Source organism: Paenibacillus sp. Y916 (assembly GCF_056786435.1).
On sequence record NZ_JBXCJA010000007.1, the window covers coordinates 1 to 115,343 of the forward strand.

General features: G+C 42.1%; 99 protein-coding genes. 37 read left to right on the forward strand and 62 right to left on the reverse strand.

The features are described 5' to 3' along the window. Positions 1-527: 527 nt before the first annotated feature. Both AC1TO9_RS15420 and AC1TO9_RS15425 read left to right on the forward strand, forming a co-directional pair. Positions 528-1,403 (forward strand): cation diffusion facilitator family transporter, encoded by an 876-nt coding sequence (locus AC1TO9_RS15420; protein ID WP_482056460.1) that lies wholly within the window; start codon positions 528-530, stop codon positions 1,401-1,403. 315 nt (positions 1,404-1,718) lie between these two features. Continuing rightward, the gene (locus AC1TO9_RS15425) at positions 1,719-2,096 is read left to right on the forward strand and encodes a hypothetical protein (RefSeq protein WP_482056459.1); all 378 of its coding nucleotides are present in this window, start codon (positions 1,719-1,721) and stop codon (positions 2,094-2,096) included. Between the two features lie 119 nt (positions 2,097-2,215). Here AC1TO9_RS15425 and rnhA read toward each other — a convergent pair whose 3' ends face one another. The 5 genes from rnhA to AC1TO9_RS15450 form a co-directional block, all read right to left on the reverse strand. Next, positions 2,216-2,881 (reverse strand): ribonuclease H, encoded by a 666-nt coding sequence (rnhA, locus tag AC1TO9_RS15430; protein ID WP_482059873.1) that lies wholly within the window; start codon positions 2,879-2,881, stop codon positions 2,216-2,218. A 70-nt stretch (positions 2,882-2,951) separates the two neighbouring features. Beyond that, entirely contained in the window at positions 2,952-4,445 is a 1,494-nt protein-coding gene (locus AC1TO9_RS15435; protein WP_482059753.1) for a stalk domain-containing protein, read from the reverse strand. Between the two features lie 51 nt (positions 4,446-4,496). Then, positions 4,497-6,185: a FecR family protein gene (locus AC1TO9_RS15440; protein ID WP_482059754.1), complete on the reverse strand. Its 1,689-nt coding sequence runs from the start codon at positions 6,183-6,185 to the stop codon at positions 4,497-4,499. After that, complete coding sequence (locus AC1TO9_RS15445) at positions 6,182-7,942, reverse strand: CHASE2 domain-containing protein (protein WP_482059755.1); 1,761 nt, start codon at positions 7,940-7,942, stop codon at positions 6,182-6,184. The genes AC1TO9_RS15440 and AC1TO9_RS15445 overlap by 4 nt, the downstream gene beginning before the upstream one ends. A gap of 179 nt (positions 7,943-8,121) precedes the next feature. Beyond that, entirely contained in the window at positions 8,122-8,304 is a 183-nt protein-coding gene (locus AC1TO9_RS15450; RefSeq protein WP_482059874.1) for an ATP-binding protein, read from the reverse strand. Between the two features lie 78 nt (positions 8,305-8,382). Between AC1TO9_RS15450 and AC1TO9_RS15455 the strand changes: the two genes are divergently transcribed. From AC1TO9_RS15455 to AC1TO9_RS15470, 4 genes are read left to right on the forward strand one after another with little or no spacing between them, the layout of a single operon-like run. After that, positions 8,383-8,715 carry a PadR family transcriptional regulator gene (locus AC1TO9_RS15455; protein ID WP_482059756.1) on the forward strand — a complete coding sequence of 111 codons (333 nt, stop codon included), beginning with the start codon at positions 8,383-8,385 and terminating at the stop codon, positions 8,713-8,715. Positions 8,716-8,729: 14 nt separating this feature from the next. After that, positions 8,730-9,413, forward strand: a complete 684-nt coding sequence (locus AC1TO9_RS15460) for a permease prefix domain 1-containing protein (RefSeq protein ID WP_482059757.1) — start codon at positions 8,730-8,732, stop codon at positions 9,411-9,413. Continuing rightward, entirely contained in the window at positions 9,403-9,969 is a 567-nt protein-coding gene (locus AC1TO9_RS15465; protein WP_482059758.1) for a DUF4825 domain-containing protein, read from the forward strand. The genes AC1TO9_RS15460 and AC1TO9_RS15465 overlap by 11 nt, the downstream gene beginning before the upstream one ends. A gap of 17 nt (positions 9,970-9,986) precedes the next feature. Then, positions 9,987-10,292 carry an MGMT family protein gene (locus AC1TO9_RS15470; RefSeq protein ID WP_482056452.1) on the forward strand — a complete coding sequence of 102 codons (306 nt, stop codon included), beginning with the start codon at positions 9,987-9,989 and terminating at the stop codon, positions 10,290-10,292. Between the two features lie 178 nt (positions 10,293-10,470). Here the strand turns inward: AC1TO9_RS15470 and AC1TO9_RS15475 are convergent, their stop codons facing one another. The 12 genes from AC1TO9_RS15475 to AC1TO9_RS15530 all read right to left on the reverse strand — a co-directional run bounded on the left by AC1TO9_RS15475 (position 10,471) and on the right by AC1TO9_RS15530 (position 25,214). Beyond that, entirely contained in the window at positions 10,471-11,403 is a 933-nt protein-coding gene (locus AC1TO9_RS15475; RefSeq protein WP_482059759.1) for a metallophosphoesterase, read from the reverse strand. A gap of 78 nt (positions 11,404-11,481) precedes the next feature. After that, positions 11,482-12,450 (reverse strand): ABC transporter ATP-binding protein, encoded by a 969-nt coding sequence (locus AC1TO9_RS15480; RefSeq protein ID WP_482056450.1) that lies wholly within the window; start codon positions 12,448-12,450, stop codon positions 11,482-11,484. Next, positions 12,447-13,457, reverse strand: coding sequence for an ABC transporter ATP-binding protein (locus AC1TO9_RS15485; RefSeq protein ID WP_482059760.1), 1,011 nt, complete (start codon positions 13,455-13,457; stop codon positions 12,447-12,449). The genes AC1TO9_RS15480 and AC1TO9_RS15485 overlap by 4 nt, the downstream gene beginning before the upstream one ends. 14 nt (positions 13,458-13,471) lie before the next feature. After that, positions 13,472-14,320 carry an ABC transporter permease gene (locus AC1TO9_RS15490; RefSeq protein WP_482059761.1) on the reverse strand — a complete coding sequence of 283 codons (849 nt, stop codon included), beginning with the start codon at positions 14,318-14,320 and terminating at the stop codon, positions 13,472-13,474. Between the two features lies 1 nt (position 14,321). Continuing rightward, on the reverse strand, positions 14,322-15,242 hold the full coding sequence (locus tag AC1TO9_RS15495) for an ABC transporter permease (RefSeq protein WP_482056447.1): 921 nt from the start codon (positions 15,240-15,242) through the stop codon (positions 14,322-14,324). Positions 15,243-15,330: 88 nt separating this feature from the next. After that, a complete protein-coding gene (locus AC1TO9_RS15500) occupies positions 15,331-16,974 on the reverse strand; it encodes an ABC transporter substrate-binding protein (RefSeq protein ID WP_482056446.1) in 1,644 nt (547 codons plus the stop codon). Positions 16,975-17,036: 62 nt separating this feature from the next. Then, positions 17,037-17,864 carry a metallophosphoesterase family protein gene (locus tag AC1TO9_RS15505; protein ID WP_482059762.1) on the reverse strand — a complete coding sequence of 276 codons (828 nt, stop codon included), beginning with the start codon at positions 17,862-17,864 and terminating at the stop codon, positions 17,037-17,039. Positions 17,865-17,899: 35 nt separating this feature from the next. Beyond that, entirely contained in the window at positions 17,900-19,039 is a 1,140-nt protein-coding gene (locus tag AC1TO9_RS15510; protein ID WP_482059763.1) for a phosphonoacetaldehyde reductase, read from the reverse strand. 35 nt (positions 19,040-19,074) lie between these two features. After that, entirely contained in the window at positions 19,075-19,860 is a 786-nt protein-coding gene (phnX, locus tag AC1TO9_RS15515; RefSeq protein ID WP_482059764.1) for a phosphonoacetaldehyde hydrolase, read from the reverse strand. 253 nt (positions 19,861-20,113) lie between these two features. Next, the gene (locus AC1TO9_RS15520; protein ID WP_482059765.1) at positions 20,114-20,890 is read right to left on the reverse strand and encodes a DeoR/GlpR family DNA-binding transcription regulator; all 777 of its coding nucleotides are present in this window, start codon (positions 20,888-20,890) and stop codon (positions 20,114-20,116) included. A gap of 110 nt (positions 20,891-21,000) precedes the next feature. After that, the gene (locus tag AC1TO9_RS15525; RefSeq protein ID WP_482059766.1) at positions 21,001-24,216 is read right to left on the reverse strand and encodes a DEAD/DEAH box helicase; all 3,216 of its coding nucleotides are present in this window, start codon (positions 24,214-24,216) and stop codon (positions 21,001-21,003) included. A gap of 407 nt (positions 24,217-24,623) precedes the next feature. Beyond that, a complete protein-coding gene (locus AC1TO9_RS15530) occupies positions 24,624-25,214 on the reverse strand; it encodes a GbsR/MarR family transcriptional regulator (RefSeq protein WP_482059767.1) in 591 nt (196 codons plus the stop codon). 260 nt (positions 25,215-25,474) lie between these two features. Here AC1TO9_RS15530 and AC1TO9_RS15535 point away from each other — a divergent pair, with 260 nt between their 5' ends. The 13 genes from AC1TO9_RS15535 (at position 25,475) to AC1TO9_RS15595 (ending at position 37,222) form a co-directional block, all read left to right on the forward strand. Next, positions 25,475-26,299, forward strand: coding sequence for a carbohydrate ABC transporter permease (locus AC1TO9_RS15535; RefSeq protein ID WP_482059875.1), 825 nt, complete (start codon positions 25,475-25,477; stop codon positions 26,297-26,299). Positions 26,300-26,324: 25 nt separating this feature from the next. Continuing rightward, positions 26,325-27,167 (forward strand): carbohydrate ABC transporter permease, encoded by an 843-nt coding sequence (locus AC1TO9_RS15540; RefSeq protein WP_482059768.1) that lies wholly within the window; start codon positions 26,325-26,327, stop codon positions 27,165-27,167. A 52-nt stretch (positions 27,168-27,219) separates the two neighbouring features. Further along, positions 27,220-28,566 carry an ABC transporter substrate-binding protein gene (locus tag AC1TO9_RS15545; RefSeq protein ID WP_482059769.1) on the forward strand — a complete coding sequence of 449 codons (1,347 nt, stop codon included), beginning with the start codon at positions 27,220-27,222 and terminating at the stop codon, positions 28,564-28,566. Positions 28,567-28,580: 14 nt separating this feature from the next. Continuing rightward, entirely contained in the window at positions 28,581-29,375 is a 795-nt protein-coding gene (locus AC1TO9_RS15550; RefSeq protein ID WP_482059770.1) for an HAD family hydrolase, read from the forward strand. Then, a complete protein-coding gene (locus AC1TO9_RS15555; protein WP_482056437.1) occupies positions 29,365-29,706 on the forward strand; it encodes a DMT family transporter in 342 nt (113 codons plus the stop codon). Before AC1TO9_RS15550 ends, AC1TO9_RS15555 begins: the two co-directional genes overlap by 11 nt. Positions 29,707-29,760: 54 nt before the next feature. Next, positions 29,761-30,630, forward strand: a complete 870-nt coding sequence (locus AC1TO9_RS15560) for a metallophosphoesterase family protein (RefSeq protein WP_482059771.1) — start codon at positions 29,761-29,763, stop codon at positions 30,628-30,630. A gap of 238 nt (positions 30,631-30,868) precedes the next feature. Next, positions 30,869-31,996 (forward strand): ABC transporter substrate-binding protein, encoded by a 1,128-nt coding sequence (locus tag AC1TO9_RS15565; protein WP_482059772.1) that lies wholly within the window; start codon positions 30,869-30,871, stop codon positions 31,994-31,996. A 93-nt stretch (positions 31,997-32,089) separates the two neighbouring features. Beyond that, positions 32,090-32,962 carry a branched-chain amino acid ABC transporter permease gene (locus AC1TO9_RS15570; protein WP_482056434.1) on the forward strand — a complete coding sequence of 291 codons (873 nt, stop codon included), beginning with the start codon at positions 32,090-32,092 and terminating at the stop codon, positions 32,960-32,962. A 30-nt stretch (positions 32,963-32,992) separates the two neighbouring features. Beyond that, positions 32,993-33,931, forward strand: a complete 939-nt coding sequence (locus tag AC1TO9_RS15575; RefSeq protein WP_482059773.1) for a branched-chain amino acid ABC transporter permease — start codon at positions 32,993-32,995, stop codon at positions 33,929-33,931. Then, positions 33,931-34,707, forward strand: a complete 777-nt coding sequence (locus AC1TO9_RS15580; protein ID WP_482059774.1) for an ABC transporter ATP-binding protein — start codon at positions 33,931-33,933, stop codon at positions 34,705-34,707. Before AC1TO9_RS15575 ends, AC1TO9_RS15580 begins: the two co-directional genes overlap by 1 nt. A 17-nt stretch (positions 34,708-34,724) precedes the next feature. Next, positions 34,725-35,432, forward strand: a complete 708-nt coding sequence (locus AC1TO9_RS15585) for an ABC transporter ATP-binding protein (RefSeq protein ID WP_482056475.1) — start codon at positions 34,725-34,727, stop codon at positions 35,430-35,432. Between the two features lie 22 nt (positions 35,433-35,454). After that, the gene (locus tag AC1TO9_RS15590) at positions 35,455-36,000 is read left to right on the forward strand and encodes an L-2-amino-thiazoline-4-carboxylic acid hydrolase (protein ID WP_482059775.1); all 546 of its coding nucleotides are present in this window, start codon (positions 35,455-35,457) and stop codon (positions 35,998-36,000) included. Further along, complete coding sequence (locus AC1TO9_RS15595) at positions 35,990-37,222, forward strand: hydantoinase/carbamoylase family amidase (protein ID WP_482059776.1); 1,233 nt, start codon at positions 35,990-35,992, stop codon at positions 37,220-37,222. Before AC1TO9_RS15590 ends, AC1TO9_RS15595 begins: the two co-directional genes overlap by 11 nt. A gap of 98 nt (positions 37,223-37,320) precedes the next feature. Here AC1TO9_RS15595 and AC1TO9_RS15600 read toward each other — a convergent pair whose 3' ends face one another. The 5 genes from AC1TO9_RS15600 to AC1TO9_RS15620 all read right to left on the reverse strand — a co-directional run bounded on the left by AC1TO9_RS15600 (position 37,321) and on the right by AC1TO9_RS15620 (position 41,369). Next, positions 37,321-38,109 (reverse strand): IclR family transcriptional regulator, encoded by a 789-nt coding sequence (locus tag AC1TO9_RS15600; RefSeq protein WP_482056429.1) that lies wholly within the window; start codon positions 38,107-38,109, stop codon positions 37,321-37,323. A 134-nt stretch (positions 38,110-38,243) separates the two neighbouring features. Beyond that, the gene (locus tag AC1TO9_RS15605; protein ID WP_482056428.1) at positions 38,244-38,999 is read right to left on the reverse strand and encodes a hypothetical protein; all 756 of its coding nucleotides are present in this window, start codon (positions 38,997-38,999) and stop codon (positions 38,244-38,246) included. Positions 39,000-39,028: 29 nt separating this feature from the next. Then, positions 39,029-39,952, reverse strand: coding sequence for an ABC transporter ATP-binding protein (locus AC1TO9_RS15610; protein ID WP_482056427.1), 924 nt, complete (start codon positions 39,950-39,952; stop codon positions 39,029-39,031). A gap of 523 nt (positions 39,953-40,475) precedes the next feature. Then, complete coding sequence (locus tag AC1TO9_RS15615; RefSeq protein ID WP_482059777.1) at positions 40,476-40,619, reverse strand: hypothetical protein; 144 nt, start codon at positions 40,617-40,619, stop codon at positions 40,476-40,478. Between the two features lie 300 nt (positions 40,620-40,919). Next, a complete protein-coding gene (locus AC1TO9_RS15620) occupies positions 40,920-41,369 on the reverse strand; it encodes a V4R domain-containing protein (RefSeq protein WP_482056424.1) in 450 nt (149 codons plus the stop codon). Between the two features lie 236 nt (positions 41,370-41,605). Between AC1TO9_RS15620 and AC1TO9_RS15625 the strand changes: the two genes are divergently transcribed. The 6 genes from AC1TO9_RS15625 (at position 41,606) to AC1TO9_RS15650 (ending at position 50,030) form a co-directional block, all read left to right on the forward strand. Beyond that, on the forward strand, positions 41,606-41,821 hold the full coding sequence (locus AC1TO9_RS15625; RefSeq protein WP_482056423.1) for a heavy-metal-associated domain-containing protein: 216 nt from the start codon (positions 41,606-41,608) through the stop codon (positions 41,819-41,821). Between the two features lie 13 nt (positions 41,822-41,834). Continuing rightward, entirely contained in the window at positions 41,835-43,757 is a 1,923-nt protein-coding gene (locus AC1TO9_RS15630) for a heavy metal translocating P-type ATPase (RefSeq protein ID WP_482059778.1), read from the forward strand. After that, complete coding sequence (locus AC1TO9_RS15635; protein WP_482056421.1) at positions 43,723-44,448, forward strand: Crp/Fnr family transcriptional regulator; 726 nt, start codon at positions 43,723-43,725, stop codon at positions 44,446-44,448. Before AC1TO9_RS15630 ends, AC1TO9_RS15635 begins: the two co-directional genes overlap by 35 nt. 136 nt (positions 44,449-44,584) lie before the next feature. Further along, a complete protein-coding gene (locus AC1TO9_RS15640) occupies positions 44,585-46,234 on the forward strand; it encodes an SWIM zinc finger family protein (RefSeq protein ID WP_482059779.1) in 1,650 nt (549 codons plus the stop codon). Next, on the forward strand, positions 46,231-49,194 hold the full coding sequence (locus AC1TO9_RS15645; protein WP_482059780.1) for a DEAD/DEAH box helicase: 2,964 nt from the start codon (positions 46,231-46,233) through the stop codon (positions 49,192-49,194). The genes AC1TO9_RS15640 and AC1TO9_RS15645 overlap by 4 nt, the downstream gene beginning before the upstream one ends. A 101-nt stretch (positions 49,195-49,295) precedes the next feature. Further along, positions 49,296-50,030, forward strand: a complete 735-nt coding sequence (locus AC1TO9_RS15650; protein ID WP_482059781.1) for a hypothetical protein — start codon at positions 49,296-49,298, stop codon at positions 50,028-50,030. Between the two features lie 233 nt (positions 50,031-50,263). On the opposite strand, the gene AC1TO9_RS15655 is transcribed toward AC1TO9_RS15650, so the two are convergent. From AC1TO9_RS15655 to AC1TO9_RS15685, 7 genes are all read right to left on the reverse strand, one after another. Further along, the gene (locus AC1TO9_RS15655; RefSeq protein ID WP_482059782.1) at positions 50,264-51,160 is read right to left on the reverse strand and encodes an ATP-binding cassette domain-containing protein; all 897 of its coding nucleotides are present in this window, start codon (positions 51,158-51,160) and stop codon (positions 50,264-50,266) included. Next, complete coding sequence (gene ssuC / locus AC1TO9_RS15660) at positions 51,112-51,912, reverse strand: aliphatic sulfonate ABC transporter permease SsuC (RefSeq protein ID WP_482059783.1); 801 nt, start codon at positions 51,910-51,912, stop codon at positions 51,112-51,114. The genes AC1TO9_RS15655 and ssuC overlap by 49 nt, the downstream gene beginning before the upstream one ends. A 19-nt stretch (positions 51,913-51,931) precedes the next feature. Next, complete coding sequence (gene ssuD / locus AC1TO9_RS15665; protein WP_482059784.1) at positions 51,932-53,074, reverse strand: FMNH2-dependent alkanesulfonate monooxygenase; 1,143 nt, start codon at positions 53,072-53,074, stop codon at positions 51,932-51,934. A gap of 25 nt (positions 53,075-53,099) precedes the next feature. Further along, complete coding sequence (locus AC1TO9_RS15670) at positions 53,100-54,104, reverse strand: sulfonate ABC transporter substrate-binding protein (RefSeq protein ID WP_482056413.1); 1,005 nt, start codon at positions 54,102-54,104, stop codon at positions 53,100-53,102. 187 nt (positions 54,105-54,291) lie between these two features. After that, positions 54,292-55,239: a protein-glutamine gamma-glutamyltransferase gene (locus AC1TO9_RS15675; RefSeq protein WP_482059785.1), complete on the reverse strand. Its 948-nt coding sequence runs from the start codon at positions 55,237-55,239 to the stop codon at positions 54,292-54,294. Between the two features lie 45 nt (positions 55,240-55,284). Continuing rightward, complete coding sequence (locus tag AC1TO9_RS15680; RefSeq protein ID WP_482059786.1) at positions 55,285-55,839, reverse strand: DUF5643 domain-containing protein; 555 nt, start codon at positions 55,837-55,839, stop codon at positions 55,285-55,287. Positions 55,840-55,958: 119 nt separating this feature from the next. After that, positions 55,959-56,246, reverse strand: a complete 288-nt coding sequence (locus AC1TO9_RS15685; RefSeq protein ID WP_482059787.1) for an RNA polymerase sigma factor — start codon at positions 56,244-56,246, stop codon at positions 55,959-55,961. A gap of 203 nt (positions 56,247-56,449) precedes the next feature. Here AC1TO9_RS15685 and AC1TO9_RS15690 point away from each other — a divergent pair, with 203 nt between their 5' ends. After that, complete coding sequence (locus tag AC1TO9_RS15690; protein WP_482056410.1) at positions 56,450-56,737, forward strand: hypothetical protein; 288 nt, start codon at positions 56,450-56,452, stop codon at positions 56,735-56,737. A 624-nt stretch (positions 56,738-57,361) separates the two neighbouring features. Here AC1TO9_RS15690 and AC1TO9_RS15695 read toward each other — a convergent pair. The 6 genes from AC1TO9_RS15695 to AC1TO9_RS15720 all read right to left on the reverse strand — a co-directional run bounded on the left by AC1TO9_RS15695 (position 57,362) and on the right by AC1TO9_RS15720 (position 62,489). Next, positions 57,362-58,135: a metallophosphoesterase family protein gene (locus AC1TO9_RS15695; protein WP_482059788.1), complete on the reverse strand. Its 774-nt coding sequence runs from the start codon at positions 58,133-58,135 to the stop codon at positions 57,362-57,364. A 46-nt stretch (positions 58,136-58,181) separates the two neighbouring features. Beyond that, a complete protein-coding gene (locus AC1TO9_RS15700) occupies positions 58,182-59,093 on the reverse strand; it encodes a polysaccharide deacetylase family protein (RefSeq protein WP_482059789.1) in 912 nt (303 codons plus the stop codon). Between the two features lie 9 nt (positions 59,094-59,102). Then, entirely contained in the window at positions 59,103-60,389 is a 1,287-nt protein-coding gene (locus AC1TO9_RS15705) for an MFS transporter (protein ID WP_482056407.1), read from the reverse strand. Positions 60,390-60,546: 157 nt separating this feature from the next. Next, positions 60,547-61,869 (reverse strand): FtsW/RodA/SpoVE family cell cycle protein, encoded by a 1,323-nt coding sequence (locus AC1TO9_RS15710; RefSeq protein WP_482059790.1) that lies wholly within the window; start codon positions 61,867-61,869, stop codon positions 60,547-60,549. Beyond that, entirely contained in the window at positions 61,866-62,198 is a 333-nt protein-coding gene (locus AC1TO9_RS15715; RefSeq protein WP_482059876.1) for a PadR family transcriptional regulator, read from the reverse strand. Before AC1TO9_RS15715 ends, AC1TO9_RS15710 begins: the two co-directional genes overlap by 4 nt. A gap of 168 nt (positions 62,199-62,366) precedes the next feature. After that, a complete protein-coding gene (locus tag AC1TO9_RS15720; protein WP_482056405.1) occupies positions 62,367-62,489 on the reverse strand; it encodes a hypothetical protein in 123 nt (40 codons plus the stop codon). Between the two features lie 393 nt (positions 62,490-62,882). On the opposite strand from AC1TO9_RS15720, the gene AC1TO9_RS15725 reads away from it, so the two are divergent. Genes AC1TO9_RS15725 through AC1TO9_RS15735 form a run of 3 tightly spaced genes read left to right on the forward strand, consistent with a single transcriptional unit; the run spans position 62,883 to position 65,740 of the window. Further along, positions 62,883-63,941 carry a Gfo/Idh/MocA family protein gene (locus tag AC1TO9_RS15725; protein ID WP_482059791.1) on the forward strand — a complete coding sequence of 353 codons (1,059 nt, stop codon included), beginning with the start codon at positions 62,883-62,885 and terminating at the stop codon, positions 63,939-63,941. A gap of 22 nt (positions 63,942-63,963) precedes the next feature. Next, entirely contained in the window at positions 63,964-64,842 is an 879-nt protein-coding gene (locus AC1TO9_RS15730) for a sugar phosphate isomerase/epimerase family protein (RefSeq protein WP_482059792.1), read from the forward strand. Between the two features lie 37 nt (positions 64,843-64,879). Beyond that, positions 64,880-65,740, forward strand: coding sequence for a sugar phosphate isomerase/epimerase family protein (locus tag AC1TO9_RS15735; protein WP_482059793.1), 861 nt, complete (start codon positions 64,880-64,882; stop codon positions 65,738-65,740). A 181-nt stretch (positions 65,741-65,921) separates the two neighbouring features. On the opposite strand, the gene AC1TO9_RS15740 is transcribed toward AC1TO9_RS15735, so the two are convergent. Next, positions 65,922-66,071, reverse strand: coding sequence for a DoxX family membrane protein (locus AC1TO9_RS15740; protein ID WP_482059794.1), 150 nt, complete (start codon positions 66,069-66,071; stop codon positions 65,922-65,924). 211 nt (positions 66,072-66,282) lie between these two features. Between AC1TO9_RS15740 and AC1TO9_RS15745 the strand changes: the two genes are divergently transcribed. Next, entirely contained in the window at positions 66,283-66,834 is a 552-nt protein-coding gene (locus AC1TO9_RS15745) for a helix-turn-helix domain-containing protein (RefSeq protein WP_482059795.1), read from the forward strand. Between the two features lie 10 nt (positions 66,835-66,844). Here the strand turns inward: AC1TO9_RS15745 and AC1TO9_RS15750 are convergent, their stop codons facing one another. After that, positions 66,845-66,997 (reverse strand): hypothetical protein, encoded by a 153-nt coding sequence (locus AC1TO9_RS15750; RefSeq protein ID WP_482059796.1) that lies wholly within the window; start codon positions 66,995-66,997, stop codon positions 66,845-66,847. Positions 66,998-67,063: 66 nt separating this feature from the next. Further along, entirely contained in the window at positions 67,064-68,212 is a 1,149-nt protein-coding gene (locus AC1TO9_RS15755) for a family 8 glycosyl hydrolase (RefSeq protein WP_482059797.1), read from the reverse strand. A gap of 409 nt (positions 68,213-68,621) precedes the next feature. Here AC1TO9_RS15755 and AC1TO9_RS15760 point away from each other — a divergent pair, with 409 nt between their 5' ends. Together AC1TO9_RS15760 and AC1TO9_RS15765 are read left to right on the forward strand one after the other, a co-directional pair. After that, entirely contained in the window at positions 68,622-72,578 is a 3,957-nt protein-coding gene (locus AC1TO9_RS15760) for a glycoside hydrolase family 10 protein (RefSeq protein WP_482059798.1), read from the forward strand. A gap of 275 nt (positions 72,579-72,853) precedes the next feature. Further along, the gene (locus AC1TO9_RS15765) at positions 72,854-73,270 is read left to right on the forward strand and encodes an LSm family protein (protein WP_482059799.1); all 417 of its coding nucleotides are present in this window, start codon (positions 72,854-72,856) and stop codon (positions 73,268-73,270) included. Positions 73,271-73,283: 13 nt separating this feature from the next. Here the strand turns inward: AC1TO9_RS15765 and AC1TO9_RS15770 are convergent, their stop codons facing one another. Both AC1TO9_RS15770 and AC1TO9_RS15775 read right to left on the reverse strand, forming a co-directional pair. Continuing rightward, on the reverse strand, positions 73,284-73,454 hold the full coding sequence (locus AC1TO9_RS15770; RefSeq protein WP_482059800.1) for a hypothetical protein: 171 nt from the start codon (positions 73,452-73,454) through the stop codon (positions 73,284-73,286). A 49-nt stretch (positions 73,455-73,503) separates the two neighbouring features. Continuing rightward, the gene (locus AC1TO9_RS15775) at positions 73,504-73,908 is read right to left on the reverse strand and encodes a TOTE conflict system archaeo-eukaryotic primase domain-containing protein (protein ID WP_482059877.1); all 405 of its coding nucleotides are present in this window, start codon (positions 73,906-73,908) and stop codon (positions 73,504-73,506) included. A gap of 476 nt (positions 73,909-74,384) precedes the next feature. Here AC1TO9_RS15775 and AC1TO9_RS15780 point away from each other — a divergent pair, with 476 nt between their 5' ends. Beyond that, a complete protein-coding gene (locus AC1TO9_RS15780; RefSeq protein ID WP_482059801.1) occupies positions 74,385-75,536 on the forward strand; it encodes a stalk domain-containing protein in 1,152 nt (383 codons plus the stop codon). Positions 75,537-75,891: 355 nt separating this feature from the next. Further along, the gene (locus AC1TO9_RS15785; protein ID WP_482059802.1) at positions 75,892-76,662 is read left to right on the forward strand and encodes a helix-turn-helix domain-containing protein; all 771 of its coding nucleotides are present in this window, start codon (positions 75,892-75,894) and stop codon (positions 76,660-76,662) included. Positions 76,663-76,709: 47 nt separating this feature from the next. Here the strand turns inward: AC1TO9_RS15785 and AC1TO9_RS15790 are convergent, their stop codons facing one another. Then, positions 76,710-78,245, reverse strand: coding sequence for a glycoside hydrolase family 43 protein (locus AC1TO9_RS15790; RefSeq protein ID WP_482056392.1), 1,536 nt, complete (start codon positions 78,243-78,245; stop codon positions 76,710-76,712). 182 nt (positions 78,246-78,427) lie between these two features. After that, on the reverse strand, positions 78,428-79,273 hold the full coding sequence (locus AC1TO9_RS15795; RefSeq protein WP_482056391.1) for an AraC family transcriptional regulator: 846 nt from the start codon (positions 79,271-79,273) through the stop codon (positions 78,428-78,430). 238 nt (positions 79,274-79,511) lie between these two features. Here AC1TO9_RS15795 and AC1TO9_RS15800 point away from each other — a divergent pair, with 238 nt between their 5' ends. Next, on the forward strand, positions 79,512-81,797 hold the full coding sequence (locus AC1TO9_RS15800; RefSeq protein WP_482059803.1) for a beta-L-arabinofuranosidase domain-containing protein: 2,286 nt from the start codon (positions 79,512-79,514) through the stop codon (positions 81,795-81,797). 109 nt (positions 81,798-81,906) lie between these two features. Here the strand turns inward: AC1TO9_RS15800 and AC1TO9_RS15805 are convergent, their stop codons facing one another. From AC1TO9_RS15805 to AC1TO9_RS15865, 13 genes are all read right to left on the reverse strand, one after another. After that, a complete protein-coding gene (locus AC1TO9_RS15805; protein WP_482059804.1) occupies positions 81,907-83,202 on the reverse strand; it encodes an endo-1,4-beta-xylanase in 1,296 nt (431 codons plus the stop codon). Between the two features lie 92 nt (positions 83,203-83,294). Further along, positions 83,295-84,257 carry a carbohydrate ABC transporter permease gene (locus AC1TO9_RS15810; RefSeq protein WP_482056388.1) on the reverse strand — a complete coding sequence of 321 codons (963 nt, stop codon included), beginning with the start codon at positions 84,255-84,257 and terminating at the stop codon, positions 83,295-83,297. Between the two features lie 7 nt (positions 84,258-84,264). Then, complete coding sequence (locus tag AC1TO9_RS15815; RefSeq protein WP_482059878.1) at positions 84,265-85,152, reverse strand: carbohydrate ABC transporter permease; 888 nt, start codon at positions 85,150-85,152, stop codon at positions 84,265-84,267. 11 nt (positions 85,153-85,163) lie between these two features. Then, positions 85,164-87,713: a DUF5696 domain-containing protein gene (locus AC1TO9_RS15820; RefSeq protein WP_482059805.1), complete on the reverse strand. Its 2,550-nt coding sequence runs from the start codon at positions 87,711-87,713 to the stop codon at positions 85,164-85,166. Between the two features lie 15 nt (positions 87,714-87,728). Beyond that, positions 87,729-88,355, reverse strand: coding sequence for a YIP1 family protein (locus tag AC1TO9_RS15825; protein ID WP_482056386.1), 627 nt, complete (start codon positions 88,353-88,355; stop codon positions 87,729-87,731). Beyond that, the gene (locus tag AC1TO9_RS15830; protein WP_482059806.1) at positions 88,348-89,811 is read right to left on the reverse strand and encodes a hypothetical protein; all 1,464 of its coding nucleotides are present in this window, start codon (positions 89,809-89,811) and stop codon (positions 88,348-88,350) included. Before AC1TO9_RS15830 ends, AC1TO9_RS15825 begins: the two co-directional genes overlap by 8 nt. Before the next feature lie 16 nt (positions 89,812-89,827). Continuing rightward, on the reverse strand, positions 89,828-90,697 hold the full coding sequence (locus tag AC1TO9_RS15835; protein ID WP_482056384.1) for a carbohydrate ABC transporter permease: 870 nt from the start codon (positions 90,695-90,697) through the stop codon (positions 89,828-89,830). Between the two features lie 8 nt (positions 90,698-90,705). Beyond that, positions 90,706-91,662, reverse strand: a complete 957-nt coding sequence (locus AC1TO9_RS15840) for a carbohydrate ABC transporter permease (RefSeq protein WP_482056383.1) — start codon at positions 91,660-91,662, stop codon at positions 90,706-90,708. A gap of 16 nt (positions 91,663-91,678) precedes the next feature. Beyond that, complete coding sequence (locus tag AC1TO9_RS15845; protein ID WP_482059879.1) at positions 91,679-94,555, reverse strand: extracellular solute-binding protein; 2,877 nt, start codon at positions 94,553-94,555, stop codon at positions 91,679-91,681. A 156-nt stretch (positions 94,556-94,711) separates the two neighbouring features. Further along, positions 94,712-96,085: an ABC transporter substrate-binding protein gene (locus AC1TO9_RS15850; RefSeq protein ID WP_482059807.1), complete on the reverse strand. Its 1,374-nt coding sequence runs from the start codon at positions 96,083-96,085 to the stop codon at positions 94,712-94,714. A 257-nt stretch (positions 96,086-96,342) separates the two neighbouring features. After that, the gene (locus tag AC1TO9_RS15855) at positions 96,343-97,788 is read right to left on the reverse strand and encodes a glycoside hydrolase family 43 protein (protein ID WP_482059808.1); all 1,446 of its coding nucleotides are present in this window, start codon (positions 97,786-97,788) and stop codon (positions 96,343-96,345) included. 340 nt (positions 97,789-98,128) lie between these two features. Continuing rightward, positions 98,129-99,877 (reverse strand): sensor histidine kinase, encoded by a 1,749-nt coding sequence (locus AC1TO9_RS15860; RefSeq protein ID WP_482059809.1) that lies wholly within the window; start codon positions 99,875-99,877, stop codon positions 98,129-98,131. 36 nt (positions 99,878-99,913) lie between these two features. Further along, positions 99,914-101,581 carry an extracellular solute-binding protein gene (locus tag AC1TO9_RS15865; protein WP_482059880.1) on the reverse strand — a complete coding sequence of 556 codons (1,668 nt, stop codon included), beginning with the start codon at positions 101,579-101,581 and terminating at the stop codon, positions 99,914-99,916. A 279-nt stretch (positions 101,582-101,860) separates the two neighbouring features. Between AC1TO9_RS15865 and AC1TO9_RS15870 the strand changes: the two genes are divergently transcribed. After that, entirely contained in the window at positions 101,861-103,561 is a 1,701-nt protein-coding gene (locus AC1TO9_RS15870) for an SGNH/GDSL hydrolase family protein (RefSeq protein ID WP_482059810.1), read from the forward strand. Positions 103,562-103,967: 406 nt separating this feature from the next. Here AC1TO9_RS15870 and AC1TO9_RS15875 read toward each other — a convergent pair whose 3' ends face one another. Next, positions 103,968-105,602: a helix-turn-helix domain-containing protein gene (locus tag AC1TO9_RS15875; protein WP_482059811.1), complete on the reverse strand. Its 1,635-nt coding sequence runs from the start codon at positions 105,600-105,602 to the stop codon at positions 103,968-103,970. 402 nt (positions 105,603-106,004) lie between these two features. Between AC1TO9_RS15875 and AC1TO9_RS15880 the strand changes: the two genes are divergently transcribed. Then, positions 106,005-106,634, forward strand: coding sequence for a YfbR-like 5'-deoxynucleotidase (locus AC1TO9_RS15880; protein WP_482059812.1), 630 nt, complete (start codon positions 106,005-106,007; stop codon positions 106,632-106,634). A 215-nt stretch (positions 106,635-106,849) separates the two neighbouring features. Here AC1TO9_RS15880 and AC1TO9_RS15885 read toward each other — a convergent pair whose 3' ends face one another. The 6 genes from AC1TO9_RS15885 to AC1TO9_RS15910 all read right to left on the reverse strand — a co-directional run bounded on the left by AC1TO9_RS15885 (position 106,850) and on the right by AC1TO9_RS15910 (position 115,064). Then, positions 106,850-107,590 (reverse strand): glycerophosphodiester phosphodiesterase, encoded by a 741-nt coding sequence (locus AC1TO9_RS15885; protein ID WP_482059813.1) that lies wholly within the window; start codon positions 107,588-107,590, stop codon positions 106,850-106,852. A gap of 36 nt (positions 107,591-107,626) precedes the next feature. Next, positions 107,627-108,442, reverse strand: a complete 816-nt coding sequence (locus tag AC1TO9_RS15890) for a carbohydrate ABC transporter permease (RefSeq protein ID WP_482059814.1) — start codon at positions 108,440-108,442, stop codon at positions 107,627-107,629. An 18-nt stretch (positions 108,443-108,460) separates the two neighbouring features. Beyond that, a complete protein-coding gene (locus AC1TO9_RS15895; protein WP_482056468.1) occupies positions 108,461-109,384 on the reverse strand; it encodes a carbohydrate ABC transporter permease in 924 nt (307 codons plus the stop codon). A 106-nt stretch (positions 109,385-109,490) separates the two neighbouring features. Beyond that, positions 109,491-112,721 (reverse strand): lamin tail domain-containing protein, encoded by a 3,231-nt coding sequence (locus AC1TO9_RS15900; protein ID WP_482059815.1) that lies wholly within the window; start codon positions 112,719-112,721, stop codon positions 109,491-109,493. Positions 112,722-112,814: 93 nt separating this feature from the next. Continuing rightward, the gene (locus AC1TO9_RS15905; RefSeq protein WP_482059816.1) at positions 112,815-114,164 is read right to left on the reverse strand and encodes an ABC transporter substrate-binding protein; all 1,350 of its coding nucleotides are present in this window, start codon (positions 114,162-114,164) and stop codon (positions 112,815-112,817) included. An 87-nt stretch (positions 114,165-114,251) separates the two neighbouring features. Further along, positions 114,252-115,064, reverse strand: coding sequence for an HAD-IIA family hydrolase (locus tag AC1TO9_RS15910; RefSeq protein WP_482056373.1), 813 nt, complete (start codon positions 115,062-115,064; stop codon positions 114,252-114,254). Positions 115,065-115,343: the final 279 nt, after the last annotated feature.

A 115,343-nucleotide genomic window follows, 5' to 3' on the forward strand; every position in this document is an offset into this window, starting at 1 on the left:
CAAACTGACGAGAATATTACATTCTCAATCCAAATGATTTCTCATTTGTTTTGTTCTCACTTTCGTGAAAACCACTCACTCGTTGTTCAGTTTTCAAAGATCAATTTCTCTTTCGCTATTCACCAGTGTGTCTCGGTGACAACTTTTATATCATAACATGTGAGATTTCATAATGCAAGCTTTATTTTCGATTTGTTTCAATCGATGATTTGCTTGCCGATCCATTTAAACAATGTTTATTGGGCCGGAATAAGAATATACCATTTCTAGTTCCACCTTAGCAAGTTGTAATTATTGACAATTATATTCCCTTCCTAATCTATCTCTCTTTCAATAAGAAAACCTCCTAAATGTATATAGGTAGAATTATCTTAAAAATCTGTTTCTTCTATAGAGAGATGTTTCACCCTTACTAAATAAGTTGTTAAGGTACTATTTTTAAGCGCAAGGGCAATACTGTTTCTCTAGACCCACACACAACGTCTCCAGTATGATCTAGAGACTATAAAATTCGGAGGTACCGGAAATTGGATGCTTACAGCGAAATTAAAGAAGGAGAAAAAGGCGCATGGGTCAGTATTATTGCTTATGTATGTCTCTCCGTTCTTAAACTACTTATTGGACTTTCTTCTGGGTCAGCAGCATTACTTGCTGATGGACTTAATAATACAACAGATATCATTGCCTCATTCGCCGTTCTTATTGGACTAAAGATTTCTCGGAGACCACCCGATCATGACCACAAGTATGGGCATTTCCGCGCTGAGACTGTCGCCGCATTAATAGCCTCCTTCATCATGATCGCTGTCGGAATTCAAGTATTAACTCAAGCAGTGCAGAAATTCTTCCAACCAACGATAGGTACCCCCAGTATGATTGCTGCATGGACGGCCTTATTCAGTGCTCTCGTGATGTTACTGGTATATCGATACAATATTCGCCTTGCTAGGAGAATTAATAGTAATGCGATTAATGCTGCAGCTCAAGATAACCGTTCGGATGCCTTTGTTAGTATTGGTGCATTTATAGGGATTGTCGGCTCCCAGTTTGGCTTACCTTGGTTAGATCCTTTAGCTGCAACCTTAGTAGGGATCATTATTTGTAAAACAGCTTGGGATATTTTTAGAGATGCTACTCACGCCTTAACCGATGGATTTGATGAAACAGAACTTGATAAAATAAAAGAAACGATCGCTGGCACTTCCGGTGTGGGGTCCATTAAAGATATCAAAGCACGTACCCATGGAAATAACATACTAGTCGATGTTACTATTGAGGTAGATGGTCACTTAAATGTCGTGGAAAGTCATGACATCTCAGAGGAAGTCGAGGATCGTATGATGATTACACATAAAATTTCACATGTAAATATTCATATTGAGCCTACTGAAACAGAAGATTGATTTATCCGATCTTAAACCTATTTTAATGTAGCCCTAAGGTTAGACCGATATAATGACATTACACAACGAACCCTATAAGAGGTTGTTCATAAAGACATCTTTTGATCACGAAGGTTAGCAAGAGGCGTATTCGACATCGAATATTGAATTCAGCCGGTCCTTCCGGTGCTCACGTAGGTACTGCCTACGCTCCGCTCCTCACTCTCTAACTTCATCCAATCTTCTCGGTGCTGAAAAGCTGACTTTTTGAATTCGCACTATAAAGAGGTTGTTCAAAAGACTATATTCGTAAATACATATTTGGAAACGAGGTAAATGATGAAGAAAATCATTATAGTCGGCTCCTTTGTTATCGCTGTAACGATCGGTGGAGCTTCCTGGAATAGTCAGGCAAGTGCCAATCCAGTCACAAAATCGCTGAACGTCACCGCACCAGTCAAAGATGACTTACTCCATGTTCTAAAGCTTTCTTCTAATGAAGAATTATATAATGCACTATATGATGGTAGTACACTAGCTGATCTTGCTCAGAATAATGATGTCGATGTCCAAAAGGTCATTAACTTACAGGTTTCGGAATTAATATCACAGTTGGATCTACGTTATGCTAGCGGAGGTCTAACTCTTCACCAATACGAAGCACAGAAATCGGAAGTTAGAGATCTGATTACAAATAGTGTGCACGGAACTTAGTAAGCACCTACTATAACAAAAGGCACTGCCCACATGCTGGCAGTGCCTTTTGTCTCTTTAAGGGTTCGATTCCTCTCAGCAAGAGAATCAGACAGACAATCTTTATCTTTTCACTAGACTTACTTACGCCCGTAATCAGCCTTGATCTCTCCCCATTCTTTCGTCTCCCACTTGCGTACCTTATTATCGTATTGATTCGTTTGTAGCCAATGTAGCGCTCTATCCACTAAACCCCATACTTCCTTAGTCGATTCATCACGCTCTAAAGTTGTCGCAACTTGCTTCTCTCTCACCCATTTCAGAGCTGTTCTGGAGTCGCTGTAAACCGTCTTTGTACTTCCCTCTTTTTTCAAAAACGCTAAAGAATGTACGATAGCCAAGAACTCCCCGAGATTATTCGTACCTTTCGGAATAGGTCCTTGTTCGAATACAATCTCTCCCGTCTGTGTATCCACACCTCTATACTCAATAGGACCCGGGTTCCCCCTAGTTCCAACATCAACTGAGATGCTGTTATAATCAATTGCTTCTATTGAAGCTTTCGACTTCGAAGAGGTCGACTTATTGGATTGATATGTCCCCGACAGAGCTTTACCTTCTGGCTTCTTCTTGCCCCAATGCTGTTTCCAACCATCACGGTAAGCCTGCTCTGCCTCTGCTTGAGAATCATATGACTTAAATTTAGCATCTTTAAATTGGGCTACTTGCGCCTGACATTCAGGCCACTTCGTGTAGATCCCGGGCGTATTCCCAACCCATACTACATAATACTTCTGCTTTGCCACGATATTCATCCCTTCAACATTCAAAGCTTCAACTTCTTCATTATCCAAACTCTCACCTGTTCATTGACGACTATTCAAAAGTTCCACTATCGATCACGATCGCATTACTTTCTTCGTCGTAAACCAACAATAATGAGGTCACTTTTCTTAATTGTGATATTTCTACATACATTGATCCTTGAAGAAGCAGTATATCCTGATCTGTATTAAGCTTCAAGTCAAGGTTCCAACCATCCTTAGCGACTTGCACTTCCTTGCTTACTGCCGACCACTTCAATTGTGCTCCTAAAGAGTCAAACATAGTCCTTACGGGAATGTACAATCCTCCATCATTCTGAAACGGCTTCGTTGTAGGTGAAAATAATATCTGCCGACCATTCAGCCATACTTGAATATCATCACCTGCTAGAGATAACTCGGTTGCATCAAGCAAATCCGTTTCACTGCGCACCGATTGTAACGCCTTAGGGTTAATATCTAATATTTTCACACTATGATTCAATGTATCTGACACATATAACTTTCCTGCTATAAAAGCAAGCGCAGAGGGCTGATTGAACATCGCTTCCTCCACAGTACCAGTCTCATTACCCGGCGTACTCTGTCCAGCAATATTGAGAACTCTGCCATCAGCCTGCACAGCACGAATCCGATGATTTAGACTATCCGCAATGAACAGTACGCCATCCTTGTAGGCGAGACCACGAGGTCGATTAAATAGAGCTTCCGCTTTCTCTCCATTTCGATATCCACCCACCATATATCCCGTTAGCGGATCAACTTCCGTCAATTCACCCGCAAATGTCTCCACTGTGTCCCCGTCAATTAGGCGAATTAATTGGTTGCCGCTATCTGAAACGTATAGATTCCCCTTGTCATCAAAAACAAGTCCCATAGGTTCATTAAACCGCGCTTCTGCAAGGAGTCCATCTTGATAACCACCTATTTGTCCAGTAACTCCTGCGTAAGTTGTGACTGTACCCTCCGGTGTAATTTTACGAATGACATGGTTAAGTGTATCCGCTACATACACATTGTCTTTATCGTCGACACTCAATCCCCCAGGCGCATTAAACTGCGCCCCTCCTAACTTACCATCCTTATAGCCAGCGATCCCGTTCCCAGCAAGCGTGTATACTTTGCCATCATCCACTTTGCGAATCACATGATTATCCGTATCACTAACATAGATCGTACCCTTACTATCTACTACCGTGAACGTTGGTTGACTAAAAGCGGCTTTGGAAGCTATTCCATCGAAATAACCACTTTGATCCTGTCCTGCTATAGACACCAACTTCCCATTGGTCCATTTACTTACTTGCCCACTTCCAGATTGAACAATAATGATGCTGTCATCAGAGGCGGCAATTATCCCCCAGGGTTGGTTGATGTTCTGGATTGCATATGTGACAGCCTTGCCCTTGGCGTTCACTGTTGTAACACTATCTTTAGTAGTATTCGAGGTTACTGACACTTGCGCATCTACCACTGACTCTGTCATAGCGAATGCCGATGTAAGAAGTAAGACTGCACAAGTTATAGATATATACTGTTTCTTCATCTGTTAACCTCCTCTTTGGGCCTTATATTGTGATGTATCTGTATTTGAAGTCTACCCTCTAGTAATAAAGACCATAATTCTTTCCACTTCATTCCCACCATCATCCAGCAATGGAATGAAAAGATAGTATGGACCTGGATCCAATCCATCTAGTAAATAATCTGAGAGCTTAAATACAAATGTTGTCGTACTCGTTGGGTTTATCTCATAATCATAACCAGCCCCTCCACCCTCACCTCTTACAAGAGTAGTAGTAACTTGGGTAACTTCATTGAATAACTCTAAATCTCCAACTGCATATCCTAGTGTATAAAGGGTAACTTCACTTTGGTCCGCTATGCCATTAGCATCTACGTTTATCTCATCTGGATCTACTCCCGGCTCGAACATCCATTCAAACATGTCCACAGGATCCGTTTGTATATCACCATAATCAGCATTCATCAACGTGTCAGCCTCAATCTCTATCATTACCACAGATCCGATCTCCATATTATTTTCCAATGTGATTGTTAACATTCTCCCATGAGTAGTGATATCTACTACTGGATTGGGAAGGGAACTTCCACCTAGAACGGTAACTATAACCCCTTGCTTATCCGGAGCTCCGGTAGCATCATTGAACGCAATATTCGTACTGAATGGCAGACTAAAACTTTTAGCACTCTTGATATAAGAATACTTATTATCAGAAAAGTCCATCGACTCAAACTCAGGTATTCCGACTACTGGATCTGGGATTGGGTCTGGCGTTGGGTCTACCGGGTCTGGCGGATTCGGTGTTGGATCTGGTGTTGGATTCGGTGTTGGATCTGGTGTTGGATCTGGTGTTGGATTCGGTGTTGGATTCGGTGTTGGATCTGGTGTTGGATTCGGTGTTGGATCTGGTGTTGAACCTCCGCCCCCACCTGAGGTTCCTCCACTCGCACCACCTCCACCTGCACTATCCCCCGTAGATGGATCGTTATAAACAATGGTCGGGCGCACTGCTGGTCCTGGCTTATTAGCCGCATCAATAGCGGCTTGCCGTTGTTTCTCTTCTATTAACTGCTTCAATGCATTTTTCCGGTCACCGTTATCAACTTCAATCTGTTGAATTTCTTCAGAATACTTCTCAAGTGCAAACAACGGCAAAGCATTCAGATCAAGCGGTGCTATCTCGCCTACTCCGTCTCTATTCAGGAGAAGCTGTTCGCTCGGAAGTATCTGCGGACCCTCGCTTCCATTCGCATGAGTCAAGCTGACAATTCCCTCAAGCACAGCAACATAACTTTCTCCCGTCACAGGATTAACTCCAACGAAGAATTGCGTGCCCATCACACCCATGATCGCGGTAGGTGTCTCAATCTCAAAACGAGAATCCCCTTGGAGCTTCTTCTTCACTGTAATGATGACTTGTCCATTATGTAGTTTCAGACTCGTTTTACCTTCAAGCGCTTTGGCGCTCTTGACCAACTGGCTTATCGTAAGCGTTGCTTCATGACCTATTGTGACCTCCTTATCGTTGTCGAGATCCATGCTCATTTTACCGTTAGCTCCAGTAATAATCATATCGCCTTGCGTGATAGCCATCCCTTTGAATGCGTTGAACTTCTTCGTTCCACCACTCTTCTTTACCTCAGCCTTACCGCTAACCGATGTTATTTTCCCAGCCTTGTCAGTGTCCTTAGCAGCAACAATAGAAGGTAATATCATACCCGCTACTAATAACACCGTTAATAATAGCTTTATAAGCCTCATTTCAATCCCTCCAATGCATATATTGATATTCCCTTTTCCTTGCCTTTTACTTTAATTTCTCCTAGGGAAGTGGCTGTAACCCTCTCTTGCACCGCTTCATAGGTGGCCTCACTCATAATAATCTGTCCTGGCTTCGCATTACTCTCCAAACGAGCCGCCGTATTGACCGTATCTCCAATCGCAGTATAGTCCATTCTAGTTTTTGATCCAATATTACCAAATACGGCTGGACCCGTATGTATGCCTATACCGAACTTAACCCCAAACCCAAAACGTGCGATCAACTTTTCTTCGACTGCCGCAGATCCTTCCTTCATCGCCCAAGCAGCCTGCACGGCCTTCATAGGGTGATCCTCTAGCAATAGCGGGGCATTGAATATAGCCATCGTCGCATCCCCAATAAATTTATCCAAAGTCCCCTCATACTGAAAAATACAATTCGCCGTCAGATCGAGATACTCATTCAGAATTTCGACAATCTCCTCTGGCTCCGTTATTTCAGATAGTGTCGTAAACCCACGAATATCTACAAATAGAATGGTCAGTTCACGGCGACTTCCGCCGAGCTTCAAGCCCTCATCCCCACTTTTCAATATTTGATTAACGACCTGTGGAGCGACATATCGACCGAAAATATCCGTAACTCTGCGCTTTTCCAACAATTCCTGAACATATCGAAAACAAATAACGACAATACAACTTACGATTAGGAAAGGGATAACATATCCCAATGAAATAATCGTTCCTTTGCCGTATATATAGCTACCTCCCATAATAAACACTGCGATAATAACAGCCACAGCAAGAATGGAGTATAACAACTTCAATCTACGGAATAAATAATAGGCGATCACCGCAGTAACTAGTAATATGGCAACATTCCATTTCCAATCTAGTACTTTTTTGAAATCACCATCTAGTAGTTCCTGCACAATATTAGCATGAATTTCTACACCATATGATGTACCTTTTCCACTGAGTGGTGTTCGATAATCATCCTTAAATCCTACAGCGTATGGACCAATCAGAACGATTCTATTCTCAAAATATTCAGCCGGAACCTCCCCACTAAGCACAGCAGAATAAGGAATTGCCTCATACTCCTGAGGAGCCTCTGAATACGAAATGTAGAATCTACCAAAGTCATCTAGCGGAGGCTTCTCCGGGTTCGCACTCTCACCCGTACGTTCCATGTACATTTGGTAAACAGACCACGCCATGCTTGGAATAGATTGTCCATCATATTTGAAGCTGTATAGTGACTTACGTACAACGTGATCACGATCAGGTATCGTATTAATATGAGCTACAGCTCCTGCCACTTCCTTTAGTTCAGTGTATGGCTCAGACAGACTCAGTGCTTCGATTTCTCCGGGCTTAGCAGACGGAGCAAAGGTTCCATATGCAGGCAGAATAACATTCCCGGCACGGGATACTGCATCCTCGAATGCATAGTCTGAATCTATATCATCTGAACGCGTAGGGAATGTGACGTCAAAAGCAATGACAGCAGGATTACCATACGTAAGTGTATCTACTAACCCTGCATGGATACTCCTACTCCATGGCCAACTCCCAAGGTCTTCAAGACTCTGGTCATCGATCGCGATAATGGCAATTTGAGTATCCACAGCGCTTTCATGTTGCATCACCCGATCCTGAAAGAAGTACTCAATCGAGTCGAAGGCTCCTCTGTACATTAGGATACAGACAAGGGCTGTAAGTAAAACCATCACATGTACGAGCTTTAGCTTCAATCCGGATCGCACCTCCATTTATGTCATTCCAATTCAAAACTTACAAAAACATATTATCCTCTGCAATAAGACGGTCAAACATAATTCGCTCTCTATTAGAATATGTCACATTTTCGACTTATTATTTACTATTATATACGAAAAATCTAGCAAATCGTCATATTATTTTAAGTATTCAATCAGATCATATAACTATTGAAGTTAGTTTCATCTTGTAGTGGAAAGTAAATATCAACGGTTGTCCCGACACCTACATCACTCGTAATATCCAATTGCCCTCCATGTGACGTCAGTATTTTGTAGACAATCGTCATGCCGAGGCCATTTCCATCTTGTTTGGTTGTGTGAAACGGTTCCCCTATCTACATTTTAGCTATCCTGAATAATTACTTTGACACGCATAGTAATATATATTACATTGTAATCTAGAGGTGAGGAATGTGACCAGCAGCAATATTAGTCCCGAATTAATCCGTGGACATGTAGACACCATCATTCTTCGTGTTCTCAGCGAAAGTGATAACTATGGATATGAAATAATAAAGGCGATCGCCAAATATAGTCAGGGTCATTATGAATTGAAAGAACCCTCGCTTTACAGCAGCTTAAAGAGACTTGAAACACAGAAACTAATATCTTCCTATTGGGGTGATGAGAGTCAAGGAGGCAGACGTAAATACTATACGGTGACCCCATTGGGCATTGAAACATATGAAGCCAATGTTGCAGCTTGGAAGATTGCCAAAGATTTAATTGACCAGCTTATAGAATAATAGGAGGAACCCTTATGAATCGGTTACAGCAACACGTCGAACATTTATTCTCAGGATACAAAGAAAATAAACAAACGAGAGAGTTGAAATATGAGATTATATCGAACCTCGAAGCTAAAGTATCCGATCTAATCGCAGATGGAATGCCAATGGAGCAAGCCATAACGATTGCTATTGATCATATGGATTCTATCGACGGTTTAATCGATGGTAATCACCAAGTATATACACGCAGATTTCAATTGGAGCTCGTACAGATCGCTTTAATGTATACTCTGATTGCTTGGATATTGACTATACCTCTTGGGATTTTAGGCACAACAAGACCAGTTAGCCTATTCCTATTCATGATCGTTATTGTGTTAGGTGTCGTCTTCTTACTTTTAAATGGAAACAAGCAAGATCATTGGCTCAACAAAGTCTCTACTCTCCCTGTAGAATCGTTTTTACGATATAGAAGAATGGTTTGGATTATTTGGGGGCTTTTTATGGTGGTATCCATCACGACTACAACTGCACTTCGGTTCGGAAGCAATATTTGGTTTATGCGACCTATACACATCGATGGGCCCTATCAGTTTGCTGTCGTAGCTATTCCATTTCTTTTACCTATGATCTCCATCATCATACCATTACTGTTCAATAGCGCTCTGAGGCTGTTGCATAAATATGAAGTAGGTGTCTCTTATGAAGACTAGGAACGTTGTAATCATTTGCTTGTTACTTGTCGGCGTGATTTCACTTGCAATCGTACAGGGGATTGTTATCCCACAGCGTGCTGAGAATGCACAACAATATGCTGAAGATCAGCAAGACCCACTTACACATGATGTGACATCCATTTTGAAATATCGTAACAATTATATGGGCAATGCTTCGAATAACATGAATCTGATCGGCTCATTGCCCTTAGCTAATATAGACAAATCGTTTCAACAGTTCCCTGACATATTCACTTTAGAAATTAATTACAAAGAAGAGTTATCGAATATGAACAAAAAGCACCTAGAAACATCCTTAATATACAATGCTACCGCAGCATTATCCTTAATCGATAACCTTGAAGCCATTCAGTTTAATTTTGAGGGAGCTTCTTATGAAGTAACGCGCAGTGCTGTTGCACTATGGTATGGAGTAGATGACCTATCTACCCTAACCGATGAAGCAACTTGGCGTGAACTAGTTCAAAGCAAACTTACGGATGACCACTATGTGTCCGATTGTATGAATACGATATTTAGCACCCCAAATTGATGAAATAGGAGAACCTAATGCAGCCATTTACGCAACAAGTGATTGACATTATACGAGCTATCCCCAAAGGGAAGGTTATGACATACGGCGGGATCGCCGCTTCTGCCGGAAGTCCTCGCGGTGCTAGACAGGTGGTCCGAATTCTACACACCATGAGCAATAAATATGATCTTCCATGGCATAGAGTAATCAACGTCAAAGGTGAAATAGCCATTCGCGATGATGAATCCAGCTTTCTTCAGAAGGCATTACTAGAGGAAGAAGGGATTCAACTCAATGGGAACGGACGGGTTGATCTATCCATCTATCGTCATGATGGGTAGGTTCCGTAGCATCGTCCGGCCGTTCATCATTTGATATAATCGATGGTCAAGCCTTCTCGTACACAAGTCGACAGCTATTTCTACTAAGGCATATTTGCATAAAGAGGAACTCAGCGCCAAAAAGAGCACCCTTGGATGCTCTCTAAAATCCATAAATGGAATTGATAGCTCATCTTGCTTAAAGCAGTTCTAAACGTAGTTCATATCCTGGTGCTAATTCAAATTGTTCTGTCCTTGGATTAAATACTCTCGTTGTTATCTGTTTGTTCACCGTATCATATTCAACAATTCGAAACCGACCTTCCCCGCCAAATTCAGCACTCTGCCAATTTTGGAATAGTTGGCAGACCTTATTCCCATGTACACCGTAATCAATCCTGTGACTAACAGGCTCAGAGATATGATGCCCAGAGAATACAGCAATCACGTTGGAATGGTACTTCAAGTGCTTTTGCCATATATCTTCACCGTCATTACCATCCATTGTAGCCACATAGTTTTTCGGGTTGGCATCATCTCCCGGTTTCGTCCTTTCACCGTACTTATACATATAGCAATGCGTAATGACAATGACCTGACGATCCTGGTTCTCTCGAATGATCTGATCTGCCCAGTTCATAACTTCATCTCGTGGACCAAATTCAAGAACAAGAAATAGAAACGATGCACCTCCTGCTTCAAGTAATGCATACATATTCTCGGACTTCTGACGTTCAAACACATCCCCGAACCATGATTTATCCTGAAACCTATGCACACCGAAATACTGATTAAACATCGAAAGCGCTCTGCTGTCTACATTCTCCATCAGTCTACTAGACGAGATGATTGGCAGATCATAGTCATGATTTCCTGGCGCAATAACTAGCGGAAGATCCGCTTTATATATCGTATCCAGCGCCTCCGAAGCACGAAGGTACTCACCCTCGTCCTTTGCTCCTCTATCCACAACATCCCCTAAGTGGACAACCATGCTCACATTTAGATTACTGGCATGGTCCGCAATCCAGTGGGTCATTCCCTTAAATAGATCCGGATAATGTCTAGATAATTTTTGTGTATCTGGAATTACAATAAATGATAACGTCCGCGAGACATCATCCACTGTCATGCCTTCAACCTCTTTTCTATATGTTCTAATCGAAACTTTATAACCGAGCTTGTCAGATGAAATCAAACACTCATATTTTCACGATAAATGTATACATGCAGCTTCGTGTCCAAAGCTCACTGTTGTTAAACTTGGTACGACATGAGCACACTCCTGTGTAGCTACCGGGCATCTAGTCCTGAACACACATCCCGAAGGAGGATTTACGGGACTGGGAATATCTCCTTGGATGGGCTTCGCATCTTTTATTATAAATGGATCAGGTTCAGGAACAGAGTCTAACAATGCCTTTGTGTAGGGATGTACTGGGTTCCCGAATACATCATCTACGGTTCCGATCTCCATTAATTTACCGAGGTACATGACAGCCACTCGATCTGAGATATATTCCACCGCCGATAGATCATGTGAAATCATCAGAATAGTTATGCCAAGCTCCTGTCTTAGATCTGATAAGAGGTTTAAAATCTGAGCTTGCACAGATACATCCAGAGCAGAAACAGGTTCATCTGCAACAAGAAATTTCGGTTTTGTAACTAATGATCTCGCGATAGCTACGCGCTGCCTTTGTCCACCCGATAATTGATGCGGATACCGATCCAAACAATCCTGAGGCAACTGTACTTGATCTAGAACTTCCTTAACCATTCTTAATTGTTCTTTATGCGAACCTATCTTATTGACATAAAGCGGCTCACAGATAATGTCTTTCAATCGCATACGAGGGTTCAACGAGCTATTAGGATCTTGAAAGATCATTTGCATTTGCTTTCTGAGAGGACGCATCTCTTTCATTCTATGGTTGGTAATATCCTGTTCATTAAACAACACTTGCCCAGAGTATGGTTCATTTAAACGAAGCAGTGCTCGTCCTAAGGTACTTTTACCTGAGCCTGATTCTCCTACAAGTCCAAGAATTTCTCCCTTGTATATTCCTAGGGACACATCATCTACGGCTCGAACGTATGACTGTTTCTTAGAACCGAATTTAAAATATACTTTTAAGTCTTTCGTACTGGCTATCATTTTGTTATCCTGTCCATTCAATTCTCAGGTCCCTCCTTCAGGAAACAGCGAACCATGTGATCGGAATCGACTTCACGTTCGATGGGAATCTCCAACCTGCATTGCGCCATCACAGAAGGACATCTATTGTGAAAAGAGCAACCATATATTTCAACAGATGGACTTGGTACTGTCCCCTGAATTGCGGCAAGCCTATCACCTTTGGTGGCACGAAGACCTTTTTTAGGCAGGGACTGAAGAAGTAGTCTCGTATATGGATGTTTAGGAGAACGAAATATTTGCTCTACAGTACCACTTTCAACAATAATCCCGCGGTACATGACTGCCACTTTATCTGCAAACTGAGCGACGACTCCCAAGTTATGTGTAATGAACATCATGGACGTCCCCTGACTTTGTTTGATCTGCTTAAGAAGATATAGGATTTGAGATTGAATCGTTACATCCAGGGCTGTGGTTGGCTCATCTGCAATTAATAGCTTCGGTTCACAAGACATAGCCATGGCAATCATCACGCGTTGCTTCTGTCCTCCAGATAATTGGAATGGATAAGACTTCATCCTTGTTGCAGCATCCGGGATCCCCACACTCTCTAACAGCTTTACGGTATTTGCAAAGGCTTTGGACTTCGCCATCCCTTTATGTTTCACAAGGATCTCCGCTACCTGTTCTCCAATCGTTAATAAAGGATTTAATGCCGTCATGGGCTCCTGAAATATCATCGACATAGCGGATCCTCTTAACGTATCGTACTGCTTACTTGTCATACCTACGAGGTGTTCTGTTCTGTCTTGATCGAGATTCAATGTGATTTCGCCCTTAACAAACGTATTCGTCGAATGGTTCTGGTTCCCTAGAAGACCCATAACTGCAAGAGCTGTAAGTGACTTACCGCAGCCTGACTCTCCTACGATAGCAACTGTTTCACCTTGATATATTTCGAGATTAATTCCATTGACGGCATAGACTTCCTGTTCTCTTTGACGAAAACCGACTTGAAGATTCTTAATGGCTAGTAAAGGCTTCATATGATTTAATTCTCCTAATCCTTAATGGCGGAAATGTCCATCGAATCCTTGAACCAATCTCCTATAGACTGCATAATCAATGTCATGACAATAATAATGATGGATGGAGTGATCGCAATCCACCAGGAAGTAAGCAAGTAGTTCCTTCCGTCACCTACCATTCTTCCCAGGCTGGCCGTTGGTGGTTGAATACCTATGCCTAGAAAGGATAGCGTCGATTCCATCGTGAGGATCGCAGGGAAATTGAGCGTCATCATGACTAATATCGTAGGTAGAATATTCGGTAAAATATGTCTAAATATAATATACCTTCCTGACGCGCCTGATACTTGCGCTGCTTCTATATATTGATTCTCACGCAAGGAAAGCACGAGTCCTCGTGTAATTCTAGCATAGCTCTCCCATTTGGCTAGGCCGATTAAGGCAACCAGCACGATGATGTCATTTCCAAGTAATACAATTCCCATTAATAGAATTAATGTATATGGTATTGCGAATTGAAAATCCACGATTGCCATAATGATTTTATCTACAGTTCCTCCAATATAACCACTGATCAAACCCGCTGTTACACCGACAATACATCCGATCACAAGCCCGACTAGAGCTATACTCGCACTGACTCTAAGACCGTAAATAACCCGAGATAATATATCTCTACCAATTTGATCCGTTCCAAGCGGATGATCCCAGCTTCCATCTAAATACACGGGTGGCTGATTGTTGTTCAATAAATTCGTTGCATCGGGATCATAGGGCATAATCCATGGGGCCAAGAGTATTACTAAAGCGAACAGAATGGCCAGAATGAAACTGATTTTTATGGTCCATGGTGACTGCATCATTCTTCTCATAATCATCATCTTATCCCGCCTTCCTGATCCTCGGATCAATGACCCCATAAAGTATATCTACTACGAGATTTGTAGCGATGACGACAAAAGAAAAACAAACGACGCCAAATTGAATAACAGGGAAGTCCTTGTCCATTACTGAATCAATGAGTCGATTGCCAATACCTGGCCAGGAGAATACCGTTTCTACAACAATCGATCCACCGGCAATATCAATCACTAGCATTCCGATGACCGTCACTAGAGGAATAAGTGTATTTCTAAAAGCATGCTTTAGGATAACTAAACGCTCTCCAAGCCCCTTAGCTCTAGCTGTTCGAATATAATCCTGTGATAATACTACCATTAGACTTGTACTTACATACCTTGCAATCGAAGAGATCGGATGAACCGATAGAGCGATCACTGGCATAATGTAGCTTGCTATAGAACCCATTCCCATGCTAGGCAATAGGTTTAAATGATAACTAAAGATAAGAATCAACAGAATCGCAATAATGAAGCTTGGAATAGCATATCCTACACCCGCCAGCATCATTAAACTCCTTGAGAATAGGCTGCGGGGATTCAAAGAAGAAATTATTCCAATTGCCACACCCACTACAATACTAAACCCAAATGCTAATATCCCAAGCTTTACAGTCTCTGCTGCCGCCGCTGAGAATATTTCGGTTACTGGACGGTTCTCGTGGATGCTATTTCCAAAATCACCTTTTAAAGCATTCTGTATATATAATTTGAATTGAATAATCATTGGTTTATCCAATCCGTATTTGGCATTTAATAGTTGATGTTGTTCTTCGGTTATTCCTTCTGGAAACATGATACTAACTGGATCACCCGTAAGCCGAGCTCCAACAAATACAAATATGAATACAACGCTTATCGTTAGAAAAGCCTTCACGATTCTTTGTATGATAAATTTATACAAACAAATCACTGCTTCCTCATGTGGTTATAAATGAACGACTATGCAGGAATGGCCCCCATCCCTGCATAGTAGCTACATTTAGTGAATGTTACTTTTCCGTACGACTAATCTGTCCTGCACGAAGGGAAATAGTCTCTGCGCGTAAATTCTCAGGGAGTTCCCAGTTCATGTCCTCTTGCATCACATAATATTCAAATGGATTATACAGTAATATAAATCCTGCTTCATCCTTAGCAATTTCGAGTAATTTCTTATATGCGTCTTTACGTTCTTGCTTATCCGTAGAGAAACGAGCTGTCTCGAAGGCACTAGACCAGTCTTTATTCTCTGGTGTAAAGAAATTACGTGTACTTACCCAGATGGTATCTGACCAGGATGCGTCCATAACTCCCATTGGGTCCGGATAATAAAGTGGGTTGGACCAAGAACGGATCATGATTTCTGAATCCTCGATTTTATTCACATCTGGAACCTGCACTAGCTTAGCGTTAACACCAATTTTCTTCCACATTTCGATAACAGCTTGCGCGGCTAAATCACCATACGTGTAATATTCGGAGCGAATAGTAATCACAATCGGTGTCCCATCATATCCAGACTCTTTCACCAATTGGGTTGCCTTTTCTACGTTATATTCCACTGTCTTCACATCTGGCATATACATATCGCCGTAGTCAGGAAATTGCAATGAGGTTGGTGCAACTCCTTTACCTGCCCATAATGATTGAACTAATGCTTCGCGATCAACTGCTAAATCAAGTGCTTGACGAAGCTTCTTATTTGCCATAACCGGATTACTCATGTTCAGAATATACACATGATATAACGGCCAGTTTGCTCCAACTAGTCTAAGCTGACCTTGATTCACTAGAGCTGGTTCTTGATCAGGTGGAATACCCACAGCCATATCAATTTCATTATTGGCCACAGCTGTAATTCGTGATGATATCTCAGGGATATACGTATAAGTTACTTTCTTAATAGGAGCCTTCTCTCCCCAATACTCGTCGAATCTCTCTATTTCTAAGCTCTTCTTGGGAACGAAAGAAGTGACTTTATAAGGTCCAGCGCCTACTGGCATCTGATCCGCTGCATCTAAGCCTACGCTTTCTACATATTCCTTGGAAGTAATTGCACCACTAAGGTCTGAGAGGAACGTTTCAACGAGTGGATCGGCTTTAAGCATATGAATGTTGACCGTGTTTGGATCAATGACTTCGACGCTATCGAAAGTATTAAAATATCTTCCATAAGCATTCAAAAATCTCTCATCTTCTTGTTTAAATATGCGATTCAGCGAGAAGGCGACATCCTCTGCATCCATGATCGTACCGTCATGGAATTTCACATTCTCCCGCAACTTAAATTGCCAAACCGATGGTTCTAGTTGTTCCCAGCTCTCAGCAAGCCCTGGAAGGAACTTCAAGTTCTCTGAAGTGGGATCTCTCAGGATCAATGTATCGTAAATATTGTATTGATATTGCGCATCTGCATTGGAAGTTCTAGTTGCTTCTAAACCTGCTGTGAAGGAGTGAACCCCAATTCGCAGATGCTCTATATCCGTTGTTGCTTCGTTCTCCTGATCCGGTTCTGTTGATTTCGTTTCGTCTGTTTGTGCAGCTGGTGTTGGTTGATTCGCAGTGTTTGTTGTCTGAACTTGGCAACCCACACTTATAGCAAGTAATATTACACCAAACATGAGGATGAGACTTCTTCTGATAACATGATTCATCGTTACACTTCCTTCTGAATTAGTATTCTTGATACTGATAGTTTTATATATCTTTAAACGCATTATAAACGGGATGTCACCAGTAGATGTCGATCTCCTTTATTCTCCCGTACGTCCAAACCTATTGAAAAGCCAGGCATTTTCGTATCAAAACCTGCGATGTGATTCATGAGTTCGTGATCATCGACCATTATGAGATCGATATTGATCTGGCCTTCAGAACATTCGACTACACGGAAGGTAGGCGTACTCAGACATGTAGCAGATTGGATAAAGTACCATTCCCCTTCACGAACGATTGAATTGACATGGTTGTGACCGCAGAAGTAGAAACCCTGACCCTTCTTTTGGTTCAAAATAGTCCGCATATCGATGCCCGGATGAATACAGTATGGAGTCATTGTGGAACGGGCGGTTGTATCGTACACGGGATGATGGCCGAATATTAGAACCGGTTTCGTACCGGCTTCCTTAAGCTCAGATTGCAACCAATCCAACTGCTCCTGATCCATATTTCCACCCCATTCGGCGCGGTTCATTTCTCTCGTTGTATCCAAAAAGATGAGTCTGACTTGTTCTGTATCGATGGATCGATATCGTTGCTGTCTGGTTAGCTCCATAACATCTCTCTTAAGCATCACATAAGAGTCATGATTACCAAGTATGAATATGAAGTTTCGCCCACTCTTGCCGATTCGCTCGAACACATTACCAAATTCCTCAGGATGTCCCTCATGCGTAAGATCGCCTAAGGAAATATGTATATCCGCATCGATATCCAAGAACTTGTCAAGCAAGGTACTGTATACCTTATCTCTAGCCTCCAGCATTTGTTTAGTTCCATTCTCCATCCGTGAGTAATGCAAATCGCTCATTAGAACTAATCTCATGCGTCTTCATATCCCCTTCCCGTCTTCCGATGAAATCAGAGCAATGTGATCAGAACATCGTGAAGCTGTTCTGCTGTAATTTCTACTGGATTATTATCCATACGCCCTTTAGTATAGGCTCGTCCCACAATATTAGGGATATTTAATGCGGTGACCCCATACTCACCAAGCCGAGATGGAATACTATACAATTTATAGATTTGATAAATTTGCTGTTGAACATCTTCAGGCTTCTCAACACCAAAAGCTTCGAGTAGCTTCTCTGGCTCGACCAATGCGAATTGATTCAGCCGCAACACCGCACCCAGCGTAATACTCGCTGCTATTCCGTGCTCTATCCCATACAACAATGTTAATGGATACGAGATGGAATGACATGCCGTTGTTCTCGTGTTGCTGAATGCAAGTCCTGCATATACACTTGCCAACGCTAACTGCAGTCGAATCTCTGGATTGTTCTGATCATCCTTAAGTAGTGGGAGAAATATCCGCACTCGTTCAATCGCCTGTAGCGCATAAATGCGAGTGATTGGATTCGTATGAACAGACCAATAGGCTTCTGTCGCATGGCACATTGCATCCAGGGCGGTCGATGCGCTCAAACGGAGTGGCAACGTAGCTGTCAATTCAGGTATAATAGCTGCGTACTTCGCATACAACCTTTCATCGGAAACTGAATATTTAGTACCTAATTCTTGATCCCACACGGTCGCCCAGCTCGTTACCTCTGAACCCGTACCCGATGTCGTTGGGATGCCGATCCATGGTGTGACTTGCCCTTGTTCGCGATAATGCTCTTCGACAATCGCTGCGCGTACATCTGCTGTAGTGGTTACCTTTATCCGTTGGATAGCTGATAGCGTTTTCGCCACATCCATCACACTTCCGCCACCTATAGCTATAATAAGTTCAAACTTAAAACCACCTAGTTCGTTCTTTAAGTCTAGAATATCAACGAGATCGGGATTAGCCAGTTCAAGCTCTTTTAACAAAATTTCTTTTCCTTCAATCGCATTCATCATGGGTCTTAAGCAGTTATTCTTCTCAACTCCACTGCCTCGCGTTAGTAACAACACGCGATTCACATGCTTATATCTCTCCAATAAAGAAGTAGCTAGCTGCTCAACGGCATTAGATTCGAAGTAAATCGTTACGGGGTTATAAAATTGACTCATTCATCCAACATTCCTTTCTCGCTCTAAGCCCAAATTCATAACCTACGCTCAAGTGACTCAATGACACCGTGAAGTTCATCCATCGTTTCGATCACCATGTCAGCTCCCGCTTCCTCAAATCTTCGGCGAACCGTATCCATTCGCTCCCGTAGTTCAGCTTCTTCCATAGCTTCAACCTCCGCTTGTGTCAGTCCAAGCTCGCTGCTCCCTTTAATGACTGAAACGCTCCAAACCCCTGCATTTTTCGCTTCCTGTACATCTGACAGGGTATCTCCTACCTTGACTACAGCTATTGGTGGAAATACTTCCAACTCGACGAAGTTGCGATAGATCATATAAGGGAATGGGCGCCCCCTTTTCACTTCATCTGAACTGATTAAGAAATCCGGTGCATAGCCCTTTCGCTTAGCATTGGGCGCCACTACCTCCATCATTGCCTTCGTATATCCTGTAGTGGAGCCAATCTTGATGCCAGCATTTCGCAACTGATCGACCACTTCAATAACGCCGGGAATCGGGTCCGTGAAATCCTGCAAGGACTCCATCAATAATGATTCGAATGTTTCGTATAATGAGTCCACATCAGCCTCTGTCGGATAACTTCCGGAATGTTCAACCCATGCCGTGTTCACCCGCTCCATACGGAGAATCGCTTGAATGTGTTCTCGTTTCAACAGTCCCATCGGAGCCCTCGCCTCATCAACCGTAATTGGAATGCCTCCTATTTCAAAAGTCTTTATGAATGCTTGCATGGGTGCGAAACAGCCATAATCAACCACAGTCCCTGCCCAATCAAAAATAACAGCTTGTATTCTATTCATTATTTTTGTCCTCCAATACCTATCATCGTTAACTTACATCCACAGTATAAGTAAAGGAAACAGTAACTTCAATAGTTTTTGCTTTATTTTACATAACTAATACAATTATATGCTTTTATATGCTTGTTTTAATTATGTGATAACATGAAAATAGAGCACCCCCTCGATTCCCCACATGTGCTACTCAATTTAACCAATTTTTGTGTGACTTCTAATGGCGTTCTTAGTGAAAAAGTGACTATGAAAAAAACGCCTACCTCTCGAGGTAAGCGTTCACGATATTTACATGTTTCTTTTGGTATCTATCTAGTAGCTGTTTATCTATTTGAGTATCCGTTACTATCGCATGAATCCGCTCTAGGCTACAAATATTGATATAGGAAACGGTCTCAAATTTGCTTGAATCAGCCACAATAATGGTCTGCTTCGCACTTTGAATCATCGCATTAATGACTTCCGACTCACCTTGTCGGAAATCCGTTAAGCCTTTTTCCAGAGAAATAGCATTGATACTAATAAACGCAATGTCGATATTAAACCGGCTAATCTCTTCTTCAATAGATCGACCATATAGGGACAACTCATCATGATTCAGTATCCCACCGGGAACAATAACTGTGAATCCTGACTTTTTCGCTAAAATATCCACTATTTTTAAAGAGTTTGTAATAACTGTTAGATGATCGAAATGGGCAGCCAAATGCTTTGCAACTTCTATATTCGTTGTTCCCGCATTCAAAGAAATAGCCTGGTTCTCCCTTACAAACCTCATGGAAACTCCAGCGATTTCCTGCTTTCTCTCAAGGAACACGATTTTCCTTTTCATGAATGCCTGATTCGTTGAAATGTCATCTACCGATATCGCGCCTCCATGGATTCTTTTCAACTTTTCATGTCGTTCCAAATAATCCAAGTCTCTTCGCACCGTGTCGATCGAGATATTCAAGAGCTGTTTCAACTCTGTTACCGAGACATTTCCTTTAGATTCCAGCTCCATTAGAATCAACTTATGTCTTTCGGGAGATAGCATACAAACACCCTTCCACTTTCTTTCTTGCTGTTTCAAGCTCTTTTATGCAATATCTAGCTGTATAATACCAGTTTAATATCGTTACGTAAAGTTAATCTAGCATTATATCGTTAGATCATCAGAATCTCCCGAATCTCCTGCTCCGAGAATGCGGACAACGCTTGCTGGCCTGGCTGAATCACTTCATCAATTAAGTTCTTCTTTTTCTGTTGAAGTTCATACATCTTCTCTTCCACCGTCCCCTGAGTCACAAGACGAATCACTTGCACGACCTTCGTCTGCCCCATACGATGTGCGCGATCCGTAGCCTGTTCTTCCACCGCAGGATTCCACCAAAGATCATAGAGGATCACCGTATCTGCTCCAGTCAAATTCAGACCTGTACCGCCCGCCTTTAATGAGATGAGGAACACGTCTTGCTCACCTTCGTTGAATCGATTACACAGCTCTACCCGCTCGGAAGCTGGGGTTTTACCGTCCAAGTACATATAGGATACATCCTGGTTGGTAAGTTCTCGACTGATCAAACCGAGCATCTCCGTAAATTGTGAGAAGACCAATACCCGCTTGCCTGCACTCCGACATTCCTCAATCGTCTCCATGAGTTGCTCGAATTTAGCCGAGCTACCCGCATAGTCTGGGACGAACAGAGCGGGATGACAACATAACTGGCGAAGTCTCGTCAAACCAGCTAGAATCTTAATCCGATTCTTCTGGAAACTATTCTCGTTCAGATGCTTCACGGTCTCATGCTTCAGCTCAGCTAGATAAGCTATATATAGCTTCTTCTGATCTGGTAGCAGTTCAGAAATCTGTACAGACTCGATCTTATCCGGCAGTTCCTTCAATACATCACTCTTCAGACGTCGAAGTATAAACGGGCGAATTCGCTTCGCTATGCTGTCGCGGGATAAGTTAGCGAAGCTTTTTTTATTTGAGAACAATTCCGGAAAGACGACGTCGAAGATGGACCACAGCTCATCAATTGAATTCTCCACGGGCGTTCCCGTAAGGGCAAAACGATGCCGCGCCTTTATTCTTCTCACTGTCTGAGCGATCTGGGTATTATGGTTCTTGAAGGTCTGTGCTTCATCCAGGATCAGCGTGTGGAATGTAGATCCAATATACTGCGCCAAATCTCTGCGTAACAACGGATATGAGGTAATCACCACATCTACCCCTGACACATCATTTAACGCACGACTGCGTTCTTCTTGCGTACCATCAACGATCATTGTAAGAACTTCTGGCGCGAATTTCTTCAGTTCATTCCTCCAATTGTATACAAGAGAGGCAGGTGCGATAATGATTGCTGGGATCTTGTCCTTTCTAATCTCAGGTAGTACGGAGACGATGAATGCAATACTTTGCAACGTCTTTCCAAGCCCCATATCATCTGCCAATATTCCTCCAAATCGATAGTTAGCCAACGTTTTCATCCATTGATAACCATATTGCTGATAATCCCGAAGTACCTTACTCAGTGTTTCAGGAACAGGAAAGTCCAGCAGATCTGGATTACGCATGTTCTCAAGCAGTCTACGAAATGATTTGCCCAAGCTAACGGCCTTACCCTTATTCTGATCATCCATCATATGCAGCCCACGAACGACGGGTATTTGGATCTCAGAGCCTACCATTTTCCCTGTACCGATACCCATTTCGTTCATGAAAAGAAGAATCTCTTGAAACTTCTCACTCTCAAGTGGAGCTAAAGCCCCATTCGGCAATCGATAATATCTACGCTTTTCCTCCAACGACTTCAATAGGTTACGAATTTCCGTCTCAGGAATCCCTTCGATATCGAACTTGAATTCTAACCAATCATGTCTTGAATCCATATCTACAACGACCTTGGGAGCCGTAAGACCTGTGTGAATTCTCGATTTCACAGCGGTGGTGGCATATACTTGGAGCATTGGCTCCAGTTGCGGTACGATATGATATAGAAATTCATATTCGGCATCCTCATCAGCCAAGAAATAACCCTTTTCCGTCTTAGTAAATGTGCTTCGTTCCATCAGTTCGAGGATTCTTCTTTCAAGGTCACCATCCCGTATCAGAATAATATGATCCCCTTGCGGTTGGCGATTCTCCTCATCCAGAGGATTAATGATGACTCTGCCATATTGAAACTCCAATCCTGCCAACAATCGATCTTTCACACGGTCCAAATACAGCTTAGCCTTAAGAGGAGTCTGTACCATCCGTTCGGAAACAGTCTTGGCAATATGCACGTTCCCAAGCTTCATTAGTCCAGGGATGACCTTCTCCATAAAAGGATCAAGTTGCTCTTGTGGGATCTGGATGATCTGCTTGTGGGACTTCCCAATCATATGCTTGAGTTCTGCAAGTCGCTTACATTCATCCAAAGGTAGCTTCACTAACCTTCCTTCGAACAGGATAACTCCGTATGATTCCATGACAGTAATGCTATCCAACCCTTCAACATCCAAGTGGTACCCTTCGATCCGAGAATGGTTAAATTCGAACTGAAGCGGAATTCCCCCCTCGGATAGTTGTATCCCATCGACCACTCTATCACCCTGTGCCATTTTCACCTTAGGAGCCTCACATAATAGTTGCACCAACTTGTCCCAGTACAATGGAGGTATCATTACGATTCGGTCACTAGGGGTTGAAGATTGGCGATACATCTCTTCGCTGTTATCCATAAGAAGGAGCTGTTGAATCACTTCATCATTCTCTTTGGAAAAGCTATGGATCTCCGGATCATACGTAAAATGATTGGAGAACGCATACGTCTCTCCCCGTTCAATTCTTTCAAGAAACTCTCTGACGTTCCTTACAATATACAGCCGACTCATTCCAACCTTGATCTCCATACCGAACATGAGCTTGTCATATCCGTAAGGGACCGCTCTACAAGTGAACTCCACTTGAAGGGGTGTTCTTGAATCGAAATAAGTCCTTGCACGGCTAGAACGACGAGGCTTATCTGTGAACAGATCCAATATCGATTGGGCCAGTTGATTCTCTCCACTCGAAGTCTCTACGAATCCATCTTCACTCTCACGCTGCTGTAGTTCATGGATATTCAGTAGTACCGCAGCGATATGTTGGCAGTAAAGCTCATATGAGGATAATGTGGGACATGTACATTCGGCATACATCTCTCCACTAGAATCTGTTTTTACCATAACCTGCTCACTACTTTTTCCTTTGACGGTCGCTTTATATAATCCAGTTTCAGTATCTGTATATGTAAAAGTCACTTTGCTAGCTTTAAGGTAGGCTTCTCCTTTATCGTAGGAGGTCTTTCCGCACCATAGCTTAATGAGGCTTGGGGTCAACTGAACATTCACTAATTTTATCCTCCTAATGAAAGGGCTTGGCATTCATTCTTATGATAACAGATTTCCATCCTCTCAATTTATTGATAACTTAATTATTGGCATACATGCACCATATTATTTCCAGAATGGCAGACGATCCAAGGTAGCAAAAAAGTGAAGACAACCGCATCCCCTCACGAATAGATGCATAGGGTACATTTAAATTCGGCCATATTCCCCTATCACTAAGTTTAGTTGCATAAAGGACATCTATTTACTGGAAAGTCGTCCATTCTCACTATTTGGCCTGTTTTAAATGTCGTTTGTGCAACTATTTCTCTCCCACCAGCCTTTTCCTTCTTAGTAAGTACCATTTATGCAACTATTCCTTCTTCTGTCTCTTCCTGTGTGTTGCTCCTTCAAATAAATTCTCTCTACTATTCTTGGAATGGCATAAATCCATTGGGTAAATCCCCGAAGTAATCCCCCTCTTGAAGCCCATCTACAAACTGCTGTAGCCAACTATAGTACTGAACCGAATGCTGTAGCTTGTCTAGGTCTTTAAGACAGTATTGTCGTTCCTCCTCCGAAGTGTCTGCGGCCTGTATCAGTTCCTCGAGTTTAGGAATTACGACTTCTAGAGCCTCTCTCATCACATCAATCTCCCGTTGCAACTTCATAGTAAAGAAGTTCTTAAAGGTCTGGAAAAAGTTCGTTTCGGCAGCATATAAATCCTTTCGTTCACGCTTCTCTTCAAGTTTAGTAACCATTTTGGAAGCAATTAGCGAGCGGACTCCATAGCTCATATTGCTCTTACTCATATTCATAATATTCTTCATTTCCTCAAGTGTCATCGGTCTATCCTCAAATAACATAATGCCATAGAGCTGTCCGAATGAATAATTCGCCCCATATAAATCCATGGTTTGGGCAATGGCATCAATCATCGGACGCAGTAACTGCTCCCGTGGAGATAAATCTGGTTTTTTTTCATCAAAAGCTAGCTGTTTCAATAGATACACCTTCATTCCCATTAGAGTCTATCATTCTATATTACACAAAACAGAAGCGTGTCTTTGCAATTCCTCTATATTTTACACAATTACTTATCGCTGTTTACGTTCGCTTAACCATACCGTTCTCGAATGAGTGTACAATTTATTTTGAACAGAGGATATCTCCACCATATTATACCGCAAAAGACAGATGAGGGAATGGGGTTCTCAGAAAAGTGAAACGCTCTAGATTTATAAATGGTTTGAAACCAGTACTCTTCACACTACCAGCGATGATTCCGTTCGTTATATTTTGGCTAGCACCGCTATTGTATGTATTCTACCTTAGCTTTACGGAATGGGATTTCATGAGCCCAGAAAAGATATTTGTCGGATTAGACAATTATATGGATCTCTTCAGCAATCCCGCCTTTTATAAAGCACTCAAAGTGACCTTGCTGTTCTGTCTAGGAAGCGTGCTGCCAGTCATCCTAATTGGACTAGGTCTAGCTCTTCTAATGAGTAACAAGATGAAAGGCTCCACCCTTTATCAAGTGTTGTTGTTCTCTCCTTGGGTTACGCCGACCGTAGCCGTCTCCATCGTCTGGTCTTGGATTTATGAGCCCGATATCGGACTTGCCAATACAGTGCTTAACTTTCTGGGATTAGAAACAATCGGATGGCTTCATGATCCCAAGTGGGCCCTCGTCGGTGTACTTATCGTGACGATATGGAAATCTGTAGGCTGGGCTATGATATTTTACTTAGTCGCACTGCGCAACGTACCTTCTGATCTACTAGAGGCAGCAGATCTTGATGGGGCAAACCCCTTTCAGAAATTCATTCGCATCACAATGCCGCTAATATCGCCAACCACACTATTCCTGTTTATTGTGCAGGTCATTCAAGCACTTCAGGCTTATGACCAAATTAACGTACTTACACAGGGGGGACCTTCAGGCTCCACTCGTACTTTGTTGTATATGTATTATCAATCCGCCTTCGAATCATTCCAGATCGGGGAGGCTTCTTCCGTAGCGATGGTGCTTGTATTCATGTGTATGTTACTTTCCATATTCTCGCTCGGAGTCAGCAAAAAAACTACTCATTATCAATAATACCTACAATAAAGGAGGCGAACGAATGAGTAAGATAACCAATTTGGGGAGACTGATGCGCCATCTAACTTTTGCCGTATTTGCTCTGATCATGGCCTTTCCTTTTTATTGGATGATAACCAGTGCACTGAAAACTAACGATGAAATTTGGCAGTCGCCCCCTACTCTTTGGCCGGAAGCACCTCTGTGGGGGAACTTTCTAGAGGCTTGGAACGAAGCACCGTTCCTCAGATACATGGGTAACAGCATATTCGTCGCCACCTGTATCGTTATTCTGCAAGTTATTAATTCCGGCATGATGGCATATGCGCTTACGCATATGAGTTTCCGCTTGAAGGGACTATTCGCAGGCGTGATCTTGTTCGGTTATATGGTTCCTGCTACAGCAGTCTATTTACCCGGGTATCTCATCTTGTCCGAATTACATTTGCTAAATTCTTATGCCGGATTGATCTTGTCCAACTGCGTAAGTGTGTTCTCTATCTTTTTGATCAGACAAGCTTTCCTTCAGGTTCCTCATGAACTGGTGGAGGCAGGAGAAGTAGATGGTTCTTCACATATGCGTATTCTATGGACCATTATTGTTCCGATCACACGATCTTCCTTCGCTGTGCTCGCCCTCATCACCTTCATTGACCAATACAATAATTATTTCTGGCCGATGCTGATTACGAAAGATCCTAGTTTGCAGCTCGTATCTGCCGGTCTAAGAAGTTTCTTCGTTGAAGGAGGTGCTTACGGATTGAAATGGCCGCTAATCATGGCCGCCAGTGCATTCACCATTGCCCCCTTGCTCCTTGTATTTGTGGTGGCCCAAAAAACAATTATGCAAAGTGTCAACATGACCGCAGGTTCTACAAAAGGGTGAAGTTACATTATAGGTACAAGCATTCTAGATATGAACAAAGAGGAGAATGATGATGAACGTATTCAAGAAGTTATCCGCGTTATCTTTAATTACTGGATTCACACTATTAACGGCTTGTGGTGGAAATTCGGGTACAAATAATATTACGACAACAAACGGAGAGACAGCATCTGGCTCTAAGGAGGCAGTCGTTGCAACGAATACACCAGTAACGATTGAATTCTGGTACGGACTGGGCGGCAAGCTTGGCGAGAATATGGATGCACTCATTCAAAAATTCAATGCATCGCAACAGGATGTCATTGTAAAAGGCATTGTGCAGGCTGACTATACCGAAACCGAGCAGAAGCTACAAGCAGCTATCGCAACAGGACAGGTCCCCGCTGCAGTGCTCTCCTCTAATATAGACTGGGCCCGTAAAGGATACTTCGCTCCTATGGATGAACTTATTGCGCAGCAACCTGATTTCAATAAGGAGGATTTTGTACAGACCTTTCTAACTCAAGGACAAGTTGATGGCAAGCAATACTTTCTTCCGATGTACGGGACAACACAAGTTATGTACTATCGCAAAGATACCTTTGAGGAGAATGGCATTGATGCGAACAAACTGAAGACTTGGGAAGATTTAGCTGCTGCTGCCGAGAAAATGACAGTCAAAAATGGCGATAAAACAACCTTTTACGGATGGGAACCGATGTGGGGCGCAGCCAACTTGATTGATGCTTCACTGAGCAAAGGCGGCCTCATTCTTAGTGAGGATGGAACAGAAGTCATGATTGACTCTCCTGAGTGGATTCAGACTTGGGATCTATTCCGCAAATGGATTCACGAGGATAAGATTATGCGGATTCATTATGGTGGTCAAGGCTGGGAATATTGGTACAAAACGATTGATGACGTAATGAAGGGACAAGCTGCAGGATACACAGGCTCTAGCGGGGATCAAGGCGATCTGGACTTCAATATAGTATCCGCGATGGAACAGCCGGGTTGGGCAGGAAACGGCGAAGGGAAGCCGACAGCTGAAGCTTTAATGGCTGGTATCCCCTCCGATACAAGTGATATTGATAAGCAAGCAGCCATGAAGTGGCTTAGCTACTTTACGAACTCAGAGAATACAGCCTCCTGGTCTATTAACACAGGATATATTGCTGTTCGCCAATCTGCATCAGAAGATCCTGCGTTCATCTCGTTTAGTCAGAGCAATCCACAAATCACAATTCCACTTACGCAGGCGTCTCATGCTTCCGCACCATTCCAAGACCCTACAGGTGGCAAAATTAATGATGCGCTAACAATCGCAGCAGATAAATTACAGATCGAGAATATTCCAGCAGCAGAAGTACTTCAAGAAGCGAAGCAAATAGCACAGGCGGCGCTAGACAAATTGAAATAAAGGTGGACAACACGATGTCTCAACTCATGACTCCACAAGGGAGTCACTCCGTTTCCGCGATCCTGTTCGATAAAGATGGGACATTGCTTGATTTCGTATCCCTATGGGGGAGCTGGAGTGAATATATACTGGGTAAATTCATCGAATCCATGGAGCAGAGAGGGCTTGTGATGCCCAGGAATCAACTCCCTTCCTTATTAGGGACCATTCATAATGTCCATGGAAACATTACGGATTATGACCGTAACGGTCCATTGGCTATGGGAACAATGAATGATATCTATACTATTCTTTCATGGCAAGGTTACCAACTCGGATTATCTTGGGCCGAATCTATGGAACTTGTTCATACCTGTCGACAAGAGGCGGATGCCATGTTGGAATGGAAGAGGCCTACTTTTCCCCTTCCAGGTCTTCTACGTTTTCTTGACGATTGCGCAAGCGTTGGCGTCCCGCTAGCTGTAGTGACCGCTGATGAAACTGCGGCGGCGGAGAAACACTTGAATTGGCTTGGAATACGTAGTTATTTCACTGCGGTCATAGGAACGGACCGTGTCAGTCGTGGGAAGCCATTTCCGGACATGGCTCACCTTGCTTGTAAGACATTATCCGTTGATCCATCTCAGGTAGCGATTATCGGCGATACTAACGGAGATATGCGAATGGCTAAGGCGGCTGGTGCATCCGTAGCTATTGGGATTACTGGCACTTCTAGCGATTCAGAACCAAACTGCTTTCTTCCTGACGCAGATATCATCGTGCAATCCTATGCAGAGTTACGAATCGGGGAATTACCAGGTGAAGATTGAAGGCATGTGGGCATGGATTTTTCTTGCTATAGCCATTCTATTCGAGCTTTCAGGAACAGTCTCGATGAAATTATCTCACGGGTTTACCCGTCTATGGCCATCTGTACTCATGTTCTTATTCTATGGGATCAGTTTCACTTCGCTTAATTATGCACTTACCTCTATTAAAGTCGGTGTTGCCTATGCCATATGGTCAGGGGCTGGAATCATCCTTATCTCCTTGGTTGGAACGATATACTTTGAAGAAAAGATATCTTTATCCTCCTTACTTTGGATATTAGTCATTGTTGCTGGCATCGTAGGCTTGAATATTAGCGGTAAGAGTCATTAAAATCGTCGCAAAAAGTCAAATTTATTGGTGCATAATTTAAGGGGGATCTTACGAATGAGCATGAACGAACAAACAGAAGAACAACCTATTGCCACCTTTCAAATCATTACGGATACACATGTCACGGACGACCCAAATCATGAGTATAACCTCAACTTTGAGCGCGCGCTCCGAGATATTGCAACCCAGTGTGAAGGCAGCAGTGGCATCATGCATATTGGAGATGTTACCAACCATGGATTTCCTAAAGAATACGAAGAAATGCTCCGTATCATAAATGTCTATGAGGGGCAGATCCCTCCCATCACCTTCACCTTAGGTAATCATGATGTAGGGCTGGGCGATTGGGAGTCCCGCTTAGCATTATATGAATCCCAGACTGGAATGACGGCCCCTTACCATGACCACTGGATTGATGGCTACCACTATATCTTTCTTGGAACAGAAAAAGGACTACGTACATTCTGTGATCTCTCGAACGCTCAACTTCAATGGCTTGAACAGAAATTAGAGGAGCAGTCATCACTGGATAAGCCGATATTTCTGTTCCTCCACCAGCCCCTTAAAGATACCGTGGCAGGGTCGCTGGAGTCCCAGGCATGGTATGGAGTAACACAAGACGAAGAATTAAAGGCTATTCTATCGAAATATCCCCAGATTCTATTGTTCACCGGACATACCCATTGGGAACTTGAGGTAGATAACACCGTCTACCCCGGTCTTGGTAAGACCGCTACGATGTTCAATTCCGCTTCCGTTGCCTATTTGTGGACGAATGAGGATGAACATAAGACAGGTAGCCAAGGATACTATGTAGAGATTTATAGTAACAAGGTGCTTGTTCGAGGGAGAAACTTCATGACAGGGAGTTGGATTGAAACAGCTCAGTATGAGGTAGGTTTTCTTCCCGCATCATCGTCATGAGATATGTTTATAACTGATATTACAAAAATGAGTGTTGCCCTTAGATTTTATGGGCAACACTCATTTTTTGTAATATCAGAGATGTCTTTCGTTTACAACTCCCATTTTCTAGGATCAACTATGACAATGTCAAAACAGTTTTGACTATACAAAAATAACTGTTGCTTTTTCAAATTAAATCAATATACTTAAATCATACTTAATTCATAGGATTAATTTAATTACTAGGGGGATAATAATGAAAAAATCATTTTTGATAGTCATTTTGGCAGGAATGCTAGTAAGTCTGTTAGCTGGATGTTCTGGAAACAACGGATCGAAGGCTGAGAGTAATACCATTCGGATTGGACTTGCAGCTCCGATTTCGGGAACTCAGGCGCAATATGGGCAAGCTTTTAAGAACGGTGCTGAACTGGCGGCTACGCAAATTAATGATGCAGGTGGAATTAATGGCAAGAATGTAGAAATCGTCATTCAGGACGATAAAGGAGATTCTAATGAGGCGGTTAATGTAGCTAACAAATTAGTATCGGATAAAAGTGTATTGGCAGTGGTCGGTCATTTCAACAGCTCTGCTACACTAGCAACGGCTCCGGTTTATAACAAGAATAAAATTGTACAAATTTCACCGTCTTCAAGTGCTCCTGGTGTCACTGATGCGGGTGAGTACACATTCCGTGTTATTACGACAGATGCATTTCAGGCAGACTATTTGGCAGACTGGTCTAAAGAGTTAGGTTATAGCAATGTCGCACTCATCTATGAGCAATCTGACTTTGGGTTAGGCTTACTCGATGTCTATCAAAAGTCAGCTCCGGATAACAACATTAATATTGTTGCTGCGGAAGCATATAATCCCGGAGATAAAGATTTCAGCACTATTTTAACGAAGATCAAGGACAAGCAACCCGAGGCGATCTTTATTGGCGGCTTTTACAATGAAGCTGCTTTAATTGCTCAACAGGCACAAAAGTTAAATTTGGACGTGGACTTTATTGGTGTCGACAGCCTCTATTCTGAAGCATTGTTTGAACTCGGTGGAAACTCAGTGGAAGGGCTAAAACTGATTGGTTTCTTCTATCCAGGTGGAGATAATGAAGCGGCAACTAAATTTGCCGATGATTATCAAGCAGCTTATAACAGCAAACCAGATACCTATGCTGCTTACTCCTATGTCGCTACCTCAGTTGTCATTGAAGCGATTAAGGAAAAGGGTGCAGATCGGGAGAGTATCAAGACTTATTTGGAAACGTTGAAAGATTATAAGGGTGCTACTGGTGTACTGAGCTTTGATGCCAATGGTGATGTTGAAACCATTCCTTCACGTTTGACGGTTCAAGACGGGAAGTTTGAACTTTTCGAGTAGAAATATAAGGATTATAAATAAACATTACATTAGCAAATTCGGAGCAGGAATAGAAATTTCATTCCTGCTCCCTGGCTTCGAAAGGATATTATTATGCTCCTTCAACAATTAACAAACGGTTTAACGATCGGGGTCATTTATGCCCTGATCGCTCTTGGTTATACGATGGTCTACGGCATTTTGAAAATCGTTAACTTTGCTCATGGTGATATTTTTATGATGGGTAGCTTCCTTGGACTATTCTTCATGAAAGAGTTCAACATGCCGTTATATCTCGCTTTTCTGTCGTCTGCCGTTGTAACCGCTGTGCTTGGAATGATCATTGAACGGTTGGCATATCGACCGCTTCGCCTGGCAGACCGTATTGTTCCTCTAATCAGTGCGCTAGGGGTATCTACTTTTCTGATCAGCCTGGCACAGAAGTTATGGGGAACAGAAATGCGTCCTTTTCCGACTACATTTGGCAGCCGTACATTTACGCTCGGTAGTGTAACCTTTTCGGAGATTCAAATTCTAATTTTGGTTCTGTCTTTTGTATTGATGCTCGGGTTGCAATTGTTTGTACAAAAGAGCAAAACAGGAACAGCGATGCGAGCTACTTCGATGAGTTTAACCAACGCGTCATTGATGGGAATTAATACAAACCGTATGATCAGCATTGCATTTGGAATAGGTTCCGCACTTGCCGCATGCGCGGGCATTATGGTGAGTATTTACTACAATGCGGTATATCCTAGCATGGGTTATATGGCAGGGATTAACGCCTTTACAGCTGCAGTTCTTGGGGGGATCGGGAATATTCCTGGGGCTATGCTTGGTGGAGTTCTACTCGGACTTGTTGAAACCTTGGGCGGTGCCTATATTTCTTCACAATATAAGAGTGTCATTTCTTTCGCTATTCTTATTATTGTGCTACTGATCAAGCCGACAGGCATACTTGGCAAAAAAGATATTAACAAGGTGTAGGTGATAAACTTGAGGAATAAAAAAATAAAAATGGCAATGGCTGCACTATTGATTATCCTGCCTTTATTGCTGCAGCAAATCAATGATTATTGGATGCATATTGTCATCATGATCGGGATATTCTCTATCCTTTCGATGAGCCTCAATGTCATTATCGGATACGCCGGACAATTCGCGCTTGGGCATGCCGCCTTTTATGGTATTGGAGCTTATGCTGCGGCGCTACTAATGATTCATTTTCAACTTTCTTTCTGGATCGCGCTTCCTGCTGCCGCTGTCATTGCAGGATTCTTCGGTTTCTTATTGGGAACTCCGGTCATTCGACTACGAGGGGATTATTTAGGTATTGTTACGCTGGGATTTGGTGAAATTGTGAGATTGATATTTGTCAATTGGATCGATGTCACTCGCGGTCCTATGGGCATTCCCGGCATTCCAGCACCAACCCTGTTTGGATACACTTTTAGCGGAAAGATAGAGTTCTATTACTTGATTCTAGTTCTTGTTCTAATCACATTCTTCGTAATTAATAGAATTGTCCATTCAGGAGTTGGTCTAAGTCTGCTCACCATTCGTGAAGATGAGACACTTGCGAAATCGATCGGCATTCGGCCAAACAAGTACAAGCTGCTCGCATTTACGGTGGGAGGCTTCTTTGCTGGAATTGCCGGAGCCTTCTGGGCATCTTACATTTCCTTTGTCAGCCCAGATGCCTTCAGGTATTTAGATTCGGTTAATATTTTGGCTATGGTCATTTTGGGCGGAACAGCCAGTCTTCCAGGCTCAATTCTAGGTGCTACCCTTCTAGTGCTCGCACCCGAACTCCTTCGGTATATGAGTGACTACAGAATGATGTTGATGGGGCTGGCGATTGTTCTAATGATGATTTTCAAGCCTACCGGATTTTGGGGTGAGAAGCACCGGAAGTACAACTTTTACGGCATGGTACAGAAAGGTGAGGACAAGTGATGGAAAAGGTGCTGGAATTAGAGAAGGTATCGGTTCAATTCGGTGGGCTGATTGCCTTAGATAAGGTCGATATGGATGTGCGCCGTGGCGAAATTTTATCCATCATCGGACCGAACGGGGCCGGGAAGACAACGCTATTCAACCTACTGACCGGCATTTATCAGCCTACTTCCGGAAAAATCATTTACAAAGATCGGGTTATCAACAAACTACAACCTTATAAAAGAGTCAATCTTGGCATTGCGCGTACATTCCAGAATACGAGGCTGCTCAAAAACATGACCGTGCTGGAAAATGTCCTCGTTGCTCATTCACAGTGTAATGGAGAAAGCCTGCTAGAGTCCGTCTTTTCATTCGGTTCAGCAAATCGCAAACGGGTTGCCATTGTTCAAGAATGTATTGAGAAGCTAGAAGTGGTTGGTCTCGCGCACAAGCTTGACGTATTTGCCGGAAGCCTCCCTTACGGGGAGCAACGGCTACTGGAAATTGCCAGGGCACTCGCCACTGGCTGTGAAATTCTGCTGTTGGATGAACCGGCTGCGGGAATGAATGCGTCAGAAAAGGTGGAGCTCATAAAGAAGATCAGACAACTATCCAACGAATTTAACATTGAAATTGTGTTGATCGAGCATGACATCGGTATGATTATGGACATTTCTGATCGAATTATCGTTCTAAATTATGGTGTGAAGATCGCTGAAGGCGGAGCGAAGGAAATTCAGAATGACCCTAACGTCATTAGCGCTTATCTAGGCGGGGAGGTCGATTGGGATTGATAAATGACAGCCAAGTGATTCTTGAAATCAAAGACTTAAGTGTCAATTATGGTGTAATTACGGCAGTGAAAAAGATGAGTCTTCGTATTCATTATGGGGAGATTGTTGCATTAATCGGTACGAATGGATCTGGTAAAACCTCGACACTGCACAGCATTTCCGGCCTTAATAAGGGCATCCAAGGACAGATTATGTTCGAAGGAAACGACATTACAAAGCTTGAGCCCCACCGGATTGTGGCAAGTGGCATTTCACAAGTTCCTGAAGGTAGAGGAGTCTTTCCAGATTTGACTGTGTTTGAAAATATTAAGCTTGGGGCATACGTCCGCAAGGATAAAGCGGAAATCGCCTCTGACATTCAACATATGCTTGAATTATTCCCACGTCTTGCCGAACGAAGAAAACAGCTGGCTGGGACGATGAGCGGCGGAGAACAGCAGATGCTTGCGATTGCCCGCGCATTGATGGCTAGACCGAAACTACTACTGCTAGATGAGCCTTCTATGGGATTGGCTCCTTTGATTGTGAAGGAAATATTTACAGCTATCCGGCAAATTAACAAGGATGGTGTGTCCGTCTTGCTAGTGGAGCAAAATGCCACTATGGCGCTAGCAGCAGCCCATCGAGGATATGTGATGGAAACAGGTAGCATTGTCGTCCAAGGAGAAGCTGCTGAATTGAGGAATAATGATATCGTGAAATCCGTTTATTTAGGAATCAATTAGAGATTAATGAGGGAGGCGTCTTATGATGAAAGAAGACAAGCATGAAGAAACACAGAAAAACCTGAATCATGACGAAAGTTTGGAGCCAGCATCACCGTATACGATTATGGCCAAGTTGTTTGCTCATCTCTCCAAGTCGGTAGTAGATCGTTTCGGAGAAGAAGGAAGAGATGCTATTCGCGAAGGGGTGCGTACCTTCGGTGAGGAACGGGGACGGGATATTGCTCGTCGAGCCGCTGCTGCTGGACAGCCAAATGATATTGATAATTATTTGCCGAACTATGATATGGGACGAAGTGATCTATTCGAGTATGAAACAGAGTACCATCCCGTTGAAATCGAGCAAAATTTCACGAAATGTGCGTTCGGTGATCAGTGGAAGGCCGATGGAATGGAAGAGTATGGGATTCTATATTGCCAGATGATTGATCCGGCGATTGCCAAAGGCTATAATCCGGATTTCGAAGTGGTGCATGATAAATATTTGCTCGAAGATGGGAATTGCCATTTCAGGTTTCAGATGAAGACATCTGAGAAGGATTCTGGGAGTGAGGACAATGAAGATTAATTCCGACCGCTTGTGGGCGAGGTTAATGGCGTTGGGTGAAATCGGAGTGCGGGATAACGGAGGCGTTACCCGCTTTTCTTTTACCAAGGATGAGCGCCGCGCCAAGGATCTGGTCATCGCATATATGAAGGAAGCCGGACTTACTGTTCGCGAAGACGCTATAGGGAACATTATCGGTCGCCGGGAAGGCTCAGACTCTAGTTCATCTGTCATTCTGACCGGGTCTCATATCGATACGGTTCGAGACGGAGGAAAGTTCGATGGCGCCCTTGGCGTACTCTCAGCTATCGAAGCACTTCAGCATATGCAGGAGCTCGGAGTAGAGACTATTCGCCCGATTGAAGTGATCGCTTTTACGGATGAGGAAGGTTCCAGATTCGGATTCGGGATGATCGGGAGTCGTGCGGTGGCCGGAACTTTGCGACAAGAGGATTTGGAACATCAGGACGAGCAGCACATATCCATAGCTGAAGCCATGCGGGCAGCAGGCTTAGCACCCGAACGGATTGGTAAAGCTGCTAAACAATCGCATGAAGTCCACGCCTACGTTGAACTGCATATTGAACAAGGGAAAGTACTGGAGAACCACGATCAACCGGTAGGACTTGTGACGGGGATTGCTGGTCCGCTGTGGCAACAGTTCACATTAACCGGTCAAGCAGGACATGCAGGAGCGACACCAATGAACATGCGGAGAGACCCCATGCAGGCTGCTGCGGATATATTAAGTTATATTTACCAAGAAGCGAAGCTATTTACGAATGCAGTAGCTACGGTAGGCAAGTTTCAGATCGTACCAGGAGGGGTGAACATTATCCCAGGACAGGTTCAATTCTCACTGGACTTGAGAGATATTGATGAGTCAGCCCGAGATTTGTTAGAAAACCGGATTCAGCAATATGTCAGCCAAGTTTGCGAGAAATATGATATCGAATTCCAGATTGACTTGTTGCAAAGAGTAGCTCCAGCACCTTGTTCCGCTAATATACGCGAGGCCGTTGCCCATGCTGGAAGATTAGTAGGACTTTCAAGTCTACCGAATGTGGTGAGCGGTGCCGGTCATGATGGTATGCAGTTCAGCTCATCATGGCCGATCGGAATGATATTCGTCCGTTCCCAGCAAGGAATCAGTCATTCTCCGGAGGAATGGAGCTCTCAGGATGACTGCGGGATTGGAACGGAAGTCCTTTATCATACACTTCTTCAATTGGCGAACGGATAGTATTGATGCTGGGTGTTATATGAAGAATCCGAAAGTCCCCTTTGATGCACATAGCATTTCAAAGGGGACTTTTGCGTATATACTTCTATCATTTAAAATTAACTATGAATTGGCTTCAATTGATAACCGAATTGATTCGATATGGAATGGGCTGCCGCGAGCAAATCCGTACGAATAAGCTCCTCGTTCTCCTTGATACGGGCCAAGGAGCCTATCATACTAATCGTGCCGACCATTTGCCCTGCCGCATCTTTGACGGGCGCGGCTATACTATAAGCGCCTGCCTCGATCTCTTCATCCTCAATCCCATACCCCTGCTCTCTAATTTGCTGCAAACTGTTCATCAGCGTCTTTTTATCCGTCATTGTTTTCTCCGTTAGCTTGGTTAATTTATAGTTTTGCAGAAAACTTTGCAGTTCGACCTCTGACATATGGGCTAGAAATATTTTGCCCGAAGCGGAAGCATACATTGGCAGTTTGCTACCTGCTCTCGAGCTGATAATGAAATAGTTGTTAGGCGATTCTACCTTATCGACGCAAAAGACTTGTTCATGCTGATAAACATTTAAATGGGATGTCTCATGATACTTTTTGGTCAATTCAGTTAAATAGGGATGACCGATTTCTTTTAAGTCTAAACTATTCGAAACTAGATTCGCCTTCAACAGAAATTCTAGGCCGAGTCTGTATTTTCCGTTGTTCGGATTTTTATCAATGTATGAATAGGCGCAAAGTGTATTAATAAGGCCGTATACCGTACTGATGTTTAAATTTAGCTTCTCGCTAATCTCGGTGAGAGATAATTGAACATTCAAGGAATCGAAACAATTCACAATATCAAGCGCCCGCGTTACTGATTGAATCAGGCGAGGTTTTTTCTCATTCAATATGATAACCTCCACAAAATGACTTGTAATTTTTACTATAGTCACTATGTTCAGGGGTTTTTCCGATAATGTCAATAGGATTTCGATAATATAACAAGATAGTGATTGTTATTTCAACATAAGAACGCAGAGATTTAAACTGTTCTTTCCTTACGAAAGAGCCTAGAAAGTAGTTGAGAGATAATTACAGTAATAACGCATAACAGTAAGCTTCCTGCTGTATAGCGAAAATCTAAGAAGCTGAAATTCATCTGCAAAAAGTTGACCGCCGGAAAAGCCGCAACGATACCGATCAAAGCCAGAATACGAAAAACTTTCAGTACAATCTCGCTACCGTTCGTTGCCCAGACGATAGAATTAGCTAAATACAAGAACGCCGCTATTCCTAGAATGATAGTGAGAAAGGAGGATACGACGCTTATGCTCCAAACAAAGCGAAATCCAAGAACAGTATATAGTAACCATATGATCACTCCATTAATTAAGCTCATCGTCAGAACTCGTATCATAGCGAACAGCCACACCGCAACAATAACTTTTGTTGGATGAGATACCGCAACAAATAAAAAACTTAGATTTTTTTCACTTTTTTCTTTGGTGAAGAATTGTAGTAAATGAGGGATACCTACATAGAGGCAGAATACAATCATAGAGGTATGGAATCCAACAGCAATCAACGCATTTGATAGCATATTTCTGTACTCATGCGATTCATTCAGAGTATGTAGCAACGGTACTAAACCGTCAATATTCAGCCCAAGACTTTGCTCCACTCCCCCCACTTGACCAATGGAGAGAACCACAAACATTCCTAGTAGTAAAAGCTGCATAGTCAGTGATCTCTTCATATTCATTGTATGCAAATCTTTTCTCATTAGCGGTGCAAACATAAGCAACTACCTCCTGAATACGAGCCACCTTAACTCTTATGGCTGGCAGTTTTTTTTGTTTTCTTGTAGAACTCTTCCAAGGTGTGCTTCTCCTTGAAAAACTCCTCTACCATAACCCCATGCTCCATAAGCGTCTGCAATGGATGAGGGACAACGTCTGCCTGAACGGTGAAGGTCACAGAACGATCATCATGGGATATAACATTCATTCCTTGTATAGCAATTATGGCTTCTGCCGTCTTTGATGAATCGATGGTCGTTACGATATATCGCTCACTACTTTCGATGATCTCCTGCAATTCATGATTTGCTACGATGCTGCCTTGCTGTATCATAACAACCTGGTCGGATATTTTTTCAATATCAAATAAATCATGAGAGCTAATAAATATAGCTGTTCCCTGATCTTTACTAATTTCCCTTAGCATATCTCGCAAAAATATTCTTGCATCTGGATCCAGACCGTTAAAGGGTTCGTCCAGTATAAGCACCTCTGGCTCATGCAGAAGCTCACGGATCAACATAAGCTTTTGCTTCATCCCTTTGGAATAACTTCCTGCCGGCGCTGTAGAATGAAGTTCAAATTTCTGCGCAAGGTGTTCGAACCGTTTGGCAATAGTGAGCTTATCTAACCCGCGTACACGTCCAAAAAAAAGCATATGCTCCCAAGCGGTAAGCTCACTATATAAACCTCCTTCGTCCAATACAACACCAACACGATTCCTCGTTTGCTGATTCATATGATAGGCCGTCTGACCGAGGATCTTGCATTGACCCTGCGTAGGAGGATACAAGCCTATCATGGAACGGATTGTCGACGTTTTACCTGCTCCGTTCTCACCAATAAAAGCGCATATGTATCCCTGTTCTACTTGCAAATTGATATTACTCAATATGGACTTGCCCTGTAGACTTAAACTCAAGTCCTGTATTTCAATGACTGGACCTACCATCCTTAACCCTCCTGAACTATTCCGAGATGATCTGACTTATGAATAATCATGAACAATTACCTTATCCGTCTCCCCTTCAAAGTGAATTCGCTGACCGATAGAATAGATATCCGGATCATGGGAGTATGATATTAATATATTTCCCCCTTATACATCGAATACGTTACATTTCTAAGGACAGGCACGCTATTTTTAAGATCACTGTAAGAAAAGTACACGTTCTTCAGATGTATTGCTTCTATGGAACCTCTCATTATTTCGGTCCTTCCATCATCTTCATCCTTATTAGACATATGTTCCTTAATTCACTCAATGCTAACCAGAATGGGACTTATCATGATCCTGAACGTTGCCTAATACCTTAGCTAAATAACCCGTAAAAGCGATATATTCCCCTAAAGTAAGCCTATTCCCAATATCATGAATATAGCTGTACTGAATTCCCTTTGGATTAGACTGGTTGAAATATATAGGAAGTCACAATTTTTGTACTTTTCTTATGTTGTTATAAAAATGTGAAATATCAGATGGCTTCTCTATCCAATTGGTTTGTATTATTGATAAGCTGTGCCAGTTCTTCACTTACTGGTAATATCACATTTGTTGTCCCGTCATATACATATTTACTACCAAGCTCTGTTTCAATAACACCCACATTATTCATCATTAAACCCAACCTCAATGTTAATAAAGTACCTGAAAGATAAAAAGAAACAGCCCGCCGCGAAAACTTGTAAACACCATTTATGTAAAACTATTCTATAAAAATGATAAACCTTTAGATTCCTAAAGCGTATTAAATATGTCACCTTTTTTCGGAAGAATTACAATGAGAATAACTACTTTCTAATTGGAGTAACTCACTTGTCACAGCTGTATTAAGAAAATGGAAATGGACAAAACGAGGTGGCGTCGTTTTCATACTGACGCCACCTCGTTTATTCTGATACACTATTTGAACTTCCTCTTAAAATCTCACTTCATACTCACAGTATTCATCACCATGGACATTACACTTCACTTCGCGAACAGTGACGCGTTTACCCCGCATTTTTGTGAGGGCTCCTTCCATAATAGCGCCTTCCAAGTCACAAACCATTTTGCCCTCCATCACTGGCAACCCTTCACAGAAGCAATCATGCACAGCAATTGTCATTCCTCTCTCATCTTCTCTAACGATCTCAGGGATCCCAATTTTCATATTTTCAAATAGCTCGAACAGTTCCTTAACCGTATTAACGCCGAGTTCTTCGCCAATCTTCCTTCCTATCGTCATCGTTGTGCCTTTACCATTAGAAGGTAATGCTTGATATAGACCAATAAGTCTAATCGTTCTAAATAGTTCCAGTGGTACTACGTTCCCTAGATTCTCGCGCTTTATCTTCTTCATATCTGCAAATGTAAATTTATCCATCATGCTCGCCCCCAGTTGTATTAGGTAATCCTCATGTGGACTACTTCTTGATATCCTGATTATAGACTCGCCTAATATTACCATTGTGATTTTCATCACATACAAATTCCGATATTGGAAGTTTGCGATTCCTCTTCCAATTTTGATCTAAATCAATTTAATATCATGAGACTCGACCTATACTGAAGTTAGCAAGAAGATGACTTACCAAATAAGAACACTTACGAGGAGGATTTACAATGAAAACAATAACTTTCCAATTAGAGCAACTCACTTGTCCCAGCTGCATTAAGAAAATCGAAACGGCGTTAGGTAACCAAGACGGGGTCTCTGAAGTAAAGGTTCTATTCACTTCCAGTAAAGTGAAAGCTAGTTACGATGAGAATGTTGTCGATGCAGCAGATGTCTCTAAGGTCATTTCCAAGCTAGGCTTTCAAATTCTGAATTCTAAATAAGGGGGACGTCCAGATGTCTAGGAAGAGAAAAGGGCAAGTTGTTATTATTGCAGGTATACTCATTGCTATATCTTTTCTATTGAAAGCATTGAATATGCTAGCGATGATCTCTGATGGTCTAATGATTACCGCTGCTGTTATCGCAGGATATCCTATTATGAAGAATGCGATTCAAGCGTTACGTTATCGTATATTAGGAATTGAAGCTCTCGTTACGATAGCTGTCATCGGCGCCATCATGATCCAGGAATACTGGGAGGCGGCAGCGGTTACCTTCCTATTCATCTTTGGTTCATATCTTGAAGCAAGAACGATCGAGAAGACGCGTTCTTCATTAAAAGCATTGATTGATCTGGCACCTACGATGGCCTCTGTCATGCGTAATGGAATAGAGGTCAAGGTGTCACCTGATGAGGTCATCCAAGGAGAAGTCGTTCTTGTGCGTCCCGGTGAGAATATTCCGGTAGATGGTACCATTTTCAAGGGAAAGGCTACGATAAACCAAGCTGCTATTACAGGGGAGTCGGTTCCAGTCAGTAGGGAAAAGGACGGTACTGTGTTCAGCGGGACGGTCATTGAACATGGTTATCTGGAAATCATCGCAGATAAGGTAGGAGAAGATACGACGTTTGCTCGCATTCTGAACATGGTCGAAGAAGCTCAAGAATCGAAAGCACCCACGCAGAAATTTATTGAGAAATTCGCTCGATACTACACTCCTGGTATTTTTGTATTAGCTATTATCGTGTATATCTTGACTAGAGATATTGAATTAACACTGACATTGTTAGTCATTGCTTGCCCAGGTGCTATGGTTATCTCTGCTCCTGTCTCTATTGTTGCTGGAATCGGCAACGGGGCGAAGAACGGCATTCTATTCAAAGGTGGCGAGACGTTAGAAAAGGCTGGGAAAGTTCAAGTGGTCGCTTTTGATAAAACAGGTACACTCACGGTTGGCAAACCACAGGTCACTCAGATTCGCGCCTTCCAAATGGATGAGAATGAACTTCTTCAGATCGTTGCCCGTGCAGAATATGCGTCAGAGCATCATTTAGCTAGTGCTATCCTGACAGAAGCTAAACGGAGATTCGGATCTGAGATTACACCCGCAGAACATTTCGAAGCGATCGCTGGTAAAGGGGTAAGTGCTACCGTTGGAGGAACTGAGCTGTATATCGGGAATCGCAAACTGATGTCAGATTACAACATCTCATATGATGAAGAAATCGCTAACTATGTAGCTCAAGAGGAAGATAAAGCGCAGACCGTTGTCTTTGTCGCTAATCATGAAAGAGTCTTAGGTTTGATCTCTATCGCCGATGTGTTGCGGGCCGATGCGTATGAGCTTGTGCGTCAATTAAAGAAATCCGGCGTAAAGAAGGTTGTTATGTTAACGGGTGATAATGAACGGACGGCTGCTGCTGTCTCTCGTGAACTCGGGATTGATCAGTATTATGCCGAACTACTTCCTGAAGATAAAGTCATCAAGTTAAAAGAATTACAAGAGAAATACATTGTTGCCATGGTTGGCGATGGCGTGAATGACGCTCCTGCTCTAGCCATTGCGGATGTAGGGATTGCTATGGGAGGATCAGGAACAGATGTCGCAATCGAGACCGCGGATGTCGTCCTCATGTCGGATCGTCTGGTGAAGCTCTCATATGCCCTCGGACTTAGCCATGCTACAATGAATAATATGAAGCAAAATATTTACTTCGCGGTAGCGGTTGTTGTGACTCTTCTAATCGGCGTATTAACTAGAAATGTATTCATGGCTTCCGGTATGCTCGTGCATGAATTAAGTGTGTTGATCGTCATTATCAATGCGATTCGTTTAACACGCTACAGGGGTGTGAAGACTAGCCAACCTATATCATCGACTAAGAATAGAGGGATTCGTAATGGAATGCAATCATCAAGTGAACGAGCAGTATGATGCAGGTCAATCACCATCATTATGTATTAACAATGTGCCTATTCTAGATATTTTATCATCCGAAGAAAAGCTAGAAGTTATGAATACGTCCATTAGTAAGAAATATAAAAAAGGAGAGATTATATTCTCTCCTGGTCATTCGTCAGCCAATCTATGGATTGTCCATCGAGGTAGTGTGAAGATTTCTCGCTTCTCCGCAGCTGGCAAGGAACAAATCGTTCGTATTCTCAGTCAGGGTGACTTCACGGGAGAGTTATCTTTATTCAGTCATACGATATTAACTAGCACCGCGGAAGCCTTGGAACCTACGGAGATCTGTCTGATTCAAGGAAAAGTGATCAATGATTTAATGTTAAGAACACCCCAGATTGCAATCAAGTTTCTCGAAAAATATACTGAACGTATTGAACTAGCAGAAGACAAGCTCGAACAACTCACGCTATATGATGTCGAGCAACGAATTGCTAAAGTTCTATTGGATATGTTAGAAGAACAACGGACGGATCAGATCGAAGACAATACCCTAATTCTACCTATAAGCAAAAAGGATCTTGCAGTAATGATTGGGACGTCCCAAGAATCGTTAAGCCGTAAGCTTTCCTTGTTCCAAGAAGAAGGTTGGATTAAACTTGTCGGTCAACGTCAAATTATTGTTCTTGATCGAGAGGGTCTTGAACAGTTTAACGAATAGAACATCTAGCGCGATCACCTCACCTACAAGTAGTCAACCAATGATATACATTACTTGCCCCCTACTTTCTCCGCGATAAGTGATATAATAAGCTATATTTATATGAAAATATTATCTCTTAGGAGAATTAACCATAATGAAACCAACTTATACTATGGACGATGTGCAATGGCATGCGCTCATTCACAATGTGGCACAGCATTTCGATGACCTAACGATAAAGCGTGGGTTTCAATATTTCAAACAGGGACATGTCCATCAATTAACGATGCCCGATGCCGTGCATATTGAGGCTGTCGTCGAAGGCAACGAGAACTACTCTGTTCATCTCAATCTGGACTCCTTCTCTAACCATCATTGCAGTTGTCCCGTTCCGGCCAACTGTAAACATATGATCGCCGTCCTGCTAGAATATGCCAATCTACAAGAACGGTCTGTTCATGCGCTCGTAAATGCCCATTCATCAACTATGTTCAAGCAAGTCGTGAAGCCTTCTCCACATATTGGGTCTAATCGCTCAGCAACTCAAACTTTGGATCGCAAGGTAGAAGCTTCGGCCAAGTTGAAAGGACAAGCAAGTCTAATATCTACGTTGCCCATTTCAGAGTGGCATGATCTATTTGAACGCTGTATCGGTCCATTAGGGATGAAGATTCCAAATGCTCAGTATGCTCAAAGTGCTTTAGCATCCATACGCGCCATACAGCCTCAGCTTTCTCCTGTAATGGAGCTACTTTACCAATTTCATGCTCACCTATTTGTGCTGAATAAGCTTGTGATCCCCCCACAGCATCAAGTGAATTATTCTAACTATTATATGGGATTCCAGGCACAAGTCGCTGCGGATGATATGCAGGATGCTATAGGGCAGATTGTAGCAAATGAGCTCGCAATTCAAACCGAACCAGAACAATGGGGCTATATCGAGGACACTTTAACAATGTTACGTAAGCAAATGTTAACAGAACCTCAGAATCTCCAATACTTCTTATATGTTTACAATCAACTATGGCTGAAATGGATTTACCCTAATCTTGACGATAAGAAGATATGCTTAGATGAATTAGAATATTTACAATCCGCTAAAGATGAGCTTGGAGCTTCGCTCTCAAGGCTTCCGTGGATGTTAACTCAGAGCTGGATGCAGTTCTATCTAACCCAGGATGAGCAAGCATGGGCTCTTTTAAAAGCGGCTGACAAGATCTTCAATATCCATCCCGAGCATCTCTATCCTTTCCTATCTATTCTATTAATAAATGAAGAATGGTCTCGCATGAACAATTGGCTCGTTGAACTCGGTCCACTGCTCAGCAACTATCGGAATAATAAGCTTAGTCATTATTGGACCTGTTGGGAGGCTACGATTCATCATCTTCCCGAGGCCGAGCAGTCGATGTGGTCAACACTAATCAGCATGTTACCTCATTCAAGAAACATATATGAAGACAAATTACTCGCACATGGCAAATGGAAACAATGGATGGATTATCAATTAAGTACTGGCAAGGAGCCTCTGGATTTCCGTGTCACTGTATTTCAACCTATTGAGAAGAACGCACCAGAATTGCTACTTCCCTTCTATCATCAAGCCGTTGAAAGATATATCGTTCAGAAGAATAGGGATAGTTATAAACAAGCGGTCAAGTTATTGAAGCGACTATCCAAGCTATACAAGAAAACAAAACAAGAAGCACGCTGGGAATTGTTTATTACCGCACTTGCTACCCGCAATAGTCGACTACGAGCACTTCAAGAAGAGCTTCGGAGAGGAAAGCTAATATCATGAGCCATTATACAGAAACCATTACTCTCCACATCAACTTAAGCGCTTATGGAGATGCCTTAATTTATGGGACAACTAACACATATAGTTACTTATCCGGCCAATACCTGAAGCATCGTCTATTCGCATGGCATGAAGCTTCCTTCTATGGCACAGAACTAGAGATCCAAACCCTTCAAGATATCGAGCTTATCGTTCTACCTTCCGAGCAGGTCATTCCTTTCTTTGCAGAACATCAGCTACTTGATCATATCGAGTGGGCGTGGGGTGAGGATGTAGCGCAATGGATTGGGCTTATTCCCGTGTTGGCTACATCTATAGAAGAGAAGAAATATATCCCTAGCTACTCAGCCTTTCAGTCAGGTAAACTGCAGTGGTTCTGGGATCAAGAGACATTGGAGTCCCAAGGACAGGATATCTTAGAGCGGATAACAAATGATCCCCCTATACTTGAGGGATTAAGTGCGGCATTCTCGGCAACCGTGTCTCAACGCTACTATGGAACGGAATCAACCGCTTCCGACCTACGTAGGGAATATCCGTTGCTATTTACGGGCGGTGGCGCAACAGCTACTGGTTTAGATGAACAAGGCTGGCTTATTGCAATGGGGTGGAAAGCAGATACAGCACCATTCCGACCCCTTCTGCAATTACTGGAGCCTGATAATGGTGGTGGTGATGATGATGATGAGCCAGCTTGGCGACTTCAGCTCGTTCTACAAGACAAACTCGATCCAGTGATACTTGCGCCTATTCGACTTGATAAGGATGGACAAGCATTCGGCACTTGGCCTAGTGCTTGGTCAACTCATGTGCGTGAGCGCTCTGCTAGTTGGCTGGAACGTTTGCGGGCATGCCTGCGTAATGATCGCTTCGGCGGGAATAACCTAAATGTATTAGATGTGCCCTTAACGGATGAAGCAGCTTGGCAATTCTTAACGTCTGATAGTGACACTCTACTGGAAGCTGGATGGCAAGTGCTTCTTCCAGCTTGGTGGGAAGAAGCTAGTCGGAAGAGACCTAAACTTCGTGCTAAAGTCCGCTCAAGTGAAGGTAGTTCCGGAGGATCCCTATTCGGCCTTGATTCCATCGTTAATTTCGATTGGCGGATTGCTATTGGAGATTCCCAACTCACCGAGAGTGAATTCGAAGAGCTTCTCGCTCGCAATGAACGGTTAGTTCGCTTTAGAGGACAATGGATTTCGCTTGATCCAGCCTTACTAGCGCAAATTCGTCAAGCTATGGCAGGAATGGACAGCTCACAAGGATTATCTTTTCAAGATATACTGCAACTCCATCTACTTGGTAATAACGATGAGCCTACGGATGGTACACCTGAGCAACAGCAAGCGGCTTCCGCGCGTGTCCAATTGGAAGTTGAGTTGAATGAACATTTAATGAAAATTATGAGCCAGCTTAGAGGTCAGACGGAATGGCCAACACTTGCCGTGCCGAATGGGCTACAAGCAGAATTGCGCTCATATCAACAGGATGGATATGCTTGGCTTACTTTTTTACGTCGCTTTGGATTAGGTGCCTGTCTTGCGGATGATATGGGGCTTGGTAAAACCGTACAGTTCATAGCCTATCTATTGCATATTAAGGAAGTAAATTTAGATGAGGATGCTAGCTTCCCTTCTCTTCTGATCTGTCCCACTTCGGTGTTGGGGAATTGGCAGAAGGAACTAACCCGCTTCGCACCCTCTTTAAAGGTCATGCTTCACTACGGGGGCAGGCGTTATAGCGGGGAACAATTTCTTGAAGAAGCTACACAAGCGGATATTATTCTAACGTCCTATGCGACAGCTACTTTAGATCAGGATTTACTTAAAGAATTCACATGGACATCCATTTGCTTGGACGAAGCCCAGAATATTAAGAATGCTCAGACTAAACAATCCACTGCTGTTCGGAGCTTTCCTGCGAGACATCGTATTATACTTACGGGCACACCTATCGAGAATCGGCTTTCCGAACTCTGGTCTCTCTACGATTTCATCAATCCGGGTTATCTAGGTAGCTCGCGAGCCTTTAACAATCGGTTCATTAACGCTATTGAGAAGGATCATAACGAACAACGAACGATGGATTTACAGAAGCTCGTTAAGCCCTTTATGCTCCGTCGCAAGAAGAAAGATCCAGCTATCCAGCTTGATTTACCTGACAAGAACGAGATGAAGACCTATATTCACCTCACTGCCGAGCAGGGGGCGCTTTATGATACTACCGTCACGCAACTCATGGAACGTATGCAAAAACTTGAAGGAATTGAGCGAAAGGGAGCTATTCTCGGGGCACTTACCCAACTTAAACAACTCTGTGACCACCCGATGCTCTTGACGAAGGAACCTATTCCGGTAGCCTCTAAGGATCATGAGGACACACTGGATACCGAAACGTTGATCACTCGATCGGCTAAACTAGAACGACTTCTCGACATGGTGAAAGAATTGCGTGATGAGGGAGAGCGTTGTCTAATCTTTACCCAGTACATTGGTATGGGTCAATTGCTAAAGCTGGTACTTCAACAGGAACTTCAAGAACCTGTACTTTATTTGAACGGAAGCACATCTAAATCAGCGCGTGATGTCATGATTGATCAGTTCCAATCGCAGACGCTACCACCTGAGGAGCAACCATCTGTGTTCATTCTTTCGATTAAAGCAGGCGGTGTCGGGCTTAATCTTACAGCAGCCAACCATGTCTTTCACTTCGACCGCTGGTGGAATCCAGCCGTGGAGAATCAAGCAACGGATCGTGCCTACCGTATGGGTCAGACTAAGGACGTACAAGTGCACAAGTTCATCTCGCTCGGCACATTAGAGGAACGCATTGATGAGATGCTAGAGAACAAGCAACAGCTTAGTGATAATGTCATCTCAAGCTCTGAAGGCTGGATTACCGAGTTATCGACCGATGAGTTACAAGATCTCTTTTCTTTGCGGCGGGATTGGGTTGGTTGATTGTTCATGACGACAATATCTATCATCCTCGCTAAATAGGTGTCATCTCAATTCATCCATGAATAGGCTATGTTATCAAGTCTACATTGGAGGTTTCTCTCATGATCATTAGAAAAGAGTATTACCCGTATTCTCATTACTACCATCACTCCCCTTCGCAACCTCAGCCACACGATCATCAAACAGACAGGCAACAGGGAAAAACGGAAGTAGTGCATGGGTATGTGAACGGAAATATAGGAAAAGGGCAAGGACTTAGCCTCAATACCGGCGGTGAGCTGGGCGGTAAACATGGTGTTGGATTTAACACAGACGGACATGTAGCCTTCAATGGCGTAGGTGCTCATGCTAATGCTCACATAGGAGAGCAATATGGAATGAACGTCCAAGCTGGAGCCGACCTGAACAGTACCCAGGGCTTGGAATTTAGTACCGAAACCCAACTTGGAGGAAAGTACGGTCTGGGCGCACAGGCAAAGGGTCAGTTGGGCGGTGGGAAACTAGCCGAGTTTAATACTGGAGCCCAACTCGGTGGTGAGCACGGTCTCAGCGTCAATGCGGATAGCCACTTGGGTATTAGCCAAGGAGCCAAATTTAATGCCGGAGCTCAACTCGGTGGCGAACACGGCCTCAACGCCAATGCCAATGGTCACTTGGGCATCAGCCAGGGTGTTGGAATTAATACCGAAATGAATATCGGTGGCGAGCACGGATTCGGCACCCATGCTAAAGGTCAGTTGGGCGGAGGACATGGGGTTGACTTGGGTATTGGGGGTCACTTAGGTAATCATAATGCTCAACTTGGCATTAATATCGGCGGCAAAGATCATACATGAAAGGCTTTACCAGCTAAAGTCTAGCGTTCTATCCGTTTCAACATATGTCTTGATGTTACTTAGGATCATCCACCAACTCTGTTCAGCATTGTTAAACGGTGGATGATTCTCTGTAAACTGATCATCAATCAAAGTCAGTTTGGTACATTCACCAACAAACAACCTCTAGGCTATTGGTTACCTTGGACTCCAATTCAAACATGAGCCATACTTTCAAATGGAGAAGCCCCCTCCTAAATATCATAAAGGGGGATGTCTCTTTTTTCTTCTTGCCGATCTTCCGATGTCAGAACTCGATCCAGAATAATCTTCTCAAAATGGGCAAACCCACTATCCTTCATTCGTGGTCTAGACAGTGTAATCGAGATATCTTGAGCGATCCTGCCCTCCTCAATTAGAATAACGCGATCTGCCAGTGCAACAGCCTCGCTGACATCATGGGTGACCAGAACAGCGGTAAATCCGCGTTGCTCCCACAATCCTTCAATTAATCGCTGCATGTCAATACGTGTTAAGGCGTCAAGCGCCCCAAGTGGCTCATCGAATAGTAATAGACGAGGATTGCCAACTAGCGCTCGAGCCAAAGCTACGCGTTGGCGTTGTCCGCCCGACAGTACGGAAGGCCATTCCTTGCCTCGATCCTCCAGTCCTACCAACCTGAGGACTGAATAAGCCTTTCGCTCCGCATCAAGTGAGCTTGCCCCTGATAAACCAATTTTCACATTATCTAGCACTGTACTCCAAGGTAGCAATCGTGCATCCTGAAACATAAAACGTGTATCGGGATTCATTCCATTTACCTTCTGCCCTTGCCGTTTCAGTGAGCCACTACTAATCTCATCAAGCCCCGCCAACAGACGGAGCAGCGTACTTTTACCACAGCCGCTCCTGCCAACGATAGCAATAAACTCTCCTTGATCTACTGATAAATGAATGCCACTTAACACTTCCTTATTGCCAAATTGTTTGGCAACGCCATCCACCTCTATCGATACTCCACGGATCCTCTCGAAGAGTGGAGTATCCAACTCGTGCAGTGTAATTTCTCCTGACTCCTCGTATTGCCGATCGAGTGAATAGGTCATGACGTCTTCGACAGCGGGACTTCCTTTGCGAAATGCGGATGCCACTTAAGCCATCTCCTTTCGAGCCATTTGGCCATCATATCTGAAAGTTTACCTAGTAACGCATACACCAGTATACTAAGTACAACGACATCCAATTGGAAAAATTCTCGGGCATTCATCGCCATATAGCCAATACCGGAATCGGCAGCAATGGTCTCCGCTACAATGAGCGTAAGCCACATAATACCGAGTGCGAAACGGAAACCTACTAGAATAGAAGGCATCGCTCCTGGCAAAATTACTTTACGATACAGTTGCCATTTGCTCAGCCCATATACTTTCCCCATTTCAATCAGACCTGGATCAACAGAGTGAATCCCGTGTAGCGTATTTAAATAGATGGGAAACGATACACCGAGTGCAACAAGAAATATTTTGGCTTCCTCTCCAATACCGAACCATGCAATGACGAGCGGAATCATGGATAAATGGGGGATATTCCGAATCATCTGCATCGAAGAATCGGTCAACTTCTCCGACAAAGGGATAACACCATTCAATAGCCCGAGTACAAACCCGATCGATCCACCGATCAGAAATCCAATCAATGCTCTCCAAGAGCTAATACCAATAGCCTCAATCAGTTTTCCGTTCCCAATCAATTCCACACCAGCTAAGATAACCTTATCTGGGGACGGTAACGTGCGTTCAGAAATAATGCCGATACTGCCGAGCACCTGCCAAATGATGAGCACACCTACAGGAATGTACCAGGGTAACGCGGCAACCACGAACCCTCTTTTTTTCTTACTCATTACGATTCGCCCCCTTTTGTTAATGAGCTGAAGCCTGCGGCGTAGGCCGAACTGTGTTTGCAATTAATTCCCCAAAGGGGCTAATGGAGGATGGACCCGTTAAATCAGGTCTCTCTATCGACAGAAGCGGGAATAACAACTCTGCTACCCGATAAGCTTCCTCCAGATGAGGATAACCAGAAAAGATAAACGTATCAATGCCCAATTCTTCATATTCTCTCATCCGTTCTGCGATGATCTCGGGACTACCAACGAGTGCCGTTCCTGCCCCACCGCGGACAAGACCAACACCTGCCCATAAATTAGGGCTAATCTCTAGTTGCGACTTATTGCCTTGATGAAGGTTCGACATCCTTTTTTGACCCACCGAATCAAAGCGGGCAAAAATACGCTGTGCCTCGGCAATGGTCTCATCGTCCAGATGACGGATTAATTCATCTGCGGCCTGCCATGCTTCGGCTTCCGTCTCCCGAACGATCACATGTAGCCGAATACCGAAGCGAATTTGACGTCCTCGCGCTTCCGCAAGCTTGCGCATCTCTGCAATTTTCTTGGCTACCTCACTCGGAGGTTCACCCCAAGTTAAGTAAACGTCAATATGATCTGCCGCCACCTTTTGTGCAGCAGGCGAGGAACCACCGAACCAAAGCGGTGGATACGGCTGCTGAATAGCCGGATACAATACGCGTCCACCCTGCACCCGCAAGTGTTCACCTTCATAATCAACCGTTTCTCCTGACAGCTCTCTGCGCCATATATCAAGAAACTCATTCGTAACCTCATAACGGCTGGAATGATCGAGGAATAACCCATCACCCGCCAGTTCTACAGGATCGCCTCCTGCAACGACATTGATCAGTAGCCTACCACCCGAAATACGATCCAAGGTGGCTGTCATTCGTGCAGCTAGCGTTGGCGACATCAGACCAGGGCGCAGAGCAACTAAAAACTTCAGTCGCTTCGTAACAGGAACAAGGGAAGCCGCCACAACCCACGGATCCTCGCAGGAACTTCCTGTCGGAATCAACACGCCTTCATAACCAAGCCGATCGGCAGCTCCAGCAATTTGTTGCATATATTCAGCATCCACAACCCGAGCACCTAAGCTCGTGCCGAGATAACGTCCATCTCCATGCGTGGGAATAAACCAGAATACTTTCATACCTCTCACCCCTTGTAATCATTTTTTATTTTAGAATAGCTTCATTAATATCGATAGCTTTCGGAATTAGCTCCAAATCATAGAATGTATCCGCAATAGCTTGCTGGATTTGGATGAGCTCGCCATCAATGGGTTGAACACCATATGCTCGGCGACCCGCTGCCAAAATAAGTGATTCTACATCAATGCCAAGCTGCGGGGACAGCTTCTCAGCTAGTTCCTTCGGATGCTCCTTCGACCAGATATCGATTTTATCTGATTCCTCCAACAATATATCGACGATGTCGGGATACTTCTCCGCAAAGGTACGAGTTGCCAAGTAAAATTCATGGTTGGATACAACCCCCGTACCATCTGCTATCATTCTACCTCCTGTAGCTGTCTGTGCCGCAGCCAGAAATGGATCCCAAATGACCCATGCATCTACAACCCCTTTCTCAAAGGCAGCGCGAGCATCCGCAGGTGGGAGAAATTTCACATTAACGTCCTTATATGCGACTCCGGCTTGTTCAAGCTGCTTCACTAACAAATAATGTACATTTGAGCCTTTATTCAGAACAACGGTCTTACCCTTCAGATCGGCTACGGTCTGAATGGGAGAATCCTTCGGCACAATGATTCCTTCACTCTCAGGACTTGCTGGCTCATGCGCAAGATACACGAGCGGTGCACCAGCAGCTTGCGCAAATATAGGCGGAGCCTCTCCCGTATGTCCAACATCCAGACTTCCAACATTTAGCGCCTCCAACAACTGTGGCCCGCCAGGAAATTCAATCCAATCAATCTTGATATTCCTCTCGTCAGCAAGACGCTTATCAAGTGCACCGTCTGCCTTTAGAATATTAATCGTTCCGTATTTCTGAAAGCCAATTCGTATAGTGATATCCCTTGTCTCCGAAATCCCGGGAGGAGAATTGGTCTCCTTGATGCTCTGGTCTTCGTTGGCACTGCAGGCAGACAGTACCAACGTTAATAACAGCACCGATGAAATGACCAATCTACGATTGAATGAAATTGTTCTCCGTTTCATAATAAACCTACTCCCCTTTTTGGTTTTGGACTCCTAGAATCAACAAAGGTCCCCCGAATCGCAACAAATATGCGATAAGAGAGACCTCCGGTTGTCCGGTAAATCCAAAGTATTTTATTAATCCGATAATACAACTATGATTTATAGGAATATTAACACTGTACACAAGTTAGTGTCAAGAAGTTATTTATTGATAACGATAAACACGAGTCCCTATTCTGGCCATAATTACGCCTTGTACATAAGTATCTTGTACTCTCAAAGGAGCTTCATTCAGAGATAGTTTACGTACATATTCAAAATCCGGATGAACCACTTCATCTGAAAGGTACGCCGATTTCATACTCCCAGGTATTCTTTTTCGATTAAGGGATGCTATCATTTGTTCCGACGTTCTGATCCCTATTCCATGTCCATAGTATAAATTATCCGTTAACAAAACCGCATTCTCTCCCTGCCATTCCGGCGTTTCTGGAGCATGGTCTGGGTTCTTGAAATAAACGATATCACCAGGGTAAGCTTCATTCTTATGTTCTGTTATAAGTAGCCGTAAGTCGCTGTCATACTGCCAATCCCTTAAGAATAAATTCTTGAAATAGATATTAAATACTTCCTTATGAATGGCATCCAATGTCGCTTTATATAGGATAATCACCATCGCGGTTGCACATTCAAAGGCATACAGATGCCCATTTGTGAAAATATCAGTGATCCCATCCGAAGGTAATACATCACCCCTCAGTCTGAAACCTCCATCCTCTGTTCGCGTCCACAACTTCGTATTGCATCGAGAGTTCTTAAAGATCGCAAAGCTCACATCGCTATCTTCTAAAGCTTTAGCTGATTCCACGATACCTGTTCTCATTTTCAACTCAAATTCCAGAGCTTCAGGGGAATCATAACGATAGACGATCTGACTCTTCTCCTTTTGATTCACAATTTCCTTTTCTAAATTCGATAGCTGTAACGTACTATTTATTTGCTCTACATCAAAACCCGAGATCAAGATCATCGCACGTACCTCCATATTGTTTTTCTGAATATAGGCTATTGTACGTGTCTGCTCTGGTGTTGGTGCGGGATAACGTAGAACTTGATAACATTGATTAGAAACGAAAGGGCATACCGTTCTCAAGGTAATGCCTTTTCCATCTTTATCGGTTCTTGCACTCTTGTCCCTTTATTTCGAGGTTACCGGTAAGGTCATCTCCAACTCGGGAATATACACTACTTTCACATGTCCATCTGCGCCTATTTCGAAATCATTTGTTTCCTTATTTTTATAAAAATAATGAAATGGTTTTATAGTTATTGATTTGGGAATTGATTCAAAGGGTTCGAATTGAGTATCCATTGTTAAAATATTTCCGTTCGTTGCACTAGATCCATGACCACCCGTTGTTTGCACTTGTTCTCCTTTTCCATTAAATAGATGGTAACCAATCGATTTTCGTTCTAACGATGAAATCTTCATATTCTTGGGCAATTCTATCCGTGTAGTTAGGTTAGTTGTCATGGGTGTAAATTCAATTTTTTCAAACTTTAAATTTATGTTCTCATATTTACGATTTATGGAAGGGGTTAGCACTACATTGTTCTGGGTGTTCATTTCTACTGGAATATTTAATTTAAATGGGTTTTGAATTCCCGAGACTTCTAAATCCAAAGCAATTTCAAATTTTTCTGGAAAAGCTTCTCCTCCTTGATTTCTCAGATCTGAAAATTCTAGAATCATTGCATTTGTATCCGGACTCGAATGCATAACAACCCCTGTACGATTACCTCCGCTTGTAGTCGAATAGGATTTAGAAGACTCCCCTTTAATAAATAGATTCACACCTTTAATTGATTCTATTAATGTTTCCTCAAACTTAAATCAGTACAGTGATTTTTTGCAATTTTGTATATCCAAGCTGACAGTGAATTAGTATTAATAAATCCGTTAATATTCACTAATACTTTGATAAAAGTGTCTTGAGTAGCATCCTCCGCCTCTTCTTGATTTCTAAGTAAATAGTAACAGTACAGATATATCTGTCTTTGATAGCGATCAATAATGATAGAATAAGAGCCCTTATCTCCCAGCTGAATCTTGTCTAATACAAGCTTCATATCCATATCATTCTGGTGTGAATTATTCATACCAAACCTCCTTCCTATACATATATAACTAAAAAATAGTGGCGTTTGTGACAATGAAAGTATTTATTTTAGTGTATATTTCAAAAGATCAGGAGCAAAGCAAACTTACTGTGATTTAACGCTGTATATTTCTTCTTCTAAATACGGAGTTTTTTGGTTATAATTACCTAATATGATATTTCATTTAAAAGGCGGTCATAGGTATGAAGAAGTTTATCGTTGTTGGGATTTTACTTTTGCTAATCATTGCTGCCGTAACTGTTCCTAATAAGCAACAATACGTTGAATGGATGAAGGAAGAAATAAAACAGGAAAGTAATAATCAACTAGTCAACTTCGGTATTAACTTACTTGGAGACTTATTTATCGAAAATGTTACAACCTGCAAAAACTTTGTATTTGTCAGTGTATGCACTACACAATTTACTGAATCGGAAAAAATCTCGGCCATTGGACTATTCAATCATTTTTTCAGTATGAAATCACCATGATTCTAGCCGTGTAAAGAATCAGGTTACAGCAGCTTCTAACGTCGTTGCTAATTATCATGATGCGCTAATGACCGTCAATGCAGGCGCTACAAGAACCCCCGCTTGATTAAACATACCCTGTCTCAATTGCATGCCCAGTAACTTCGTATGAAGATGTCTGTCTCGAATGGCCATTTGTACCCTCACCTCAAGTCAAGTATTACCAGTCCCGAAGTTGTTATCTATGTATGCACACACTTTTTGGATAATTTATTTATATTTAGAAAGTACCATTCATGTCTACTAAAAAGAAATACTTAAGATTGCCGAAGTCTTACATTCACAATAAGAACCCACCACAACATGCGATAGGTTCTTGTTCTGTGCGTTAGTATGAGGAAGAAATCCCTGCTGAGATAATGGAAGCCACAGACCTTATTCCATGGAAAAAGGCCATTATGAAATTCTAACGGAAACACACGCCTCTATATACGCATAAACAGCCTAAATCCGTGGGAAAAGGCAGAATAAGCTTCCCCAGTTCCGTTAAAATTTCAAAAGTGATATTTAAGGCAGAATAAGGTCTGCTGTTTCCGTTAGAAAATTTACGAGGTTTCTTCTCCTTTACGTCACCTCATACTTTATCTATTTTCTCCATTCAAGTATGCTTAAAAGCCTTTGAAGTAATCGTAGTGCACGTGAATACAAGCCCTTATTCTTCTGTATAACATGGGTCTTGTATCCCGCTTCATGTATTTCTAAACCGTTTAATTGAAGTCCGAAACAGCAACCTCCGTCCATTCCAATCTTCTGATCACCGAACCATATATTCGCTGATTTATGGATACGCTTCGTTATGATATGTCCGAACACAATCGTTTTGTTTAATAGATTTGCACTACCTAAAAATCTTTTACTTCCCCACATAAAATTTCTGTCCGGCTGTGATTTCCAGTCGCCTATGTATGTAGGATCCATGCCTGCATGTACGAATATGTGTTTGTCGTCCTCAACATATACGGGTAGCAACTTCAAAAAATCAATATGATGTTGATAGTAGACTTTGATGAAAGCTTTCGCTTTATTATATTCAGGATAGTTGAACCCTTGTTTGAACCAGCCCACACCAACATAACTCTGAATAGTAGGTAAACCTCCATTTTCAATCCATATCGCATTTTCATCGCTTTCCATCGCATCGATAAACATCTGATCATGATTCCCTCGTAGCGCAATGACATTTCCCTGTTCTACGAGTTGTTTCACCTGTTCAATAACTTCCTTACTCTTCATACCTCGGTCACAATAATCACCAAGCAGAATCAATTGATCTTCTACTGGACTATATTTCACTTTGTTCAATAATTCATTAAACTCATCGTAACAGCCGTGAATATCACTAATTACAAGTTTTCTCATGCCTCAATTCCCTTTCAAGTCAACCTATTGTACACATTATTCACCGTTACTTTGTCAATGCCTTCAACAGCCTAAATGCTGACCGTACCCGCGGACGTCTAAGATGCTCCTGTACATACCGGTAGTCGGTCAATTCAACTACAGCATCACGCATCGCATAGATGAAATCATCGTCGAAAGGCAGGCGAGATTCCCATACTCGCTTCTCCCAGTGCGGAATATTCGCTAGCATCCACGGATCCGCCATTCCAGGATGGATATAAGTCTCACTTACACCATCAGGAAGCTTATACAATTTGTCGATGATCGACTGCTTGAAGCTGTCATAGGTCTCTCCCTCTTGTACACCAAAGGGATGCGACAATAGATAATCTGGAATGGGTACCCCTAACGTATCCGCCAGGGCCGCTCCAAGTGCGACCGGACGTTCAATGTTCGTCAGCGAGCCAAGCAGTGGATCTTCTGCGTCGATATACCGAAAGAAGCGCGAGGGTAATCCCCAGCGTGAAGTCTTCCACAGTGTCTGCGGAAGCAAGCTCCGGCCTGTCTCCATTCCGTATAAGCTTCCCATATGGTTATCGACATGGCTAATCGTAATACCCGACTTCTTAACTCGCTTATACTGTGCATCGATCTCTTTCAGTACTGCCTTGGTCTGTGCTCCCAGTTCGAATTCCTTCACCGTCTTATATTGATGGCCACTCTCATCATGGAGAGAAGGATCGCCCGTCAAGCTACTCCAACGTAAGGCATCAAATTCACTAGTCATCGTCAGATGAAGCCCCACATTGGGCTGCCGCCGTCTCGCACACCAATCAGCTGCCTCCTCAAACCCTGGAGCCACAGCCATCATCGTTGCTGATGATACTTTCCCCTCTTCCAGTAGATGCATGATCGCCTCGTTCATGGGGGCGCTTTGCCCGAAATCGTCACAATTGATGATTAATCTTCTGCTCATGGTCATAGGTCACCCCTCAGAGGTTGTTGTAAATTTGAATTTGATTGAGAAAGATATAGCAACAGATATCACTAGGAGACATAACGGAACGACACTAATCAAATATCGGAATGTCGATTCAGGGTCCGAGCCCGGATTGTCCCCACTTTCATAACCGAATATCATACCTACAATGAAAAAAGCCAGCGCTGAGATCAATCCGCTCGAACGTGTAATAAATCCGCTAACCGCCGTATAGATGCCTTCTCTTCTCTGGCCTGTTTTATCCGCATCCTCATCAATAATTCTTCCGCCTACGATCGCCGGAGTTACAAGGAATCCCGCCAGTCCGAATCCAACCGCAATACCTGCAGCAACACCGCTTATAAGATCATAACTGAACCACAGTGGAATCACTGATAAACTGTATATGATCAAAGACAATCTCCATGCCTTAACCCCGTCCATTTTCCGAATAATCCAGTACCATACGAACACTAATGGAATGACCGAAACAAATATAGATGCCAGCAAAATAGACATTTGTGCCTCTGAAATATGAAGGACATATTTGGCGTAAAAAGGAATCATTGAGCTAATAAGTCCATTCACCGTTTGGGCAAAAGAATTCGAAATATTAAACACCCAGAATTTCTTATTCCGAACCGTCTCCCGAAAGGCTGGAATCAACTTTAATGGCTCACCTGTTCCGGTATCTTTCTTCTCTTTAACGTTCATCATACAAATATACATAAAGATACCAAAGACACATGCGTACACAATCGCCATATTAGAGAAGTTGATAGCAGCAAAAAGCATAGGAGTTAATGCCGTAGCGATTAACAATGCAACGACTTGGTAACCTTGCTGGATCGCGGATGCCTTCGCACGAATTCGATCTCCTCGAAAGAGTTCCGGAAGTAGCGCCCCGTAGTTCACCCACAATACTGTAGCAACAGCCTCATAGAGAATAAGTGTCACTAGGAACCAGATAAATAGTCCATTCTCCGACAATCCGCCTGGAGGAGAGAATACGAGCACAAATGCCAGCATAAATAGTGGGATTGAACCGAACACCCATGGCCTGCGACGTCCATAACGAGTATTCGTACGATCTGACCAATACCCGAATAACGGATTATTCACTGCATCCCAGATCAGGAAGATAGTACGCGCCAGTGTAGCAAGTCCCAGCCCAAGACCTAACTTTTCCACATAGAAATAGCTGTAAAATGAACTAAATGCCTGACTAGGAACCATCATCGCGAACATTCCTAATGCAAATGTGTATGGTGAATTGATCCATTTACCCTTCATGAACATGCCTCCCCTATGTAAGAACTCTGACTCTATTATATTCGATGAGCGTAATATTTTACCATATTTATTATGTAAGTCTTTGAGAGTGACTGTGGTGTTGATTCAGTTGCTACGCCATCATGCAATGAAAAAGGACGCCTTGCGGCGTCCTTGGTCAGGGGGTTTCTCCATACACATTCTTACTACTCATCACCAAGTCTTTTCTACGATAGATGCCCAGGATCAGACCTACCGCCGCCATTTCGATAATGACGTGACTACCTCCGTTACTTAAGAAAGGAAAAGAAATACTAATAAAAGGTACTAGACCTAATGGCATGAGCAGACTATATACTATCTGGAAGCTAAGCATTCCCGCCACACCCACACTAAGATATTGTCCATAAGGTTCTCTCACAGCTTGATTCGATTGAAATAACCGTCCGACAAAATATACACTGCTGATTAATATAACAATTCCGATCCACCAACCGTAACTATAGATCAAGAATGCGATGATATTTTCCGTCGGAATATATGGAACAGACTGTAATATTTCCCCCTCTAAGCCATGACCCCACCAGCCTGCCGAAGTAATACTCTCCTCCAATACACGGTATATATAACCTGACCCCAGTGGGTCCTTATCAGGATTAAAGAAAGCAGCGAGATTAGCTCTTATATAGGGTCTCTGCAATATTCCTAGAAACATACATAACGTCAATACCATTCCCTGAATGAGTATCCCCCACCAGCTTCTTGTCATGATTACCAGTAAAAGGAAGTATCCGGCCGTGTATAACATGAAATTACCCGTTGCAGAAAACGATAGAAAAAAGAACATAGGCACGAGCAAGAAGGCAATGGTTGTCAACACCCAGAATTGCTTATGCTTCTTCCAACCCATCATCATACCAGGGGCTGCAACCATCAGCAAATAGGGACTTATGCCAAGCCAGTCAATTGATAAGAAAGGAAGATCTAAATATCTACTTCCGTTTATTTGATTCCCTAACAGCCCTGTTAACAACATACCAAGAATAATGACAACGTATAGAGCATAGGAATAAGACCTTATCTTCAGATAATTGAAGAAATAGAACATAACCATCAAGATCATTCCAATGCTAATGGCCAATATCTTGTATTTAACATACTGTATATCCCCTCTATTTTGTCCACTCATTGCTTCCTCTACTGCAACCACCGCGAATATCCCGATAATCAAGAATGCCATAACGCCTATAAGCAATCCCCAATGGATCCGTGGGCGATGCACTGAATGCAGTCCATTTCCTACCTCTGTAGGGTTACCCATCTGCTGGATTGCCCAGAGCACAGCTTCATCTCGAGCCATGCCTTCCTTCTCCCGTTCCAATACAAGCTCTTCAAGATGACTCTCCAATTCATGCTTGATCTCCCGATGCACTGCCTTTGAACGAACGTGGGAGCATACTTCGCGCAAGTAACTCCGAATGATTTCATGGTTTCGAATCATACCTTTCCCTCCCCAAGTACACCATCGACTGCATTTCTGAAAAGGGTCCACTCTGCCTTCTTCTTCGCTAGCTGTTCTCTACCTGTCTTCGTGAGACGATAATATTTACGTTTGCGACCTTCAACTTGAGACCAATAGGCCTCCACCCATCGTTCTGCCTCCATGGCATGAAGAATCGGATACAAGGTCCCTTCTTTAAGTACAAATATCCCATCAGAACAACGTTCTAATTCCTTGATTAACTCATAACCGTACAAATCTTGACGCTCCAGAAGCGTAAGCACCAAGGTACCTGTACTACCTTTGAGCATTTCTTTTGGAATACTGATCTTCATTCTGTTAAGCCCCTCTCTAATGCCATACCTTGAATCACTATGCATATGTATTCTAGGTATTACAATACAGTAATGTCCATACGCTGTCCACAATAAATTAGTTAATTTCACGCCTGTTTATTAACCAAAACAAGGAATTGTTAAATTGAAAAGGGATCGCCGTCACCATTCACTATTAGGTACATGAAATACATCTAAATTCAAACCAATCCCTCTGAAGCTAACTTTAGTTGCATGGAGTACATCTAGATTCCAGGAATCCTCACTTTTCAGCGTTATCGCCATTTTTAACTGTAGTTTTTACAACTAATTCACTCATTCCCTACTTTTCCTTCTAATTAGATGCATTTATGCATCTATTCCAGTCTCACCTTCACTACCTTCATCACGAAGCATTGTTCGTCACTCTAACATCGCCACTCTCTGCAAAAATAGATAGACTTTTAATTATCATAAAGGTTAGAGTAGACAGTCCCCCAAAGTGATCCTCCTGTTACACATTATTTGAGAGATATACTGATCATATAGTCCATGTATTTTGATACCCTACACATTCTATCTGTTAGAGAGCTATGCTATATTTAGCATTAATTAAACAAATAAAGCATGTTCATGTATTGTATTCTGAGTTAGTCACGCTAAATATACATGACATTTGAAAGGATGTAAGCGTACGCAATGACAACGATAAAAATAGGTCTAATTGGTAATGGATCCATCTCTGAATCCCATCTGCAAGCTTATCAAGCCAATCCGAAAGTACAACTATGGGCCATTTGTGATTTAAATGAAGAGAGAGCCCTTGAATCTGCGAAGAAATATAATATTCCTCATGTATATACCGATTATCGTGAACTGCTTGCTAACGCTGAAGTGCAAGCTGTCAGCATCTGTACCTGGAACAATTCGCATGCCGAGATCAGTATCGCTGCTCTCGAAGCTGATAAGAACGTATTATGTGAGAAGCCGCTATGTAAGACGGTGGAAGAAGCCTTAAAGGTTGAAGAGGCTGTACGCAGAACCGGTAAAATACTTCAGGTCGGTTTTGTTCGTCGTCACGCTTCTAATATTTCCGTGTTAAAGAAGTTTATTGATGCTGGTGATCTCGGTGAACTATACTTTGCCAAAGCTAGCATGATTCGCCGTATTGGCAATCCAGGTGGCTGGTTCTCTGATAAGGAGCGTTCCGGTGGGGGACCACTTATAGACATCGGCGTACACGCAATTGATCTATGCTGGTACTTGATGGGTAGACCTAAGGTGAAATCAGTCAGTGGTAACACTTACTCTAAACTCGGCAATCGCTCCCATGTAGAGAATTATGACTTCTATAAAGCAGCCGATTATGATGCATCACATAACGATGTAGAGGACATGGCAAATGCACTGATCCGTTTCGAGAATGGAGCTTCGCTATTGGTCGATGTCAGTTTCACACTCCATGCCAAACAAGACTCGGCTCAAATCAATCTGTATGGCACCAAGGGCGGTGCGGAAATCGAACCGACATTGTCCATCGTCACCGAACAACATAATACAATGATCAATATCGAACCGCAGATCACCCAACCTGCTTTCGATTTCAGTGGAAGCTTCCAGAATGAGATCAATCATTTCGTAGACAGTTGCCAGGGTATTATCGAAACGAATAGTCCTGTGGAAGACGGTGTCGAAATGATTAAAATACTAAATGCTATTTATCAATCTGCTGCTGAGGGACGAGAAATTCAATTCTAACGATGACGGAGGACATAATAAAATGAAACTGAATAACAAAATTGGTGTTATTGTAGATAGTTTTGGTGTAAGCGTTCGGGAAGGTCTGAAGAAGGCAAAAGACGTGGGTGCGGATGGCGTACAAATATATGCTGTATCTGGTGAAATGGACCCAGCTATACTAATCGGTGCCAAACGTAAAGAACTTCGTAGTTATATCGACGGATTGGGACTTGAAATTTCGGCGTTATGCGGTGATTTAGCTGGTCATGGCTTCCAAGATGCTGAGGCGAATCCTGACAAAGTTGAGAAATCCAAACGAATCCTTGATTTGGCTGTGGAACTCGGCAGTTCCGTCGTAACGACCCATATCGGTATTGTCCCAGAGAATCAAAATAGTCGAATCTATGACGCAATGCAGCGGGCATGCAATGAGCTCGGTGTATATGCGAAGAGTCTGAATGCATACTTCGCTATTGAGACTGGCCCAGAGCCAGCAGCCCATCTGAAGAGTTTTCTCGATACTTTGAGCACCGATGGAGTTTCCGTCAACTTCGATCCGGCCAATATGGTTATGGTTACTGGAGATGACCCCGTCGAAGGCGTCAAAATACTAAAAGATTACCTTGTCCATACGCACGTCAAAGACGGTAAGCGTCTACGCCCTGTTGATCCGAGGGATGTATATGGTTATCTCGGATATGGCGCGATGGATCATGCCAAAATCGCTGAGATGGCAGCATCTGGCGCAGCCTTTGAGGAGGTTCCGCTCGGTGAAGGTAAGGTTGACTTCCCAGCCTATTTCGCAGCCCTTAAGGAAATTGGATATAACGGTTATTTAACGATTGAACGCGAAGTAGGAACAAATCCGGAGGAAGATATCCGGAAAGCTGTTAGTTTTATCAAAGCATTCCGAGGTTAATTTAACTACATCCATTATAAAAAAGGAGCATCAATCCATGAAGTTGGGAATTAGTTCTTACAGTTTATATCAGGCTATGGCAGCAGGAGATATGACCATCCAAGATGTCATCGCGTGGGTCGCTGACATTGGCGCTCAGCATATTGAAATTGTGCCGAATCTCGGATTCAATTTCAACAGTAATCCGGAACTAGAGGACCAAATTCGCGAGAAAGCTGCGGAAGTCGGTATTGATATTTCCAATTATGCCATTGGAGCAAACTTCATCACAGAGACAGAAGAAGCGTATGAGGCAGAAATTCAACATGTTATTAGTGAAGTAGACCGTGCCAATCGTCTTGGAGCCAAGCTGATGCGCCATGATGTTGCTTCCCGGAATGATACGACCATCGCAAGATTCAATGAAGATCTAGAAATGATCACCCGTGCTTGTCAGCGTATCGCTGATCACGCCAATTCCTATGGGATTACGACAAGTGTAGAAAACCATGGCTATTACGTTCAGGCGAGTGATCGCGTGCAGACTCTTATTCACGCTGTAGATCGTCCAAATTTCAAGACGACGCTTGATGTCGGTAACTTTCTATGTGTGGATGAAGACCCGTTATCAGCCGTGCAGAAAAATATGAAATATGCCTCCATGATTCATATTAAAGATTTCTATGTCCGTCCTTCTCACCGCAACCCGGGTGAAGGCTGGTTCAAGAGCGCAGGTGGAGCCTTCCTCCGAGGTGCGATTGCTGGTCAAGGCGACCTCGATATGTACGAAATTTTACGTATCGTGAAACAATCCGGTTATGCCGGCTATGTGTCTATCGAATATGAAGGTATGGAAGATTGCCGCAAAGGAACTAAGATCGCCTTTGATAACGTCAAGCGGATTTGGAACGAGATTTAATTTCATTCTGATAGAATAGGACCGTCCTAATAACGATAGCGTTATAGGACGGTCCCTTTTTCTACTTGTTTGAATGGCTTCTTATTTTTATATTATTCGCTACGTTTTTTAAGAAATGCTTGATCGATAGACAACGCCGTAGGTTTGGCAACACTTAAATAAATCGTTACAAGCATAAAAACTAAATCCAACTCATATCCAGCCATCTGGTAGGTTCCAAGTAACCCTGCACATTTCCTAGACCCATTTGCAATTTACTTATTCCATGAGCTAGAAATAATATTCCTAACACGACACGCATTAAAGTTGACACCATTGTTTCTTTCGTCATTATTTTTCTCCACCCTTATTGTTTTATTGTATTTACTCTGCTAAAAAAGCTAATATTTCTAGAATATCCATCTCTCCACTTCATGTTTATTAGTAAAATGAATATAATATTTATATAAGTAATTCAACGTATGTTAGACTAGTATGTCAAGAATAATATTGTTAGTATGTAGATATATTCTATATTACAAATATTTATAGGAGTGAAAGTAATGGATATCGGCTCTACAATACGTACAATCCGCAAACGAAAAAATTTGACTATCGCTCATATTTGCGAAGCAACAGGATTATCCCAAGGATTCATGAGCCAAGTTGAAACCAATAAGACATCCCCATCCATTGCCACATTGGAAAGTATTGCGAAGACTTTGAAAGTGCCTTTAGCTTATTTACTACTACAAAAAGAAGATCGTATGAATATTGTCCGAAAAGACGAACGAAGAATAACTAAAAGTGGCACTGGAGATTTGAAGGTCGAGCATTTAAGCTCAACTAAGAACGTAAGGATGATGTTAGTCGAAATCCCCCCTGGATCCTCGACAGGCGAAGCTCCGCATGCGCATGAGGGAGAAGAGGTACATGTTGTCATCAAAGGAAAGATCTATGCTGAACAAGGAGAAGATATCGCTGAATTGGGAGAGGGTGATTCATTTAGTTGGAATGCCTGTACACCCCATTTGGTGAAGAATATAGGCGATGAACCAGCAACCATACTCATAACCGTGTACACAGATACAGAACAGCAACAGGATTTAATCTGAGTTATAGTTTTTACACTAATAGTGAAAAAGCCGTACAGCAAGTGTTTTGCTGTGCGGCTTGGATATGAAGTCCATCGCTGCTAATTACAATGACCGGTGAATGCTTCTGTTGAGATTTCTCTACAATTTGCTTATGAACCTCCAGCCCATTCAACATCGTCATCAATAATCAAAATTCGATTCTTGGTAGACTCTAGTAATGCAATTTGTTGAGCAACGAGGCTCTTTATTAGTCAAGTGACTTCGGAAACCATATACGATAATTCCCACTCAACGCCAGCATCGTAAACAGATAGAGGCAGTTGTCGTAATACCTCTTAGTACCGGTTCTCACCGGTGTATCCCAGAACAGATCGACGCTCGCACGTGCATGAGGTCCCGTTGCGGCAAGCGATGCCATGGCATTCGTAGACAGCAAACCGACAGGGTGCAACGCCTTCTCTGCAAATGGCTCACCTGCGATGGTATACCTACGGTAGTCATCAGGCAACTTATCCGCAAAAAACGCCTGGATCTTGTTGGCCGCCTCGCATGTCCATTCATCCGCGCCAAACCATTCCCAATCCAGACCAATGTTAGCGGCAACTCGATAAGAATCACTGAAGAAGTGCCCATAACCCCGTTCATCGTTCGGTGTACCATCATAATAAGCATACTCTGGCGCTAGCCCTGTCACAGGATGACATGAGATCTTCAAGTACGCCCGGCTTGCAACAACCGCCTCTGTCCAGAATGTTCGATCCTCCGGATAAGCCCAAAGTGCGAACAACTCATAGAAATGGGGTAAATGATAGGACGGATCGGAATAGTCACAGTTCGGTATGAACTTGATCAGCTTGTTGTGTGGATCCCACATTGGATGTCCAATACCATCCTCACCTTTATGGAGACAAGTGCGAAGCAAATCGCGCGCCTGAGTGCCATAATTGAATGGAGCATGGCCATCTCCCCAGCGGTGAGATGCGAAGAATAACGCCATCGCAAAAAACTCCTCACCGTCTGGGGCCGGCCCATTTGCCAGTCGCGAACCGTCGGTCTTACAAGACCAGGCGAAATAACCAGCGTTCTCACCGGACTCCATATACATGTAAGACATCGTCCATTTCCACAATCGATCAAATACATCTTTGCGATCAAGCTGAACCGCCATCATCATCCCGTATGACATGCCTTCGCTACGGACATCGAGATTACCCGTATCGAGCATATAGCCCATATCTTCACCGCTGTGATAATAAATGCGAGTATCATCGTTACCTTCAAACAACTTCCACCATGTATCTTCTACTCGCGCGTTAATTTTTTGTTCGTCGTATCCATATTCCTTCAATAAATTACGGTATTGTCCCGTATGAAAAGTTCCTTTGTGATCACTCATAGTTAAACCTTCCCCTCAAATTGATCCTAATTGTAACTTTCACAGCGCTAGCTTACCTAATCGATAGGTATATCAGATGAGTCACCTTCAAAATACCACGTTATCCCTTCGGGTTCTATGCACATATCACGCTTATATTTACCCAAATCAACTAACTACTCATCATTAAAGTGGCGAAAATTGTGGTGCATCATTCTAATTTCAAGATATTCGCTGTTGATAATTATTCATGCTCTTTGAATACCCAAATTAATTACAGAAAAATCTTTAATTAGTACAGTAAGTTCTTTAGTTTTTCTAGTAAAGTAATTCTTAGGCATACGCTATAGTTAACGACGGGAGGGCAAATACTCCAATACGTTGTAAGCGCTTTATATTATCTAGTTTAGTAAAGGGAGGAATTCAACAAATGAGTAACAATCTCAAAAGGATCATCTCTATCGCACTCGCAGTAGCTTTGCTTATCCCTTCAGGCATAATCTCACTGAAGGCTCAAGCAGCAGCACTGGATATGCCAGTAGAACAAAATGTCGTTTATCATGAGACTTTTGCGAATGGTCAAGGAGTTGCTGAGCAATCGGGTGGTGCTAACCTGACGGTGGTCACTAATAAAGAGTTCGATGGCAATGCTGATGGTGCGGCTTTATATGTAAGCAACAGAACGCAAGGTCATGACGCTGCTGATTTCAATTTCAGCGATATGAACATGAAAAACGGCAATACCTATACGGTTACCGTTTCCGTTTATGTTGACGAAGGTGTGGTAGTGCCCGCAGATGCACAAGCGAACCTTCAAACGGCAAATATCAGCTATGGTTGGTTGGCAAGCATAAATTATGAAGCAGGTAAAGCGATCACTTTGACTAAAGAATTTACCGTTGATACTAGCAAAGATACGAAACTACGCGTTCAATCCAATGATGATGGGGCAACTGTCCCGTTCTACATTGGAGATGTACTAATCACTGAGAAGGTGACTTCAGGCGGTCAGACACCACCGGTCGAGGACGATAGAGATCCGGCAAGAGAATTTTCTACCATTACCTTTGAAGATCAAAAAACAGGTGGCATTGTAGGTAGAAAAGGTACTGAAACCCTGACTGTTACCAATGAAGAAAATCATACTGCCGACGGTTCATACTCTTTGAAAGTAGAAGGTAGAGAAGATACTTGGCATGGACCGTCATTGCATGTTCAGGAGTATGTTGACAAGGGCTCCGAATATACAATTTCGGCTTGGATCAAACTTATTGATTCAAGTAGTACATCGCTCCAGCTATCAACTCAGGTTGGTAATACAAGCGCAAGTTATAATAATCTTATGCAACAAACAATCACAACCACAGACGGCTGGGTCCAGTTTGTAGGAACCTACCGTTATACTAGTGTACCTGAAGAATATTTGACCATCTATGTAGAAAGTTCTAATAACAAAACTGCATCTTTCTATATCGATGATATCAGCTTTGTGAAAACAGGCTCCGGTCCGATCGCTATTGAGAAAGACCTAACTCCAATAAATGATGCTTATCAAGACGACTTCCTAATCGGAAACGCGGTATCTTCTGCAGATCTGGAAGGTATCAGACTTGAGCTTCTCAAGATGCATCACAATGTTGTTACAGCAGAAAATGCAATGAAACCAGATCAGATGTATTCTGAAGATAAGACATTTACTCCTGAAAGTGCGGATGCACTTGTCAATAAAGCACTAGCTGAGGGTCTACAGGTACATGGACACGTACTAGTATGGCATCAGCAGTCACCAACGTGGCTGAATACGACAGCAGATGGAACTTCCATGGAACGAGCTGAGGCACTCGCCAATCTGAGAACTCATATCAAAAAGGTGATGGAACACTATGCCGACAAGGTGATTTCCTGGGACGTAGTCAACGAAGCAATGAACGATAACCCTTCTAACCCGACGGATTGGAAAGGGGCGCTACGCCAATCCCCTTGGGCTACTGCTATTGGATCAGACTACGTAGAACAGTCGTTCTTAGCGGCAAGAGAAGTGTTGGATGAGAAAGGCTGGGATATCAAGCTTTATTACAACGATTATAACGATGATAATCAGAATAAGGCCCAAGCCATATACAGCATGGTTAAAGAAATCAATGATAGATATGCAGTAGCCAATGGGGGTAAACTCCTTATCGATGGCGTCGGTATGCAGGCGCACTATAATGTAAACACGAATCCAGATAATGTTAGATTATCTCTGGAAAAATTTATTTCCTTGGGCGTAGAAGTTAGTATAACTGAGCTTGACATTACAGCGGGAAGCGATTCTCAGCTCTCCGAGAAACTTGCAAATGCTCAGGGCTATTTATACGCACAATTGTTTAAGCTCTATAAGGAGCACGCTGCTAATATCGCACGTGTGACATTTTGGGGAGTGAATGATGCTACGAGCTGGAGAGCCGAAAACAATCCATTGTTGTTTGATAAGGACCTTCAAGCTAAACCAGCTTATTACGGGGTAATTAATCCGGTTAAATTTATGGCAGAGCATGATATGGAGTCGGTAGAAGCCAAACAATCAACCGCTAGCTTTGCTACACCTGTAATCGACGGTACTATAGACGCCGTCTGGAGCGAGGCTGCTGAAATACCGATTAATCACTTCCAAACTGCTTGGCAAGGAGCACAGGGAACGGCAAAAGCTCTCTGGGACAATAAAAACCTCTATGTGTTAATTCAGGTTATGGACACTCAACTTGACAAAACAAGCACAGAAGCACATGAACAGGATTCCGTCGAAATTTTCTTAGACCAGAACAATGAGAAGTCATCGTTCTATCAAGCTGACGATGGACAGTACAGAATAAACTTTGACAACGAGACATCATTCAATCCGACAAGCATCGCAGATGGTTTCGAATCGAAGACTATCGTTTCTGGAACAAACTACACGGTTGAAGTGAAGATACCATTTAACCATATAACTCCAAATAAAGACATAAAACTTGGTTTTGACGTTCAAATTAATGACGCGAAAGATGGCGCCCGTCAAGGTGTAGCCTCATGGAACGATACGACCGGCACTGGATATATGGACACATCCGTGTATGGTGTGCTTACCTTAATCGGTAATGGCGGCGGCAGTAGCCCTAGTCCTAGCCCCAGTCCTAGCCCCAGCCCTGGCCCCAGCCCTGGCCCCGGCGGTACCGTGCCATTGCCTGGAAACGTTGAGCACAAAGACGGCATTGTTACCATTAAGCCTGAAGTGACGAACGTGGGCGGTAGGGTAATAGCTACAATTTCTGATGGTAATCTGAAGAAGGCACTTGAGCAATCTACTAAATTAGTAAACGGCACGAAACAAATCGTAATCGAAGTGCCTAAGCAATCAAACACGAAATCGTATGAAGTTCAACTGCCTACTCAAAGCTTGAAAGGTCAGGAAAACTTCGTGCTTTCGTTAAAAACAGAAAATGCAACGATTCAAATTCCAAGCAATATGCTATCCAATGTGACGGAGAAAGCAGATCAAGTATCCATACGGATAGCCCAAGCTTCTACAGACCACTTGGATTCAGCTACTCGCGATCAGATTGGAAATCGTCCGGTATTGGATCTGAACCTGATAGTCGGTGACAAAGTCATCCCTTGGAATAACGCTAAGGCACCTGTAACGATCTCTATTCCTTACACACCGACAGCAGAAGAGCTCAGTAATCCGAATTCGATCGTGGTTTGGTACATTGCTGACAACGGCAAGGTAACAACGATCACGAATTCTCGTTACGATGCGGCTACAGGAACAGTTGTATTCAAAACTACACATTTCGGTACCTATGCTGTGTCCTACGTCGATAAGACCTTCGGAGACTTGAATAACGTAACATCGGCGAAGCAATCCATTGAAGCAATGGCAGCACGTGATGTCATCAAGGGTACGTCTGCGAACAGTTTCTCTCCAACAGATTCCATCAACAGAGCAGATTATATTGCCCTCCTTGTAAGAGCGCTTGAATTGCAAGGTACAGGGGAAAATGAAACGATGTTCAGCGATGTCAATTCTATTGCTTATTATTATAATGAGCTAATCATCGCGAAGGAACTGGGAATCACCCTTGGAGCTGGAGATAATAACTTCAATCCAACCATCAAGATCACCCGTCAAGATATGATGGTGCTGACAGCACGTGCGCTCGAGGCTGCCAGCAAACAAGTCGAATCCAGCGTAAGTCTAAGCAATTATCCTGACGCAGATAGTATTTCTAGTTACGCGAAAGACAGTGTTACAGGTCTAGTGAAATCTGGAGTTATAAATGATAAGAACGGTATGCTTGCACCGAATGATACGCTCACCCGAGCAGAAGCGGCTGTCATCCTATACCGTATCTGGAACCTATAATTCTAGCCATCACGTTGAGGGACGCTTAGTTGCCGTCCTCTCACCTATACAACACAAGAGTAACATGTCTTATAACACCTGTTTATTAGAGACGACAAATGAAAAGACTCGAGACTTTAGTCATAAGACTATCGTTTCGAGTCTTTTATTGTTTCACCATATAGCCAATACATACTAATAAATTAAAGGGCTTTTCACATTTTTGGTCAACCGCACAGGCAGCACATAATGAACTGAGTAATATAGAGTAAGTAGAACAACGAGGTGATCCGAGAATGGCAAAATCAACAAAAGTCCGCAAGCGGGCAAAAAAGCTAACGGGCCGACCTGTGCGTGTTACTTTACATGATGGACGTTCATATGTAGGATGGATAACCGGACTTGAGAAGGACGGTTTAATCCTTTCCACACAACGAAGAAATAGAAAATCTAAAAGAAAGCCTCCCTCTCGTTCGCGAAAAGCGACCGTATCTGGATTACTCCCATTACTTGGTTTATTATTAGGAAACTTTGGGGGTGGAGCTACAGGAGGTACGAATGCTACGGGCGCTACAAGTGCCGGGGCTACAGGTTTGGGAGGACTCGGCTTCATAGGAATGATACAGAAAACTTGGCCAGTTATGCGAATGGGCTACAGTACAATTAAATCTATTATTCCTCTTATTGGGGGAATCAAAGGTTTAATGGCGTAACCGTAGTAATATATTATATCGCTAACAGGTAGGAGCTACGACCCCAATTATCGCCTTCACCATTCACTAGGCATGCAGATGCATTAAGTACATCTAAATTCAGCACATTCCCTTTGCTGCTAACTTTAGTTGCACGGGCTACATCTAAATTACTGGAAATTCTACTTTTCAGCGTTATCACCATTTTTAAGTGTAGTTTTGACAACTAATTCTCCTTTCCCCTACCTTTCCTGCTAATTAGATGTACTTTCAGCATCTATTCTATTCTCACCATTCCCTGACCGAGACCTTTCCAAAGCTGCCGGAAAATCATTCTCATTGCACACTTGCATAACCGCTTTCGCGTCTTCCTGCCAATTTTCCTTATCGAAGTACATCGCAAGAAACCAACAGGTCTCATCCTGCATCATCGGATAAACTCCAATCGTTCTGTTCTCACGTGCATCCAAGTGGTTAAAGATTACTTCATCCGTTATGGTGAGAAAAGCCTGATGCTTGCACACCGACCACTTCACTTTCGGCTTCTGACAGACTGAAGTCCACTCATTGCCGCAAACTGGAGAATAGCCGGATTTACCTTGCTGATCTAGTAAGACTTCACTCTCTACTTTATATCTCTTCTCATTGCATACAGTTATTTCTCAAACTGGGCAATCCGTATTCTTCAGTTATTTTCATCTTCGCCCACGAACTCCAACATAGCGTTCCCTCGGTAACCTCTAAAACAACCCATTCCTCTGGGAACCGTTCCTGCACGTCCTAGACCAACTAATATTGCTCTCATCGTGTATTCTCCTCATCATGAAATAATGTGCAGCCACAACTTCTTCCATCGTCAGAATTATATTCATCTATTCTCAGCAAGCTTGTATAATATGTAACTTATCCCTAACTATTTCCCATTCTTCGCTTTGGTGCATTGTTCTCTTTCATTTAACGATTTATTATCCTTACCCGAATTTTGCGATAAAGTTAACCTACAATTTATGTGCACAGAAGATGATTTAAAAGACTCAAGTCATAGCATTAAAGACATGGTGGATACGCAACTTGAATTAACATATAGCAAATTGTAGAATATAGAGATTATATTCCAACTTGGAGGAACGCACCCATGCTAAAGCACAAAGCTTTAACACGCATCACACTTGCCATCATACTTTTAACAACAATCTTCTCAGGAGTAGCATACGCTGCCTCTTCTACCAGTATTGACGTGAACTTTTATAACTTAAAGTACTTCTTCAATGGCGTTGAAAAGAAAGCTGCTGAGGATAACAAGGGGTTCATTTACAAAGGAACGACTTACGTTCCACTTCGATTTGTAGCGGACAACTTGAACCAAGATGTAAAGTGGAATGGCGACACACACACCATTTCAATGACTCCGAAGAAATTTGGGGCAGAAACTGGCGGTAACGTGACTGATGCTGAGCGTTTAAAAGAAGCTGAGCAAAGAATCGCTGAACTGGAAAAAAGACTGAAAGATCAAGGATCGTCATCGTCACATGACGGATGGGTCACGTATGAAACGAAAAACTTGACACTACATTTCACATCGAAAGCCGATGAGAAGTTTCACTATCTTTACACAGAAGCTGAAGATATTTTGAAGGCACACGAGAAGTTCTTCGGTGCTAACACGCTAACGAAGAAAGTAGAAATATGGATACATGACGGGGACGGTATCTTCAAAATCGACGCCGGGGCATTCTATAACGAGCAGCATAATGCCATTAAACTTGCGGCAGAAGAATCATATAATATGGCTGGAGATGATGCAGTCCGATTCGTCTTTGCTCATGAATTGGCTCATGCTTACCAACATCAGAAATGGGATATTCACAAGCTTGGGTCAACGCTAAGTGGCAGATTAAACTGGCTACTTGAAGGACAAGCCGACTACCTTGCTAAGAAAGTGCTTGGATACTCTCAGTATGGTTCCCACTCCGATCCAGCAGGTGACAAGCGTGATCTTGCATTTTATAAGAAAGAACTACAGACACGTAATAGCGCATCAGGATGGGCACCGATCAATTGGAGTAACATCCAGTCATTTGCCGACTTAAATGCCTATCCAAATGAATACTTTGCTTTTGAGAGCATGGTGTTCTTCTTAGAACAAAACTACAGTCATGATCAATACTTGAATCTCTATAATGAAATAGCGAAAGGATCTCTGCCTTCCACCGCCTTCAAGAATGCTTATGGCAAATCCGAAGAAACACTCGTTTCGGAATACAAGAAATACCTTAGCGCTGAGTAAATAATAACAATCAAAAAAGAGCCCCTTAATTGTCGATGTTTCTACATTCGGTTAAGGGGCTTGTCCAAGCCTTACTTCAAAACTAATGCGATCCATCATTTGTTGCTCTCGTGGTCTTCCTGCAGTTGAACGGATATAGCTTTATTATGATTCAGAAGGACCCTGAAGACCTGACCTCTTGGTATTATCCCCTTTAAATAGAACGCCCCTCGTATTCCGATTATTCTTTCCAACTAGTAAACAAATGCAACAAGAGCAAAGATTTGCACATTGTTAATAATCCTGTTATTTCCCATAATTAAAGCGTATACAATTATTATTCAACATAGCTTATACTGCTAAGGGGGATTTTTCCATGTATAATGTGCTGCTTGTTGATTCAAACCAAATCTCACTCCATCAAACAACTAATCTAATTCAGCGATTAGATACTCATTTTAAAGTTACTGCTAGTACTACACAATTCCATCATGTTACTCAATTAATTGAGAAACAGCAGTTCTCGCTTATTGTTATAAACATTAAAGGCTACAATTCAAGCGGAATATTACTTTGCAAAAAAATCCGTAATCAAAGTCGTATTCCGATCATTCTTTTAGGTGGAAAAGATGACTTCCAACTTGCTAGAAAAGCATTAACGTATCAGGTCAATGATTATTTAACCAATCCATTGCGAGAGTGCGCCCTAAAAACAAGTTTGTCAGCAATTAAGAAAGCGCTTACTCATCAGTTGTCATATGAACCAAATAATTTCTCCTATTCTACAATGCCTATAAAGAAAAATAGATCCACCATCTCGATTATCGAAACCATTAAAAAATATGTACAGGATGATATGCATCAAAATGTAACATTGAAAAAAATTTCGAGCATCTTGCATTTTAACTGTGCCTATTTAGGTCAGAAGTTCAGATTGCATGAGAACATGTCTTTCAATGATTATTTACTTCAACAAAGAATGGAAAAAGCAAAACTATTACTTAAAAAAACCGATATGAAAATATATGAAATTGCTAATGAGGTAGGCTATACCGAAATTGACTGGTTTTACAAAAAGTTCAAACAATATACTGGTTTAAGCTCCAATGAGTACCGCAAGAAATATGATTTTTCTCAAGCCAATTGAATAACCCAGCAACAAAAAAACACCAGCTACCTGGTGTTTTTTTGTTGCTATTTCATCATTTTATATGTTCCATTAACTAGCTTCGTAAAGTGGAAATAATCAATATCAACGTAGCCGCCAGTCTCTAAACTTGCATAATTAAATAGTCCGATTCGATACCCCATAAAATGATCCAACGTATATTTCATTTCTAAAGGACGTCCTATTTCGATCCATTGCCCATCTTCTGAAGCGTAATAACATGTTGCAATATCTATACTGTTTTCAAAATTAAATTCAATTTTGAAATAGATGATACTATGGTTATATGGAACAGATTCAACTACCGCTTCCATGCCCTCACCATCGTTCACGCTCATCACGACAACTTTATCGCCATTGCTCTCTACTTTAACACCAACAGTACCAAATAGATTCTGCAAGGCAATCAATCCAGCATAATCACCATACTTCATATTGGAAATATCCATTACAATCGTTGCTACACATGCTGGGCCTTCCGTACGTTGAGTCAGCGTGTTGCGTGCTTTAAGTACACTATCTACAACATTGCCAGTCGTTAATCGTAGATGACTGTCTCGCTTCGTCACGGACCATAGCTGGTCGTTCGGATTATGATTCCATTGCCAATTCAAAGCCAATTGATTGTCTTCATAATCGAACTCGTCACTCATTACAATTGGTTTACTAGGTGTGTAAGGAAAATCTGTTGCAAACTTTTCTGAAGCCTTTCCATCTATACCGATGATCGGCCAGCCATCAAGCCATTCAATAGGCTGTACGACCGGTATTCGTCCAACTGCATCATGATCCTGAAATAATAGCGTATACCACTGATGATCTTGTGTTTCAATAATACCTCCTTGGGCAATTCCTTTATTTCTATAGCCCATATCATCATCCAAAATAATTTTCCGTTCATAAGGTCCTAGAAGCTTAGAGGAACGATAGCATACTTGTCTGCGACGCTTATTGCCTACTGTCGGCCATTCGATAAAAAACAGATAGTACATTCCATCTATTCTATACGCATGACATCCTTCACAACGTAGACCAATACCTTCACTTTCAGTTTCTAATAATAGCTGAGCGATTCCGCCCTCTTTGATTGCTGTTGCATCTGCTGTCAACTCGGTAATATAAATACCGCCATTTCCATATATAACAAATACTCTATCTTCGTCAAATAGTAAGCTTGGATCATGGATTAAGCCATTGATTACAGAGCGTTGCCAAGTTCCATTTTCAATATCATTGGTTGTGTACATATAAAACTGATGCATGTCATTGCTTGAAAAACATACATAAAACAGGCCATTATGTTCACGCAAACTAGCTGCCCAAGAGCCTTGACCATAGATGTTTTTCCCATCAACCATATTATGAGCATCATTATTCTCGAAGCTGTCATAGACGTAATTAACGATCTCCCAGTTCAACAAATCTTGGGATTTCATAATAGGACAACCAGGCATAACATGCATACTTGTACTAACCATATAATAATGATGACCGACTCGGATAATATCTGGATCTGGTACGTCCGCCCAGATGATTGGATTAGTAATTAACCCGTTACCCATCTTACTATCCCTCCCTTACGATATAGATTCATTTAGCAAGATTAACCACATTCCAAAATGATTCCTTTGGCGTGTTACGATCATTCATATAAAACTATATCGTTTGATCATATGAACAACAACCCGTTGAAAAGCGGTACATATACCTGCCTAGTTATGGATATGAGGCAAGGTCCTTTTGTTTAGAAATTAAGCAACCTGTTGGCATAAGCATTTCTGTAATCCGTAGGAGTAATACCCATGCTTTTCTTGAAAGCTTTTGTGAAGGATTGGCTGTCTGGAAAAGCAAGCTGGACAGAAATCTCAATGATTTTTTGATTCGTATCTGTCAGCAAAAATTTCGCTACCTCCATCTTCTCCTGTATCATAAATTGTTTTAATGAGATTCCAGCCATCGAAGAAAATAAGCTGGAGAGATGTTTCGCGTTATATCCGAAATACTTAGCAAGTTGATACACTTTTAAATTCTCATGACGATGCCACTTGATATAATCCACGATATCATTGAATAGTTGCTGATTCATTTTCTTTTTGGATTGATTGTGGAGAACGAATGTTTGATTGTAAATCTCACATAGAATACTTGTCGTTAAATAATTGTTTAAAGTCTCCTCGCTATAGCTGCGTATGGAATCCTGCAATTGCTTCAGCATCACAATGAGTTTCTCAGGGCTACGAAGTACACCTGTTTGTGGAATGACTATGACTTCAGGCTTATAAACATGCTCATAAGCGGTATCTACAAAACTTTCAAAATCTTGCGTAGTGAAATGTAACCAATAGAAGCTGCAATCAGATTCTTGAAAACCATATTGTTGGGTACGAGGAGGCATGAGCAAAAACTCCCCTTCCTTCAATGTAAAGTGTTCTTTGCCGTTGGATAGATACAATGTACCTCGTGTTTGTATAAATAGCTCATAATCCAGTAGAATCCGGTTCATATGTGTCCATTCAGGGAAAGGCGAAACAAATTTACCCGTCATGTCCAGTACGATCGGCTTATCCACTTTAAATTGGTAAAAGATCATTAGACTCATTCCTTCGCCTTTGACTTTTTCACACTTCGAACAGACTCATTCTATCAAAGGGATATCTATAAATCCATGATTAATAGGTACTTGGATAGAAAGAAGCCCAATATTAAATTATAAACCCCTTCCCTTTTGACACCAAATCCAACCTTCTCATATTTCCCTAAATGAATAAACAAGATAAGCTTAAGTTAGTCTTCTGAAGGAGAACTTTACTACATATGGAGGAATCTTAATGAATAATACTACATCGGGAATAGCAGCTTTGAACAATATCGATTTGAATCATGTCCAGCTTACCGGAGCTTACCATGTGAACGCATTCGAGAAGGAAATGGCTTATTTATTAAGTTATGACGCCGATCGATTATTAGTTGGTTTCCGTGAGGTTGCAAGCTTACCAGCTAAAGCCACCATCTATCCTGGTTGGGAAGATACAGAGATCAGAGGCCATACATTAGGCCACTTTTTAACAGCATGCGCCCAGGCTTATATGCAGAACCGAAACGCAGACTTGCTTGCTAAGCTAGAATACATCATAGATGAATTATCTCTCTCTCAATTGGATAATGGGTATTTATCTGCCTTTCCAGAGACACTATTTGATAATGTAGAAAAAAAGAAACCCGCTTGGGTTCCTTGGTACACCATGCACAAAATTATTGCTGGCCTCATTACCGTTTATGAGGGAACTGGTAACCAAACAGCCTACGACATCGTAGCAAAGCTGGGAGATTGGGTAGCAGATCGCACTTCTAAATGGTCTAAGGAATTGCAGGAAACAGTCCTCGCTGTGGAGTATGGTGGCATGAACGATTGCCTTTATGATCTCTTCAAACTAACCAAAAGTTCACGGCATTTAGAAGCAGCTCATCAATTCGATGAGATCAACCTCTTTGAGGCGATCCATAATGGTCAGGATATCCTTAAGGGGAAACATGCTAATACTACTATTCCCAAATTCCTGGGTGCGTTGAACCGCTATTTGACACTAGGGGAAAGTGAAACTTTCTATCGGGAAGCTGCTGAGAAGTTTTGGGATATGGTAGTTTATCATCATAGCTACATCACGGGTGGAAACAGTGAATCCGAGCATTTCGGCGATTCTGATCTGCTCGATGGTAAGCGTAGTGACATCACTTGCGAGACCTGTAATAGCTACAACATGCTGAAGCTTACCCGAGAACTTTTTAAGCTGACACAGGATATCAAATACGCAGATTTCTATGAGACTACCTATATGAACGCCATTCTCTCCTCTCAACATCCGGATACTGGAATGACGATGTATTTTCAGCCTATGGCTACAGGATATTTCAAAGTGTACTCCTCTCCATTTGAGCATTTCTGGTGCTGTACTGGAACTGGCATGGAAAGCTTCACTAAGTTAAACGACAGCATTTACTTTCAACTGGATCAGCAGTTATATGTCAATCAATATGTGAGCAGCCAGTTAGATTGGTCTGAACAGAACATAAAGATTACACAAAACACAGAATTCCCTTATACCGATACGGTACAATTAATGATTGAGACAGTTGATCATAGTGATAAACACTTCACTATGTGTCTGCGTATTCCCGAGTGGGCCTCAGGAGAAATCAAATTTACTATTAACGGCGAGAATATTCAGCCGAAAGTTAGAGATGGCTATGCACACATTGAAAGGGTCTGGAAGAATGGAGACTCCGCTCAGTTACGAATCCCTATGGCGCCCGCCTATTATCCATTAGCAGATGCACCAAACGTCGTCGGTTTCAAATATGGTCCAGTCGTATTAAGCGCAGCATTGGGTACGGAAGATATGATCGAATCCAAAACAGGCGTAATTGTCAGCGTGCCAACCAAGCGAATGCTTGTTAAAGACTTTGTCACTCCCGTTGGAATGAACGTACAAGAATGGTTTAACGACTTCGATCAGCATTTCGTCCGGTTGAACGATGATTTAGCCTTTGTGCTGAGAAATACGGATGAAGAAAAGAGGCTAGTCTTTACCCCGCATTTCAAACAACATAACGAGAGATACGGGATTTACTGGAACTTTGTCGAAGCTGATTCAGACGCATTACGTGATCATCAGAAGAAGAGTCATCAGCAACTTCTCCTTAAAGAGAATACTATTGACAGTGTGCAAGTAGGCAACGACCAATACGAGTTGGAACATGACATCCAAGGCGAGCATACTTATGCAGGTAGTTTTGAGGGACTGAATGGAAGACGAGCAGAGGCTAACGGATGGTTCAGTTACGAAATGAAGGTCCTACCAGGACAAAGAAACGGACTAATAGTTACTTTCAGCTATTTAGATGCCGATAGAAGCTTTGGAATATGGGTTAATGATCATTTGCTAGCAACGGAAACCGTTCTAAACCATGAAAGAAAACGAGAATTCTATGATAAAGTAATCGAAATTCCTGTAAGCCTAATTGCCAAAGATCAGGATTCAATCGTTGTCAGATTTGCCCCTGTAATGGGCGGATTTAACGGAGTTTATGGTATTTTTCGGACTATTAAGCTATAGCTTTCACATGAATACTCCCGTGTTTTTACAAGTTATTATTAATGTAGGGTCGTTAAAAGGCAGCCGTCAACTTATGACGGGCTGCCTTTTTTGATCAGTTGATAGTTAGTTATTGTCTTGTGGATGGGTCAGCCACAGCCCAAAAGCCTGGTTTGGCGTGTAGCTGTTTATCGAATAGAAAAGGTGCTTCCGTGCGGGTAACAGGGAATGTACTTAACCATGTATGGTCATCGGCAATGCCCCAAAATACGACACCACCAATAATATCCTTATGTGCTTTGAATGCTTCAAACAACTCACCGTAACGGTCAGCCTGCTTTTGAAGGATCTGTTCTGGAATTTCATCACCATAATCATTATGATCATTCCATACGTATAAGCTCATATCTAGTTCAGTTACAAGATTATCAAGACCTAACTCAGCGAACATCTCCATAGACTCCATAATTGAGCTAACGGGTGGCCAATTTATATTGATATGAGTTTGGTGACCAACACCATCGATAGGTACTCCTTTATCCAGCATTTCTTTCACAAGTTGAAATAGTCGATCCCGCTTAGCCACATCATCTGTACCATAATCATTAATGTATAGCTTAATATCAGTTCCCCCTGCTTCACGGGCTACGCGAAATGCAGTCTCAATAAATTCTGTTCCTGTTACTTTGTACCATTCGCTAGCGCGCATGCCATCCGGGTCACCTGGCTCGATAACTTCATTCACAACATCCCATGATTTTATATCGTCTTTATAGCGACTAACAATCGTTCTTACATGAGTATCAAGACGTTCAAGCAGCAGCTTTTTATTTGCCTGACGCTTAGCGTCGTCTGTCTCGTCCACCATGGGCTTACCTTCATTATCTTTAAAGAACCAATCTCCTACTTGAGTATGCCATACTAATGTATGGAAACGAATTTCCATATTATTAGCTTTAGCAAATTCAACAAGTTGATCTGCTTGGGTCCAATTAAAGTTTCCTTCTGTAGGCTGAAGCGAGATAGGCTTCATCGTATTTTCAGCTACAAGCCAATTGACATGTTTTTTTAGTAAGTCAGCCTTTAGCCCACTTGTTTGGAATGGCTCAATCGCTGCCCCAATCGGAAAGTATTCCGAGTATGCCTCGTATAGTGAAGGAATATCTTCTTCTACTGATGGCTCTACTGATTCCTTAACAATTACTTCTATAGTTGGAGTAGGTTCCGGCTCATTCGTTGGCTCGATAACTGCATCAGCGGATTCATCTTCAATGTTTACAACCTCATGTTGACCGTTGTTTTCAGCAATCGCATTATTATTGTCTGCTTGATCATTTCGCGAGAAATTAACTATAAATAATATCAACGCTAGAATGATAACAGTTCCAGCAATAGCTAATATTTTTTTGTTGAATTTAGGATTCACTACTTAAACCACCTCTACGTGAAATTAGAAACGCCATGCGCGAACTAGTCAAACTACTATGTTCCACGCCTGGCGTTCTACTTATTTACTATTTATCCAACAATTCCTGTACGTTCAATACTTTCTACAAAATAGCGCTGAACAAATAAGTAAATAATAATTAATGGTAGAATAGCTAGCAATATTCCTGTGTCCTGAATCATGCTCAAATAAAACGGATCCACAGTCGCCCCAACTCCACCTTGGAGAGTAGCAGAAACATTATAAGGTAATGATGCCAACTGTGTTGACATGACCTTTCCGCTTGTTAAATAGGTGGTCGTAAAGAAACTATCATTCCATTGCCATACGAATGAAAAGAGCGCAACCGTAACAATGGAAGGTATTGCATTAGGTAGCATAATGCGCATGAATGTTGAAGGGACACTTGCACCATCCATATATGCGGCTTCTTCAACCTCTTTAGGTATTCCCCTAAAAAATTGCCTAAAGATGAAAATATATAGTCCTGCTTTAAGAGAACTTGCCGTAATAGACGTTAGAATAAATGGCCAATACGTATTTAATAGATTGATAGATTCCCCCCCGTTAATCAAAGGGATGAGCCCCATTAGTGTAAAGTCATTCATATTAAGATAAAGAGGAATCAAAATCGTCGAAGGTGGCACCAGAATCGTAAGTATGACGCCTCCAAAGAGTAAATTGCTACCTCTAAATTTAAGCCGGGCAAAAGCATAACCTGCCAGTGCGCAAGATGCCGCAGTTAGAATCGTCATTACCCCTGAAAGTGTAAATGTGTTAAACAATGTCTTCCAATAATTCATTATAGACATCGCCAGTCTAAAATTGTCTAGCGTATAAGTTTCTGGAATCCACACCACAACGGGTGAATAGAGATCCGATTTATCTTTAAACGCTGTAGAAATTTTCTGTAAGATTGGGAACAGGATAACGAACGATAGACCTGTAATAAGCGTCAGTCTTACGAACGACCAAATCCAACGCTTCCACTGTTCCAGTGACAATAATTTACCTACAATCTTCAACTCATTCATCCTCCTTCTAATCATAATAAAATACCCTTTTGGATACTATGTATGAACTGGCCGATAGAATAATCGCAATCGCCAGGAAGTATATCCATGCCATCGCCGAGCTGAGACCAAAGTTGAATGAGGTAAAGCCCGTTTGTCGGATCAAATCTGTCATTGCATTTACAGAGAAAGAGTCAATAATTGTATATATCATATTCACAAAAATGAGTGGACTCACCATAGGAAAAGTGATTTTCCAAAATGATTCATATCCAGTAGCCCCCTCCATAGTAGATGCCTCATACAACTGAGAAGGAATCGTCTGGATCGCTGCAAGGAATATTAGTATTTGTACCCCAGATTGGCTAACAATCTGATAAATACGGTCAACTGCCCCCGTTAAATATAGAACGATCACTTCACTTACTCCTGCCCTAATCATCAATCTTTCCAGTTCAAAGGCGCCCATCGCGCTAGAAAAACCAGATCCGATGTTCTCATCATTAACGGCTTGAATCAAGCTTGAACTCTCAAGACTAAGGATGATTCCTGAGGCTAAGATGACAGGCAAGAAAAAGACTGATCTCGCAAAAGCTCTTCCTAGAAACTTCTGATTCAGCAGCACCGCTACAAAAAGACTGAATATGACGATTAAAGGAACGTTAACGACCATATTCACAATAGATTCCACTAATGAACGATTAAAACTCGTATTAACTGTCAGTGCATTAATATAATTTGCTAAACCTATAAATTTGATGTTTAAGCCTTCTGAACTGGCTACAACGGAGCTAAAGCTGTACCGCAGGGAATCCACCAATGGAACGAGAAAGAAAAAAATGAATCCTACGAGCCATGGGAAAGCAAATATTATCCCCCATAACGCCTTTTGTTGTAGATAAGTCCTTTGTTTCATACCGAGCTTCTTCAAGACTGTTCACCACCCGTAATATAGCTCTCGGCATCAATTGTTCTGCCGTCAATTGTCACTTGTGAATGGTTATAATTCACAATCACGTACATGCTCTCGTAAACCGTTTTATAGACGCCTTCAGCCAGCTTTTCGTGAGCGATGATTCGCTCATTCTGAACATTCCGTAAAACCTCGTTCACGTTGTTATAAATCTCAGATGCCTGATCTATCCATAACTCGTAATTTACTGCATACAGATTGTTATAATCAGTATCCTTCACCGTATGATTCGGTTCATAAATCCACTCAAAGTAGACCCCAGATCCATACTCCAAGCATTTCAATATATATTGCTCCATATTCGTAAATGTAGAAAGGTTATACGGTGCACCCGTATAGTTAATGGATCCTCGAACTACCATTTGATAAAAAGGAATCTCTTCATCTGTAATTTTGAATTTGCTACTGGACATTGGAGCATTCGTTATATCCGTCACAAAAGGAAGGGCATAGGAATTTCCGCCATTAGCCAGCATACTTAAATTCGCTTCACCTATTTGGTTCAATGCATTGATAGACAACTTTTCAGATTCTGTCCGATCAATTTGCTTATTTTTACGATAATCACTGTTCAATTGATCAGCTAAGTCCCGTAACGATATGCTTTGAATTGGAAGATCCAACAGATCATTTAACATGTCATCGACATAACTATTAACATATCGTGGTGAAATAATATAAGAAGGAGTGCGTGTTCTATCACGACCATTTAGTCCCATATCATAAGCGAATGTTCTAGCATGAATCCCTTTTATCGTTCTCGCGGCAGCCTTAGATGTATTAAACTTATCATCTGTATATGCTGTCAGTAAGGCAACGTCAGGATAAAAGGATATCTCTTGTTCTTGTGTGAACGCCGTGAAATCACGAAAACCCTTGCTACCACCTACTACTTTATCAATCGAAACATTTTTCGGAACACTGTGATTCAAACCATTATTGAACCAACCAGAATACTGAAGCTTGATGTGGTTAATATCAAGCTGTTTCATCTGAGTAATGATGTCTTTTGTTTGCTCAAATGTCGTAAGTGGTTCTAGTGATTCATAAGGTATTCCTACAATTTGCTTTTCTTTATCTATGCTTCCGATCACTTTCAAGAAGAATGGAGAATCCTCTGACTTGTTATCTGTTGCAAGCTGAGAAAGCCCATTCGTTTCCAACAAATAACTTTGGTAGTATTGAGCCATCCCCTCATAGGACGCCTCTTCTCCATTGAGGAAAGCATATCGAATTGAAAAATCAGACTCCATCTTATTCTCTTGAAACCTTGGTAGTGAACGCTGTTTCCCATCCGCATTCAGGGTGACTTCACCCTTATTAAGCACAGTAAAAATAGGGTGTACATAGTTGTAACTATTTAATTTCCCACTGATATCGGCATGAATAGATGCAGCTGCGGCACCATCCTCAATAATACCTAAAAATGCACTGCCTTCACGAATAATGCCAAACACAGGTAGCCTAATTGACTCTTCACTCACGGTCGATACGTAAGATTCCATCGTCATATCTGTTCCGTAAACTTGCTGCTGGTATGCTGAATACTGGGTTTTGCCATTGTTGAAGTGAATGAGTGCTCCTGAACCATCGGGGACAAATATAGAGCCTTCTTCTTCTTCCCCTCCTGCTCCAAAATAGTTCATTATGGAAAGCTGGCTGACAGGATAGTCCTCTGGGTATTGAATGCTTGAGCTAGGGATTTTTGCAAGAAGACTATTAGCGTCCAACGTATATTCAATCGCCGCCTGAAACACTCTAGCTTCAGAGATAGGTTGATCTAACTCATTTTCTTCAATATCCTTTAAAAAGTCTTCTTGTGTATATCCTGCATCCTCGAAAGCTTGAAGCGCACGCTTAAGTCGAATCCCTTGAAGTATTTTATCGTTGCTTCTCACATATAGCGATTTTTCTACATCTTCGGTATAGGCAGTTTTTAAAGCACTCTGCCCCGTTTCGTCTAATTTACTTGCTAATTCTTCGAAGCGGCTTTTGCTGATGAGCATTGGCAAATCATTCAATGTTTTCTCATACTTACCAAATTGATAGGTCACTCTAACGCCATTAGAAATTGGTTCAAACCTAATCTGATTATAGACTGCACTATCTGTCTTGGAGTTGATTGAATTGACCTGTCCAGACATATTGTAGTAATCGAGTTTCATTTGTGAAGTTAACAATTGCTTGTTTATCCCCAAAGCAACTGTATCTAATTCACTTTCAGGAGGATTGCTATACCAAATCTCACCACTATTTTTATCGATAACGGCAATTTCTCCTGTCTGCTCCATCACCAACAATTGTAAGTTATCATTCTCGACAATCCCCTTCATTCCCTCAACTCTTGAATCCGTAAAGGAGGCCTTTAACGATTCTCCCGGTATGAATTCCTCTGTAAGCGCAGCATTATCCAATTGAAGCTCATCCGTTGAATTTGAACAACCTGCAATTATAATTGCGCCTATAACAAGTACTATCATTAGAACATTTCTAGTCTGTATCATTTGTGCCCTCCTTTCTCAGCTTCTCAATGCCAGTTCTTGATAAATGACGGAAATGAAAGAGATGATCTGTTGGATTAAACTAAAAAATAATAAACTGAGAAACGCCATAAATCCCATCGCGACAATTGTCAGAAGAATGGTTAGAATTGATTTGGACGGTGTAAATTGATGTACCGTCATGTTTCCAATGAACAGCATAAAAACAAACCAGATTAATGCTAGACTGTTCGAAAAATAATAAAATACCGATTCTTCCATCGAGATGACGTTGCTTAACCAAATCCAAGGGAAATTAATAATTATTAATGGAATAAGCGCAAAACATGTTGACGTAAATATTTCAACAAATTTCCCTTCTCCGTCCAACAATGTTGTAAGTGACCAATTAGCTATGCAAAAGAATAAGACTGGCACTAAGACATATATAATCTCCATAAAGCTATTCATTGATTTTGGATCTACAATTTGAACTACGAAACCGCTGTACTGACTGGACAAAATGTTTGTTAAAGCAAGCATAGATAGAATAGCAATGGCAAGGATCAGACTCTGCTTCTGATTACGTTCGTATTTCAAATCCCAATAGCCATCAAAGGGATGAAAAATGAGATGAAAAGGATATTTCAAAAGATCCCTATTCAATGGAAATCCCCCTCTTTCTCCGTACTGACTTCCGTTGTCTTATTGCTATTGAAATTACAACTGCCGATATAAATATACCTGTCATAATGATCGAGAAATATTCCCGAAGCACTTCCTTGCGATAGAGTAAGTAGGCTTTGGAATAATTTTTCTGATCCATACTCTTTTTAAAGTAAAACATTGCCTCTTTGTAATCTCCTTGACGAAGAAGAGCCTTACCGATTCCACCATAGGCAAACTCTAAATTGGAGTTCATATTTATAGTTTGTTGATAATAATCGAATGCCTTTCCTTCATCTCCTCGATAATAACTCCTAACGGCTTCATTGAGCATCCGACCGTATTCCGTTGTTTGGAACACCGTGATCTCACCAAGCGCCTTATCTAGAACTAGAAAATCATTTCCGATTCTAGTAATTGCTGTTGGTGTCTTAAATTCTCCTAATTTATTCCCGAGACCACCGAATATATACAACAAATGTCCATCCCCATTGTATGTAAAGATTCTTCCTCTTTTTGCATCAAGCACGGAAAATATTTCGCTATCAGTCACATCGATATCTACTAGTCGGGATGGGCCTTCATCTGCAAAGTAGCGAATGTCGCCCTGCGGTGTGAAATAGCCATTTCTACGCATTATATCGCTACCTTGAGCGTTGAGCATTTTAATGTTCTCACCCCGCTCATCGCCATTTGTAACATAAATAAAATCTTCATCGTTTATGTCCAAATTTGTAAATTCTGTAGGCGTAAACATGATCATTTTACTTTGTTGCTCTTGCGTGGAAATTGTTTTCCAAAAATACTCAAGAGGATCTACATTTACTCGATTTGCTCCCGTAAATGTATTAAATTCCCCTGCAGCGCTAAATTCCATCAAACCATCAAAAACCCCTATTGACATAACATATATCCGCTGAGCTTTATCGGCTACAACCCGAACTGGTTGGAAATCAAACGTTGAATTAAGCAAATCGGATTGTGGTGCTTCAATAATTTTGATGAGGCTGTTGTCCTTATCAAGCTCTACTATACGTTTATTGCCAGTATCAGCAATTAACAGTTTTTTATCTTGCGTTACATACAGTCCCTGAGGGTTAAGTAATGTTTCGATTGTTCCTTCATTGTCAAATGAGTCAATAACTTTAAACAATTTGTAATTCGGATCCAAAATGACCACTCTGTTATTGCCGGAATCCAGCACATAAATATAGTTGTCAGAAGTGACCTGAATATCGCTCGGTTCTTTGAGTACCCCAACTCCCATATCCAAGCCATTCAATGAATCGGTCGCTTTATAGGCAGCAGGCGAAGCAACCGTTGTTCCCCAATAAGAATAGTTGTAGGAATCTGCGTCGCTATTTGCCTGCGCTGGACTTCCCCACACACTTATGCCAATAAGACAACAAAGCATCATGAAGAGACCCTTTCTTATTTTGGGGTTTCTAGTCAACATCGTGCACAGCCCCCTTCTAATCCTTCATCCCGGAAGTAGCCATCGTCTCAATGACGCTACTCTGAGAAATAATAAATAGTGATATTGGAACAATCATCAAAAGTAGTGCAACTGCTGCACCAACCCCTGCTCTGGCAATCCCCCCGGCAGTAATTTGTCCCAAGGCGAAATTAAGCGTTTTCAAGTTCTCACTATAGATAAAGTTCCCCCCGTCACTTCCCCATAACATTGGAAATTGCAAAATCATCAAAGTTAACCATGCAGGCTTTACGTTGGGCATAACGATAGTCCAAAAAATCCTGTATTCATTAGCACCATCAATTTTGGCAGCTTCTAGCAAGGCATCAGGAACTTGCTCCATGAATTGCTTCATTAAGAACAATCCTAGCGGGAATGCTAATGCAGGTATAATTATGGATGCATGTGTATTGACCCATCCTAGCCAAGACATGATCAAATAGTTCGGTGTAGCTGTTACATGCGGCGAAAACATCAAAGCCAGCACAACTATGGAGAAGAGCGTCTTCGAGCCATAGAATCGATATTTCGCAAGGGGATAGGCTGCTGCAGACGCTAACAGGATATGCCCCACCGTGCCGACAATCGTGATCAGCAGCGTATTGGCGATATATCGAGAAAGTGGCACCCAAGAGTTCCCCATTAAGGATATTAGATCTAAAAAGTTTTCGATCGTCGGATTTTTGACAAAGAACCGCGGTGGGAATATAAATAATTCATCAAGCGGTTTGAATGCATTGTTCACCGCATAAACTAACGGCAAAGCCATAAAGGCCCCGAAAAAGGCAAGCAACGTAAACAGCAAAAAGCTTACAGTAAAGGAACGATTAAGATTTTTAGTCTTTCGAAAAACCGCTATCCTTTTCATGGCCAACGTTACTCACCTATCTTTCTCAGCATTTTTTGTGTCAGCATATTGGTTCCAAGCATAATGCCGAAGAGAACTGTTGCAATGGCGGACGCGTAGCCCATCTCGAAACGAATACTACCAAAGTCCATCAAATGCGTTACGACGGTATGCGCCGCATAGTTGACGCTCGGAAAGCCCGCAAGCGCAATCGATATTTCGGCAACTGCAAACGATCCTGTAATCTGCATGACCGCTCCGAACATAAGCTGCGGTCTCATCGAAGGCAACGTAATAAACCATAGTTCCTGCCAACGATTTCTAATTCCATCGATAGACCCTGCCTCAATCAAAGTTCTATCTATCGTTTGCAAACCAGCAATAAAGGCAAGGAAACTCGTTCCTAAACTAAGCCACAGTTGAACGATCATGACGATCGGCAAGATATATTTCTCATCAAGAAGCCATTGAATAGGTTCCAATATAATCCCTGTTCTCATCAAAAACCCGTTCAAATAACCATAGCTATCGCCAGAAAATACGATTAGCCATATGAAAAACACATTGCCTGAAATCGACGGAGCATAAAACACTAACGTCATAAATGCACGCACTTTAGGCGATAGCTCATTAATTATCCAAGCAAATAAAAAACAGGCGATATAGCTAAGAGGACCAGTAACGACCGCGAACAGAAGCGTATTCTTCAAAGCAATCATAAATACGTCGTCATTGAGAAACAGTCTTGCATAGTTTTGCCATCCTACAAATCGCGGAAATTCCAACATATTAAAATAGAATAAACTTAATACCAATGAGAAAGCGACCGGAATAACAGTGAACAAAAAGAAAATAGTCATATATGGACTAATTAAAATATAATAATGCTTGTTACGTTTTAATTCGCTGGCGATATGTGCCCACTTAGATGTCTTCTGCGGACGAATGAATTCCTTTGCGGCCTGAGCGGTTTTCTCTGTTTGCATCAGCTTCCACTCCTGACTAATACGGTAAGTTAAATTCTTTCCGTTTGATTTCAATTTCATCGTTAATATATAAGATATAATCAGATAACGCTTCACGAGGATTCTCACTAGCGTTTACGACTTTTCTGAAAGCATTGTCTAGATGTCTTCCAGTAAAGTATCCACCTGGAACTTGTGGGATACCTTTTACCCATTTCCACTGGCTCTCCAGATTGTTATAATCCTCTATTGGCCAAGGCAATTCTTCAAGAGCCTCAATGTTCGCAGTTGGATAACGAGCCGCCTCGCCCATAAGCCCTTCCATTTCACGTCCGTAAGCGACCTGAGTTTCCTTGTCTGTCCACCATTTCATAAACTCCCAAGCAATCTCTTTGTTTTCCGAATTTTCAAGCATTAAAACTGCTGTTGTATGACTGGCAACTTCATGATTGACTGTACCATCCGCAAGTTCTGTTCCTGGCACCAGGGTGAATTCCCATAAACCTTTGATCTCAGGAGCCATAACCGTCAGCATGTTATACGTTGTATAGTCTGCAATGCCTATCGGCATTTCACCTGTTCGGAATCGATTCGGGAAGTCTGCTATTAATGGAAACTTATAACTAGTATAAAACTGCGTCCACTTTTTGAATGCATCCATGGAAATCTCGGAATCTAACGCACTTTTCGTATCATTATCGCTGTATAATTGACCACCGTTCTGATATAGCAGCATAGAGAATGTTGCATTTGGAACGATAATCGGATTTGGAACCCCATTCGCATTTCTAACTTCAAGTGGCAAATAAAACTCCATGTTATGCTTCTGGAGCACTGAAATCATGTTATAAATATCTTGCCAAGTTTTCGGCGGTGTCAATCCCAATTCATCAAGAATGTCTTTGCGGTAGAACAGCATTGGAAAGGTTTGTTGCTCCGGCAAGGCAAATACGCCTCCATTGTACTTGTATGGGTCTATACCGCTGTCACGAAACCGGGTTACAATTTCATCAAAATCATCAAATTTCGTCAAATCCGCCGCAGCGTCTCTCATTGCATAGTTAACCGGAATATCCTCGCCGAGCTGCATCGCAACATCCGGACCTTCACCAGCAAGGGTAGCTGGCAGTAGAATATTTCCAGGTACAAGACGAAGCTTTACTGATATATCGGTCTCTGGTGTAAAGGAATCATCAATCATGCTTTTCAATACTTGCGCCTGATCGCGTCCTGTCGTAATCCAAACTGTCATCGATTTATCCTTTTCTCCCGTGTTACCTATGCTGTCATAATCTTCTGTATAAGAAGAAATATATGCCCCTATCTCATGTCCAGCTACTTGTAGTATTGTAGCGTCAGCTCTTGGTAGTTGCTGTTCTGGTGAAGACACGATTAGATAATCAAGCGATAACGGCTGTTCACGAACGTTCAAAATCCATGTCCCTAGACCTCCGACATTAATTTTGTATGATTTCAATTGTTTAGCAACCGTCTCCGGATATTTGACCATTTCCTCTAGTTGCCGGACCATGGAGTGTAGAACCGCAACCTTATCGCTTCGCTCTCCCGTAGCTTCTTCTAGGTAGTCTGCTACACTTTGAATAATTTCAGCCTGTTCAGAGAAAACCTCTGTCATCTCTGGAATACGCTTCTTTAATTGATAATCTCGAAATGGATCTGGCGTATTTGATGTAATCATTAGAACCTTTCGATACATCTCATTGAGCTCCAGCACACTCGACTCAATCGTTTGGAGCAATGGAGCGATATCTCCAAGTGAAACTGTCATGCGAATACGATGGGTACCTTTGGTTAGATGGAATAGATAGGGTTGCTCATCTTCACCCAATACATTCATATTCCAATCTCTCCCATAGTTAAAGCGAATTCGCTTCATTTCCTCAAATGGGTATTCCCCGTCAATCATCAGACTTCGTGTAGCATAGACACCACGAAGCTCGTTCTGCTTTTGCTTTAATGCTATTTGATACAAACCATCCTCTTCAACGTCAATCTCCCATTCAATCCACTGACCAGGTAGTTTCCAATTCAATCCGCCAATTGTGTTGATGCGGAGCTTTGAAACATCATACGGGATAACCGTAGGACTTGATCTGTCTGACACTGGATATAAAGTAGGGGATGACTTTGAATTGGCATTCTCTGCTTGGATAAGCATATATTGATCCTGGGCAACCTTAATGCCCTCGGCTTCGTACTCATTCTTCAGTTCTTCATAACTTTTCAGAGCCTTATTCTGATACAGTTCAATATAATCGATAGCCATAGGCTCTCGTAACGATGTCAATGAAAGTGTTTGAATACCTTTGTTTAAGAAAAAGGAATATGACTCTTCAAAATAACCATTCCTATCTTTAAAATCGACAATTTGCCATATTGGCTTCTCAATCTGTCTCGGGCGCAGATCATTATCCCTGTCATCCCTTCGAATCTCTTCATCACGATTTGCCCAAACTCGGTCAAATAACAATATCTCGGCCTCTTTGAAGGGCACTTCCCCATTAATGGCGAACTCTCTTTCAATAGATGCACTTTTTCCTTCAAGAGGAAAATAATGAATCTTAATATTGTAAAATCCCGGTTGTTCAATAAATGCTTCCCAACTGATGGTACCGGCTTCCGGTGTTACTACCGCTTGCCCATCTAATCCCTCAAGCTGTTTGACGACCTCAAACCCGTCTCCGAGAGTTTCGACAAAGTTCTCCCCTTCGATTCGAACCGTCTCATTAGGTCTATCCACTGTCGAATGACGATTCAAATATGCAACATAGCCATCTTCTTCCGAGAGGCCTGTAACGGCATCAAAACCACCTACAGCATGAACATGCGTTTGAGAGGTGGAATCTGAAGGGTAGAAAGCCCATAGGGATAATAGAAGTGCGGCAAGAGCCATTAGAACAATCACTTTTTTTTTCTTTCTTATGTACAACGTTTCTCCCCTCCTGATGTATATTTAAAATTAAGAAAAGTTTAGCAACATTCCTCATGAGTAAGAATCTACTACCTAATGAGGAATGTTGCGTCTTATTTAAGTTACTTTTACTTTAGATTAATTAGTTATCCATACTTCATCCACAGCAGCTTGAACTTGTGCTTTGTATGTCTCAACAACCGTTGAAACAGAAACTCCATTATTCAAGTCACCAATAATACTCCAATACGGGAAATTAGGATAAGTCTCTCTGTCTAGTACATGTGTTTTCTTATTCGCCGTTCTTAGATTGGCAACATCTTCCTCATTGTCAAAAATTGATTCATAATAAGCTTGAGCTGAATACTCACTAACGGAATCGTACTCCTGGATTTTTTCCATGATATACACCATTTGCTCTGGATTTTCAACCGCTTTCGGAATCACGTAAAAGGTAGGTGCAGTAGTAACACTTGTATATTCAGTTGCACTTGGAGATTTAGGGTAGGGAACAAAGCCTATTTCAGAGTCAGGCATATCCGTACGATATCCAGCAACATCATACATTGCACCATTAACTAGTAATGTGTTACCTTGACGGAAGAATTGAGTAGGCTCCGTCCAATCTCCACCTTCTGTCGGTCTTACAAGCTTCTCTGTTGCAAACGTGCTTATATGATTAAACACTTCAAGCGTTTTAGGATCATCTAAAGCTTGTTGATTTCCATTAGTGTAGTCAGCACCATTAGAAGCCATTGCCGCATCAATGGATACATTTGCAAGACCCCAAACGTCTATTTCTCCGTCGTTATTTGTATCTCGATTTCCTTCTTTAGCAACTTGAGTGAAAGCATCCCAGTTCCAATTGTCTTCATTAACGTACTCCTGCAAAGGCTTCAAGCCCAGTTCGTTCATCAATGTTTTGTTGTAAATGATACCGTTCGCACCATTTTCTCCATCATATATTGAGAACCCGTAAGATTTATCGTCGTATTCGGAGAATTTTTTTCCACTTGGACTGAATGCTTTATCGTTCTTTGTATATTCATCAAGCGGCCAGAAGAAGTCTTGCTGTACCATACTAGGAATTGCCCAAGGTTTCCTAATCGAGAGAATATCTCCGACCGGGTCGTTTGCTAGCAACGAAGCGGATACTTTTTCAACATACTCGTCATAAGTCAAACTAACATATTCAACTTTGAAATTATGTTTTACCATTAATTCATCTAAATTTTTCTGGCGCTGGATATTGTCAGGGCCATCTTGTTTTATTGCAAGATCGAACCAAGCTACAAACTTGACAGTTTTCCCACCAAGATCGAAATCCATTTCAGGTGTTGCATTTGGATTCTCATTAACTACTTCAACCTCTTCACTCGGTACAACATCTGTTACCACTGGATCACTTGATTGTTCAGGAGCAACATTATTTGCTGAATTCCCGCTACAAGCAGATAATACCAAAACAAAAACAAGACACAGCATCATTAACAGCCTTTTTTTATTCAACATTTTCTTCCCCCTGTTTCCCCTTGGGATTTAGTTACACCATGAATTGTAGCGCTTTCATTAGTTGGTCAACAACCTGCCTATATTCAGTTATTCAGCCTGCCTAATTATAGGTTCCCTTTCCAGAGACCAGTTCGCGTATCGAGCGATAAAAAAACAAGTAAAGAATTGCTTACAATCTAAGAAGTTGCACATGTATTGCTTATAAAGAAAGTCCCCGTACCTATTAGATACGGGGACAACGGTTCATAAACTATTCATTATTTGTGAAATTGCCAGTAATCAAACTTGATTAGCTTACTATTAGTCTCTCCTCTAAATACAAGGAATAAGTGATGAACTCCATCTGCACCTTTAATCTCAGTTTGAAGCTCATTGAACTGATCTAGTCCATCACCTGCAGGAATGGAAAGCTCACCAATCAATTTGCCGTCTGGACTATCCAAACGGATTTCAATGCTACTAGAAGAACTTCCACTAGCCACAGATGCTGTAAAAGAAGTAGCACCCTTACTACCAAAATCAACATTTGAAACGGCTATCCAATCGCCACTATCAATATCTGTCACTACTCTGTTAGACGAAGGATTTTCAATATCATCACTAATCAGTTCCGTATTTATTCCTGCATTCCAAGCGATCGTCTCCGCTTCCACTCGAACATATGGATGTAAGACTTTCAATTGCTTAACGCCTTCATAACTAGCGATAATTTCCTGAATCGTTCCATCTGCATTAAAAAAGACCTGATTCAGATGCGTTGAACGATATCCTTTCGCTACACCCATCGCTTTAGACAAGGTTTGAGCATGATAAGCAATATACCAGTTCCCGTGAAATTCGAAAATCGCATGATGGTTATTACCACCTACGCCAAAGAAGTGTTCTGGATTTTTTAGAATTATACCTTCATAAGTCCATGGACCCATCGGAGAATCGCTAACCATATATGAGATTTGACCTGCTTGAGGACTTCCGGCAGGACGAACACCATCATAGAAATTCGAGCAATACGTATAGTAGTATTTGTCATTCACTTTGTTAATTCCAGAATTCTCAAACATATACGGAGCTGGAATGGGTTGAGCTTCCCCTACGACACTAATCATATCTGCGCCGAGCTCCATCACTCTAGCTGTATTCGGCATTTCTTCCTGTCCTTCTGGAATACCGCCGCCAAAGTAGATATAGCCTTGCCCATCATCATCTATTAATACAGCTGGGTCGAACAGCCATGTTACCTTTTCCACACCTGGAGTTTCTCTAGTAAGTAGTGGCTTACCAATCGGATCGACCCACGGTCCCGTTGGACTATCACTCATTAGCACACCAATATTACTCGCATTATTTGCAAAGTAGATAAAAAATTTATCTTTTCCATCGATCACTTTATGCACCACCGCAGGTGCCCAAGATTGCGTTGCCCATTTGGCTGCGCCATCCGGACCTGCCGCATCTACGAAGCCGTGATCCGTCCAATTAACTAGATCGTCAGAAGAAATAACTGAGAGTTTATTAATATTGGCATAAGTATTATCCTTGATATTACCACTCTCGTCGTACTGAAATACATCATTCGTCATATAAAGATAGACCCGGTCTTTATATACTAGAGCATAAGGATCTGCTCCAAATTTGTGAGAGACTAATGGATTTCCGTTCAATATCGTTTTCCCTACTGCTTCAGCTATTTCATTATTCATCATTTCGTCTAGCTCCTTTTTAAGTGTAAGTGGTACTTTCTCTGAGATCACTTCTAATTCCTTATTAAAGCGTAACGTTTCACTATCGTTGCTTCAACCTGTCAAACTGATGGTGAATGACCCCTCAAGTTATAGATTTTCATCTATCTGCAAAAATCGACCAAGTAGAAACGGCTATGCCGTCTTTTTCAAGACGGTACCCGTTTCAGCGGAAATATAAGAAATAGAGTATCAAGAATCAATTTCATAATTACGCAACTCGATTTAGCTGCATCGGCGATTATGAAATTGATTCAAGTGAAACTTATATTCTCTTATATTTAACTAAAGTGACTCGCAAAAGTCACTTTAGTTGCAGCTCATTATTCAATTGCATACAAATCGTAACCTTCAGCCCATTAAGTTCGCTGCGTTCTACTATTAAACCACTATCTTCTCCATACGTTAATATAAGCCGTCGATGAATGTTAATAATGCCTGTCATTTCATTTGCTTCATCATTATGCTGGAGTCGATGCTGTTGCGTCATAAGTTGCTCATCGGTAAGCTGTTCACCATTATCCTCCACAATAATATGGAGTGCATCCTGCTGCTTATCAAATGTAATACTAAGGAATCCTTCCTCACTTTTCTTCTCAAGACTATGCTCATAAGCATTTTCTATTATCGGCTGCACAATAAGTCTTGGTACTTTAATAACTTCCATATCCTTTGGTAAATCATCAAATCTTACTCGTATTCTTCTCGAAAAACGAAGCTCTTGAATGTCTGTATACATACGCGAGTGCTTTATTTCATCCTCCAGCAGAACAAGATCCTCACCGTTACGTGTAATAAAGCGGAAATATTCCCCTAGCATAATTGTAAATTGTTCAATCCGCTCGACATCTCCGATCTTTGCTAAGGAATTCAAAATAAAGAAACTATTATACAAAAAATGCGGATTAATTTGAGATTGTAGCTGCTTTAGTTCAGATTTCTGCATCATCATTTTTTGCTTATAATCTTGGTCAATTAGACTTGTTAATTTTGTAAGCATATAATTGAAGCGCGTATACAAATAGCCAAATTCGTCCTTTTTGTCATGAACGATTGGATGATCCAGATCTCCAGCCTCCATCCGTCTAAAGCTTTGCACAAGCAGTAATAACGGCTTATGAATAAAGAGATACGTCGAATATGAAAAGACAACAATCGCTATAAAGGAAGCAATAGCAAATAACCAAGCCCATTTATAGAAGAAGCTTAAAGGTCTTTTAACCGTCTTCTCGGGCAAATAAGTAACGAGTGTGAGCTTTAATTTATTAGAATATGCCTTATCCATATGATACCGCTCTCCAGCAACCTCTAGCGTTGACATACTTCTTTTTACGCTTTCTTCCTCATCCAAATAACTATTTGCAACAGTTGCTGCTTCATCATTGCTCATCAATGTAAATTCTGACGGCTCTGAAATAAGAAATGATCCGCTATCTGGATAGACACTTAGCTGCTGTAATGACTGCTGTAGCTTTGCGCCGTCTAATTCGATCTGAACGACATAGTTTGGCAGTTCTCCTTTACCACCTCCATACTTTACAGCGATAAGATGGAGCGCTTCACCTGAATAATATAATCGATTTCGATTCTTAGAATAATTAGCGACTAATTGTGTATAGATCTGTTCATCAAGATTAACAACAGAATTCGTTGCAGAAACTGTTTTAGAAATGCTATAAATATGTACATTAATTTCTTTAATATACGCACTGCTGTTTTTGAACGATGTAAGTCGGTGTAATACATAATTTAAGCTTTCTCTTCTTTCCACATTGCTCATCTTATCCCAAGTAACAGCAAGCTTACTTAATTCGCTATCCTCTACAAGATCAAATTGCTGCAGTTCCATCCACTCAACTTCACGATCTAAATCTTCTAAATAGTAGTTCAATTGTGTAACAGTCGCTCTTGAAATATCATCGCTAGCATTATTATAGCTCCAGTTGTATAAGTAAAAACCAAGCATAATAATTGGTATAAAAACAAGCAGGTACGTAAATACCGAACGAAAAAAAATAGTTTTACGTAATGATGTTACAGGAAAGTTGAACAAGATAATACCTCCGAGCCTGCATGAATGCCTTTATGATTATTTATTTAGTTTATACCACTCATTGGCTTGCATTGTTATTTCGGCTCCACCTAGCTCGTACCATGTTTCTACAAATTGATCAAATTCATCAATAGAATTACCAAGGATGATATTGATATATGTCTCATGTTGCAGATCGTGCAGTAATGAATTTCGCTCGATCATCGTTTCAGTAGGAGCACCTGTAAATGCTTCATATAATAATTGATCATTAACTTCATACTGATCAAGGATAGAAAAGGCACCATTAACGCCATACGTCTTATCCCATCCCCAACCATGATCTTTATCTGCTCCCCCCGCTTGATACTGCTCAATTAACTTTTGAATGGATTGAGCTTCAGTATTCAACCCCGTCCAATCCCCTGTTTGACGAGCTTCAGCTAGCTGACGATAGGCTTCTAAATTTTTTAGAGCTGGATATGGAGTTACTGGTGATAACTGCCACACAGGATAAGAAGAACTATAATACTCTTTATATTCAGCAGTCTTACCCCAATTTTTCTCGAGATGCAAATTAATTAATTTGACAATTGCTTCTGGCTGCTCTAAGTCTTTACGTACAGCAAAGTACTGATAAGTTCTTAATTTTAGTGGAACCTTTGGAGGTATACCGGACAGAGATACAATAGGATATGCTTTCCAGTCTGCATCAAGATCTTGACTGTTTTGCACTACAAACGATCCCCATTGCTCACCGTACATCATCCCTGCTTTTCCATCCGCAATTTGCTGCTTCACTTTTTCAACATTTTTGAACGAAAACTCGGGATCAAGTTGACCATTTTTATACATTTTCTGCAGGTCGATAAGCGCTGTCTTCACCTCAGGCTGAATGCCACCAAATACGATATTATTTGAATCATCAACTATCCAAAGTTCAGGATATGCTTCATAACCTGCCATGAAGCCTTTAATGCTCATGACAGTATCCCACAAATAATTCGTAATGGCTAAGCCAAAAGTATCGTCTTGACCATTTTGATCTGGGTCCATTACTGTAAACGCTCTTGAAATTCCCAATACATCACTGATCGTTTGCGGTGGCTTTAATCCAAGCTGCTCCATCCAATCCGTTCGCAGCCAAATATACATCGCTCCTTCAATGGAGGAATTAGTGTCAGGTATAGCCATTAATTTCCCATCAATTGTAGCCGCGCCAAAAGCTGAATTTCCTTCTTGTTCTAATATATTTCTAGTCAACGGTGTCGCATAATTATTGTAAGCATCCGTCAAATCCTGAATTAAGCCTACATTACTCAACATTCTTAATTGTTCCGAACTAACTTTAACAACATCTGGGAGTTGACCTGAAGAAACGGAGAAACTAAGCTTTTGCTTATAAAGATCGCCCTTTGCTTTCCAATCGTACTTAATTGAAATGCCCAATACTTGCTCATAGATTCGGCTCCATCTATTATCTTCTAATGATTCCCCAGGTAATACATTTAGTAATTCTTCCAAAGTGTCACTTGTTTCGCGGACGAATGATAGCTCTATTGGCGGGTCATATTTGCTAAGTCCAATTTCATCATAAACATTTCTATTATTGTTTTCTTCCAAGGGTTCGTCGTTAGTATTGATCGAAGTACTATCGTTCTCACAAGCTATTACTATCAACATCAACAATAGAGTTAAAACAATAAGCTTGACCCATTTCATCATCGTTATCTGCAAATAAGACTCCCCCTATTCACATAGATATCATTTCATTATCTCGTTGAACTACTCCCACTTATCAACCTTTCGGTCTGATTGAAGTGGGAGATTCCTAAGAACACCAGTGTATCCACCAGTTATGGATTAGGCGATCCCATGGTCATATCCCCTTTTCTAACTAACCCTAATTATACCATGAGTAGAATTAGTAGCATACTTTAACAGGTTTTAATTCGAAGTAATATCCATTAAAATATAGATATAAAATAAGAAAGGATGATATATGTGGCTAATGATTCCTTGCAATATTCAACAAAAACAAGTAAAGGATTTTATTTTCTATTAGATTCTATTATTGAAGCCACAACTCAACCAGACGGGAGCTTTCGTCAAGAAATTTATATGGAAGGTCGTCTCGTAGACATGGCTAAACATGCAAGTAGAATAGCCGATGATAAACTGTTAGATCTATTAAAAAGCTGCAAAGGCTTCCGCCAATTAGTTCACAGCATCGGCATATCTGTCCAATGCGCTGAGGTAGATCAACCAAATATGCCCGTCATCTACGAAAACTGGGGCAAGACGAACAAGTACGAGTCTGGAACACGTATGCAAACAATATGTCCAACTGATGGTTCTGAAGTAAAAATTCTTTTGAGTGATTACGATTGGTCAGAAGAAGATGACGTGCCAGGCAAGCTCAGCTTTGAATTCTCTCGTGCTGGAGCGTTAGCCACAGTAAGCGTATATTTATATTTTAATGAAGGTTTTGAATCTCCACAGCATGTAGATAATGGACCTATTGACACCAGCTCACCTGCCTATCGCGAAATGATCAGCAAATCATTACTACAGCTCGGAAACAATTCCCGATTAAAAAAAGCAATTAATAAGGCACGAAAAGGTGAGGATGTCACCATCGCCTATATTGGAGGGTCAATTACAGAAGGCGCCAGTGCACGACCCATTCATAATGCCTGCTATGCCTATCAATCGTACGTAAGCTTCAAACAACGATATGGTAAAGATAATGGAGATCATATTCACTTTATTAAAGCTGGAGTAGGTGGAACTCCATCTGAGCTTGGCATGATTCGCTACGAAAGAGATGTACTAAAGCATGGCGCTGCTCAGCCAGATATCGTTATTATTGAATTCGCTGTTAATGATGCAGAAGATGAAACTGAAGGAGTTTGCTACGAAAGTCTAGTGCTTAGAGCATTACAAGAGCAACATGAGCCTGCTGTTATTCTGCTGTTCAGCGTATTTATTAATGACTGGAACTTGCAGGATCGACTTTCACCCGTCGGTAAGCATTATGATCTGCCGATGGTTAGCGTTAAGGATGCACTAGTCGAGCAATTTGGTATGACGAAGCAAGAAGGGCTTGTCATTACGAAGCAACAATACTTTTATGATATTTATCATCCAACAAACACTGGACATACGATAATGGCAGATTGCTTAGGTTACTTAATTGCCGAAGCTGATCGTAGTGTCCAAAGTGAGCAGGATATTGACTTGAACAAACAGCCGATTATTGGTAATGATTTTGTTCATATCTCGCTGCTTGATCGCATTCATAACACACATATTGCGCAAATTTGTGAGGGTAGCTTCCAAGCATCAGATACGGATTTGCATCAGGTGGGGTTAGACGATCAAACCATCCGTACACCTCAATTCCCCAACAACTGGATGCATACGATAGAATCAGGAAGTAATAGCTTTATGATGAAACTGCATTGCAAAAGCCTTCTATTAATATATAAAGATACTGGCAACAATGAGTTTGGAAGTGCAGATATATTAGTGGACGGTAAGCTAGCAAAAACCGTGGATCCACTTCTTACTAACTGGACACACTGTCATCCTATCATTATATTCAACGAGCAAGAAGCGAACGATCATACTATCGAGATTCGCATGTCAGCAGGTCATGAGGATAAGTGTTTTACCATACTTGGCTTTGGAGTTGTGCAATAACAAAATAAGTACTATCTCAATAGCCCAGCTATCGAATTCAATTCGATAGCTAGGCTATATCAATTAAGCTTAGTTCTTCAGGTTCGTTCCATTTCCTTAAATCCAATGATGTTGTGACATATGCATATTCATCTGAAGTAAACCCTAACTTCTCCCATAAAAGCTACAATTACATTGTCTATCTTTGCAATGAAACCTTTTGATCACTAGAATAATGTTGTAAAGTGTTGTTAATTAAGTTGTAAATTGCTTCACATAAAATATCAGAGATTATTATAAAAAAAGTCAACGAATCGAGTATATTGGAAATCTACAAATCCGAAGGAAGAACGCGATATAATGACGTTTAGACCTCGTGAAGAATAGATATCATATTATTATCTTTTGTTGCTATTCTATCTGGAAACTAGCGTTCCACAATGATGTAATCTCGGTATTCCTGTGGGGTCATCCCTGTAGATTTCTTAAAAAAACGTGTAAAGGAATGGGCTGATTCATATCCAACCAACAAGGCAACATCACGAACTTTTAAATCTCCATTACACAATAGCTCCTTAGCTTTTCTAATTCGACATTCATCAATATATTCCGATAGATTAACCCCATATTCCTGCTTAAAGAAACGCGACAAATAGGATGGATTAAAATAATGAATTTCTGCTAACCGAACGAGCGATAAATCTTCACTTAAATGCTCTCTAATAAATTCGCAAATTTTTCCAATAATTAAAGATGTCCTATTTTGCTCATTCATTAATTTTAGTTTAAACATACGTTCAGCTAAAAATTGCAAATACTGAAATCCTTCTGTCATGGATGTATGTTTTTCTAAAAGCATTAGTTTACTATATTCACCGATATCATGATGCAAACCAAACCGATTGATATATGAAAGTAATATTAAAGCTAGTGAATAATAGGTTTCAACGGAGCGATGAACTGAATCATTCAAATTCAAAGTATATTGAGCAACTTCATCAAAACATTTAAAAAACTCCTCAGACCTTCCGGCATCTAGATGTGCGCTCAAAACCTCCATTTTGGGTCCAAGCCGAAAACCTTCATTCGGATTTGATGTCATTGTCTGGTCAACTTGATCAATTTGAATCAATGAGACTCCATCACCTATCTTCATTCTCTGCAGTTGTCTAAGGCGTTCATACTGATTCGTTATTTCATTCCAGGCGCAGGGACCACCACTTATTGTGAAAGATATTGAGATACCATGTGTCTCCAAGCAGACTCGCTGAATTAATTCTAAAGTACCTTCCATATATTTTATTAAGTGATTGCTAAATTTCTCATCCGTATGCTGTGATGTTTGAAGAAACCACAATAAATCGCCATATTTGTCAACTAGAGGAACACTCTTAATCTGATCAGTCATAAAGAAATTCCAAATGACTCTCGTTAATGAAAATAATTCACTTTTTTCAATATGTGCTACTTCAAAAGAATATGACAAGTGACCAAGCGCTAAAACAACAGGGGCTTTAGGATCTAAAACAATATTTAATCTTTCAAACTCTTGAATTACTGAATCTTGATGCTCATAAGTTGTTTGACTGTCATGTAGAAAATTTCTGAAGTATTCGCTCTGTGCCATCAATTCTAGCGTATCCATCTGTTCTTGCGATTGTTCCAATAATTTATTCATTTGATTCTCATTATCAATTTCTTGTATAACTTCCTGCACGGTTTGAGTAACCTTTGTATAGCCTTCTGTCTTTAATAAATATCTAACGTTCAACTTTTGAATCACTTGATACGCATATTCAAACTCGCTATAACCTGTCAAAAAAATAATTTTGCATCTTGGCCAATACAATCGAATTTCTTCCATCAACTCTAAACCGCTCATCCCCGGCATACGAATATCGGTAAGCACAATGTCGATTCTGGTTCGCGACAACCAACTCAATGCTTCTTTTGCTGAAAAAGCTTTACATATATCTAAGTCGTCTGGCATGAATTGATTAAATACTTCGTACAATGCCTCTGTAATAATTTCTTCATCATCGACAATCAGTAATCTATACATCTGAAATCTTCCCCTTTAGCTTAATGAGCATGCATCTGTTAAGCCAATGCCTACTTTTTAAGTTTACTATAGATTCAATTCATAAGAACAAGCGATATTCCCAACGAAGAATTACTAAAGTATCAGCCCACTGTTCAGTTCGATCGCATTTTCCGTTGATACGTAGATAGCACTACTCCTCCTAGAATGAATAAGGACCATTGATTTATAAATACACCAACTAACACCTAGAAACAAAATGAAAAGTAAATCCGATTTATTCATGCACCTCGTGGGCATCCATTGGATAGACTTTTACATATTCTTCAATCTACTATTTCAATTTAATTCTCCCATAACAAATCATCCCTATACTAGAGTAAGTTAACACCCTCATTTTATATACGGAGAGGATCGATACTTATGGGAATTCACACTTATTTTCAATCGCTCAACGATCTTGAACGTATTATTCGCTGCCCAGGTAAATTCAAATTTGAAGAGCACAGTGTATCTGCTCATTCTTGGAAAGTAGTGCAATATGCTAAAACATTAGCCGATATTGAGGAAAGTAATGGCGTAACTGTGGATTGGAAAAAACTTTACGAAGTTACAAGCAGCCACGATTACGGCGAAATATTTATTGGAGATATCAAAACTCCTGTGAAACATTATTCTCTCGAACTTCGTGGTATGCTCCAGAAAGTAGAGGAAGGAATGGTTGCACATTTTATTGATGAGAATATCCCCGAGGAACTCAAATCGATCTTTCGCAGACAATTACGTGAAGGTAAAGATGATTCCGTAGAAGGATTAATTCTTGAAATGGCTGACAAACTCGATCAAGTTTATGAAGCTTTTGCTGAACTAAGAAGAGGCAACACAGAGAAAGAGTTTGTTATCATGTACCGCGAGGCATTGATTAAAATCAAGAACATCAAACTACATTGTGTAGATTATTTCTTGCTGCACATACTCCCCGATCTTGTTGAGGAAAGTTCCAATTGTCCTGTCGATATTAAAAAAATAACAAAAGAAGCATTAGACTTCTAAACAATTCATCTATAACCCTCACGAAATACGAATATGCACTTTGATCAGACGGTATAAGAAAAGGATCTATCTCTACTATCTTGATAGAACTCCAATTTGTTAACTATTAGTCAATTGGATGTCACACGCTCGGAGTAAATAAAAGAACCGCCAAGGTTGAAAAATTCCCTGACGGTTCTTTTGCGGTTTGATGTTACTTCCGTGTTCATCTATCTTTAAATTTGCTTGATTACCTTTCCCAGCATAGCTGGATAATCGGTAATTATTCCAGATACCTTGCATTCAAGCATCTGCTGCATCCCATGTTCTTCATTAACGGTCCATACAATGACATGTCTGCCGCTCTCCCGGATCGCAGCCACGTCCTCCGAATCCACCATAACATCATGCAGTGATACGGAAAACACATCCATCCCGAAGTCTTCGATCACTCGGAGCGGATGCAGCAGTTTAGCGTCATATACGAGACTGATGCGGACCTTGGGCGCGATTTGCTTGATCCGATACAGCATTTTGTGATCGTAGGAGGAGAAAACCACCGAATCCAGTCGGTCAAACTCCCGCAGCAGTCCAATCACTTTCTCCTCGATACGTCCACCGTAGCTTTGCTTCAGCTCAATGTTCAAACCAATATCCAAAGGTACTAGCTCAAGCACTTCACGCAACAGTGGGATTTTCTCTCCTGCAAACGCTGCTGCGAACCAGGAACCAGCGTCGGCCTGCCTAATTTCCTCCAAGGCCAACTCCCCAATCACTCCGCTTCGATTCGTCGTACGATCAAGCGTTTCGTCATGACATACGACGATCTCTTCGTCTAGTGTTAGATGAATATCCAGTTCAATAGCTTGACACTGCTGTTGGAGCGCTAATCGAAATGCAGCCAATGTATTTTCTGGCGCTTCTCCCGCTGCTCCTCTATGTGCGACGATCCAGGTCCCTTCGATATTCCAATTCATATTCATCATCCTTTATTATGCGATTTTTCATTTCGCTTATTTGATTCCCGAGTGCATAAAGCTTTCTACGAACTGACGCTGGAAGACCAGGAATACAACCAATAATGGTAAAATGACGAGAATTGTAGCGGCCGTGACTGTCCCCCATTGCGCACCCGTTTCGAACGTTTGCGCGAAAATAGCTAACCCCACTGTCAATGGTCGCGTCTCAACGGAGTTGGTAATGATAAGCGGCCACATGAAGTCGCTCCAATGCGTACTGACCGAAATCAATCCAAAAGCGACATAAGTCGATTTGGCAGAAGGGATATACACATGCCAAAGCGTCTGCCACCAGCGACAGCCATCGATTCTAGACGCTTCATCCAGATCAAGCGGGATTTGCTTGAAAGTCTGACGCAGCAAGAACACGCCGAAAGACGAAGCCCAAAAAGGCAGCATGATCGCCAGCTTGGAATCAATCAGCCCAAGTTCCTTCATTACAGAATAGTTAGGAAAAATGAGAATATCCGGAGGAATCATGATCTGCACGAGAAAAATGATAAATAGGACTCCTCGTCCGATAAAATTCAACCGGGCAAAGGCATACGCCGCCAGTGTTGCTGTGAATAGTTGTACCACTAGCACACCAACCACAATCACAATTGTATTGAACAGGTACCGGAAAAACGGAATCGTGTTCCAGGCCGAAATATAGTTTTGAAACGTCGGATGTTTAATCGCAAACGGATTAACTCTCGTTAACACTTCACTGGAAGGGGTGAACGATGTCACAACAGCCCACACCAGCGGCATAACGAAAACCAAAGCCAGAAGTACGATAATAAAACGGTTGATTACACGGATCCCCATGACTCTGACTCCTTTTGGTTAGTAATGGATACGTTTGTCCAGAAACGCATAATTGAATATCGAGATGGTCAACAGAATTGCTAGGAGCACGACTGTCATGACAGAGGCTTTACCCATATCCCAGAAGCTGAAAGCCGTCTCATAAATATGGTACAACAGTAAATTACTTGAGTTGTCGGGGCCACCCTTGGTCATAATGTACAAATGATCAATCAATTTAAAAGAATTCGTCGTTGCAATGACCATAACGAACATCGTTGTCGGCATTAAGAGAGGAAATGTAATTTTGCGGAACGTCTGAAACGGTCTCGCACCTTCCATTTCCGCTGCTTCAAAAGCTTCCCTCGGTAAATTTTGTAATCCAGCCAAGTAAAAAATCATAAAAAATCCGGCTTCCTTCCAGATCACCATCAACATCATTGAAAACATAACCAAACTTGGATCGCCCAACCAATTGTGGGACGGAATGCCGAACAAGCCTAAAAATTTATCAAGCAATCCGTAATCCGGCGTATAAATAAACAGCCAAATATTGGCGATGGCAATCATCGGAATGATCGTGGGATAAAAAAACGCTGCTCGCACAATACTCGTTCCTCTGAGCTTGTTATTCACCCAAGCCGCCATGTACATCGCAAGGAAAATACTTATAGGTACCGTTACTACGGCAAGAAGCAGATTATTTCCAATGACCTTGAGAAAAACATCGTCTTGAAGCACCTGAGCATATTGGTCGAATCCCACAAACTGCTTATTGCTAAAATCAGAGCTTTGAAAGCTCCAGTAAATAGATTTTATTGTTGGGTAAAAGGTAAACATCGCTAGAAATACAAGGGAGGGTAGAAGCAAAGCAAAAGCGAAGCTATTTTCTCTCCAGTTGATTTTTCTTTTTGCATGAAGCACAGGTTGATTCAATTCAATTCCCTCTTTCCCCGCTTTCATAGTCACTTCTATTTCAGCAGCGAGAGCAAATTATAGATTGCTTGTGCTGCTTCCGCGCGTATCGTGCGGTCTTGAGGTACATACTTGTCGTGGTTACGTCCGCTTATCAATCCTTGCTTGTAACCTGCAAGTTAAAGGTTACAATGCTATTGTTAGACGTTGCCGTGATGACCACATCGCCTACCGCTTTTGTGGTGATTTTACCTTCAGCCGTTATGTCAGCCGTTACTGTATTGCTGCTCTCAAACGTATAGTCAGAAGTCGCATCCATCGATTCTGCTAATCCGAACAGTTGCTTTACGGAAGCCTGAACACTATCTCCCGTATGCATCACCGACGGAATCCCTTGAATGGAAAACGTACCATAGCTGTCCCACAACTCCATATCAATAACGAGCAATCTGTCCATAATATAAGTCGTGGTGTAACGATACTTATTAGCACCTGATTCCAGCAAAACGTAGAGCTGATTGCCGATAGATGCTATGTTTTCTGTCATAGGTACGACCGTTAACGTTGCATTACGCGGCTTAGCTGATTGTCCGTCCAAAAACCACAGCGGCACCGTTTCTTGACCTACTAGTCCAGTCCCATGCGGAGCTTCCGCGATCGGATTGTTAAACCTGTAGAGGATGCTGTCTTTATTGCGTCCATAGGAAGAGCTTAAGTAAATCGTGTCATCCTGAACTTCAACCCCTTGAATCTTCTCTGGGATCGATAACAAATAATCTGGAACGGCCTGGTGCTGTATATCCCCATCCCAGTTGGCAGATTTTATCGTGTCGGTCTGCTCATCGAGAACATATCCAGCAAGCCAAGCATAGGACTTATCGCCGTCGCGATTCGTCAGGTGATGGCTCGCATCGGTCGGGTAACTTGCACTTTCGTAAAATTCCCCGACCCAAATTACTCCGTCGCTGTATGTCGAGAAAGCGGAGTCCACTGCAACGCGAATGCGATTCGTGAACTGAATCTCACCTTGATCTCCCGCATTTACGAGCTCGCTCAGATTCATTTGATATAAATATCCTTCTGAGGAAATCCATACATGATTTTTACTAATGCTCACTCCGCCTGCATGACCTACGTAAGGAGTACCGTCCTCTTGATACAACGCGACGGACTTAATCAATTGACCTGTTCTGGCATCCGTCACTGAAAGTACGCCAGGTCTCTCATCTGTCGCGTAATAAACCGTCAGCAGCCAGTCCTGCGCTGGTGCGTATCCGAGACCTTGAGGTACCAATTCCTCCGCTAGTCCCGCAATTACTGGTCCGTCCTTGCTGATGTTCCATAATGATTGATACGCCACATCTCTCGGGTTGACCGCTCGTTCCTGCTGGGTCAACTTCTGGTGGACAGGTTTCGCCGACACGGAAGCTGATTTCGCCGATTCAAGGTCAGAAGTATTATACGCGCTCACCGCAAAGCGATACTCTGTATTTCCCACAAGTCCATACACGGTAAAAGAATTTTGTGACGCTGGTATGGATGCTTCAATAATCCCATCCTTGTACACTCGATACTCGAGCACATCCGCCTCGGCATTTGCCTTCCAGCTTAGTTGAACCAAGTCTTCTCCCGGCGCGGCCGTCACCTGCGTCGGAGCCTGCGGTGGCAGCGTGTTCTGAACCTTTTTCGCTGGAGCTTGTCCGTCAACCAACCAGCCTGGAGTCGGTTTTTGTTGTCTGCCTAGAGCACTCAACGCCGTTCCATCTGAAGACGGATAGCTGAACGTTACACTCTTGCCTAGTGAGGTGTCGATAGTGCCGTTATAAGCCACTTTGCTAAACTCGTTGCCATGCGCGTCCTGAAGCGTTACCGTTTGACTGCCCGTGTTGACAAGTCCACCAACATTCTCGATTACATGCACTTCATTGTTCGTTACATACTTGCTTTGGTAAGCGGACAAATAGTAATGATTGAAGCCCTCCAAGCTTAACGAAGCCACTTCCGCTCGCCTTGTCCATAACAACTCCGTCTCCCAAGGCTGTACGATTACCGATTGATTAAACGTATACGACCAGCTTCCAGATTTAACTGTATAGCCTAACAAGTCCACAGGTTTGTCTGAAGTATTGTACAGCTCGATATATTCGTATGCGTCGTAAGAAGCATAGTTATCCGTATCGGGAACCAGCTCCGTAATCATCATCCCATAAGTCGGTGTCGCTTCGAGAGTAGCAGACTCTTCGGATTCAATGCCTGCAATGTTAACCGCCTTCACTTCGAAGCTGTACTCTTGCCCTAGATTGAGCTGCGTAACAGTGAGGTTATTGGAGGGCGAGCTTACCGTGCGGTAAAGCACTCCATCCTTATAAATATTATGCCCGGTTACATTTGCATCTGCACTTGCGTTCCAGCTCAAATAAATAAAATTAGGTCCAGACTCTGCCTGAAATCCTTCAGGAGCATTGGGGGGCTGAAGATCTACAGCTCCCATTGGAGTAGCGACAACTGGCGCAGATGCTGGCGATTCTAGCCCGCTTTCATCCACTGCCGTCAGCCGATAGATATACGTCACTCCGTTAGCAAGCCCTGTTGCCGTATAGGAGTAAGTCGACCCCGTCACCGTAACTGGCTGGGAAGATCCCGATTGATATATATTGTATGAAGCCGACTCTGAATCATTGGACGACCATAACAATTGAATCGTTGTATCTCCTGCCACCGCAATAAGTCCCGTTGGTGCTTTCGGCCCCTCAAGCTGATCACCGGATAAACTCCCCGGAGTCGGGATTTCGTTACTCCGCAACCGCATCATTTCATTACCTGACGAAGGAAGCTGATAAATCACGCTTTTGTTCGTATCACCGTCAGTCGAATCCTGGTCATTGTACATTACTTGGCTAATTACAAGGCCATCCGCTCCAGCAATCGCCACTTTACGAAGAGCCGTATCGTGAAGACCTTGTGCAGACGTCGTCAAGTTAACTCTGTAGATTTGATCATCAGTAAGACCGGTACCATAGTTTTCATTAAGCTGATTCAATGTAACATTCGGAAAATTTAATTTAATGAGCCACAACACTAAGGTACTTCTCGCTTCAATCTTCTTTCCGATGATCTTCCATGTGTTCGCAGGCTTATTCATGTTCGTCGTGAAATATTGCAATTGATAATTGCTTAGATCAATGTCCATCGAGGTGTTATTATATAGCTCCACATATTCGTATGGCTGACCAGTCCCCCCCGATTTGGGCACAATCTCAGTAATCAGCAGACTCGGGATTGCCTCGGCTGCTTGGACTATCCCCTTTGACCACGGGTTAATCGTGGGAAGCAAGGTCAACACCAGCACCAATGTATATATCGTAAGCCTTTTAATGCTTCTCATACGCTAATCCTCCTCAACAATTGCTAATTTGAGTCCTTGCTAAAATATAAGGCTATCAAGCCATTTCCCTGTGATAGCCTTATACGGTAACTGTTATTTGTTCTGGTAGCTTTTCAAAATGTCATCCGCTTGCTTCTGTGATTTTTCCAGCGCTTCTTGCGGTGTCATTGTGCCAAGCAGAGCAGCCTGAATATTATCGTTAAATACCTTGGTCACTTGTCCGTTTTGATACGTCGACAGCTCGCTGTCCGCATGCTCAAGTTGATCTCTAGCTACAGCTGCTTGAGGGAATTCTTTTAGATAAGCAATGAGCTTGTTAGATTCGTAAGCCGCTTTCGTCGTACCCACATAACCAGTATCGATTGACCATTGCGCCACACGGTCTGGCTCCGTAAGGAATTCTATAAATTTAACGGCTGCTTGCTTGTTGTCCTCTGGAATATCCTTAAACATATACAGATTTCCCCCACCCGTCGGTGAACCATATTGCTTGTTAGCAGGCAGGAAGGCTACGCCAAAATCGAAGTTAGCATCCGTTTTCACTTTAGTAAGGTTGCCTGTCGTATGGAACATCATCGCGGTCTTGCCACTAATGAAATCGGATGGAACTGTTGCCCATTCTAATATACCTTCTGGCATCACTTTGTCCTTGCGACCCAAATCTGTGTAAAATTGCAGAGCTTCTAGCACGTCTGGGTTATTAAAGAACACCTGTTTACCATCATTTGAAACTAAGTTAGTACCTGTTTGAAGTGATAAAGCCTGAGTCATCCAATACTGATAGCCAGTGCTTGGAATTTCGAGTCCCCACTGGGACACTTGGCCAGAAGCATCCTTTACCGTCAGCTTAGAAGCATATTCCTTCAACTCATCCCAGTTGACAGGCGGTTTCTCAGCATCGAGTCCCGCATTGGCGAACATTTCCTTGTTGTAGTACATTACGATCGTGCTGCGCTGGAATGGAACGCTCCAATTCATGTCGCCCGATTTGGCATTACCCATGAAGGCTTCATAAAAGCCGTTAAAATACTCTTGTGAGAACCGTGAAGTCAAATCCTCGATTGCATCCATCGAAACCAGACTGTATAAGTCAGTCGAAAGCAGCACCGCAAGATCTGGCGAGTTGCCACCTTGAACGGCCGTTACAGTCTTAGTCATCGTATCCTGATAGCTACCACCGTAGACCGGCTTTACAGTAATGGTTGGGTTTTCTTGATGAAAGTCTTCGGCCATCTGATCAATCAGCTGAGTGATCGGACCACCTACTGCTACTGGAAAATACAACTGGAGCTCGACCTCCTTGTCACTGCTAGCAGTAGTTTCAGAGCTTGCAGCCGGAGTATTGTTGGTCTTCGAATTTGTCTGAACCTCCCCTTTTCCGCAAGCCGAGATCATTACAGCCATCATCATAATCGTAAGTAGAGAAACTAATCCTTTTTTCATTGTTTGTTTCCTCCTTGGTTCTTGTTTATTGAATATCCTTCAAATGCCACAGTCATGAATTACACCCGATGGGGGGCGGCCAGACAATTATTGTCCATACGGCCGGGTCTCTCCAATTATTTCGCCAAGCGAAGCCAACACGTAATCTGGCTGCACTCTTGTTAACATAATATCCTTGCGAGAATCCGCTCCCGTCAGCACCAATGCCGTGTACATGCCATTGTCATTTCCGAACCGGATATCCGTCTTGATACGGTCACCCACCATCAAGCATTGCGCGGACGGGACATTCAGCTTATCGAACACCTTTTGCGCAAAGTAAGTCGAGGGCTTGCCAAGTACATGATGGGTTTGCCGTACGCTTGCCGTTTCCAGCGCCTTAACAAGCGACCATGTATCTGGAATGGCCCCATCGTCAATTGGACAAAATGGATCTGGGTTTGCTGCGATGAGTTTAGCTCCATTACGGAGCGCATTCATACCAAGGGTCAATTTCTCATAAGTAAACTGCCTGTCCAGTCCAACGAGCACATGAGTTGCATTCCGCGCATCTTCAGTCGTCTCTACCCCATAGCGATCCAGCTCCTGCTTCATCGCTTGCTCTCCGATCATCAATACCTTGGCTTGCGGCTCATGCTCTTGAAAATACATACCGACCACGCACAATGCAGTTAATATTTCTTCCACATCACAAACGATTCCTAACTGCTCCAGTAGCTCCTGCACCGACTCTTTCGTACGAAGCGTCGTATTCGTGACGAACATGACAGACTTCTCTTGCTCGCGTAGCCGACTAAGCATGTCTAGTACTCCAGGCAATAGCTTGTTTCCCGAATAGATCGTGCCGTCTAAGTCGAACAAATACGCGTTATACTCATCTAATTGCTTGACGCGTTTCACCAAATGCTTCCTTGGTAACTCCTCTACCTCCCTTAGAGGCTCGAACCCCCTCATACCCTGTTTGCTAGTTTCCGTCACAGCTCAACCTCTTTTCTCAACGCAAATAACCCCTTGTTTGAAAAATGGAAGACAAGCAATGACAGACCATGAAACCATGACCAGCTTATTTTCACACTTAACTAACAAAGGGTTTTCTCCTGTTCTCAACCCGATGAAGCAATATGTATCTTCATATAATCTAACTATAAAGCAGATTTGTTAGTGTGATATAAAATCTAT

What these genes read in the sequence shown, in the direction of transcription:
- AC1TO9_RS15490 (WP_482059761.1), bottom strand. Translation starts at nt 14,320, where the DNA reads ATGATGATTATGAGAAGAATGATGCAGTCACCATGGACCATAAAAATC.
- AC1TO9_RS15875 (WP_482059811.1), bottom strand. Translation starts at nt 105,602, where the DNA reads ATGTATAGATTACTGATTGTCGATGATGAAGAAATTATTACAGAGGCA.
- AC1TO9_RS15900 (WP_482059815.1), bottom strand. Translation starts at nt 112,721, where the DNA reads ATGAGAAGCATTAAAAGGCTTACGATATATACATTGGTGCTGGTGTTG.
- AC1TO9_RS15705 (WP_482056407.1), bottom strand. Translation starts at nt 60,389, where the DNA reads ATGAAGGGTAAATGGATCAATTCACCATACACATTTGCATTAGGAATG.
- AC1TO9_RS15510 (WP_482059763.1), bottom strand. Translation starts at nt 19,039, where the DNA reads ATGAGTCAATTTTATAACCCCGTAACGATTTACTTCGAATCTAATGCC.
- AC1TO9_RS15535 (WP_482059875.1), top strand. Translation starts at nt 25,475, where the DNA reads ATGATTCCGTTCGTTATATTTTGGCTAGCACCGCTATTGTATGTATTC.
- AC1TO9_RS15810 (WP_482056388.1), bottom strand. Translation starts at nt 84,257, where the DNA reads ATGAATGAGTTGAAGATTGTAGGTAAATTATTGTCACTGGAACAGTGG.
- AC1TO9_RS15820 (WP_482059805.1), bottom strand. Translation starts at nt 87,713, where the DNA reads ATGATACAGACTAGAAATGTTCTAATGATAGTACTTGTTATAGGCGCA.
- AC1TO9_RS15840 (WP_482056383.1), bottom strand. Translation starts at nt 91,662, where the DNA reads ATGCAAACAGAGAAAACCGCTCAGGCCGCAAAGGAATTCATTCGTCCG.
- AC1TO9_RS15580 (WP_482059774.1), top strand. Translation starts at nt 33,931, where the DNA reads ATGGAAAAGGTGCTGGAATTAGAGAAGGTATCGGTTCAATTCGGTGGG.
- AC1TO9_RS15680 (WP_482059786.1), bottom strand. Translation starts at nt 55,839, where the DNA reads ATGATTCTAGAATTTTCAGATCTGAGAAATCAAGGAGGAGAAGCTTTT.
- AC1TO9_RS15790 (WP_482056392.1), bottom strand. Translation starts at nt 78,245, where the DNA reads ATGGGTAACGGGTTAATTACTAATCCAATCATCTGGGCGGACGTACCA.
- AC1TO9_RS15745 (WP_482059795.1), top strand. Translation starts at nt 66,283, where the DNA reads ATGGATATCGGCTCTACAATACGTACAATCCGCAAACGAAAAAATTTG.
- AC1TO9_RS15620 (WP_482056424.1), bottom strand. Translation starts at nt 41,369, where the DNA reads ATGATGGATAAATTTACATTTGCAGATATGAAGAAGATAAAGCGCGAG.
- AC1TO9_RS15850 (WP_482059807.1), bottom strand. Translation starts at nt 96,085, where the DNA reads ATGTTGAATAAAAAAAGGCTGTTAATGATGCTGTGTCTTGTTTTTGTT.
- ssuD (WP_482059784.1), bottom strand. Translation starts at nt 53,074, where the DNA reads ATGAAAGTATTCTGGTTTATTCCCACGCATGGAGATGGACGTTATCTC.
- AC1TO9_RS15795 (WP_482056391.1), bottom strand. Translation starts at nt 79,273, where the DNA reads ATGATCTTTTACCAATTTAAAGTGGATAAGCCGATCGTACTGGACATG.
- AC1TO9_RS15800 (WP_482059803.1), top strand. Translation starts at nt 79,512, where the DNA reads ATGAATAATACTACATCGGGAATAGCAGCTTTGAACAATATCGATTTG.
- AC1TO9_RS15570 (WP_482056434.1), top strand. Translation starts at nt 32,090, where the DNA reads ATGCTCCTTCAACAATTAACAAACGGTTTAACGATCGGGGTCATTTAT.
- AC1TO9_RS15520 (WP_482059765.1), bottom strand. Translation starts at nt 20,890, where the DNA reads ATGCTATCTCCCGAAAGACATAAGTTGATTCTAATGGAGCTGGAATCT.
- AC1TO9_RS15575 (WP_482059773.1), top strand. Translation starts at nt 32,993, where the DNA reads ATGGCAATGGCTGCACTATTGATTATCCTGCCTTTATTGCTGCAGCAA.
- AC1TO9_RS15425 (WP_482056459.1), top strand. Translation starts at nt 1,719, where the DNA reads ATGATGAAGAAAATCATTATAGTCGGCTCCTTTGTTATCGCTGTAACG.
- phnX (WP_482059764.1), bottom strand. Translation starts at nt 19,860, where the DNA reads ATGAATAGAATACAAGCTGTTATTTTTGATTGGGCAGGGACTGTGGTT.
- AC1TO9_RS15435 (WP_482059753.1), bottom strand. Translation starts at nt 4,445, where the DNA reads ATGAAGAAACAGTATATATCTATAACTTGTGCAGTCTTACTTCTTACA.
- AC1TO9_RS15735 (WP_482059793.1), top strand. Translation starts at nt 64,880, where the DNA reads ATGAAGTTGGGAATTAGTTCTTACAGTTTATATCAGGCTATGGCAGCA.
- AC1TO9_RS15485 (WP_482059760.1), bottom strand. Translation starts at nt 13,457, where the DNA reads ATGAAGCCTTTACTAGCCATTAAGAATCTTCAAGTCGGTTTTCGTCAA.
- AC1TO9_RS15760 (WP_482059798.1), top strand. Translation starts at nt 68,622, where the DNA reads ATGAGTAACAATCTCAAAAGGATCATCTCTATCGCACTCGCAGTAGCT.
- AC1TO9_RS15885 (WP_482059813.1), bottom strand. Translation starts at nt 107,590, where the DNA reads ATGAATTGGAATATCGAAGGGACCTGGATCGTCGCACATAGAGGAGCA.
- AC1TO9_RS15755 (WP_482059797.1), bottom strand. Translation starts at nt 68,212, where the DNA reads ATGAGTGATCACAAAGGAACTTTTCATACGGGACAATACCGTAATTTA.
- AC1TO9_RS15690 (WP_482056410.1), top strand. Translation starts at nt 56,450, where the DNA reads ATGAAGAAGTTTATCGTTGTTGGGATTTTACTTTTGCTAATCATTGCT.
- AC1TO9_RS15780 (WP_482059801.1), top strand. Translation starts at nt 74,385, where the DNA reads ATGCTAAAGCACAAAGCTTTAACACGCATCACACTTGCCATCATACTT.
- AC1TO9_RS15465 (WP_482059758.1), top strand. Translation starts at nt 9,403, where the DNA reads ATGAAGACTAGGAACGTTGTAATCATTTGCTTGTTACTTGTCGGCGTG.
- AC1TO9_RS15460 (WP_482059757.1), top strand. Translation starts at nt 8,730, where the DNA reads ATGAATCGGTTACAGCAACACGTCGAACATTTATTCTCAGGATACAAA.
- AC1TO9_RS15640 (WP_482059779.1), top strand. Translation starts at nt 44,585, where the DNA reads ATGAAACCAACTTATACTATGGACGATGTGCAATGGCATGCGCTCATT.
- AC1TO9_RS15880 (WP_482059812.1), top strand. Translation starts at nt 106,005, where the DNA reads ATGGGAATTCACACTTATTTTCAATCGCTCAACGATCTTGAACGTATT.
- AC1TO9_RS15615 (WP_482059777.1), bottom strand. Translation starts at nt 40,619, where the DNA reads ATGATGAATAATGTGGGTGTTATTGAAACAGAGCTTGGTAGTAAATAT.
- AC1TO9_RS15560 (WP_482059771.1), top strand. Translation starts at nt 29,761, where the DNA reads ATGAGCATGAACGAACAAACAGAAGAACAACCTATTGCCACCTTTCAA.
- ssuC (WP_482059783.1), bottom strand. Translation starts at nt 51,912, where the DNA reads ATGAGTAAGAAAAAAAGAGGGTTCGTGGTTGCCGCGTTACCCTGGTAC.
- AC1TO9_RS15710 (WP_482059790.1), bottom strand. Translation starts at nt 61,869, where the DNA reads ATGATTCGAAACCATGAAATCATTCGGAGTTACTTGCGCGAAGTATGC.
- AC1TO9_RS15540 (WP_482059768.1), top strand. Translation starts at nt 26,325, where the DNA reads ATGAGTAAGATAACCAATTTGGGGAGACTGATGCGCCATCTAACTTTT.
- AC1TO9_RS15845 (WP_482059879.1), bottom strand. Translation starts at nt 94,555, where the DNA reads ATGGCTCTTGCCGCACTTCTATTATCCCTATGGGCTTTCTACCCTTCA.
- AC1TO9_RS15700 (WP_482059789.1), bottom strand. Translation starts at nt 59,093, where the DNA reads ATGAGCAGAAGATTAATCATCAATTGTGACGATTTCGGGCAAAGCGCC.
- AC1TO9_RS15590 (WP_482059775.1), top strand. Translation starts at nt 35,455, where the DNA reads ATGATGAAAGAAGACAAGCATGAAGAAACACAGAAAAACCTGAATCAT.
- AC1TO9_RS15565 (WP_482059772.1), top strand. Translation starts at nt 30,869, where the DNA reads ATGAAAAAATCATTTTTGATAGTCATTTTGGCAGGAATGCTAGTAAGT.
- AC1TO9_RS15730 (WP_482059792.1), top strand. Translation starts at nt 63,964, where the DNA reads ATGAAACTGAATAACAAAATTGGTGTTATTGTAGATAGTTTTGGTGTA.
- AC1TO9_RS15475 (WP_482059759.1), bottom strand. Translation starts at nt 11,403, where the DNA reads ATGACAGTGGATGATGTCTCGCGGACGTTATCATTTATTGTAATTCCA.
- AC1TO9_RS15725 (WP_482059791.1), top strand. Translation starts at nt 62,883, where the DNA reads ATGACAACGATAAAAATAGGTCTAATTGGTAATGGATCCATCTCTGAA.
- AC1TO9_RS15685 (WP_482059787.1), bottom strand. Translation starts at nt 56,246, where the DNA reads ATGAATAATTCACACCAGAATGATATGGATATGAAGCTTGTATTAGAC.
- AC1TO9_RS15610 (WP_482056427.1), bottom strand. Translation starts at nt 39,952, where the DNA reads ATGGTAGGTCCAGTCATTGAAATACAGGACTTGAGTTTAAGTCTACAG.
- AC1TO9_RS15770 (WP_482059800.1), bottom strand. Translation starts at nt 73,454, where the DNA reads ATGGTGATAACGCTGAAAAGTAGAATTTCCAGTAATTTAGATGTAGCC.
- AC1TO9_RS15890 (WP_482059814.1), bottom strand. Translation starts at nt 108,442, where the DNA reads ATGGGGATCCGTGTAATCAACCGTTTTATTATCGTACTTCTGGCTTTG.
- AC1TO9_RS15605 (WP_482056428.1), bottom strand. Translation starts at nt 38,999, where the DNA reads ATGTTTGCACCGCTAATGAGAAAAGATTTGCATACAATGAATATGAAG.
- AC1TO9_RS15545 (WP_482059769.1), top strand. Translation starts at nt 27,220, where the DNA reads ATGAACGTATTCAAGAAGTTATCCGCGTTATCTTTAATTACTGGATTC.
- AC1TO9_RS15830 (WP_482059806.1), bottom strand. Translation starts at nt 89,811, where the DNA reads ATGTTGACTAGAAACCCCAAAATAAGAAAGGGTCTCTTCATGATGCTT.
- AC1TO9_RS15635 (WP_482056421.1), top strand. Translation starts at nt 43,723, where the DNA reads ATGGAATGCAATCATCAAGTGAACGAGCAGTATGATGCAGGTCAATCA.
- AC1TO9_RS15835 (WP_482056384.1), bottom strand. Translation starts at nt 90,697, where the DNA reads ATGAAAAGGATAGCGGTTTTTCGAAAGACTAAAAATCTTAATCGTTCC.
- AC1TO9_RS15815 (WP_482059878.1), bottom strand. Translation starts at nt 85,152, where the DNA reads ATGAAACAAAGGACTTATCTACAACAAAAGGCGTTATGGGGGATAATA.
- AC1TO9_RS15740 (WP_482059794.1), bottom strand. Translation starts at nt 66,071, where the DNA reads ATGACGAAAGAAACAATGGTGTCAACTTTAATGCGTGTCGTGTTAGGA.
- AC1TO9_RS15765 (WP_482059799.1), top strand. Translation starts at nt 72,854, where the DNA reads ATGGCAAAATCAACAAAAGTCCGCAAGCGGGCAAAAAAGCTAACGGGC.
- AC1TO9_RS15530 (WP_482059767.1), bottom strand. Translation starts at nt 25,214, where the DNA reads ATGAAGGTGTATCTATTGAAACAGCTAGCTTTTGATGAAAAAAAACCA.
- AC1TO9_RS15785 (WP_482059802.1), top strand. Translation starts at nt 75,892, where the DNA reads ATGTATAATGTGCTGCTTGTTGATTCAAACCAAATCTCACTCCATCAA.
- AC1TO9_RS15645 (WP_482059780.1), top strand. Translation starts at nt 46,231, where the DNA reads ATGAGCCATTATACAGAAACCATTACTCTCCACATCAACTTAAGCGCT.
- AC1TO9_RS15750 (WP_482059796.1), bottom strand. Translation starts at nt 66,997, where the DNA reads ATGACGATGTTGAATGGGCTGGAGGTTCATAAGCAAATTGTAGAGAAA.
- AC1TO9_RS15470 (WP_482056452.1), top strand. Translation starts at nt 9,987, where the DNA reads ATGCAGCCATTTACGCAACAAGTGATTGACATTATACGAGCTATCCCC.
- AC1TO9_RS15670 (WP_482056413.1), bottom strand. Translation starts at nt 54,104, where the DNA reads ATGAAACGGAGAACAATTTCATTCAATCGTAGATTGGTCATTTCATCG.
- AC1TO9_RS15440 (WP_482059754.1), bottom strand. Translation starts at nt 6,185, where the DNA reads ATGAGGCTTATAAAGCTATTATTAACGGTGTTATTAGTAGCGGGTATG.
- AC1TO9_RS15505 (WP_482059762.1), bottom strand. Translation starts at nt 17,864, where the DNA reads ATGAGATTAGTTCTAATGAGCGATTTGCATTACTCACGGATGGAGAAT.
- AC1TO9_RS15500 (WP_482056446.1), bottom strand. Translation starts at nt 16,974, where the DNA reads ATGAATCATGTTATCAGAAGAAGTCTCATCCTCATGTTTGGTGTAATA.
- AC1TO9_RS15625 (WP_482056423.1), top strand. Translation starts at nt 41,606, where the DNA reads ATGAAAACAATAACTTTCCAATTAGAGCAACTCACTTGTCCCAGCTGC.
- AC1TO9_RS15595 (WP_482059776.1), top strand. Translation starts at nt 35,990, where the DNA reads ATGAAGATTAATTCCGACCGCTTGTGGGCGAGGTTAATGGCGTTGGGT.
- AC1TO9_RS15695 (WP_482059788.1), bottom strand. Translation starts at nt 58,135, where the DNA reads ATGAGAAAACTTGTAATTAGTGATATTCACGGCTGTTACGATGAGTTT.
- AC1TO9_RS15895 (WP_482056468.1), bottom strand. Translation starts at nt 109,384, where the DNA reads ATGAAAGCGGGGAAAGAGGGAATTGAATTGAATCAACCTGTGCTTCAT.
- AC1TO9_RS15630 (WP_482059778.1), top strand. Translation starts at nt 41,835, where the DNA reads ATGTCTAGGAAGAGAAAAGGGCAAGTTGTTATTATTGCAGGTATACTC.
- AC1TO9_RS15865 (WP_482059880.1), bottom strand. Translation starts at nt 101,581, where the DNA reads ATGATGAAATGGGTCAAGCTTATTGTTTTAACTCTATTGTTGATGTTG.
- AC1TO9_RS15650 (WP_482059781.1), top strand. Translation starts at nt 49,296, where the DNA reads ATGATCATTAGAAAAGAGTATTACCCGTATTCTCATTACTACCATCAC.
- AC1TO9_RS15550 (WP_482059770.1), top strand. Translation starts at nt 28,581, where the DNA reads ATGTCTCAACTCATGACTCCACAAGGGAGTCACTCCGTTTCCGCGATC.
- AC1TO9_RS15855 (WP_482059808.1), bottom strand. Translation starts at nt 97,788, where the DNA reads ATGATGAATAATGAAATAGCTGAAGCAGTAGGGAAAACGATATTGAAC.
- AC1TO9_RS15720 (WP_482056405.1), bottom strand. Translation starts at nt 62,489, where the DNA reads ATGGCGATAACGCTGAAAAGTGAGGATTCCTGGAATCTAGATGTACTC.
- AC1TO9_RS15905 (WP_482059816.1), bottom strand. Translation starts at nt 114,164, where the DNA reads ATGAAAAAAGGATTAGTTTCTCTACTTACGATTATGATGATGGCTGTA.